Source organism: Pseudomonas asturiensis, from assembly GCF_900143095.1.
Lineage (GTDB): Bacteria > Pseudomonadota > Gammaproteobacteria > Pseudomonadales > Pseudomonadaceae > Aquipseudomonas > Aquipseudomonas asturiensis.
Window position 1 is genome coordinate 286,891 of record NZ_FRDA01000002.1, and the last position, 115,343, is coordinate 402,233.

Annotated in this window: 101 protein-coding genes, 1 tRNA gene, 3 pseudogenes and 3 riboswitches (2 of these 108 only partly in view); of the genes and pseudogenes, 58 read left to right on the forward strand and 47 right to left on the reverse strand. The window is 60.2% G+C overall.

From position 1 onward, the window contains the following. Together BUB69_RS04405 and BUB69_RS04410 are read left to right on the forward strand one after the other, a co-directional pair. Positions 1–152, forward strand: partial view of an SAM-dependent methyltransferase gene (locus tag BUB69_RS04405; RefSeq protein ID WP_073162748.1) — the 3' portion only. The gene continues 472 nt to the left of window position 1, outside the view; only the last 152 of its 624 coding nucleotides appear in the window; its start codon lies beyond the left edge, outside the window; the stop codon is at positions 150–152. Further along, on the forward strand, positions 124–777 hold the full coding sequence (locus BUB69_RS04410) for a glycosyltransferase family 2 protein (protein ID WP_073162750.1): 654 nt from the start codon (positions 124–126) through the stop codon (positions 775–777). Before BUB69_RS04405 ends, BUB69_RS04410 begins: the two co-directional genes overlap by 29 nt. Positions 778–814: 37 nt before the next feature. Here the strand turns inward: BUB69_RS04410 and BUB69_RS04415 are convergent, their stop codons facing one another. The 4 genes from BUB69_RS04415 to pcaD form a co-directional block, all read right to left on the reverse strand. After that, entirely contained in the window at positions 815–1,885 is a 1,071-nt protein-coding gene (locus BUB69_RS04415; RefSeq protein WP_073163229.1) for an alpha/beta hydrolase family protein, read from the reverse strand. Positions 1,886–2,226: 341 nt separating this feature from the next. Continuing rightward, positions 2,227–2,835, reverse strand: a complete 609-nt coding sequence (locus tag BUB69_RS04420; protein WP_073162753.1) for an FMN-dependent NADH-azoreductase — start codon at positions 2,833–2,835, stop codon at positions 2,227–2,229. Positions 2,836–2,908: 73 nt separating this feature from the next. Beyond that, positions 2,909–3,868, reverse strand: coding sequence for a LysR substrate-binding domain-containing protein (locus BUB69_RS04425; RefSeq protein WP_073162755.1), 960 nt, complete (start codon positions 3,866–3,868; stop codon positions 2,909–2,911). Positions 3,869–3,950: 82 nt separating this feature from the next. Continuing rightward, entirely contained in the window at positions 3,951–4,745 is a 795-nt protein-coding gene (gene pcaD / locus BUB69_RS04430; protein WP_073162757.1) for a 3-oxoadipate enol-lactonase, read from the reverse strand. A 127-nt stretch (positions 4,746–4,872) separates the two neighbouring features. On the opposite strand from pcaD, the gene BUB69_RS04435 reads away from it, so the two are divergent. Next, positions 4,873–5,217 (forward strand): MmcQ/YjbR family DNA-binding protein, encoded by a 345-nt coding sequence (locus BUB69_RS04435; RefSeq protein ID WP_073162759.1) that lies wholly within the window; start codon positions 4,873–4,875, stop codon positions 5,215–5,217. On the opposite strand, the gene BUB69_RS04440 is transcribed toward BUB69_RS04435, so the two are convergent. Both BUB69_RS04440 and BUB69_RS04445 read right to left on the reverse strand, forming a co-directional pair. Next, the gene (locus BUB69_RS04440) at positions 5,212–5,646 is read right to left on the reverse strand and encodes a DUF1294 domain-containing protein (RefSeq protein ID WP_073162762.1); all 435 of its coding nucleotides are present in this window, start codon (positions 5,644–5,646) and stop codon (positions 5,212–5,214) included. The genes BUB69_RS04435 and BUB69_RS04440 overlap by 6 nt on opposite strands. Continuing rightward, positions 5,643–6,473, reverse strand: coding sequence for an undecaprenyl-diphosphate phosphatase (locus BUB69_RS04445; RefSeq protein WP_024687965.1), 831 nt, complete (start codon positions 6,471–6,473; stop codon positions 5,643–5,645). The genes BUB69_RS04440 and BUB69_RS04445 overlap by 4 nt, the downstream gene beginning before the upstream one ends. A 238-nt stretch (positions 6,474–6,711) precedes the next feature. On the opposite strand from BUB69_RS04445, the gene pnuC reads away from it, so the two are divergent. Together pnuC and BUB69_RS04455 are read left to right on the forward strand one after the other, a co-directional pair. Further along, positions 6,712–7,275: a nicotinamide riboside transporter PnuC gene (gene pnuC / locus BUB69_RS04450; RefSeq protein ID WP_073162764.1), complete on the forward strand. Its 564-nt coding sequence runs from the start codon at positions 6,712–6,714 to the stop codon at positions 7,273–7,275. Beyond that, positions 7,272–7,802, forward strand: coding sequence for an AAA family ATPase (locus tag BUB69_RS04455; protein ID WP_073162766.1), 531 nt, complete (start codon positions 7,272–7,274; stop codon positions 7,800–7,802). The genes pnuC and BUB69_RS04455 overlap by 4 nt, the downstream gene beginning before the upstream one ends. On the opposite strand, the gene BUB69_RS04460 is transcribed toward BUB69_RS04455, so the two are convergent. Next, positions 7,790–9,115 carry a sigma-54 dependent transcriptional regulator gene (locus BUB69_RS04460; protein ID WP_024687968.1) on the reverse strand — a complete coding sequence of 442 codons (1,326 nt, stop codon included), beginning with the start codon at positions 9,113–9,115 and terminating at the stop codon, positions 7,790–7,792. The genes BUB69_RS04455 and BUB69_RS04460 overlap by 13 nt on opposite strands. A 308-nt stretch (positions 9,116–9,423) precedes the next feature. On the opposite strand from BUB69_RS04460, the gene BUB69_RS04465 reads away from it, so the two are divergent. After that, positions 9,424–9,690 (forward strand): hypothetical protein, encoded by a 267-nt coding sequence (locus BUB69_RS04465; protein WP_004879734.1) that lies wholly within the window; start codon positions 9,424–9,426, stop codon positions 9,688–9,690. A gap of 313 nt (positions 9,691–10,003) precedes the next feature. On the opposite strand, the gene BUB69_RS04470 is transcribed toward BUB69_RS04465, so the two are convergent. Genes BUB69_RS04470 through cobW form a run of 4 tightly spaced genes read right to left on the reverse strand, consistent with a single transcriptional unit; the run spans position 10,004 to position 16,529 of the window. After that, on the reverse strand, positions 10,004–10,618 hold the full coding sequence (locus BUB69_RS04470) for a vWA domain-containing protein (protein ID WP_073162768.1): 615 nt from the start codon (positions 10,616–10,618) through the stop codon (positions 10,004–10,006). A 53-nt stretch (positions 10,619–10,671) separates the two neighbouring features. Then, complete coding sequence (locus BUB69_RS04475; RefSeq protein WP_073162771.1) at positions 10,672–11,700, reverse strand: magnesium chelatase ATPase subunit I; 1,029 nt, start codon at positions 11,698–11,700, stop codon at positions 10,672–10,674. Next, positions 11,700–15,464 (reverse strand): cobaltochelatase subunit CobN, encoded by a 3,765-nt coding sequence (gene cobN, locus BUB69_RS04480; protein WP_073162773.1) that lies wholly within the window; start codon positions 15,462–15,464, stop codon positions 11,700–11,702. Before cobN ends, BUB69_RS04475 begins: the two co-directional genes overlap by 1 nt. 3 nt (positions 15,465–15,467) lie before the next feature. Continuing rightward, positions 15,468–16,529, reverse strand: coding sequence for a cobalamin biosynthesis protein CobW (cobW, locus tag BUB69_RS04485; protein ID WP_073163232.1), 1,062 nt, complete (start codon positions 16,527–16,529; stop codon positions 15,468–15,470). 109 nt (positions 16,530–16,638) lie between these two features. Further along, positions 16,639–16,863: riboswitch (cobalamin riboswitch) on the reverse strand. A gap of 58 nt (positions 16,864–16,921) precedes the next feature. After that, positions 16,922–17,131, forward strand: a riboswitch (cobalamin riboswitch). A gap of 111 nt (positions 17,132–17,242) precedes the next feature. Between cobW and BUB69_RS04490 the strand changes: the two genes are divergently transcribed. From BUB69_RS04490 to cobM, 4 genes are read left to right on the forward strand one after another with little or no spacing between them, the layout of a single operon-like run. Further along, positions 17,243–17,428, forward strand: coding sequence for a CbtB domain-containing protein (locus BUB69_RS04490; protein ID WP_073162775.1), 186 nt, complete (start codon positions 17,243–17,245; stop codon positions 17,426–17,428). Positions 17,429–17,438: 10 nt separating this feature from the next. Next, the gene (locus BUB69_RS04495) at positions 17,439–18,161 is read left to right on the forward strand and encodes a CbtA family protein (RefSeq protein WP_073162777.1); all 723 of its coding nucleotides are present in this window, start codon (positions 17,439–17,441) and stop codon (positions 18,159–18,161) included. After that, positions 18,139–18,588: a cobalamin biosynthesis protein gene (locus BUB69_RS04500; protein ID WP_073162779.1), complete on the forward strand. Its 450-nt coding sequence runs from the start codon at positions 18,139–18,141 to the stop codon at positions 18,586–18,588. The genes BUB69_RS04495 and BUB69_RS04500 overlap by 23 nt, the downstream gene beginning before the upstream one ends. Before the next feature lie 31 nt (positions 18,589–18,619). Next, the gene (cobM, locus tag BUB69_RS04505) at positions 18,620–19,372 is read left to right on the forward strand and encodes a precorrin-4 C(11)-methyltransferase (RefSeq protein WP_073162781.1); all 753 of its coding nucleotides are present in this window, start codon (positions 18,620–18,622) and stop codon (positions 19,370–19,372) included. 46 nt (positions 19,373–19,418) lie between these two features. Here cobM and BUB69_RS04510 read toward each other — a convergent pair whose 3' ends face one another. Continuing rightward, entirely contained in the window at positions 19,419–22,901 is a 3,483-nt protein-coding gene (locus BUB69_RS04510) for an indolepyruvate ferredoxin oxidoreductase family protein (RefSeq protein WP_073162783.1), read from the reverse strand. A 185-nt stretch (positions 22,902–23,086) separates the two neighbouring features. Between BUB69_RS04510 and BUB69_RS04515 the strand changes: the two genes are divergently transcribed. Next, a complete protein-coding gene (locus tag BUB69_RS04515; RefSeq protein WP_024687791.1) occupies positions 23,087–23,554 on the forward strand; it encodes an Lrp/AsnC family transcriptional regulator in 468 nt (155 codons plus the stop codon). 193 nt (positions 23,555–23,747) lie between these two features. Here BUB69_RS04515 and BUB69_RS28805 read toward each other — a convergent pair whose 3' ends face one another. Continuing rightward, positions 23,748–23,918, reverse strand: coding sequence for a hypothetical protein (locus tag BUB69_RS28805; RefSeq protein WP_163031998.1), 171 nt, complete (start codon positions 23,916–23,918; stop codon positions 23,748–23,750). A gap of 145 nt (positions 23,919–24,063) precedes the next feature. On the opposite strand from BUB69_RS28805, the gene BUB69_RS04520 reads away from it, so the two are divergent. Further along, on the forward strand, positions 24,064–24,597 hold the full coding sequence (locus tag BUB69_RS04520) for a sigma factor-like helix-turn-helix DNA-binding protein (RefSeq protein WP_073163234.1): 534 nt from the start codon (positions 24,064–24,066) through the stop codon (positions 24,595–24,597). A 104-nt stretch (positions 24,598–24,701) separates the two neighbouring features. After that, positions 24,702–25,838: a M14 family metallopeptidase gene (locus BUB69_RS04525; protein WP_073162786.1), complete on the forward strand. Its 1,137-nt coding sequence runs from the start codon at positions 24,702–24,704 to the stop codon at positions 25,836–25,838. A gap of 98 nt (positions 25,839–25,936) precedes the next feature. Here BUB69_RS04525 and BUB69_RS04530 read toward each other — a convergent pair whose 3' ends face one another. Continuing rightward, positions 25,937–27,163 carry an MFS transporter gene (locus BUB69_RS04530; RefSeq protein ID WP_073162787.1) on the reverse strand — a complete coding sequence of 409 codons (1,227 nt, stop codon included), beginning with the start codon at positions 27,161–27,163 and terminating at the stop codon, positions 25,937–25,939. A 106-nt stretch (positions 27,164–27,269) separates the two neighbouring features. On the opposite strand from BUB69_RS04530, the gene BUB69_RS04535 reads away from it, so the two are divergent. Continuing rightward, the gene (locus tag BUB69_RS04535) at positions 27,270–27,815 is read left to right on the forward strand and encodes a TetR/AcrR family transcriptional regulator (RefSeq protein WP_073162789.1); all 546 of its coding nucleotides are present in this window, start codon (positions 27,270–27,272) and stop codon (positions 27,813–27,815) included. A 76-nt stretch (positions 27,816–27,891) separates the two neighbouring features. Then, the gene (locus BUB69_RS04540) at positions 27,892–29,199 is read left to right on the forward strand and encodes a leucine-rich repeat-containing protein kinase family protein (RefSeq protein ID WP_073162791.1); all 1,308 of its coding nucleotides are present in this window, start codon (positions 27,892–27,894) and stop codon (positions 29,197–29,199) included. A 28-nt stretch (positions 29,200–29,227) separates the two neighbouring features. Here the strand turns inward: BUB69_RS04540 and BUB69_RS04545 are convergent, their stop codons facing one another. Then, entirely contained in the window at positions 29,228–29,932 is a 705-nt protein-coding gene (locus tag BUB69_RS04545) for a YebC/PmpR family DNA-binding transcriptional regulator (protein ID WP_073162793.1), read from the reverse strand. 341 nt (positions 29,933–30,273) lie between these two features. Between BUB69_RS04545 and BUB69_RS04550 the strand changes: the two genes are divergently transcribed. After that, positions 30,274–32,232, forward strand: a complete 1,959-nt coding sequence (locus BUB69_RS04550; RefSeq protein ID WP_175561649.1) for a type VI secretion system Vgr family protein — start codon at positions 30,274–30,276, stop codon at positions 32,230–32,232. An 18-nt stretch (positions 32,233–32,250) separates the two neighbouring features. On the opposite strand, the gene BUB69_RS04555 is transcribed toward BUB69_RS04550, so the two are convergent. Together BUB69_RS04555 and BUB69_RS04560 are read right to left on the reverse strand one after the other, a co-directional pair. Beyond that, the gene (locus BUB69_RS04555; protein WP_073162797.1) at positions 32,251–33,024 is read right to left on the reverse strand and encodes an enoyl-CoA hydratase; all 774 of its coding nucleotides are present in this window, start codon (positions 33,022–33,024) and stop codon (positions 32,251–32,253) included. Positions 33,025–33,116: 92 nt separating this feature from the next. Continuing rightward, positions 33,117–34,325 (reverse strand): acetyl-CoA C-acyltransferase, encoded by a 1,209-nt coding sequence (locus BUB69_RS04560; protein ID WP_073162799.1) that lies wholly within the window; start codon positions 34,323–34,325, stop codon positions 33,117–33,119. A gap of 166 nt (positions 34,326–34,491) precedes the next feature. On the opposite strand from BUB69_RS04560, the gene BUB69_RS04565 reads away from it, so the two are divergent. Next, positions 34,492–34,971: an LEA/WHy family protein gene (locus BUB69_RS04565; protein ID WP_073162801.1), complete on the forward strand. Its 480-nt coding sequence runs from the start codon at positions 34,492–34,494 to the stop codon at positions 34,969–34,971. On the opposite strand, the gene BUB69_RS04570 is transcribed toward BUB69_RS04565, so the two are convergent. Then, on the reverse strand, positions 34,972–35,898 hold the full coding sequence (locus BUB69_RS04570) for a carbon-nitrogen hydrolase family protein (protein WP_073162804.1): 927 nt from the start codon (positions 35,896–35,898) through the stop codon (positions 34,972–34,974). It abuts the gene before it with no gap. A gap of 133 nt (positions 35,899–36,031) precedes the next feature. Beyond that, complete coding sequence (locus tag BUB69_RS04575) at positions 36,032–36,286, reverse strand: hypothetical protein (protein ID WP_004882073.1); 255 nt, start codon at positions 36,284–36,286, stop codon at positions 36,032–36,034. Positions 36,287–36,438: 152 nt separating this feature from the next. Between BUB69_RS04575 and BUB69_RS04580 the strand changes: the two genes are divergently transcribed. Beyond that, positions 36,439–36,756, forward strand: coding sequence for an ElaB/YgaM/YqjD family protein (locus BUB69_RS04580; protein WP_024687227.1), 318 nt, complete (start codon positions 36,439–36,441; stop codon positions 36,754–36,756). A gap of 82 nt (positions 36,757–36,838) precedes the next feature. On the opposite strand, the gene BUB69_RS04585 is transcribed toward BUB69_RS04580, so the two are convergent. Next, positions 36,839–37,189, reverse strand: a complete 351-nt coding sequence (locus BUB69_RS04585; RefSeq protein WP_073162806.1) for a hypothetical protein — start codon at positions 37,187–37,189, stop codon at positions 36,839–36,841. A 267-nt stretch (positions 37,190–37,456) separates the two neighbouring features. Between BUB69_RS04585 and BUB69_RS04590 the strand changes: the two genes are divergently transcribed. The 8 genes from BUB69_RS04590 (at position 37,457) to BUB69_RS04625 (ending at position 44,416) form a co-directional block, all read left to right on the forward strand. After that, the gene (locus BUB69_RS04590) at positions 37,457–38,524 is read left to right on the forward strand and encodes a M4 family metallopeptidase (RefSeq protein ID WP_073162809.1); all 1,068 of its coding nucleotides are present in this window, start codon (positions 37,457–37,459) and stop codon (positions 38,522–38,524) included. Between the two features lie 21 nt (positions 38,525–38,545). Further along, entirely contained in the window at positions 38,546–38,845 is a 300-nt protein-coding gene (locus BUB69_RS04595) for a protealysin inhibitor emfourin (RefSeq protein WP_073162811.1), read from the forward strand. A 236-nt stretch (positions 38,846–39,081) separates the two neighbouring features. Beyond that, a complete protein-coding gene (locus tag BUB69_RS04600; protein ID WP_073162813.1) occupies positions 39,082–39,711 on the forward strand; it encodes a paraquat-inducible protein A in 630 nt (209 codons plus the stop codon). Beyond that, a complete protein-coding gene (locus BUB69_RS04605) occupies positions 39,708–40,322 on the forward strand; it encodes a paraquat-inducible protein A (RefSeq protein WP_073162814.1) in 615 nt (204 codons plus the stop codon). Before BUB69_RS04600 ends, BUB69_RS04605 begins: the two co-directional genes overlap by 4 nt. Further along, the gene (locus BUB69_RS04610) at positions 40,315–41,991 is read left to right on the forward strand and encodes a PqiB family protein (RefSeq protein ID WP_073162816.1); all 1,677 of its coding nucleotides are present in this window, start codon (positions 40,315–40,317) and stop codon (positions 41,989–41,991) included. The genes BUB69_RS04605 and BUB69_RS04610 overlap by 8 nt, the downstream gene beginning before the upstream one ends. Continuing rightward, positions 41,988–42,611 (forward strand): PqiC family protein, encoded by a 624-nt coding sequence (locus tag BUB69_RS04615; RefSeq protein ID WP_073162819.1) that lies wholly within the window; start codon positions 41,988–41,990, stop codon positions 42,609–42,611. The genes BUB69_RS04610 and BUB69_RS04615 overlap by 4 nt, the downstream gene beginning before the upstream one ends. Before the next feature lie 287 nt (positions 42,612–42,898). Beyond that, a complete protein-coding gene (locus tag BUB69_RS04620) occupies positions 42,899–43,348 on the forward strand; it encodes a helix-turn-helix domain-containing protein (protein WP_073162821.1) in 450 nt (149 codons plus the stop codon). A gap of 225 nt (positions 43,349–43,573) precedes the next feature. Further along, the gene (locus tag BUB69_RS04625) at positions 43,574–44,416 is read left to right on the forward strand and encodes a class I SAM-dependent methyltransferase (RefSeq protein ID WP_073162824.1); all 843 of its coding nucleotides are present in this window, start codon (positions 43,574–43,576) and stop codon (positions 44,414–44,416) included. Between the two features lie 46 nt (positions 44,417–44,462). On the opposite strand, the gene BUB69_RS04630 is transcribed toward BUB69_RS04625, so the two are convergent. Continuing rightward, entirely contained in the window at positions 44,463–45,380 is a 918-nt protein-coding gene (locus BUB69_RS04630; protein ID WP_073162826.1) for a LysR family transcriptional regulator, read from the reverse strand. A gap of 120 nt (positions 45,381–45,500) precedes the next feature. On the opposite strand from BUB69_RS04630, the gene BUB69_RS04635 reads away from it, so the two are divergent. From BUB69_RS04635 to BUB69_RS04645, 3 genes are all read left to right on the forward strand, one after another. Further along, complete coding sequence (locus tag BUB69_RS04635) at positions 45,501–46,358, forward strand: pirin family protein (protein WP_073162828.1); 858 nt, start codon at positions 45,501–45,503, stop codon at positions 46,356–46,358. Between the two features lie 243 nt (positions 46,359–46,601). Then, positions 46,602–48,023, forward strand: coding sequence for a sugar porter family MFS transporter (locus BUB69_RS04640; protein WP_073162831.1), 1,422 nt, complete (start codon positions 46,602–46,604; stop codon positions 48,021–48,023). Positions 48,024–48,252: 229 nt separating this feature from the next. After that, a complete protein-coding gene (locus BUB69_RS04645) occupies positions 48,253–49,236 on the forward strand; it encodes a GlxA family transcriptional regulator (RefSeq protein WP_073163237.1) in 984 nt (327 codons plus the stop codon). A 12-nt stretch (positions 49,237–49,248) separates the two neighbouring features. Here the strand turns inward: BUB69_RS04645 and BUB69_RS04650 are convergent, their stop codons facing one another. Continuing rightward, a complete protein-coding gene (locus BUB69_RS04650) occupies positions 49,249–49,728 on the reverse strand; it encodes a nuclear transport factor 2 family protein (RefSeq protein WP_073162833.1) in 480 nt (159 codons plus the stop codon). 150 nt (positions 49,729–49,878) lie between these two features. On the opposite strand from BUB69_RS04650, the gene BUB69_RS04655 reads away from it, so the two are divergent. The 4 genes from BUB69_RS04655 to mapR all read left to right on the forward strand — a co-directional run bounded on the left by BUB69_RS04655 (position 49,879) and on the right by mapR (position 56,310). Next, entirely contained in the window at positions 49,879–51,195 is a 1,317-nt protein-coding gene (locus BUB69_RS04655) for a sensor histidine kinase (protein ID WP_073163239.1), read from the forward strand. A gap of 371 nt (positions 51,196–51,566) precedes the next feature. After that, positions 51,567–52,613 (forward strand): glycosyltransferase family 4 protein, encoded by a 1,047-nt coding sequence (locus BUB69_RS04660; protein WP_073162836.1) that lies wholly within the window; start codon positions 51,567–51,569, stop codon positions 52,611–52,613. Between the two features lie 11 nt (positions 52,614–52,624). After that, on the forward strand, positions 52,625–54,781 hold the full coding sequence (locus tag BUB69_RS04665; RefSeq protein ID WP_073162838.1) for an amylo-alpha-1,6-glucosidase: 2,157 nt from the start codon (positions 52,625–52,627) through the stop codon (positions 54,779–54,781). A gap of 119 nt (positions 54,782–54,900) precedes the next feature. Then, a complete protein-coding gene (gene mapR / locus BUB69_RS04670) occupies positions 54,901–56,310 on the forward strand; it encodes a GntR family transcriptional regulator MpaR (RefSeq protein ID WP_073162841.1) in 1,410 nt (469 codons plus the stop codon). A gap of 200 nt (positions 56,311–56,510) precedes the next feature. Here mapR and BUB69_RS29290 read toward each other — a convergent pair whose 3' ends face one another. Next, positions 56,511–56,627 (reverse strand): efflux RND transporter permease subunit, encoded by a 117-nt coding sequence (locus BUB69_RS29290; protein WP_175561650.1) that lies wholly within the window; start codon positions 56,625–56,627, stop codon positions 56,511–56,513. A 164-nt stretch (positions 56,628–56,791) separates the two neighbouring features. On the opposite strand from BUB69_RS29290, the gene BUB69_RS04675 reads away from it, so the two are divergent. The 3 genes from BUB69_RS04675 to BUB69_RS04685 all read left to right on the forward strand — a co-directional run bounded on the left by BUB69_RS04675 (position 56,792) and on the right by BUB69_RS04685 (position 62,093). Continuing rightward, positions 56,792–58,471, forward strand: coding sequence for an AMP-binding protein (locus BUB69_RS04675; RefSeq protein WP_073162843.1), 1,680 nt, complete (start codon positions 56,792–56,794; stop codon positions 58,469–58,471). A 641-nt stretch (positions 58,472–59,112) separates the two neighbouring features. Further along, positions 59,113–59,355: a hypothetical protein gene (locus tag BUB69_RS29085; protein WP_084537046.1), complete on the forward strand. Its 243-nt coding sequence runs from the start codon at positions 59,113–59,115 to the stop codon at positions 59,353–59,355. Between the two features lie 44 nt (positions 59,356–59,399). Beyond that, positions 59,400–62,093, forward strand: a complete 2,694-nt coding sequence (locus tag BUB69_RS04685) for a glycoside hydrolase family 3 protein (RefSeq protein ID WP_073162848.1) — start codon at positions 59,400–59,402, stop codon at positions 62,091–62,093. 20 nt (positions 62,094–62,113) lie between these two features. On the opposite strand, the gene BUB69_RS04690 is transcribed toward BUB69_RS04685, so the two are convergent. The 3 genes from BUB69_RS04690 to BUB69_RS04700 form a co-directional block, all read right to left on the reverse strand. Further along, on the reverse strand, positions 62,114–62,761 hold the full coding sequence (locus BUB69_RS04690) for a TetR/AcrR family transcriptional regulator (protein ID WP_073162851.1): 648 nt from the start codon (positions 62,759–62,761) through the stop codon (positions 62,114–62,116). A 32-nt stretch (positions 62,762–62,793) separates the two neighbouring features. Further along, complete coding sequence (locus tag BUB69_RS04695) at positions 62,794–64,155, reverse strand: MATE family efflux transporter (RefSeq protein ID WP_073162853.1); 1,362 nt, start codon at positions 64,153–64,155, stop codon at positions 62,794–62,796. A 186-nt stretch (positions 64,156–64,341) separates the two neighbouring features. Continuing rightward, positions 64,342–64,417: transfer RNA gene (locus BUB69_RS04700), tRNA-Asn, on the reverse strand. A 172-nt stretch (positions 64,418–64,589) separates the two neighbouring features. Here BUB69_RS04700 and BUB69_RS04705 point away from each other — a divergent pair. The 3 genes and pseudogenes from BUB69_RS04705 to BUB69_RS29470 form a co-directional block, all read left to right on the forward strand. Further along, entirely contained in the window at positions 64,590–66,215 is a 1,626-nt protein-coding gene (locus BUB69_RS04705; protein WP_073162856.1) for an NADP-dependent glyceraldehyde-3-phosphate dehydrogenase, read from the forward strand. Positions 66,216–66,697: 482 nt separating this feature from the next. Next, positions 66,698–67,567 (forward strand): annotated as a pseudogene (locus tag BUB69_RS29465) (HAMP domain-containing protein); the annotation flags it as partial. A 315-nt stretch (positions 67,568–67,882) separates the two neighbouring features. Further along, positions 67,883–68,428: pseudogene (locus tag BUB69_RS29470) on the forward strand (methyl-accepting chemotaxis protein); the annotation flags it as partial. A gap of 312 nt (positions 68,429–68,740) precedes the next feature. On the opposite strand, the gene BUB69_RS04715 reads toward BUB69_RS29470, so the two are convergent. From BUB69_RS04715 to BUB69_RS04735, 5 genes are all read right to left on the reverse strand, one after another. Then, the gene (locus BUB69_RS04715; protein ID WP_084537054.1) at positions 68,741–69,613 is read right to left on the reverse strand and encodes an energy transducer TonB; all 873 of its coding nucleotides are present in this window, start codon (positions 69,611–69,613) and stop codon (positions 68,741–68,743) included. 5 nt (positions 69,614–69,618) lie between these two features. Continuing rightward, entirely contained in the window at positions 69,619–70,065 is a 447-nt protein-coding gene (gene tolR / locus BUB69_RS04720; RefSeq protein ID WP_073162860.1) for a protein TolR, read from the reverse strand. A gap of 9 nt (positions 70,066–70,074) precedes the next feature. Further along, on the reverse strand, positions 70,075–70,773 hold the full coding sequence (tolQ, locus tag BUB69_RS04725) for a protein TolQ (protein WP_073162863.1): 699 nt from the start codon (positions 70,771–70,773) through the stop codon (positions 70,075–70,077). An 87-nt stretch (positions 70,774–70,860) separates the two neighbouring features. Next, on the reverse strand, positions 70,861–72,783 hold the full coding sequence (locus tag BUB69_RS04730; protein WP_073162866.1) for a phytase: 1,923 nt from the start codon (positions 72,781–72,783) through the stop codon (positions 70,861–70,863). Positions 72,784–72,846: 63 nt separating this feature from the next. Continuing rightward, complete coding sequence (locus BUB69_RS04735; protein ID WP_073162868.1) at positions 72,847–75,363, reverse strand: TonB-dependent receptor; 2,517 nt, start codon at positions 75,361–75,363, stop codon at positions 72,847–72,849. Between the two features lie 394 nt (positions 75,364–75,757). Between BUB69_RS04735 and BUB69_RS04740 the strand changes: the two genes are divergently transcribed. Together BUB69_RS04740 and BUB69_RS04745 are read left to right on the forward strand one after the other, a co-directional pair. Further along, positions 75,758–76,672, forward strand: coding sequence for a GGDEF domain-containing protein (locus tag BUB69_RS04740; RefSeq protein ID WP_073162871.1), 915 nt, complete (start codon positions 75,758–75,760; stop codon positions 76,670–76,672). A gap of 8 nt (positions 76,673–76,680) precedes the next feature. After that, on the forward strand, positions 76,681–77,718 hold the full coding sequence (locus BUB69_RS04745) for an AraC family transcriptional regulator (protein ID WP_073162873.1): 1,038 nt from the start codon (positions 76,681–76,683) through the stop codon (positions 77,716–77,718). Here the strand turns inward: BUB69_RS04745 and BUB69_RS04750 are convergent. The 3 genes from BUB69_RS04750 to pmrG are packed head-to-tail and all read right to left on the reverse strand — an operon-like array spanning position 77,705 to position 79,990. Next, complete coding sequence (locus BUB69_RS04750; RefSeq protein ID WP_073162875.1) at positions 77,705–78,421, reverse strand: response regulator transcription factor; 717 nt, start codon at positions 78,419–78,421, stop codon at positions 77,705–77,707. The genes BUB69_RS04745 and BUB69_RS04750 overlap by 14 nt on opposite strands. A 16-nt stretch (positions 78,422–78,437) precedes the next feature. Beyond that, the gene (locus tag BUB69_RS04755) at positions 78,438–79,307 is read right to left on the reverse strand and encodes a phosphatase PAP2 family protein (protein WP_084537047.1); all 870 of its coding nucleotides are present in this window, start codon (positions 79,305–79,307) and stop codon (positions 78,438–78,440) included. Then, positions 79,274–79,990: a lipopolysaccharide core heptose(II)-phosphate phosphatase PmrG gene (gene pmrG / locus BUB69_RS04760; RefSeq protein WP_073162880.1), complete on the reverse strand. Its 717-nt coding sequence runs from the start codon at positions 79,988–79,990 to the stop codon at positions 79,274–79,276. Before pmrG ends, BUB69_RS04755 begins: the two co-directional genes overlap by 34 nt. A gap of 536 nt (positions 79,991–80,526) precedes the next feature. On the opposite strand from pmrG, the gene BUB69_RS04765 reads away from it, so the two are divergent. The 7 genes from BUB69_RS04765 to BUB69_RS04795 all read left to right on the forward strand — a co-directional run bounded on the left by BUB69_RS04765 (position 80,527) and on the right by BUB69_RS04795 (position 87,860). After that, positions 80,527–81,681, forward strand: coding sequence for a mandelate racemase family protein (locus BUB69_RS04765; RefSeq protein ID WP_175561651.1), 1,155 nt, complete (start codon positions 80,527–80,529; stop codon positions 81,679–81,681). A gap of 90 nt (positions 81,682–81,771) precedes the next feature. After that, on the forward strand, positions 81,772–83,394 hold the full coding sequence (locus tag BUB69_RS04770; protein ID WP_073162884.1) for an ABC transporter substrate-binding protein: 1,623 nt from the start codon (positions 81,772–81,774) through the stop codon (positions 83,392–83,394). 41 nt (positions 83,395–83,435) lie between these two features. Beyond that, positions 83,436–84,473: an ABC transporter permease gene (locus BUB69_RS04775; RefSeq protein WP_073162886.1), complete on the forward strand. Its 1,038-nt coding sequence runs from the start codon at positions 83,436–83,438 to the stop codon at positions 84,471–84,473. Continuing rightward, a complete protein-coding gene (locus tag BUB69_RS04780; RefSeq protein WP_073162888.1) occupies positions 84,473–85,378 on the forward strand; it encodes an ABC transporter permease in 906 nt (301 codons plus the stop codon). Before BUB69_RS04775 ends, BUB69_RS04780 begins: the two co-directional genes overlap by 1 nt. Positions 85,379–85,398: 20 nt before the next feature. After that, the gene (locus BUB69_RS04785; protein WP_073162890.1) at positions 85,399–86,238 is read left to right on the forward strand and encodes an ABC transporter ATP-binding protein; all 840 of its coding nucleotides are present in this window, start codon (positions 85,399–85,401) and stop codon (positions 86,236–86,238) included. A gap of 10 nt (positions 86,239–86,248) precedes the next feature. Further along, complete coding sequence (locus BUB69_RS04790) at positions 86,249–87,013, forward strand: ABC transporter ATP-binding protein (RefSeq protein WP_073162892.1); 765 nt, start codon at positions 86,249–86,251, stop codon at positions 87,011–87,013. A 124-nt stretch (positions 87,014–87,137) separates the two neighbouring features. Next, positions 87,138–87,860 carry an oligogalacturonate-specific porin KdgM family protein gene (locus BUB69_RS04795; protein WP_073162894.1) on the forward strand — a complete coding sequence of 241 codons (723 nt, stop codon included), beginning with the start codon at positions 87,138–87,140 and terminating at the stop codon, positions 87,858–87,860. A 205-nt stretch (positions 87,861–88,065) separates the two neighbouring features. On the opposite strand, the gene BUB69_RS04800 is transcribed toward BUB69_RS04795, so the two are convergent. Continuing rightward, positions 88,066–88,800, reverse strand: coding sequence for a FadR/GntR family transcriptional regulator (locus tag BUB69_RS04800; protein WP_073162896.1), 735 nt, complete (start codon positions 88,798–88,800; stop codon positions 88,066–88,068). A gap of 109 nt (positions 88,801–88,909) precedes the next feature. Between BUB69_RS04800 and BUB69_RS04805 the strand changes: the two genes are divergently transcribed. The 5 genes from BUB69_RS04805 (at position 88,910) to BUB69_RS04825 (ending at position 94,925) form a co-directional block, all read left to right on the forward strand. After that, positions 88,910–89,626 carry a FadR/GntR family transcriptional regulator gene (locus BUB69_RS04805; RefSeq protein WP_073162899.1) on the forward strand — a complete coding sequence of 239 codons (717 nt, stop codon included), beginning with the start codon at positions 88,910–88,912 and terminating at the stop codon, positions 89,624–89,626. Positions 89,627–89,644: 18 nt separating this feature from the next. Continuing rightward, positions 89,645–89,842, forward strand: a riboswitch (cobalamin riboswitch). A 137-nt stretch (positions 89,843–89,979) separates the two neighbouring features. Then, positions 89,980–90,993 (forward strand): ABC transporter substrate-binding protein, encoded by a 1,014-nt coding sequence (locus BUB69_RS04810; protein WP_073162901.1) that lies wholly within the window; start codon positions 89,980–89,982, stop codon positions 90,991–90,993. After that, positions 90,990–92,012: a FecCD family ABC transporter permease gene (locus tag BUB69_RS04815; RefSeq protein WP_073162903.1), complete on the forward strand. Its 1,023-nt coding sequence runs from the start codon at positions 90,990–90,992 to the stop codon at positions 92,010–92,012. Before BUB69_RS04810 ends, BUB69_RS04815 begins: the two co-directional genes overlap by 4 nt. Next, positions 92,009–92,800 (forward strand): ABC transporter ATP-binding protein, encoded by a 792-nt coding sequence (locus BUB69_RS04820; protein WP_073162905.1) that lies wholly within the window; start codon positions 92,009–92,011, stop codon positions 92,798–92,800. The genes BUB69_RS04815 and BUB69_RS04820 overlap by 4 nt, the downstream gene beginning before the upstream one ends. 118 nt (positions 92,801–92,918) lie before the next feature. Further along, on the forward strand, positions 92,919–94,925 hold the full coding sequence (locus BUB69_RS04825; RefSeq protein ID WP_024686514.1) for a peptidase U32 family protein: 2,007 nt from the start codon (positions 92,919–92,921) through the stop codon (positions 94,923–94,925). Between the two features lie 295 nt (positions 94,926–95,220). Here the strand turns inward: BUB69_RS04825 and BUB69_RS04830 are convergent, their stop codons facing one another. Both BUB69_RS04830 and BUB69_RS04835 read right to left on the reverse strand, forming a co-directional pair. Continuing rightward, a complete protein-coding gene (locus BUB69_RS04830; RefSeq protein ID WP_425439343.1) occupies positions 95,221–97,146 on the reverse strand; it encodes a methyl-accepting chemotaxis protein in 1,926 nt (641 codons plus the stop codon). A gap of 186 nt (positions 97,147–97,332) precedes the next feature. Then, the gene (locus BUB69_RS04835) at positions 97,333–97,833 is read right to left on the reverse strand and encodes a GNAT family N-acetyltransferase (protein ID WP_073162910.1); all 501 of its coding nucleotides are present in this window, start codon (positions 97,831–97,833) and stop codon (positions 97,333–97,335) included. Positions 97,834–98,345: 512 nt separating this feature from the next. On the opposite strand from BUB69_RS04835, the gene nirB reads away from it, so the two are divergent. Continuing rightward, positions 98,346–100,907, forward strand: coding sequence for a nitrite reductase large subunit NirB (nirB, locus tag BUB69_RS04840; RefSeq protein ID WP_073162913.1), 2,562 nt, complete (start codon positions 98,346–98,348; stop codon positions 100,905–100,907). Further along, positions 100,907–101,290 carry a nitrite reductase small subunit NirD gene (nirD, locus tag BUB69_RS04845; RefSeq protein WP_073162915.1) on the forward strand — a complete coding sequence of 128 codons (384 nt, stop codon included), beginning with the start codon at positions 100,907–100,909 and terminating at the stop codon, positions 101,288–101,290. Before nirB ends, nirD begins: the two co-directional genes overlap by 1 nt. A gap of 71 nt (positions 101,291–101,361) precedes the next feature. On the opposite strand, the gene BUB69_RS04850 is transcribed toward nirD, so the two are convergent. Further along, positions 101,362–102,249: a hypothetical protein gene (locus BUB69_RS04850; protein WP_205031412.1), complete on the reverse strand. Its 888-nt coding sequence runs from the start codon at positions 102,247–102,249 to the stop codon at positions 101,362–101,364. Between the two features lie 544 nt (positions 102,250–102,793). Between BUB69_RS04850 and BUB69_RS04855 the strand changes: the two genes are divergently transcribed. Next, a complete protein-coding gene (locus BUB69_RS04855; protein WP_073162920.1) occupies positions 102,794–104,770 on the forward strand; it encodes a DNA topoisomerase III in 1,977 nt (658 codons plus the stop codon). 64 nt (positions 104,771–104,834) lie between these two features. Beyond that, positions 104,835–105,233, forward strand: coding sequence for a RidA family protein (locus BUB69_RS04860; protein ID WP_073162923.1), 399 nt, complete (start codon positions 104,835–104,837; stop codon positions 105,231–105,233). Here BUB69_RS04860 and surE read toward each other — a convergent pair whose 3' ends face one another. The 8 genes and pseudogenes from surE to BUB69_RS04895 form a co-directional block, all read right to left on the reverse strand. Continuing rightward, complete coding sequence (gene surE / locus BUB69_RS04865) at positions 105,234–106,016, reverse strand: 5'/3'-nucleotidase SurE (protein WP_073162925.1); 783 nt, start codon at positions 106,014–106,016, stop codon at positions 105,234–105,236. It abuts the gene before it with no gap. Positions 106,017–106,123: 107 nt separating this feature from the next. Continuing rightward, complete coding sequence (locus BUB69_RS04870) at positions 106,124–106,435, reverse strand: DUF6482 family protein (RefSeq protein ID WP_073162927.1); 312 nt, start codon at positions 106,433–106,435, stop codon at positions 106,124–106,126. A gap of 141 nt (positions 106,436–106,576) precedes the next feature. Next, positions 106,577–108,373, reverse strand: coding sequence for a methyl-accepting chemotaxis protein (locus tag BUB69_RS04875; protein ID WP_073162930.1), 1,797 nt, complete (start codon positions 108,371–108,373; stop codon positions 106,577–106,579). Between the two features lie 179 nt (positions 108,374–108,552). Further along, positions 108,553–109,416 carry a methyl-accepting chemotaxis protein gene (locus BUB69_RS29475; RefSeq protein WP_425439346.1) on the reverse strand — a complete coding sequence of 288 codons (864 nt, stop codon included), beginning with the start codon at positions 109,414–109,416 and terminating at the stop codon, positions 108,553–108,555. Further along, positions 109,411–110,166, reverse strand: a pseudogene (locus tag BUB69_RS29480) (MCP four helix bundle domain-containing protein); the annotation flags it as partial. The pseudogene BUB69_RS29480 and the gene BUB69_RS29475, both read right to left, overlap by 6 nt. A gap of 181 nt (positions 110,167–110,347) precedes the next feature. Next, a complete protein-coding gene (locus BUB69_RS04885) occupies positions 110,348–111,367 on the reverse strand; it encodes a TRAP transporter substrate-binding protein (protein WP_073162934.1) in 1,020 nt (339 codons plus the stop codon). Between the two features lie 66 nt (positions 111,368–111,433). Next, a complete protein-coding gene (locus tag BUB69_RS04890; RefSeq protein ID WP_073162935.1) occupies positions 111,434–112,714 on the reverse strand; it encodes a TRAP transporter large permease subunit in 1,281 nt (426 codons plus the stop codon). After that, on the reverse strand, positions 112,711–113,274 hold the full coding sequence (locus BUB69_RS04895; protein WP_073162938.1) for a TRAP transporter small permease: 564 nt from the start codon (positions 113,272–113,274) through the stop codon (positions 112,711–112,713). The genes BUB69_RS04890 and BUB69_RS04895 overlap by 4 nt, the downstream gene beginning before the upstream one ends. 632 nt (positions 113,275–113,906) lie before the next feature. Between BUB69_RS04895 and BUB69_RS04900 the strand changes: the two genes are divergently transcribed. Continuing rightward, entirely contained in the window at positions 113,907–114,857 is a 951-nt protein-coding gene (locus BUB69_RS04900; protein WP_073162940.1) for a DNA/RNA non-specific endonuclease, read from the forward strand. Between the two features lie 27 nt (positions 114,858–114,884). Here BUB69_RS04900 and BUB69_RS04905 read toward each other — a convergent pair whose 3' ends face one another. Next, positions 114,885–115,343: the 3' end of a substrate-binding domain-containing protein gene (locus BUB69_RS04905; RefSeq protein WP_073162943.1), read on the reverse strand. 462 nt of this gene lie beyond the right edge of the window; only the last 459 of its 921 coding nucleotides appear in the window; the start codon falls outside the window, past its right edge; its stop codon occupies positions 114,885–114,887.

Consider the following 115,343-nt stretch of genomic DNA (forward strand, 5'->3'; position numbering starts at 1 on the left):
AGGTCCACGATGCGCTTGCCGAGCGACTGGGTATGCATCGGCTTTTCACTCATCACGAACAGGACTTCCTGCTGGACCTGTGGGCGCGTGATGGAACATCGGTAGCTGAACAGGAGTTCTGGGATGATCGGCGTTCTGATTCCGGTACATAACGAGGAGGGTTTACTGGACCTGTGTCTGGAAACTATCCTGCTGGCAGCCGCACACCCGGCCCTTGGCGGTGAACAGGTAGAGGTTCTGGTGGTGCTTGACAGCTGCACCGATCGCTCGGCAGCGATCGCGCACTTTTTCGGCGTCAACACCCTTGAAGTCGGGGTGCGCAACGTCGGACATGCCCGCGCCCAGGGCGCTGCGGTGTTGCTCGACAGAGGCGCACGGTGGCTCGCATGCACGGACGGTGACAGCAGCGTGGCCAGTGACTGGCTGGCCGAGCAACTGGCGCTGGATGTGGATGCGGTGTGCGGGACCGTCACACCGGGCGCTTGGGGTCAGGAGATTTCCATCGCCGCGCAAACCGCCTACGACCGGCATTATCAGCATCGTGACGGCCACCGCCACATCCACGGCGCCAATCTGGGTGTGAGTTCGATCGCCTACCTGCGGGCGGGTGGTTTCCCCGCACTGGAATGTCACGAAGACGTGCACCTGGTTCGGCAACTGGAGCTGAGCGGTGCGCGTATTGCCTGGAGCTGCCGCCCCCGCGTGACCACCAGTACCCGGCTGGACTCCAAGGCTCGCGGCGGATTCGGCGACTATCTACGCTCGTTGAATACCTGAGACCTGGCGCCGCACCGCCTGTGCGGCGAGCCGTGCATCACTGATGATTGGCCGTCTGCATCCCGGAGTTGTCCGACCCGAACGCACCCAGCGTGCTGGTGAAAAACCTGGCAGCTTCGGCACTCAGGTTGCGGTGGATGTTTTCCCGATCAACCCCTTCGCGGTCGTTGCACATCATGGGCATGGTTGCACGCTGCTCGTCGCTGCAAGGGGCCATGAAGACGAAATGCCCTGCCCCTGCCAGCAATTTGTAATCCGGCGCCTGTGGCAGCTTGCGAGCCAGCGCTTGTGCGTTTTTGTCCACCGCCAGCAACTGATCGTCATCACCGGCATACATCAGCACGGGTACATGAACGTCGCCCAGCGTCTGCCGACCGAACATCAGGCTCAAAGGGGCCATCAACATCAACGCGCCGACTCGCGAATCGGCTTGTGCATGCAGATCCTCTCGATCAGCGACCAACTCACCCTGGGTCTTGCAGGCATCCTTGTCCATAGGACGCTCGATGCAGTACTGACGCAAGCGCTTGAGTTCGGGCTGTGCACCCGCGAGGATCAGCGCCGTCTCACCCCCGGCCGAATAGCCGATCACACCGACCTGGCGGGCGCTGAGGTAAGGCGCAAGCATCGGGTCCGTCAGCGCAGCACTGATGGCTTCGGAAATCTGCAGGGGTCGACCGTAAAGATTGCTCAGGCTGCCCAGACGGCTGTGATCACGGTAGTTGTCACCTGGATGAACAACGGCCACCACCACAAAGCCCTGACGCGCCAGCGAGGTCGCCAGGTCATGTAACGCCAGCGGAGTACCCGTGTTGCCGTGAGACAACATCAACAGTGGAAAACGTCCCAGCGCGATGGCAGCGTCTTCACCGGCCTCGACCCGATAGCCCTCAACGACACTGACTTGCTCGGGATCGGTAGACGGATAAAAGGCAATCGCCTGCATCGGCTGGGAGTCCAGCGGATCGACAAAACTCAGCTCGTGAAAGCCTGCGCTCCACTCGCTGTCGGCGAGAACGCTACCCGTGAGCGCATCATCAGCCTGAACATGCACCGAAATCAGGCCATCGAGCAGACAAACCAGCATCACCGCACAAAGACGTACCATGGCAAGGCCCAACCTTTGTAAGTTCCGGCATCCGCCGGACAGTCCATTCACGCGCTTGTGCCGAGCTTCGTGCTCCAGCGCCCCATCTTTCTCAACAACTGAGAGTGTCTTCAAGGCAAATAGTGCATAAGCCGGGCCAGCTATTGGTCGGATCATGTTGCAACTGCCAACCACTGCGCAAAAAACGGACCGGCGCGGATTTATGCGTGTGCAGTTTACCGCCACATGCCCCGCGCTACCTGTAAGGAAGCTGTCAATTATTCAATGAAACGCAAGCGCAAAAAAACTCCAGAGCCATGCGCGCTGCGCAGGCTGTGGAGTCTGATGGGAACGGCGTGCTATCAGGCAGCGAACAGCTTCTGCTCGATATGCTGCTGCGCAGCGGTCAGCGCATTGGCGCGCGGCGCTTCACCGTAGGCCAGGCCTTCGGCACGAACGAAGTGCAGATCAGTCACGCCGATGAAACCGAATAGCAACTTGAGGTACTCATCGTGACCTACGCTGCTTGGCTGGCCAGCGTGAAGACCACCCGCCGTGGAAACGATGATGACCTTTTTGTCACCGCACAGACCTTCAGGACCGGCCTCGGTGTAGCGGAACGTTCTACCCGCGACGGCGATGCGGTCGATCCAGGCTTTCAACTGAGTCGGGATGGTGAAGTTGTACATCGGCGCACCGATCACCAACACATCCGACTCCAGAAACTGCTGCAAAGTGGCCTCATTGATGGCGACTTCCTGCTGCTGAGCCGCATCACGGCCTTCAACCGGAGTGCCCGCAGCCGCGAGGGTGGCGGGAGAAAAATGGCTCAGGGCTTCGCTGGCCAGATCGCGGTAGGTCACGCGGCTGTCGGCGTGGTTCGCCTGATAGGCCTCGACCACACTGCGGCTGAGCTGACGCGACGCGGAGTGGTCACCAAGAATGCTGGAATCGATGTGCAGAATGTTCATAACGGGCTTCCCAGGTTATATCGTCATTGGGCGATCAAGTGGGGAGCATCCTATCGTTGTTGGTAATGTGTGATTAGTCGCCCTGAACATGATGGTTCGTTCTATTGATGGAACAGTAAATGGACTCCGGGTTGTGGGTCAGTTCCTTGAACGACGTTTCGAACGCGTCCAGCATGGCCCTGATGGCCGGCAGCAGCCCGCGCCGGGAGGCGAACGCAGCATGGATCACGCCACATTTGGGCCGGTGAGCATCGAACAGCTCAACGAGACGTCCCTGCTGCAAGGCGCTTCGCACCAGAATCTCGGGTAATTGCGCTACGCCTACACCCTGCAGGGCACCTTGCAGGATCGCATCCAGGTCCGAACAGACCAGCCTTGGCGTGTGTCGCACCTCCACATAATGCCCCGGCCCGTTTTCCAGCAACCAGCGATGACTTTGGGTCGCGGAAGTCAGGTCCAGGCTAGGCAGGCTCGCCAGGTCCTCGAATGAAGCATCAGCGCCAAGCTGCGCAGCCAGATCAGGGTGAGCCACCAGTCGCTGGGCGCTGTAGCCCAATGTCTTGACCACCAGCCCTTCGTCTTCCAGAGGCGGAAACCGCACACGCAGTGCAATGTCGATGTTTTCTGACAGCGGATCGACGCGCCGATTAGTGCTCTCGATATAAACCTGGACCTTGGGATAAGCGGCCATGAATCGGGCAACCGTCTCGTTGATGCCCATGGCCCCCATCGTGGGCGGACAACTGAGCGAGATACGCCCTTGGGGTTCGGATCTGGAACGCTGAATGGCTTCCTCCGCCGCTTCGGCCTCGACCAGCATCGCCACGCAATGCCCATAGTAATCACGCCCGCTTTCAGTGACGGCAAACTTGCGCGTGGAACGCTGGATCAGCCTGACCCCCAGACGCTCTTCAAGGCCTGCAATGCGGCGGCTGAGTTTGGACTTTGGGATGCCCAGTTTGCGACCGGCAGGCGCAAACCCTCGGCACTCGACCACCTGGACGAAATAAAACAGATCATTGAGATCGAACACCCGCCACCTCGCACACTCAGAGGGCGCGAGTATGGCAGTGCGAAAGCGGCGATCTCAAGACCTGTGGAACGTGATAAAGCGGCTACTGAGCCGTCGTCAGAAACGCCAGCACCGGCTGGGTGAAGGCTTCGCCCGCCTCGACGCTGGAGAGGTGAGCGGCATGGAGTTCAATCATGCGAGCGCCAGGGATGCGTTCAATCATGAAGCGCCCGTCCGCTGGCGTGGTCACGGCATCCTCGGTGCCGCACACCACCAACACCGGCAGCCTGATCGAGCCGATCTGCTCACGGAAATCTGCATCGCGCACTGCTGCGCAGTTGGCGGCATAGCCTTGAGGCGCTGTCCGGGCGAGCATCCCGACGATGGTATCGACCGTAGCAGGCTCAGCCTGCGCGAAGGATGGCGTGAACCAGCGTGCAATCGAGGCATCACGCAAGGCGATCATGGCCGCCTCTGCGTCACGCAACACCGTTTCAATGCGCGGATTCCAGACGTCGGGGCTGCCGATTCTGGCAGCCGTATTGCAGAGCACGACGCGCAACAACCGCTCAGGCGCATTGATCGCCAGCCACTGACCGATCAGGCCGCCCATGGACAGACCGCAGAAGGACACCTGGTCCAGCTTCAGGGCGTCCAGCAGCGCCAACACATCGCGGCCGTTCTGCTCGATGCTGTAAACACCCTCGCTGACCAGCGACTGACCGTGCCCACGCGTGTCGTAACGCAACACCCTGAAATGCCGGGTCAACGCCGGGATCTGGTTATCCCACATGTGCAGATCAGTGCCTAACGAATTGGACAACACCAGCACCGGCGCGTCCTGCGGACCTTCGAGCAGGTAATTCAGTTGACCCTCGGCGAGTTGCACGGCAGACATTCGACGCTCCAGTGAAAACAAAACCTGAACACTAAAGCGTGTCGGGACGTCATACAATCCAGCGCTCGAATATCCGTGCGGCTATCGAACACCTTACCCCGCGCTTGTGCGCAGCAAGGAGCACAGCATGCAAACCGAAGACATCGCCACTTTTTGCCTGGATCTGCCTGGGGCGCGGGAAGACTACAAGTGGGGCGGGATACGCGTGTTTTCCATCGCGGGAAACAAGATGTTTGCGGTCATGGATCTGGCAGGTCAGGGCTTGTCCTTCAAGGTGGCCCCGGACCTGTTCTTGGGCTACGTCGACCGCCCCGGCATCCGCCCTGCCCCCTATCTGGCACGCGCACACTGGATCAGCATCCCGGAGCCTCACGCGCTCAGCGACGATGAGATCCGCGATCTGCTGATCCGCTCGCACCAACTGGTGGTGGGCAAGCTGCCCAAGCGCCAGCAGGTCGCACTCACGCTATAACGGCAACAATCGCCACAGCCTGCGGCCGAGAAACAGCCAGTCGATCCAGAACGCCTGATGCACCAGCACGATCAGCCAGAACACGACCTGAAAGGACACTTTACGAGTTTTGTGCCGAAACACCTGCTGCGCCAGCAATGCGCCTGGCCATCCGCCCAGCAACTCGGTGGCATGCAGGACGTTTTCCGGCGTGCGCTGGCCGCCTTTACCGGCCTGCAGCTTGTCATGCCGGTACAACAGAAAGGCCAGAAGGCTCATCACCCCTATCACGACTGCCGGGATCAGCAGCCCCTGCCTGATCCACAGTTGCGCCGATCCATACACGGGCAGCGCGACCAACAGCAGCAGGATGAGCAGCTTCAAACGCAGCCCTTGAACCGGAGCCTTGTGCTGACGAGCAGGCGGCCGCGGTTCACGTATCGCCGTCATGCCTTGGCCGACGCCCAGTCGATCCAGCCGAACTGCCACGTCGCCAGAATCAGCAGGCCGAACGCGATGCGATACCAGGCAAACACCGCATAGCTGTGGGTCGCGATAAACTTGAGCAGCCCGCGAACGGCGATCATGGCGAAGATAAACGAGGTTACGAACCCTACCGCAAAGACTGCGAAGTCATCCGGGCGAAACATGTCCCGGTACTTGTAGCCCGAGTAGACCGCAGCACCGACCATGGTCGGCATGGCCAGAAAGAACGAAAATTCGGTGGCTGCCTTGCGCGACAGGCCAAACAGCAGGCCGCCAATGATCGTCGAGCCAGACCGCGAGGTTCCTGGAATCATCGCCAGACATTGCACCAGCCCGACTTTCAGGGCGTCGCTCCACTTCATGTCATCGACCGTTTCGGCGCGTACCACATGCTCGCGGCGCTCGGCCCAGAGCATGATCACACCGCCGATGACCAAGGCAGTGGCCACGGTGATGGGATTGAACAGGTAGTGGTGGATCATGTCGGCAAAAATCACCCCGAGGACCACGGCCGGCATGAAGGCGATCAACAGATTGATCGTGAAGCGCTGCGCCTGCGCTTCTTTGGGCAGCCCCACCACCACGTCCAGAATCTTGCGTCGAAATTCCCAGACAACGGCCAGAATCGCACCCAGCTGGATGATGATATTGAACGCCATGGCCCGCTCGCCACCGAAGTCGATCAGGTCTGCGACAATGATCTGGTGGCCGGTGCTCGAAATCGGCAAAAACTCCGTCAACCCCTCTACAACACCCAATATCAACGCCTGAGCAGCGGTCCAAAGATCCATCATTCCCCCATGCAGCGATGCCCGAGGCTCGCCTGTTAGTGTTGTTGTGTAAAAAATGGTTGCTACTATGCCGCCGCAATCCTGAACGAACCTTGAAGAAGCGCTGCAAAAACGCCGAATGCTAGCAGACCTTTCAGCGCAAAGCCTCCCGCCTGCACAACCTTGCCATCACCACCTCCCCGTTGCGCCCATAAGCGCTTACAATCGCCGCCCCCGTCCTCATCACCAAGGAGCCGCGATGTCCGCGCTTGAACTTTTCGCCGCCGCCATCGGCGTGCTTGCGGTCTGGCTGACAGTCAAGCAGAACCCTTGGTGCTGGCCGATCGGTCTGGTCATGGTGGTGATCTACATCTGGATCTTCTTCGACGTGAAGCTCTACTCGGACATGCTCCTGCAGGTCATCTATGCCGGCTTGCAGGTGTATGGCTGGCTGCAATGGACCCGTCACGGCAGCGGGCTTCCGGTTCGCGCCGTCACGGTACTGCAGGGCAACTCGGTGTTAAGCGGACTGGCCATCGGCGCGGGTATCAGCCTTGCACTGGGCGCGGGCATGGCGCATTTCACCGATGCCGCACAGCCCTGGCTGGACGCAGCACTGACCGGGTTCAGTCTGGTGGCGCAAGTCTGGATGGCGCAGAAGCGCGTCCAGTGCTGGCCGTTGTGGATTGTGCTCGACGTGATTTTTGTCGGACTGTTCATCTATAAGGATCTGTACCTGACAGCCGCACTGTATGGCCTGTTCACGCTGCTGGCGGTTCAGGGGTGGCGTGAGTGGCGCAACGATCTGGCGCTGGCGCGATGAAGGTGCTGGTCCTGACCGGCCCTGAATCCAGCGGCAAGAGCTGGCTGTCGGGAGAAATCCAGCGCCGTTTCGGCGGTGTGCTGGTAGACGAATACGTGCGTCATTTCATCGAAGAGCAAGGCCGCGATACCGTCTACGACGATATCGCGACCATCGCCAGGGGTCAGCTCGACCGCGAAGACGCTGCGCGCGTAACCCGCCCCGAACTGCTGATCCTCGATACGCATTTGTTGAGCAACATCCTGTGGAGCAAGACACTGTTCGAAGACTGCCCGGCGTGGATCGAGCAAGAATTGCTGAGCAGGCACTATGACCTGCATCTGCTGCTGTCTCCAGAAGGCGTCGAGTGGATCAGCGACGGTCAACGCTGCCAGCCACGACTGGCCGAACGTCAGGCGTTCTTTGCGGCCAGCCGGCAATGGCTGGAGCACCACACGCAGCATTACCAGGTGATCGAAGGCGACTGGCAGCAACGCCGCGAGCAGGCACTGACGGCGGTCACGCAACTGCTCGCTCAGCGGATCTGATGCTTGTGCAGCAACCGATAGAACGTGGGTCGAGAAATCCCCAGAACCTTGGCCGCCACACTGAGGTTGTCGCTGTGGCGTGTCAGCACGTCGCACAGCGCCTGACGCTCGGCACGCGACTTGTATTCCTCTAGCGTTCCCATGCTGCTGGCAACGGCCTCCTCACCCAACAATCCCAGATCCGCCGCCTCGATCTGCCGACCTTCCGCCAGAACCAGCCCGCGCCGAACCCGGTTAGCCAGCTCTCGCACATTCCCCGGCCAGTCGTGTTTGCCCATGGAAATCAACGCGTCCTGACTGAAATTACGCGCGCGCCTTCCGGTTTCCTGACTGTAGAAATGGGCAAAGTGATTGGCCAGCATGGCCAGGTCGCCATGCCGCTCACGCAGCGGCGCGGTGCCGACCTGCAACACATTCAGCCGGTAGTACAAATCTTCCCGAAAACGCTTCTTGCGAATGGCCGCCTCCAAGTCCACATGGGTGGCGGCCAGCACCCGGACATCCACCGGTATCGGCTCACTGCCACCGATGCGTTCGATCTGTCGCTCCTGTAAAAAACGCAGCAGATGCGCCTGACTTTCCAACGGGAGATCACCGATCTCGTCCAGAAACAGCGTGCCGCCGTCCGCCGCTTCGATTCGGCCGATTTTGCGCTCCTGGGAACCGTTGAACGCACCTCTCTCGTAACCGAACAGATCGGCGTGGATCAAATGCTCGGCAATGGCACCGCAATTGACCGCTACGAACGGTTTGTTACGGCGCTGAGACTGGGAGTGCAACGTCCGTGCGACGAGCTCCTTGCCAGTGCCGCGCTCACCGCGAATCAGCACCGGCGATTCGGTGGGCGCGAGCTTGCTCAACAGCCGACGCAACTCCCGAATGGGTCGGCTTTCGCCCAGCATCTCGTGTTCACTGCTGGACGTCTGTGCCGCGCCCTGTGCTCGCAAACGCGCCATGCCATAGGCACGGCCCAGCGTGACCTGCATGCGAGCGACGTCGAACGGCAAGGTATGGAAATCAAAAAACCACTCGCACACGAAGTCGCCAATCTTCTCGCGACGCAGATCATCGGGTGCCAGCACAGCGATCCATTGGGTGTTGGTGCGGGTAATGAGCTCCTTGACCATGTCCGGACGCTCGAAGTGGTCAGGCATCAGGCGGATCAAACCCACATCACAGCTGAGATTGAGCGCCGACTCGAGCGTACTGCTGTCCACCGCCCATCCGGCAGCATGCAGGACAGGGATCAATTGATGACAATCGTCACAGGGGTCAACAATTAACAGACGTCGCGTTGGGGCCGATTCATGCATAGAGGTTCCTTGGCGCCCGGCGTCGAATTAAGGTTATGAAAAACGTTTTATAAACAGTATGTTGGCGAGCCCGATCCTTACATTAGCAAATATTTGACACAGCCTTGTACCGTTTGCGTCTAACGGCAATAACCAAATGTCATGGTTGCCGTAACGTTGCGTTAACGGGATGGGCCGTAAAAAATTCTGAAAAACTTCAAAAAAGTGTGTGACTCATGTGGCCCTCGCGTTCATCAACACAAGTAACCAGCCGGACGGTAAGCCCGCCGACGTGACTGAATTGATAAGGGCACTTTGAGGAATTGACCATGAACGCCCCACTGCGCTTCAACGATGCACTTCTGATCGCTGGACACGCTTTTGAACCCTTCCAGTGTGTTGCCTGGGCACCACAGGACGGGAACGGCGAACTGAGCCTGACCGTAATAGACCGCACCAGCACCCGCATCGGCCGCAAGCAGATTCCGAGCAGCACCTATTCGGACAAGCAGCAACTGGCCAGCGCCCTGGAGCAGGCCCGCGCTGAAATCAGTAACGAAGGGTATGACCTCAAGCCCTGGACCATGCCGGCCTGAAGTGAGGCGAGGGCCAGGATCATTGACTGATCAGGCCCTCGCTTGCAGTTTGTTGAGTAGGCAAACGTGATTGAAAACCGGCCTCAGTCAGTGGGAGCGGACTTGTCCGCGAAGGGGGCGGTACATTCAGCCGAAGTATTACGCCTGAAAGTCAGTCTTCGTGGACAAACGGAACGCCGCCCGGTCCACGTCTACGGATTGAAAACCGGTTTCAGTCAGTGGGGGTAAGGTCCTGTAACGGGCGCTTCTGGCCCCCTGCTTTCGTGAGCAAGCTGACGCCCACGCAGAGATGGGCATGATCGCTGGATGAAGCTCAGCCCAACGTCCCCAGCTCATCAATATGCCGATAATCCGCCCCCAGCCCGCGCGCCAGCTCTCGTGCTCTTCCCAGCCGGATCGGACCTTTTTCCACATCAACCAATAGACTCGGGCAGTCGAATGCCAAGAGCGCTGGCATATGTTTGAGCCTGCCGTCGGTCAGCACCAGCACCCGCTGTTGTTCTGACGGAAAGCGCTTGCTGCGTTTTGCCAGCCACAGCCGGGCCTGCTCCAGAGCCTCCGTAAGAGGCGTTCCGCCGCCCGCCCCCAATGCATCCAGCCATGAACTCAGCGCAGCTGATGCTTTCAGACCTTGATGCTGCCAGCGCGGCGCGTTGCCACTGGCCGTGAGCAAGGCCAGTCGGGCGCGGCGTCGATAGGCGTCGTCAAATACCTGGGACAGCAGGCCCTTTGCCTGGCTCAGTGCCTGATGACGTTTCGTCGAAGCAGACGCATCGACAATCACCAGCAACAGCTCATGGGGGCGACTGCTGCGCGGCTGACGAACCAGATCGCTGGCCTTTTTCGGACGTCCCTTCATCAACGTCGGCAGCCATTGCACCGGCCCATCCGAGCCTGCGCGTAATGCGCCGGTTTTGCCCGAAGCCAGTCGACCCGGCCGGGGAACGGCATCCGCCCCCTTCGAGCGTTGGGGGCGGATGCCTAAGGCTTTTTTGGCCAGCTCGGCACTTCGCGGCGCGATCCGGTAGGCACTGTTTGAGCCGGCAGCTCACCCCAACTGCCCTGCCCGCTCTGGTTATCCGGTTTTTCGGAAGAACCTGAAGGCGGTGTCTCTGGCGATTGCGGTGATGGCGGCGACGGTTCGCGACGGCGATGGCGCAGGGCAAACTCCGCCACGGCGTCAATGTCCTGCTCCTCGATCACCTCGACACCCCGCCAGGCCGCGTGTGCCCGTGCGGCGCGCAGCCAGACCAGATCGGCGCGCATCCCGTCAACGCCAGCCGCAAAGCAGCGTTCGGTGATCAGCGCCAACGACGTGTCATCCAGCGCAATGCCCGCCAGCAGCGAACGCGCGTGTTCGCAACGCTGTTTCAGAGCATCCTGCTCAGGCGCCCACTGGGCACAGAATGACTGTGGATCTGCGTCGAAGTCCAGACGCCTGCGGATGATCTGGCCCCGCTCGGCCGGCAACATCTGCCCGCTCAACGCCACGTTCAAGCCGAAGCGATCCAGCAACTGCGGGCGCAGTTCGCCCTCTTCCGGATTCATGGTGCCAATCAGCACGAATCGAGCGGCGTGACGATGGGAAATACCATCACGCTCCACCAGATTGACGCCACTGGCCGCGACATCCAGCAGCAGGTCCACCAGGTGATCGGCCAGCAGGTTGACCTCGTCGACGTACAGTACGCCGCCGTCGGCCTTGGCCAGCACGCCGGGCGAGAAACGCGCCCGGCTTTCGGAGAGCGCGACATCCAGATCCAGCGTGCCCACCAGCCGCTCTTCGGTCGCGCCCAACGGCAGCGTCACGAACTGCCCGCTGGCGAGCAGATCAGCCAGACCGCGCGCCAGGGTCGATTTGGCCATGCCTCGAGGCCCCTCGATCAGCACACCGCCGATGCGCGGATCAATGGCCGTCAGGCACAACGCGAGTTTCAGGTCATCGGCGCCCACGACGGCGGCCAGTGGAAAATGCGGCGTGTTGGCAAGGCTTGAGTCAGGCACGGTCATCAGTTCTCTTCTATATCCAGCAGCAGGTTTTCCAGGGCTTGCTGATAATCGCCCGGATCCTGCCAGAGCCCGCGCTGCTGAGCTTCAAGCATGCGCTCGGTCATGTCGCGCAGGGCATCGGGGTTGTGCTGCTCAATGAATTCGCGGGTCGACGCATCAAGCAGGTAGGCATCAGCCAACAGTGCATATTGATGATCATCAATCAGTTCGGTGGTGGCGTCGAATGCGAACAGAAAGTCCACCGTGGCCGCCATTTCGAACGCACCTTTGTAGCCGTGACGTTTCACGCCGTCGATCCACTTGGGGTTCGCTGCCCGCGAACGTATCACGCGGTTCAGCTCTTCCTTTAAGGTACGGATTTTCGGCAGGTCCGGCTGGCTGTGATCGCCATGATAGCTCGCTGTCTTCTCGCCGCTGAGGGTTTCGGCGGCGGCCAGCATGCCACCTTGAAACTGGTAATAGTCATTGGAGTCCAGCAAATCGTGTTCGCGGTTGTCCTGATTCTGCACCACCGCCTGCACCTGAGACAGGCGCTGAGCGAAGCGCTGCCGGGCAGGCGTACCTTCATCGGAAGCGCCATAGGCGTAGCCACCCCAGTTCAGGTAGACCTCGGCCAGATCCTCACGACTCTGCCACAAGCGACCATCAATAGCGCCCTGAACGCCAGCGCCATAGGCGCCCGGCTTGGCACCAAAGATTCGCCAGCCTGCCTGACGTGCCGCTTCGTCCTCGCTCATTCCCTCGGCGATGAAACTCTGTCGCTCTTCACGCACCCGGGCGGCAATCGGGTTCAGGTCATCCGGCTCGTCGAGCGCCGCAACGGCCTGCACGGCCGCGTCGAACAGACGAATCAGGTTGGCAAAGGCATCGCGAAAGAAACCGGACACCCGCAATGTCACGTCCACACGCGGACGATCCAACAGGCTGACCGGCAGAATCTCGAAGTCGTCGACACGCTGGCTGCCCGTCGCCCAGACCGGACGCACGCCCATCAGCGCCATGGCCTGCGCGATGTCGTCACCGCCGGTGCGCATGGTCGCTGTGCCCCAGACCGACAGACCCAGTTGCCGCAAATGGTCGCCGTGATCCTGTAAATGACGTTCCAGCAGCAGGTTGGCCGACTGAAAGCCGATCCGCCAGGCGGTGGTGGTCGGCAGGTTGCGCACGTCCACGCTGAAGAAATTACGCCCGGTCGGCAACACGTCCAGCCGCCCGCGACTCGGCGCACCACTGGGTCCCGCCGGTACGAAGCGACCACTCAAGGCCGCGAGCATGCCCTGCATTTCGCCGGGGCCACAGGCGTCGAGACGTGGCGCGACCACTTCGCGCAGGCTGTCGAGAATCAGCGACAGGTCGGCGTGCGCCGGTAGATTCGTTACGTCCTGACCCTGGGTGATACGTTCAATCAAGGCCGCAGCGTACAGCTCAAGGCGCTCACGTGCGTCGCCAGCCGTGCGCCACGGGTCGGCGCTCAAGGCCAGTAGTTCAGCTGGGCGCGGACCTTGCCAGGGTTCGGCAAGCTCACAATCCAGCGGGTCGAAGCCCAGGCCAAACGCCTTGCTCAAGGCACGTAGCAGACTCGACTGCGCACCGCGCCCGTCGCCACGCGGAATACGCAACAGCGCCAGCAGCGTGTCGATACGCAAACGGCCTTCAGGTGACTGGCCAAATATATGCAGCCCGTCGCGAATCTGCGACTCCTTCAAGTCACAAAGGTAGGTATCCAGACGCGGCAGCCAGATGGCCGCGTCGGCATCGCTGTCAGTCGTCCCTTCCAACGCCAGCTCGCGGTCGATCCGGGTTTCGCGCACCAGATTCAGAATGTCGCGCTGCAGTTCGCGGGCGCGCCGCGGGTCGAGCAGTTGCGCTTCGTAGTATTCGTCCGCCAGCAACTCAAGATCGCGCAACGGTCCATAGGTTTCGGCGCGAGTCAGCGGCGGCATCAGGTGGTCGATAATGACGGCCTGCGTGCGTCGCTTGGCCTGCGCGCCCTCACCCGGATCATTGACGATGAACGGATAGATATTCGGCATTGCGCCCAGCACCGCATCCGGCCAGCAGTTCTCGGACAGGCCGACGCCCTTGCCGGGCAGCCACTCCAGGTTGCCGTGCTTGCCGACATGCACCACGGCGTGCGCGCCGTAGGCCTTGCGTAGCCAGAAGTAGAAGGCAAGGTAGCCGTGCGGCGGCACCAGATCCGGGTCGTGATACACCGCACTGGGATCGACCTGATAACCACGCGCCGGCTGAATGCCGATGAACGTCAGGCCAAAACGTAGACCTGCGATCATCATCCGGCCGCCGCGAAACATCGGATCGGCATCCGGCGCGCCCCAACGGGCATGTACCGCATCGCGATTGGCCTGTGGCAGCGCGTTGAACGCTTCAAGGTATTCATCCAGCGCCATGCTTTGCTGACACGGACGCTGATCAATGCTGTCCAGATCATTGGTCACGCCGCCGAGCAATTGCTGAATCAGCTCGGTGCCGCTGTCAGGCAGCTCGGCCAGCGGATAGCCCTCAGCCTGCATGGCGCGCAGGATGTTCAACGCGGCAGCGGGTGTGTCGAGCCCGACGCCATTGCCGATCCGGCCATCGCGGGTCGGGTAATTGGCGAGAATCAGTGCCACGCGCTTGTCGGCGTTGGGCAGGCGTGCCAGCAGAATCCAGCGTCTGGCCAGTTGTGCGACAAAATCCATGCGCTCAGGGTGCGCGCGGTAACAGACCACATCGGACTGACTGCGCTCGCTACGCCATGCCAGGTCCTTGAAGCTGATCGGCCGACTGATGATGCGCCCGTCCAGTTCCGGCAAGGCAATGTGCATCGCCAGGTCGCGGGCCCCCAAGCCCTGCTCGCTGGCCTGCCACGCGGGCTGGTTGTCCTGCGCACAGATGGCCTGTATGACGGGCACATCGCGCCGAAAAGGCCGTAAATGCGGGGCTTCAGGACTCGACTGGGCAAAGCCGGTGGTGTTGAGAATCAGCTCGACACCGGCCTCATCCAGCCAGTCTTCGACCTGTTTGAAGCAGCCCGGCTCTTTAAGGCTGGCGACTGCAATCGGCAACGGGTTAAGGCCATGCGCCTGCAACCGCTCGCAGAATTCGTCGATGAACCCCGTGTTGGCCGCCTGCAGGTGCGAACGATAGAACAGCAGTGCAGCCACCGGCTGGTCACTGTGCCAATCGGCCTGCCAGTCGGCCAGTACGGCAGTTGCCCGCTTCGGATGATAAACAGCGGTACGTGGTAGCGGCTGAGGCTCGGCCCAGGCGTAATCTTGACCGAGCCAGGTGCTGGCGATGCAGCTATAAAGGTCCAGTGCATTCTGTAGACCGCCCTGACGCAGGAATTGCCACAGGCGGTTGCAGTCGTTCGCTGCAACGGTGCTCAGGTCGATCAGTTCCGGATCGTGCCGGTCACAGCCCGGTACCATAATCACCGTGACGCCTTGCGCAGCCAGCGCCATCAGCCGCTCGACGCCGTAGCGCCAATAACCAATGCCGCCGTGCAGGGAAAGCAAAATCACTTTGGCGTGACGCAGTACTTCATCGACATACAGATCGACCGACGCGTGATTCTGCACCTGCATCGGGTTGGCCAGGCGCAGGCTGGGGTAATCCTCGGGCAACTGCCGGGCCGCTTCGGCCAGCAGCGCCAGACTTGAATCGCCGCTGCAGAGAATCACCAGCTCGGCCGGGGTTTGTCCCAGGTCAGCGATGCTGTCATCGGGTACGAAACCGCCGGGCTGGGTTCTCAGCAGGTGCATGGGTCAGCCCGCGATGGCAGCGTTGAGTTGCGCTTCCAGTGCAGCGGCGTCCAGTTCCTGGCCGATCAGCACCAGATTGGTCAGTCGCTCTTCGTCGGCGCGCCAGGCACGATCAAAGTGCTTGTCAAAACGCGTACCCACACCCTGGATCAGCAGACGCATCGGCTTGCCAGGAATAGCCGCGAAGCCTTTGACGCGAAGAATGCCGTGCTGCACGACCAGTTGAGTCAGCGCATTGAGCAATACGGCCTCATCAGCCTGCGGCAATTTGATGGAAATCGAATCGAAGGCGTCGTGATCGTGGTCATCATCTTCACCATCGTGATGGTCATGGTGAGTCTTGCGACCGTCTATGTGCACTTCGGATTCGGCACCGACACCCAACAACACGTTGATCGGCAAACGGCCGCTGCTGGCCTCGATCACTTTCACGGCAGGCGGCAACTCTTCTGCAACTTCGGCGCGCACCGCAGCAAGACCGTCGGCGTCCATCATGTCGGCCTTGTTGAGGATGACCAGATCGGCGCTGGCCAGCTGATCGGCAAACAGCTCATGCAGGGGCGACTCGTGATCCAGATTCGGGTCCAGTTTGCGCTGGGCATCGACCTGATCCGGGAAGGCGGCGAAAGTGCCTGCCAATACCGCCGGGCTATCGACCACGGTGATGACCGCATCGACCGTGCAGGCGTTACGAATTTCCGGCCACTGAAACGCTTGAACCAGAGGTTTTGGCAGCGCCAGGCCGCTGGTTTCGATCAGGATGTGGTCCAGGTCGCCACGACGGGCCACCAGTTCACGCATCACTGGAAAGAACTCTTCCTGAACCGTACAGCACAGGCAGCCGTTGGCCAGTTCATAAACGCGGCCGTTGGCTTCTTCTTCGGTGCAACCGATGGTGCACTGCTTGAGGATTTCGCCGTCGATACCCAGTTCGCCGAACTCGTTGACGATCACCGCGATGCGCCGCCCTTCGGCGTTATCGAGCATGTGCCGCAACAGGGTGGTTTTGCCCGAGCCCAGAAAGCCGGTGACGATGGTGACGGGAAGCTTGGCCAGTGTTTTCATCAGGTGCCCTTTGGCAATGCGGCGGGCATACAGGACGAGGGCCGCATGCGATGCACACGGATCAAATCGCCACCGGATCACCCCGCCCGGTTGTAATGAGAATTCGCAGGCCTTGGCCCGGTTCGAGGCAGGTCTCCTGGCTTACGGTGGCGTCTGGCGGGCTGTCGGAGCCGTGCCAATACGCATTCATCGCGCCTTCCCGCCTGGGCAGTGGCTGTGCAATGAACATGACCGTTTACAGTTGCGGGGGCAGCTGCGGCATCGACCGCATTCCCGTCTTAGCTGCGCTTGAGCACTGAGCTGCAAACGAAGAACCTCGAACCGGCAAGGCTACGCAGTGACCGCTGGCAGGTCAATCGTTGAGATTGACGATCCCACGCCGCGCATGCTCTCCTGTGCGCCTTGTTACGGGTGCCCCTCACGGGGTGAAACGGGAAACCGGTGCGCTCAGGTCGCTGAGCAAGTCCGGTGCTGCCCCCGCAACGGTAAGCGAGAGGAAGTCAGATCCACTGTGCTCAGGCATGGGAAGGTGACTTCAACGGATTGACATCATTGTCAGGCCCCTCGCGAGCCCGGAGACCGGCCCGCTACGCTTTCAAATGACACACCCGCGGTGGGCGGGCGCCGTTGAAAACCTCTGACGTCCGTCAGTGGGTATCTGTGCGCATGGCCTGCTTTCACACTCAAGACGCGACAACTCTAGAGGGAACGCCATGACGACCATCAGCAGCAGCCCATCGGCCGCAGCCAGCTCCACCCGAACCCAACGCCTTACCGCGGCGATCAGCGCGGCGCTGCTGGGCGCGTGCCTGGTGTACTTCGCCGGGTTTTCGCACATTGCCGCCGTGCACAATGCCGCGCATGACACCCGTCACAGCGCCGCCTTCCCTTGTCATTGAGGACAACACAATGCTCAAGCGAATCGTGCACACCGCAGGCTTCACCGGCTTGCTGGCAGCCTTGCTGCTGACATTGGTACAAAGCTTCTGGGTATCTCCGTTGATCCAGCAGGCTGAAACCTATGAAAACGCCCCTGCAGCGCAGGCCCATGAACATGCCGCCGGTGTTGCGGCCGAGCACAGTCATGAACACGACGAGGCCGCGTGGGAGCCGGAAAACGGCTGGCAGCGCGCACTCTCCACCACCGGCGGCAATCTGGTGGTCGCAGTAGGCTTCGCGCTCATGCTCGCCGGGCTCTATACCTTGCGCGCTCCAGGCAGCACCGTTCAGGGCGTCTGGTGGGGTCTGGCGGGTTTCGCGGTGTTCGTACTGGCACCGACCCTGGGCCTGCCGCCGGAACTGCCGGGCACTGCCGCCGCCGAACTCAGCCAGCGCCAGCTCTGGTGGATTGGCACCGCAGCCTCCACGGCTGCTGGCATCGCGCTGCTGGTCTTCGGTCAGAACCTGCTGCTCAAGGTACTGGGCGTTGCCATTGTGCTCGTGCCTCACGTGATCGGCGCACCGCAGCCACTGGTTCATGAAAGCCTCGCGCCTGAAGCGCTGGCATCGCAGTTCATTATCGCGTCGCTGCTGACCAATGCCGTGTTCTGGGTGGCGATGGGTCTGATCAGCGCCTGGTTGTTCCGCCGTAACAACGTCGACCTGCAGCATGCCGAACCGTATCCGGCCTGAGCAGACCCACGCCCTGCCCGCGCCCGTCATGGTCGTGGGCCTGGGCTGCCGGCGCGGCTGCCCGGCCGGGGTGTTGCGTGAGCTGATTGAACACCATCTGCAAGCCCCTGGGCTGAACATCCGTGATGTCACAGCCCTGGCGTCCATCGACCTGAAGCGGGACGAGCCTGGTTTGCTGGAACTGGCTCGGCAACTGGACGTGCCGCTGGTGTTCTTCCACGCCGCACAACTGGTGTCATGGGAGCTGCACATGACCCATCGCTCAGCGCACACGCTCAACACCACGGGCTGTCACGGCGTTGCGGAAGGAACGGCGCTGGCCCTGGCAGCCAGCCTTGGGGACGGCACTGCAGCGCTGGCGATCAGCCGCCAGAAAAACGCCCAAGCCACATTTGCCTTGGCATCGAGCCCCACCAAGAGCGGATAATGGCGCGCTCAACCCGACTCTGGAGATTTCATTGACCGTTTTTTTCATCGGCGCAGGCCCTGGCGACCCGGAGCTGATCACCGTCAAGGGTCAACGCCTGATCCGCAGTTGCCCGGTCATTATCTACGCAGGCTCGCTGGTGCCGATTGCGGTACTGGAAGGCAATCAAGCCGTTCAGGTCGTCAACAGCGCCGCATTGCACCTGAAACAGATCATTGACGTGATTCAGGAGGCCCATGCGCAAGGCCATGACGTGGCGCGGGTGCATTCGGGAGATCCGAGCCTGTATGGCGCGATTGGCGAGCAGATCCGCCATTTGCGCGAACTGGGCATTCCTTTCGAAATCATTCCCGGCGTCACGGCCACAGCAGCCTGTGCCGCGCTGCTGGGCACCGAACTGACCCTGCCGGACATCTCGCAAAGCGTGATACTGACCCGCTATGCCGACAAGACTGCGATGCCGCCCGGCGAAGAATTGGCCAGCCTGGCTCAACATCGGGCGACCATGGCGATTCATCTGGGGGTCAATCATCTGCACCGGATCATCGAAGAACTCGTCCCGCACTATGGCGCGGACTGCCCGATTGCCGTGGTGCACCGCGCCAGCTGGCCAGACCAGGACTGGGTGCAGGGCACGCTCGCCGATATAGAAGAAAAAGTGCAGACCAAAGGGTTTCGACGCACCGCATTGATACTGGTAGGTCGCGTGCTGGCGAATGACACGTTCAGCGAGTCATCGCTGTATCGCGCAGGTCACGCGCACGTGTTCAGGCCTTCAGAGTGAAGCGAATCGTTTGTCCAACCGGTCAAACGACCCGCCTCACAAGGTCTTAAGCAGCCACTTCGTAAAGCTTCGGCGCTGCCACCTCGCCACTCTCCAGGCTGCGACGCAATACACTGGCCTGCAAGGCTGCGGCGTTCATCGCGCTTTCCTTGACGTGCCCGTAGCCCCGAATCCGTTCAGGCAAGCGCGCCAGACTCAACGCAGTGTGGCGATTGCCCGCCTGTAAGTGCTGCAGGATCAGCTCGATATCGCTGACATAGCGCGTAATAAGCTCGCGCTCCTGTTGGCGCTCCAGGCTGCGGCCAAACGGGTCGAAAGCCGTGCCGCGCAGAAACTTGAATTTGGCCAGCACATCGAACGCCCGCAACATCCAGGGACCGAAACTGCGTTTGCGCGGTTGCCCGGTGTGCGGGTCGCGCTTGGCAAGCCATGACGGTGCCAGGTGAAACTCCAGACGGTAATCACCTTCGAACTGTGCCTGCAGTTGCCGGGTGAAATCGCCGTTGCTGTACAGCCGCGCCACCTCGTACTCATCCTTGTAGGCCAACAGCTTGAAGTAGTTGAACGCCACCGCTTCGGTCAGGGACAAAGGCTGCCCCGGAAACAGCCGCGACTCAGCATCGCGAACCTGCTGCACCAGCTTCAGGTAGCGCTCGGCATAGGCCGGGTTCTGGTACTCGGCCAGCGTATCCACGTTGCTCTGAACGCGTTGTTCCAGCGTCAGTTGCGACGGCTCGGCCGGCTCTTGTTTCGGATTGACGAATGCCTCGACCGCAGCGGCATCGTGGGCGGTACGGCGTCCCCACAGAAAAGCTTGCTGATTGAGTTTGACTGACACGCCGTTCAGCTCGATGGCCTTCTCGATGGCCTGCGACGTCAATGGGATCAGGCCCAATTGATAGGCATAACCGAGCATGAACAGGTTGCTGGCAATGCTGTCGCCCATCAAACGGGTCGCCAGCGAAGTCGCTTCCACAAAGTGGGTTTTCTCAGCGCCCACCGCATCGATGATGGTCTGCTTCATCGCCTCGAGCGGGAACACCGCGTCCGGATTACGCGTGAACTCTGCCGTCGGGGTCTGCTGGCTGTTGACCACGGCATGGGAAATGGCGCTGTCCAGTTTGGCGATCGCATCCGGCCCGGCAGCCACCAGAAGGTCACACCCCAACAGCAAATGCGCTTCGCCTGCGGCAATACGCACCGCGAACAGATCCTGCTGGCGAGCGGCGATGCGGATATGGCTGACCACCGGCCCGAATTTCTGCGCGAGTCCCGCCTGATCCAGCACGCTGCAACCCTTGCCTTCCAGGTTGGCGGCATAACCCAGCATTGCGCCGACCGTGGTCACACCCGTGCCCCCCACGCCAGGCAGCAGAATATTGAATGGTCGCTCCAGCGACGGCAGCGTCGGCTCCGGCAGTGAGGCGAAGGCCTGGACCTGTTGCGGCAGAACCGGTTTGCGAAGTTTGCCGCCATGCACGGTCACGAAGCTTGGGCAAAAGCCTTCAACGCAACTGAAATCCTTGTTGCAGGCGTTCTGGTCAATTTCACGCTTGCGGCCCTGAGCAGTTTCCTTGGGCAGCACCGACAGGCAGCCGGATTTCACTCCACAGTCGCCGCAGCCTTCACACACCGCTGGGTTGATCAAGGCGCGCTTTTCCAGATCCGGCATCGTGCCGCGCTTGCGGCGACGACGCTTCTCGGTGGCGCAGGTCTGGTCGTAGATGATCACCGAAACGCCTTTGAACTCGCGTAACTCACGCTGCACGCTGTCCAGGTCACGGCGATGGTGGAACGTGGTGATCGGCGCGAACCCTTCGCGGTTCGGATACTTGTCGGGCTCGTCCGACACCAGTGCAATACGCTGCACGCCTTCGTTGAATACCTGACGACTCAACTGATCGACACGCAGCACGCCATCGATAGGCTGCCCGCCCGTCATGGCCACGGCATCGTTGTAGAGAATCTTGTAGGTGATGTTGACCTTGGACGCGACAGCGGCGCGCAAGGCCAGATGCCCTGAGTGAAAGTAGGTGCCGTCCCCGAGGTTCTGGAACACATGCGGGGTTTCGGTAAACGGCGCCTGGCCGATCCAGGTCACGCCCTCGCCGCCCATCTGGGTGAAGGTGTCGGTCGCCCGGTCCATCCAGATCGTCATGTAGTGACAGCCGATACCGGCCAAGGCCCTGCTGCCTTCCGGCACGCGGGTGGAGGTGTTATGCGGACAACCGGAGCAGAAGTGTGGCGTGCGCTGGGTGTTGAACAACGGTGCCTGCAGGGCCTTTTCCTTCTCACTGAGAAACTGCAGGCGCGCTTCGATCTGCGGGCTGCTGTAGAACGGCGCGAGCCGTTTTGCGATAACGCGGGCGATCATTGCAGGTGTCAGTTCACTCAGATTCGGCAACAGTGAACGGCCCTGCTCGTCGAACTCGCCTACCACTACCGGCCGACGGTCCACGGGCCAGTTATAGAGCTGGCCAGTCATCTGGTCCTCGATGACGCTGCGCTTCTCTTCGACGACCAGAATCTCGTCCAGGCCTTGGGCGAAGTCATGCACCGACACCGGTTCCAGCGGCCAGCTCATGCCGACCTTCAACACCCGGATGCCGACCTGATCACACAGTTGCTCATCAATGCCCAGCTCTTCAAGGGCCTGACGCACATCCAGATAGGATTTGCCTGTGGTGACGATGCCCAGCCGTGGTTGCGCAGAGTCAATGACCACTTTGTTCAGCTCATTGGCGCGGGCGAACGCTCTGGCGGCGTAGATCTTGTAAGTGTTGAGCCGTGCTTCCTGAGCCAGCGGTGGGTCCGGCCAGCGAATGTGCAAACCGCCTTCGGGCAACACGAAGTCTTCGGGAATACGAGTCTGCATGCGCAGTGGATCGACCTCCACGACTGCAGATGAATCTACGTTTTCAGCGATGGTCTTCATCGCTACCCAGCAACCGCTGTAGCGTGACAGCTCCCAGCCGATGATGCCGTAGTCGAGAATTTCCTGGACGTTGCTGGGGTTGAGCACCGGGATCATCGACGCGATGAAGGCGTGTTCGCTCTGATGCGCAATGGTGGAGGACTTGCAACCATGATCGTCGCCCGCAAGGATCAAAACCCCGCCATTGGCAGCAACACCGGCCGAGTTGCCGTGCTTGAACACGTCGCCGCAGCGATCCACGCCGGGCCCTTTGCCGTACCAGAGCGCGAATACGCCGTCGTATTTACCTTGCGGAAACAGGTTCACTTGCTGGCTGCCCCACACCGCTGTGGCGGCCAGTTCTTCATTGATGCCGGGCTGAAAGTGGATGGCGTTTTGCTGAAGGTATTCCTTGGCGTCCCACAGGCTCTTGTCCAGATTACCCAATGGCGACCCGCGATAGCCGGAAATGAACCCCGCGGTGTTCAGCCCGCGCGCTTCGTCGCGCTGCTTTTGCAGCATCGGCAGCCGGGTCAGGGCCTGCGTACCGGTGAGGTACAGGTTGCCGGTGGCGAGCCGGTATTTATCATCCAGACGAATATCAGCCAGGGACATGCAGATACCTCTCTTGTTTTTATTCAGGCTTCTTATGAATAAGGTCCATTTCGCCGGGACGGTCCAGCCCGGCGGCCTTGTCATTAGACTGCCTGTAGAAAAGAGGCTTTTTCTTTCTAAATTGACAAATATCTGCTGATATTGAGCATGCCTTTTTCGAAAAAAACAAAAAACAAGGTCAATTCATGCAGCTTAAATTGAGCCCTATCGATCGCAAGATTCTTCGCCTGTTGCAGCATGACGCCGACCTGTCGGCCGCAGAGATCGCCGAGCGGGTGGAACTGTCCCAGTCGCCCTGCTGGCGTCGCATTCACCGGCTTCAGGAAGACGGCGTGATCGAACGTACCGTTGCCTTGCTCAGCGCGCAAAAGCTGGGGCTGAGCATGACTGTGTTTGTCGAGGTCAAGTTATCGGGGCATGGCAGGCGTTACCTGGCCGAGTTCGAAGAGGCCATCATCGGTCACCCGGAGGTGCTGGAGTGCTACACCATGGCGGGCGGGATGGACTTCATGCTCAAGGTCGTGGCGCAGGACATTGCCAGCTACGAGCGCTTTTTGCGTGATCATCTGCTGCAACTGCCTCATGTGCACGAGGCGCATTCCAACATCGCCATGAGCACGGTCAAGCGCACGACGGAGTTGCCGCTGGATTGAGCGAAGAGCGACGATTTGCGGGCAAGGGAATAATCCATCAGCGGTCACTGATGGATTATTTGTTTCAATGAGGGCAAGAAAAACATTTGACTTGCAAATGATAATGATTATTATTGCATCAGCTGGTCGCGAGGCCGGCTGGATAACCCGGAAGTCTTAGGTCGACTTCCAGATTATCTCCTCATCAGGCTAATCACGGTTTTTGACCCGGCTTTTTGCCGGGTCTTTTTTTGGTTTTTTTTCGCTGCTTCAGGCTAATGAAGTCTGGGTGTCGCACGTCGCCGCATAAGCGGCTGCGCTGGTTGAGCGCGATGGCGCGGATAATATCAAAACACCGCCAGCCGGGCTTCTGTTTTTCTGCCACGAATGGCCTGAGGCCGCATTAAAACGGTAATTGCAGTACCTTTTCACTTGAGAATGATTCTCGAATTCATTAGTCTGGCTGCGTCATGGATGGAACCTATCGGTTCAAGGAAGAATTTCTATGGAAGATCAGCGAGCGATACATCATGAGTAATCAGCTCTCGTCTCTATCGCCCCTGCCCGCCAGGCTGCCCGCGCCATTGCCGACGCTTCAGACCCTTCAACTGGGCCGCTGTGTGAACAGGCTCTCGCGCCGCACCCGCCAGATCTTTCTGCTCAGTCGCCTTGACGGACTGTCCTACACGGACATTGCCCGCTTTGTCGAGGTTGACCCCGCCAAGGTGGAGCGCGCCATGTTCAGGGTGCTCAGACAGATCCATCGCCAGAGCACAGGCCACAGCGAGGCCATTCAGGAGCAGGCCAGCCGCTGGTATGTACACCTGCAAAGCCCCGCCGCTACCGCGAGCGAGCGAATCGAATTCCGTCACTGGCTGGATGCGGACGCTGCGCACCTCGCGGCGTTCCAGAACAGTGAACGCATTTGGCGCGAGCTGCAGGCGCCTGCTGCGCTGATCGGCGCCAGCGGCTGGCATCGACGCAAGCGCCGGGCTTATCTGGGCTGGTGCATGTTCACGGCGTTCATCTGCAGCCTGATGGTCACCGCCGAGGCCTTTTCCTGACGCTGGATGACCGTTCCAGATAAGTCAGGGTCGTAGCGACCGGTGTACAGTGAGTGCCTTGAAAGGCACTTGTCTACACAGGCCTAAGCACACAGGAACGCACCGTGACCCTCACCATTACCTCAGACTTTGACAGCGGCAACATCCAGGTACTGGATGCCAGCGATCCGGCCTGTGTCAGGCTGGCAATCAGACCTGACACCCAAAGTGGCCATTTTCAGTGGTTCCACTTCAAGGTCGAGGGCATGGAAGTCGGCGCCTCCCACAGTTTCAGCCTGACCAATGCCAGTGAGTCTACTTTCAACACTGCATGGACCGGTTACAACGCGGTCGCATCCTATGATCACCAGACCTGGTTCAGGGTCCCGTCCAGCTTCGATGGCAAGGCGCTCAATGTCAGCCTGTCCCCGAGCCAGCCGCAGATCTGGTTCGCCTACTTCGAACCTTACAGCCGTGCGCGTCATGACGAATTGATCGAGCAAGCGCTGCAGCAGGCCGGAATGCACCTGCTGGAAACCGGCAAGAGTGTCGAGGGGCGCGATATCCAGTTGCTGCGCAAGGGCGACGGCGCTGAGGGCAAGCGCACTATCTGGATCATTGCCCAGCAACACCCCGGCGAACACATGGCCGAATGGTTCATGGAGGGCGTCATCGAGCGCCTTCAGCAAAAGGGCGACTCGGTCATGGATGAGCTTCTGGCCAATGCCGACCTGTATCTGGTGCCGAACATGAACCCCGACGGTGCCTTTCATGGCCACCTGCGCACCAACATCAACGGCAAGGACCTGAACCGCGCCTGGCAGGACAGCACCGAAGCGCTGAGCCCAGAGGTGTTCTTCGTCAAACAGCAAATGGAGCAGTACGGGGTCGACCTGTTTCTGGACGTCCACGGCGACGAAGAGATTCCCTATGTGTTCACGGCGGCCTGCGAAGGCAATCCGGGCTATACCGCAAAGCAGCAGCAACTTGAAGAGCAGTTCCGTCGCCGCCTGGGTGAGATCACTGTCGATTTCCAGAGCGTTTACGGTTATCCCCGCAGCGCTCCGGGCCAGGCCAACATGAACCTGGCCTGCAACAGCGTTGGTGAGCGTTACAAATGCCTGGCATTGACGCTGGAGATGCCGTTTAAAGACAACGACAATGCCCCTGACCCGACCACCGGCTGGTCTGGCAAACGCTCGGCGCAGTTGGGTAACGATGTCTTGAGCGTGCTGGCCGAGATGGTTCGGGATTTGCGCTGAAGGCTCAAAGCCGATACCAGCATGTGGGAGACGCCTTGTCGGCCTCCCACCTTGAAACAGCGTTTTTCGGCAGGTCTACCGTTGATCTGCACCAGCAGTCAGGCGACACGCTCATCTTGAGAGACGGCTTCTACCCTCGTGTCACGCCGCACCATCAACCCTGCAAGGGCCATCAGCGCCAGCACGATCACGATCGTCCCATACACATTACTGGTCATCACCAGACCAAACGAACGGGCTGCAAAACCGGCTGCCAGTGCCGGCATGCAGAACGCCAGGTAACTGAGCACCAGAAATGCCGACATCAGCCCGGCCCGCTCATGCACGTGCGCCAACGGCATGAGCATGCGCAACGCGCCGAGAAAACTCGAACCGAAACCGATGCCGGCAATCACTGCGCCTGCGAAGAACAGCCATAAGATGCCTGTATTGATGGCCAGCAAAATCACCGAGACACCGACCGTCATGAAGCTCGCGCCGAACCACAGCCCCAGCTCGGGCGCGCGCTGGCGCAAGATCAGGATGGCCATCGCGCCGCTCAGGGTCAGCGCCGCCACTGCGAATCCGCCATCCAGCGGCGAGGTCGAACCGGTGGCAGCCGCCAGCAGCGAAGGACTCAAGGACAGAAAGAAGCCACCCAGCGCCCAGGCCGCAATATCGACAGGCAACACCAGCCACAGCATGCGTCGGGCTTGCACAGGGACATGCAACGACGGCTTGAGCGATTGCCATGCACCTGGTTGCGGGCTGGCTGTTTCCGGAACACGCTGTAGATAAAGCGCCTGACCGACGAATGCGGCCAGCAGCAAACAGTAGGCGAGCAACAAGGGGTGCGGCGCGAATTGCGCCAGCGCTGCCGTGCCCAGCGCACCCACCGCCATCCCCAGCATCGGAGAAATGCTGTTGATCAACGGCCCTTTGGTCTGATCGCTGTCCAGCAGCGCAGCCCCCAACGCACTGGCGGCAAGCCCTGTGGCAAAACCTTGAATCAGTCGCGCCATCACCAGCCAGGTCACGTCAGTGGCGAATATGAATAACAGCATGGAGGCGGCCTGGATCAGCAACGCCCCTGTAATGACCGGCCGCCGCCCCAGATAATCGGACAGCGAACCGCCCATCAACAACGCCGCCAGAAGGCTGAATGCATAGACGGCAAAAATCAGCGTGAGCATCGCAGAAGAAAAGCCCCATGCTTCCTGATACAGGTGATACAGAGGCGTGGGCGTACTGGACGCGGCAAAGAAACACAGGGTCGTGAACGCCAGAAACATCAGGTGGCGAGGGCCCCGATCATCAGGTTGCGTGTTCTGCAAAGGAAGGGACATGGGTACACTCTCCGCTGATGCACATTACTAAAGCCATGAATTAGCTTTTGCGGAGTGTGCGACTGCGCACCGCTTAAAGCAAATACTTTGTGTTAAGGTCCGCTGTATGGCTATCAAAGAAGCAGTACGCACCGGCGGGCGCAGCGCCCGTGTACAGGAATCCATCCACCGCGCTGTTCGCGACCTGCTCAAGGAGCAGGAGCGTTCGGCACTCAGTGTCCCCATGATCGCGGCACGGGCAGGTGTCACACCGTCGACCATTTATCGACGCTGGGGCGATCTCACCAGCCTGCTGGCTGACGTCGCTGTCGAGCGCTTGCGCCCCGACGAACCCATCGACCACGGCAGCCTGCGCCAGGACCTGCTGGTCTGGAGTGAGATGTACCTGGACGAAATGTCCTCCGCCCCAGGCCGCGAGATGATGCGCGACGTGGCGGCCAGCACCTCGAACTGCGCGGGTAAATGCGCGTCGAAGGTGCGCGACCAGTTACAGACCATCATTGATCGTGCCCATCACCGCAATGAGCAGTCGCCGACGGCCGACGAACTGATAGACGCCATCGTCGCCCCCATGATCTATCGGATTCTGTACGCCGAATCACCACCAAGCCTGGCGGCTGTGCATCGCTCCGTGGACCGCTGCCTGTCCTGAGGGGTGATTTGTGCGGCTGCCCGCCAAAACACCCGCTATGATGCGCGCCATGTCCGACTACTGATCGAAGCGACTCATGCATACCCTCGCAGACCTGCGCGCCGGCAAACTGGCGGGCATTCGACGCCTTGACCTCTCCTGTGATCTGACTGAATTCCCACGGGAGATATTCGACCTGGCGGACACGCTGGAGGTCCTCAATCTCAGCGGCAACTCACTGAGCAGCCTGCCCGACGACCTGCATCGTCTCACGCACTTGCGTGTGCTGTTCGGCTCGGATAACGCGTTCACCCATCTGCCGGAATGCATAGGTAAGTGCAAGCAATTGCGCATCGTCGGCTTCAAGGCCAATCAGATTGAAAGGGTCAGCGCTGCTGCATTGCCGCCGCGCCTGCGCTGGCTGATTCTGACCGATAACCGGATCGAGTCGTTACCTGATGAACTGGGTCGCCGTCCCGATCTGCAAAAACTGATGCTGGCAGGCAACAGGCTGCAGGCACTGCCCTCGACACTGGCCGATTGTCACCGCCTTGAGCTGATTCGTATCGCCGCAAACCGCATGAGCGAATTGCCGGACTGGCTGCTGAAGCTGCCAGCCCTGGCCTGGCTTGCCTACGCCGACAATCCGCTTTGCCCGCAGCGCGAGCCGCTTCCGGTCCGGCGCATTCCATGGCAGCACTTGCAGCTGGAACAGCGTCTGGGCGAAGGCGCATCCGGCATTATTCAGCAGGCGATCTGGCAAGAAGCAAGTGGCCCGCAACCGGCCGCAGTAAAACTGTACAAGGGCAGCGTGACCAGCGACGGCTCACCGCTCAATGAAATGGACGCCTGCATCGCGGCAGGTCGCCATGCGCACCTGATCGAGGTGCTGGGCAAGGTCAGCGAGCACCCGTCAGGGCAACAGGGCCTGGTGATGGAGCTGATAGCGCCCGACTTCAGCAATCTGGCAGGCCCGCCCAGCCTGGATTCCTGCAGCCGCGACGTCTACGACCCCAGCATCCGGTTTTCACTGCCCGAACTGATGCGCCTGGCAATCGGCATCGCCTCGGTGACGGCGCACCTGCACGCCTGCGGCCTTACCCACGGCGACCTGTACGGTCACAACATACTCAGGCAGGACAACGGCAACTGTCTGCTGGGCGATTTCGGCGCCGCATCCTTTCATCCCTCAGTGTCGAAGGGGTACGCGCTGGAACGCATCGAAACGCGGGCGTTCGGTATCTTGCTGGGGGAATTGCTGGAACGCTGCGATGCACCGCACGAAGGCTCAGCGATCATTGACCGGCTGCAGACACTTCAAGCGAGCTGCACTCAGGTCGATTGCAGCCTGAGGCCATCACTCGCAGACGTGCATCTTCAGTTGCAGGAGGCGTGGAGCGCCTGAGGCGCCCCGCGTCAAAAGGCCTGGCTGATCAGCCTGCCAGACCCACGTAGACATTTTGCACGTCATCGTGGTTGTCGATGGCTTCAAGGAATGCTTCGACTTCCGCCATCTGCTCATCCGTCAGGCCATCCACGGTGCTCTTCGGACGATAGCCCAATTGCGCGGACTGCACCGTGAAGCCGAACTCGGGCAGTTTCTTGCACACGGCGTCCATGTCGGTCGGCTCGGTCAGGAACAGGGTTGCACCCTCTTCGCCCGCCTCACAGTCCTGGGCACCGGCTTCGATGGCGGCTTCGTCGGGATCGGCATCCGGCGACACAGGCACCGCTTCGATCATGCCCTGATAATGGAAGTCCCACGAGACCGAACCGGCTGCGCCCAGTTGTCCCTTGCGAAACAGCACGCGGATTTCTGAAACCGTGCGGTTGATGTTGTCAGTCAGGCATTCAACGATCACCGGCACCCGATGCGGCGCGAAACCTTCGTAGGTCAGGCGCTCGAAGTTGACGCTTTCGCCCAGCAGGCCTGCACCCTTCTTGATCGCTCGCTCCAGGGTCTCACGAGGCATGGACGCTTTCTTTGCCTGCTCGACCACCAGACGCAAGCGAGAGTTCATGTCAGGATCGGCGCCTGCGCGGGCAGCGATCATGATTTCCTTGGACAGCTTGCCGAACGTACGCCCCTTGGCGTTGGCTGCCGCTTCTTTATGCTTGACCTTCCACTGTGCGCCCATGTCTGCTCTCTCGATCCGGTATACGCCTTGCCGGTCGCATCTGCTGCAAAGCAGGCCGCGACTGTGGCAAGGCGTTAAAAATAAGGTGCCGGCATTCCTGCACCCGGCGCGGCGCATTTTATACGTGATCGCGTCGGATGAAACCCCTGTCGCCGCATTGGTGACCAAACGAACGAGGCAATGTGTCCGCCGAACCGGCATCCCCGCACTGCGCTGTACGCCTTGTTGTGTAGTCCTTTTCTGAAAAACCTTGCAACGATGCCTTTGAGTCCGAGCATTTCGTACCCTTCCCACCCTGAACTGGATGGTGGGAGAGCCCGAAGATGTGCAAAGACCCGCAAATGCCAATGACCTTGGCGATTGCCGACTGCCAGATGGATCTGCATGTCATCAGCTTTACCGGCCTGGATGCCTTGAACGAAGTCTATTGCTTCGATATCGATCTGATCAGCACCGATGCCCCTCTCGATCCTGCCAGCCTGCTGGGTCGACGTGCGTTTTTTTGCTTCGGCCGTTCCGGTCAGGGTCTGCGCGGCCAGATCCATGTGGCTGAGCAGCTTTATACCGGCACCGGCCTGACGCATTATCGGGTCGCCGTGATGCCCGAACTGCAGGCGCTGGCGCGGTGCAGAAAAAGCCGCGCCTACCACGACATGAGCACTCCAGACCTGATCAGGCAACTGCTGGAGAACCATGGCATCGCAAGCGACAGCTACCGTTTCGAACACTTGACAGGCCGTTACCTGCAGCGCCCGCTGTGCGTTCAATACGCTGAAACCGATCTGCATTTTCTGCAGCGTCTGTGCGAGGAAGACGGGATTCACTTCCGCTTCGAGCACGCTGCCCTCAATCCTGTGCTGGTGTTTTCGGATGATCCGGTCAGCTTTCCCGAGCGGACCTTGCCTCTGCACTTCAATCGGGAAGGTGTGCCAGAAGCCGATACACCGCAGTTGTTTCATCTGGCCGAGCATCGGTCGATGCGAGCCAACCGGACGGGGCCTGCCAGGCAGATACGTTTGGCTGTACAGCCGATGGCGCTGCCGGAGAACCGTGCGCCAGACGCTCACGCCATCAATGACCCGTTCGAGCAAACGACGGCGCATGGCTGGCTGGATCATGAAACAGCATGCCTGCAGCAGCGCAGCGCCCGAATGCTGGAGCGCATTCGTTGCGAACACCGTGACATCCAGGGCTGCAGCAACCAGGCAGACCTGCGCAGCGGAGAAATCATGCACGTGCTGGATCATCCAGAGCCACTGCTCAACGATCACTGGCTACTGACCGAGGTGCATCACACAGGCAGGCAGTTGCACCTGCTCGAAGGTCACAATGCTCACGACACAGCGGCGGTCATCAGCGCGCTGCCGGAAGCAGGCCAGTGCTGGCCGCATGCCGCCGGTGCAATGACGGACGGCTACATCAATGAATTCAAGGTGATCCCTTGGGCCATGCCGTTTCGCGCAGCCATGCGCCGCCCCAGACCTTGTATCAACGAAGTGCATGTCGCGACGCTGATGCCTGGCCTTCATGACGATGCAGACATCGACCCCTCGACACACCGCAGCATCCGCTTCGACTGGCAAAAAGACGAGAATCCCGACGGCCCCCTCGGCCGCTGGCCTCTGGCTCAGGTCATGTGCAGCGATGCTTACCGAATCGGGCACCTGCGCGTCGGCGCTCGCGTACTGGTCGACCACCTGGACAACGACCCTGATCGCCCTGTCATTCGGTCCATCGTGAAAAAAAACGGGGCTGAACAGGACGTGCGGGTGTGCCTTGAAGGCATCGACTTCAGGTCACCGGCTTACATTCAGCTGCTTTGCAACCAGCACTTGCGTATCGAATCGGACAAGGGCCTGACCCTGCGCAGCACGGTGGCGCAACTGCACCTGACGCCGGACGGGATTGTTGTGTCGGGCGCTGCGACCCTCTTCGCGCAGCAGCCCACAGAAAGGTCACCCGCAACACTGCCCCTGAGCGACCTGCGTCTGACCGCACAACCAGGCTTGCAGGGTGCCCCGCTCGCAGGACGGATCTGGTACATCGTGCGCATGCCCGAGCCTGGCCTGCATCATCTGGCCAGGCTGGCCCGGGAGCATTTCCTGTTCGAAGGCACGACCGACGAACAGGGCTATCTGGGGCTGAGCGAAGCGCAGCGCCATCGACTGGCGAAGGAGTATCACCTGACGCCGCACGACCTGCACCTGTTCTACCCCGGTCAGTGCGTGGGCCTGCATGCCTACTTCCAGCAGAACTGGACCCATCAGCAGCTTGAGACGCTCAGGCTGTGCGGCGCGTGAGGGTTTTCAGTCCCTGGCTCAGCAGTCCTTGAAATCAGCGGCGCGCTTTTCGATAAATGCCTGCATGCCTTCCTTCTGATCCTGGCTGGCGAAAGAGGCATGGAACACGCGCCGCTCGAAGCGTATACCCTCGGCCAGGCTGACCTCAAAGGCCCGATTGACGCTTTCCTTGACCATCATTGCAACAGGAAGGGATTTTTCAGCGATCACGGCGGCGGCCTTCAAGGCCTCGTCAAGCAACTGATCGAGAGGCACCACACGCGACACCAGGCCCGCGCGCTCGGCTTCCTGGGCGTCGATCAGACGCCCTGTCAGACACATTTCCATGGCCTTCGCCTTGCCGACAGCACGGGTCAGGCGTTGAGTGCCGCCCATGCCCGGCAATACACCCAGATTGATTTCCGGCTGACCAAAGCGGGCGTTGTCGGCGGCCAGAATGAAATCGCACATCAGCGCCAGTTCGCATCCTCCCCCCAACGCAAAGCCGGCGACAGCGGCAATCATCGGTTTGCGCCTGGCAGCCACCCGGTCGCTTTCCCGAAACAGGTCATCCAGGTAAATCTGCGGATAGGTCAGATCGACCATTTCCTTGATATCTGCCCCGGCAGCGAATGCTTTGTCGGAACCGGTCAGCACGATGCAGCCGACTGACCTGTCAGCCTCGACAGCATCGAGCGCGTGATTCAACTCGTCGATCAAGCGGGCATTCAGTGCATTCAACGCCTTGGGACGGTTCAGCGTGATGAGCGCAACCTTACCTCTAATCTCTATTAACAATGTTTCATAAGGCATTGATAAATATCCTTTTTATTAAAATCACTGAAAAGTCGTCAAATTCAGATAAATGACTTCATAAAAAACCTTTAACTTACTGTTCTTAATGACTAATCCATAATCTCCACAGCCAGCGCAGTGGCTTCTCCGCCGCCGATGCAGATAGCCGCCATGCCCCGCTTGAGTTCCCGACGCTTCAACGCCGCCAGCAGGGTCACGAGGATGCGCGCACCCGATGCTCCGATGGGGTGTCCCAGCGCGCAGGCGCCCCCATTGACGTTCACTTTCTCGTGGGGGATTTCCAGACTGCTCATTGCGACCAGAGGCACCACAGCAAAGGCCTCATTGATCTCGAACAGGTCAACGTCATCCACCGTCCAGCCGGTCTTGGCCAACAGCCGCTTGATCGCTCCGACAGGAGCGGTGGGAAACAGACCCGGCTCATCGGCAAAAGCCGCGTGCCCCCGGATCACCGCCAGCGGCTTCAGCCCCCGGCGCAGCGCCTCGGACTGACGCATCATCACCAGCGCCGCAGCGCCATCGGAGATGGAGCTTGAGTTCGCTGCCGTCACCGTTCCTCCCTCACGAAAGGCTGGCTTGAGCGTGGGAATCTTGTCCAGACGCGCTTTGGGAGGCTGCTCGTCGTGGGTGATGAGCCGTTGCTCCTTACCGACCGTCACCTGAAGCGGGACAATTTCGGCATCAAAATGGCCACCCACAATGGCTTCCTGGGCGCGGGTCAGCGAAGCGAGGGCGAAGGCGTCCTGTGCTTCGCGAGTGAACCCGTTCATCTGCGCGCAATCCTCGGCGTAGGTGCCCATCAATCGACCGGGCTCATACGCGTCTTCCAGACCGTCGAGAAACATGTGGTCCAGCATCTTTGCGTGCCCCATGCGGTAACCACCCCGGGCACGATCCAGCAGATAAGGCGCGTTGGACATGCTTTCCATTCCGCCTGCGACGACCACGCTGGCGCTGCCCGCCATGAGCATGTCGTGGGCCAGAATGGCGGCCTGCATGCCTGAACCACACATCTTGTTGAGCGTGGTGCAGCGGGTTCCCGTTCCAAGCCCGGCCCCCAGCGCTGCCTGTCTGGCAGGAGCCTGACCCAGCCCGGCGGGCAGTACGCAACCGAACAGGACCTCTTCAACGTCCTGAGGGTCGACAGCGGCACGTTCAACAGCAGCACGAATGGCGGCAGCGCCCAGCTTTGTGGCACTCAGGCCGAGCAAATCACCCTGAAAGCCGCCCATGGGAGTACGGGCAGCGCTGACAATGACTACAGGGTCTTGATGGGGGGTCGTCCTTTCGATGGACATGGCAATCTCCAGTCTTGTTGTTATTGGATCGCTGAAATCATCAACCTCAACGCCTGAGGACGCAACGGTTGAAAACAAGCAGATTAGCGGGCCTGTCGACACAGAGCGAATCTACGTACCTGAGTGCGGTCTCAGCATTAACGCCCACACACCGAGGATCTGGCGAATGTCGCTACGACCGCTGCGCAGCCTGTTCGCAAGCCTTCTGATTCTGGCTGTGAGCGCCTGCGCGCTTCTGCCTGATCGAGATCCGCTGAACATCAGCGTCGTGGGCATCGAGCCACTGCCAGGCCAAGGCCTGGAGCTGCGTATGGCGGTGACGCTCAGGCTGCAGAATCCGAACGATACGGCTATCGATTACAGTGGCGTGGCGCTGGATCTTGACGTGAATGACCGGCTGCTGGCCTCCGGCGTGAGCAATCAGAAGGGTTCCATCGGCTCGTTTTCCGAAGCGGTGCTGGTGGTGCCTGTCAGCGTCTCCGCCTTTGCCGCGCTGCGCCAGGCACTGGGCCTCAGCCAGAGTCAGCGCCTGGACAATCTACCTTACGAGTTGCGCGGCAAGCTGGCCGGCGGGCTGTTCGGCACGATGCGCTTCAAAGACCGCGGCACGCTCGACTTGCGACAGGCCGAAGGTGATCTCTGGTGATCAATCGCGTATGAAACGCACGCCAGGCCTGGGGCGCTCATCCACCACCAGTTCGAACACGTCCGGACGCGCATAATGGCCGACCACATCGTAGTCGTATCGCGCCTTGATGAGGTCGTCGGTGTCGATTTCAGCGGTCAGCAGACCAGCGATACCGGTGAGCGGACCCGCCAGCACGTCGCCCATCGGGCCGACGATGACGCTGCCGCCGTTGATGAGCGCACGGTCAGCCGGCCAGTTGGGCACATCGACACCCAGCGACTCGGGCGAGGCTTGAATCTGGCAGGCGCTGACCACAAACATGCGCCCTTCATGAGCGATATGGCGCATCGAACACTGCCATATCTCCCGCTCATCCACCGTCGGAGCGCACCAGACTTCAACCCCCTTGGCGTACATGGCGTTGCGCAGTAACGGCATGTGATTCTCCCAACACACCGCCGACCCCAGACGCCCTGCCCGCGCATCGACTGTCGCCAGCGTAGAACCGTCGCCCTTGCCCCAGATAAGGCGCTCGGTCCCGGTGGGCATCAACTTGCGGTGTTTGGCGACCAGCCCGCCTTGTGGCTCGAAGAACAGCACCGTGCAGTAAAGCGTACTGCCCGACCGTTCGATGACACCGACCACCAGGCTGGCGTCAGTGCGAGTGGAAAGTTCGGCAAGCGCCCGGGTTTCTTCACCAGGCACGTCGATCGCATTGTTGAAATACCGGGCAAATGCCTCGCGCCCCGCAGGCAGACGATACCCCAACTGGGTGCCGAAGGTTTCGCCCTTGGGATACCCTCCCAGGAGTGCCTCAGGCATTACGACCAGACTCGCACCTGCCTCTCGGATAGCCTGTTCATAGGCCACTATCTGCTCAAGTGTTTTTGCCTTGCCCTCCGGCGAGGCACCCAACTGTAATGCGGCGACGATTGATACAGGCATGAAAAGCGCTCTCTGGCTGGTTTCGGTTGCCAAGTGTCAGCAATGCGCTGAACAATGCCGCCGGAGCCTGGCCACGCTTGACCCTCGTGGCGCTGATGTCGAGGGGCGCTGTTCCGAATGCGGCCGGGGAAGTTTACTTGGCAGCGGCCATCAGACGATTGACTTCACTGCGCACCATGTTGGCGTATTCAGGCGGGCTCATGGTGTCAAGTTCGGAACGAACCCATTCGGACCATTTGCCCTTGCGCTTGGCACGCTCGCCCATCAATCGTGCGGCTTCGCCCTTGGCCTTGCCGAGGTTGCTCTGCCACAGATCGAACAGACGGGATTTTTCATCTTCGATAGCAGCACGTTCAGGAAGGGGCCGGTTGGCCAGATTGAAACTCATAGCGATCACCTACGACTAAAAACGGCTGCATCTTACACCCGTAACGGCCTTTTTTTGCAGAGCCCGGCGTCAGGTCGTTCACATGGTTGCAACTTTTCAGGGTGGCCATGACTCCATTGATCACTATTGCCATCACTTGAAAGGAAAATGCCATGGCTCGTAAGACCTCTGCCCAAAATGCTGCCGATCAGATCAAGGATCAGGCGTTCAGCGAACTGCAGGCACTGATTGAGGAATCCGACAAACTGCTCAAGGACAGTGCGGCGCTGGTCGGCGAAGACGCTGAAACACTGCGTGCGCAACTGAGCCTCAAGCTCAAGCAGGCACTGGACTCCATGTCGAGCGTGCGTGAGCGCACCAAGCCTGTGGTAGACGCGACCGAAACCTACATCGGTGGTCACCCGTGGCAGACCGTAGCGATCTCTGCAGGCTTCGGGCTGGTGGTAGGTTTGCTGCTGGGCCGTCGTTGATAGCAGACTGATCGAAACACGCCGTTGAAAAAGGCGCGACCCGTTTAACGGATTCGCGCCTTTTTCATGCCTGCGACAACCCTCAGCGGCTGTATTGAACGACGGACGGCTCGGCAAAACGATGGGATTTGCTGACTTTGGCCTGCAGCGCGACACGCTGCTCCTCGGCCTCGGCCTGGCTCGGATAAGGCCCGACCAGCAGCTGCTGCTTGCCGTCGATCGAGACGATGATCGGCGCGTAGCTACGCTCCAGCAGCCAGGCACTGGTATCGCTGACCGCTTCCCTGGAGTTCATCTGGATGAACCATTGCGGAGCAGTGGTCGCGGCGGTCGTGGCCGCGTCCTGCGCCTTGTCTCGCGCAGGCGCTCGAGAGTTGCCTGCATCGCATCCGGCCAACGCCAGCATCGCCAAAATCATTACCGTCTTGCGCACGTAAGTCTGCTCCTCGTCTGAAGTGGCGCGAGTCTAGCACCCTGCCCGCCAGTATTGAGCCAGTGTGTCGCGGTGACGCAGGTGCCTGAAGCCCGTTACCAGCGTCCAATGCCGCCGCCTGTCAGGCTGCGTAAGGCGTGCCCCGTTCTGAACGATCCTGTAATCAGATATTTCCTGCATAAAAAGCGCTGCATCCGGTGTCAAACCCTTCGCGACCATGTTGATTGATGGCTTGCCGCCGTCTGCGTGTCACTACAGGAGTTCCACATGTGCGATCGAGATCCTCTGCAATGCTTCATTCCGCCTTATATGCTTGAGCATATGGCGCAATCCCCCAAGGCACTGATCAGTGCGCGAGCCATTGCCAACCTCACCAGCAGTTCGGCGTTTCTGGCCTCACGCCTGAGCGCCCGGACAATGCCGTCCATGCACGCGGTCAGGTCACCTGACGGCAAGAAGCAGCGCATGATTCACGATGCAGGAGGCACCGACCAGCTTCCCGGCAAGCTGATCCGCGCCGAAGGCCAGGGGCCGACGGGCGACGAAGCAGCGGATGAAGCCTACGCCGGTTCAGGTGACGTCTACGATTTCTACGATCAGCTGTTTGAGCGTAACTCTCTGGACGACAACGGTATGGCACTGGTGTCGACCGTGCATGTCGCCGAAGTGGATTTTCAGGGCGATTACGTCCCTCTGAGCAACGCCTACTGGAATGGCAGCCAGATGGCGTACGGCGATGGCGACGACTTGGTGTTCAAACGATTCACCGGCAGCCTTGAGGTCATCGGCCACGAACTGACCCATGGCGTACAGAGCTTTACGTCCAACCTTGAATATCGGGGCCAGTCCGGCGCACTGAACGAGCACTTTGCCGATGTCTTCGGCATGCTGGTGCGTCAATGGAAGGAAGGCACCAGCGCTGCCGAATCGGACTGGCTGGTCGGCAAGGAACTCTTGGTCCCCGCCCCCACCCGGCGCGGCATTCGGGACATGGAGCATCCGGGAACCGCTTACGCGAACGATCCTGACCTGGGCGACGACCCGCAGCCTGCGAGCATGTCGGACCTTTATACGGGTGCCAAGGACCGGGGCGGCGTGCACATCAATTCAGGCATCCCCAACCGGGCGTTCGTACTGGTGGCCAAGGCGCTGGGCGGAAATGCCTGGGAAGTGGCCGGCAGAATCTGGTATGAAACGATGCTGGCATTGACGTCGGACAGCCAGTTCGTCGATTGCGCCAGAACCAGCATCAAGGTAGCCGCAGACCCACGCTTTGGCGCAGACGCGAAGAAAGCCGTCCAGGCGGCCTGGAAGAAGGTCGGGATAAAAGTTTAATCACTGAGAAGGGGCGTAACGATGAAAGTCTGTCTGGTGCAATCGGGTGGCTTTGCTGGGGCGATCAAGCGCTGTGAAGTGGACACCACGACTCTGGAACGCCCTGAGGCCGAGCACCTGGAGCGCCTGGTCAGTGACAGCGGACTGAATCAGTCGGGCGAGGCGTTCAATGACGATGGCCGCGACCTGAATCAGTACGAGATCACTATTGAAGACGAGGCCAGAGCCATTTGCATGACGTTCGACGAGCAGAACGTACCGCAAGCCGCACGAGAACTGCTGGGCTACCTGAAACAGCGCTCACGCCCCGCAAGACCTTGAAACCTGCCGCCAGTTGTTGCGTTATGCTCGTTGAGACACTGGCGGCTTTCCGATCAATGCAGTCCCTGCGCCAATAATGGCTCAGTGACATATGAACCACCCCCATCCCTGAAGGTCAATGCTTCATACCGCCTGTTTTGTGGCGCGACGCTCAGAAAAAAAGACCACGCATCTCATAAAGAGGTATCTTTCCGTGCCTCGAATTTTCAACCCAGTTAGTTGCATCTACGGCGTCGATGAGCACTGTGCATTCCACTGATAAACAACCGGCTCTAATCATTTGCGAACACTGCGATTCGCTCTATGAAGCTCAGCCCCTGAAACCCGGCGAAGCCGCTTATTGCCTTCGCTGTCGAGCCGTGCTCGGGCGCGGGCGCCACACGTCGATCGAGCAGTTGCTGGCACTGACGATCGCTGCGGCCATGCTATTCATCTTTGCCAACATCTTTCCGGTCATCAGCATCAACATGAAGGGACTGACCAACGAAGTCACCCTGTGGGAATCGGTGGAGGCCCTGGCCCAGGGGCGGATTACCATCATCGCTCTGGTGGCGGGCCTGTCGATCATTTTCGCCCCCCTGCTGCAGATCACGCTGTTGTTCTGGGTGTTGCTGCACGCCAACAGCGGCGTCGTTGCTCCCGGATTCAAGACCTGCATGCGTGCACTTGAGCACCTGCGCCCCTGGAGCATGCTTGAAGTGTGCATGCTGGGCATTCTGGTTGCGATCATCAAGCTGTCAGGCATGCTTGATGTCCATCCGGGCGTAGGTCTCTGGGCCATGGCCATGCTGATGGTGCTGATTCTATTGATTGCCAACAAGGGCATCCGCAGTCTGTGGGATGAACTGGGGGTCAAGCCTGCATGAATGGCATTCCGTTTGCCCGCGAGCACAAGCTTTCGCTATGCCATATCTGCGGTTACGCCTGCCCGGAAGAAGCAACGTGCTGCCCCCGATGCGACTCTGCCGTGCATCGACGCAAACCCAACAGCATCGCCCGCACCTGGGCGTATCTGATCGCAGCGTTGATTTTCTACATACCGGCCAATGTGTTGCCGGTCATGTATACCTCGCTGCTGGGCAACAGCAGCCAGAACACCATCATGAGCGGCGTGATCGAATTTTTCGAAAGTGGCTCATGGGACATCGCGATATTGATTTTCGTGGCCAGCGTGGTGGTGCCCTGTGTCAAGTTTCTGGTGCTGGGCCTGCTGCTGATTACCTGCCAGCGCCGCAGCCAATGGGCCATGCGCGAACGTGCCCGCCTTTACCGCTTCATCGAGCTGATCGGCTACTGGTCGATGCTCGACGTGTTGGTGGTCGCTCTGGTCGCCTCCCTTGTGCAGTTCCGCGAGCTGAGCACCATCGAGCCGCGTGTCGGCATTCTGTTTTTTGGTCTGGTAGTGGTGATGACGATGTTCGCCGCCATGAGTTTCGATCCCCGGCTTATCTGGGATGCAGAGGTTGAAGATGTCTGACAATACGCTCCCCCCGTCTGATTCAGTGCCACGCCCTGAGGTCAAACGCCGTCGCGTTCGTGTTTCGCTGATCTGGCTGGTGCCTATCGTCGCCGCGCTGATCGGCCTGTCCATGGCGTTCCACGACTGGATGAATATCGGGCCCAGAATCACGGTGACGTTCCTGACGGCCGAAGGCCTGGAGGCCAACAAGACTCAGGTCAAGTACAAGAACGTGGTGATCGGCATGGTGACCGAGATTGCGCTGAGCGATGATCGTACCCACGTGCTGGCGACCATCGAGCTCAATAACAGTGCGCATCCTTTCACACGTATCGACAGCCAGTTCTGGGTCGTGCGGCCGCGCATCGGCGCACATGGCGTCTCGGGGGTCGATACCCTGCTTTCAGGTGCGTTCATCGGCGCAGATGCGGGCAGCGCCCAAGACACCAAAACTGATTTCACGGGCCTGGAAACACCGCCTCCCGTGACCTTCGGCGAGAAGGGCAAACGCTTCATCCTGCACACCGACGACCTCGGCTCGCTGGACATCGGTTCGCCGATCTATTTCCGTCGTATCCAGGTCGGGCAGGTTGTCGGTTATGACCTGTCCAAGGACGGTCGTGGCGTTGATATCCAGATATTCATCAACTCCCCGAACGATCAGTACATCACCACCGATACCCGCTTCTGGAACGCCAGTGGCGTGGACGTGACAGTCGGCGCGACCGGACTGAAGATCAATACCCAGTCGCTGACGTCCATCATTTCCGGCGGCGTTGCCTTCCGGGAGCCAAACTGGAGCCCGGACTCAAAGCTCGCCGACGAGAACGCAGAATTCAAGATATTCGACGACCAGGCCACCGCCCTGGCACCACCGGATGGCGAGCCTCGCTACATCCGCATGCGGTTCAACCAGTCGCTACGAGGCCTGACGGTCAATTCGCCGGTGGACTTTCTGGGTGTGAACATCGGCAAGGTGGTCTCGGTGGACCTGGATTACGATCCGGCTACCAAGACGTTCCCAGGCGTTGTGGGCGCGGTGATCTATCCCAAACGCCTGGGGGCAGCCGAAGCCAAGCTCAAGGAACTGGGCGGCAAGGGTGATGAAGAGGAACAGTCCGCCAGAGTGCTGGGCGCATTTGTCACCAACGGTTTGCGGGCACAGGTTCGCACTGGCAACCTGCTGACCGGCCAGCTGTACATTGCAATGGAATTCGACCCCAAGGCCCCCAAGGTCGCTTTCAATCCCAAGGCTCGCCCTCTGGAGATCCCGACCGTACCCGGCAGCTTCGACAAGCTGCAGGAGCAACTGCAGGCGTTTGTCGAAAAACTCAGCAAACTGCCTATCGACGAACTGGCCGGCAACCTCAATGGCAGCTTGAGCGAGCTGCAAAAGACCCTCAAGCAGGTCAACAGCAGTGTGCTGCCACAAATGCGCGGTACCTTGCAGCAAGCAGAAAAAACCCTGGGGACCGCCAACGACTCCTTTGCCGAGGATTCGCCAGCGCGTCAGCAACTGGGCCAGGCAATGGATGAAGTGCAGCGCACGGCGCGCTCGGTCCGGGTATTGACTGACTTCCTGAGCCGCCACCCTGAATCGCTGATCCGTGGGCGTACCGGCGATGCCGCACCCCGCTCATTCAACGCCCCTTCTTCATCCCGAGCCATTGCGGAGCCAAATCCATGACCCTGCGCCTGAAACTGGCTGTATTGACTGCTGCGCTGGGTATCAGCGCATGCACGTCGACCCAGACCCACTACTACACCCTGATTGCCCCGATGGCCTCGACCGGCAAGACGGCCCCTCAGCCCGCACCATTCCAGTTCGAGATGCTGCCGGTGGTCATGCCTGTTCAAGTCGATCAACCGCCGCTGGTGGTGCGTCAAGGCGACGGCAGTCTGGCAATTCTGGACACCGAGCGCTGGGGCTCGCCACTGGGCGACGAGTTTCATGACGCGCTGACCCCACAGCTTGAACAGCGTTTCGGCAGCCGCGACATGGCAGGCCTGCCCAAGAACACTGAGCAGCCGGTGCTTTCCATCCGCACGGACGTTCGGCGTTTCGAGTCGGTTCCTGGTGATTATGCATTGATCGACGTGGTCTGGACCCTGTCGCTGCGCAATGCCGGCGCCATCGCGGGCAGCAAACGGACTAATCTCACCTGCAGCAGCGTAATCCGCGAACAAGCAGGCCCCGGCATGGAAAGCCTCATCATTGCCCATCAGAAAGCCGTTGCACGGCTGGCGGGCAAGATGGCCGACACGGCCCTGAACTGGGCGCAGCAACCCGCCTCGCGCTGTCTCTGAATCCTGCTTTGACGAGGCCTTCCCGGGCCTCGGCAATCTCCCGTACCGATCCGGTCATTCGGATCGTATGCCCAACGCAAATAGTTTAAGTTCGTACAAATCTTTACCATTTCGTTTAAATCATCAATTACAATGTGCCAGCATTCAGGCAGACAGTTGATCGTCTGCGCTCATGCTTTGCGGGCGTGTTGGACCGGAAGCCTTTCGGTCGCTGTCACATATAGCCGTAAGCTCCCTTACGTGTGAAACGCTACTGCCCCCACTGGCGGTACCATGAGGACAGATTTATGACAGGAATTGGTCAACGACTTAAGCAGGAGCGACTGCGCCTCAAGCTTTCACAAAACGCACTGGGCGCCATTGGAGGCGTTGAAACGAACGCTCAGGGCAATTACGAAAACGGTATCAGATCCCCTAAAGCAGACTACCTTTCACGCGTTTCAGACGCTGGCATCGACGTCAGCTACGTCGTCACCGGATTCAGCCTCGAACGCTCCACACCGCGCATCGAAGGCGTGAGTAACGGCCAACCCGAACGGCTCAGTCGCGTCATAGCCCGCCTGCACGGCAACCTCCATGCCGTTACGCAGAACCTCTATCACGTCACCCGCCTTATCGAGGCCCGCCCCGGCAAGGTACAGCACGACGCCGGCCATCTTGAAGCCATCAAGCAAGACGCCGAAGCCATCACCCTTGCCACTGTGCGCCTTATTTACATGACCTCAAAGCTGGGATAGCTCCGTAGAATCCGGTTACAACATCACAGCCCCCAGTGTGACCGTTCACGCAGTTGCACGGGGTGCCTGGCGCATCCATGGCTATTCTTGACACTCGTCAGCGAGCGCCTTCAAGTACCGGGTCCTGTTTAGTTTTCCGGTTGAAACATCGGACAACATTGTCATTAGCCGATCTTCGCAGCCGGGGCACTCGCCTCTCCAACCTGCCAGGAAAGGACATCTATCATGCCCACCCAACCCGATCTGCCAGCCCTCAAAGGCAGACAGAAGGACGCCTGGGGCAGCGGCGATTACGCTGTCATCGGTACAACATTGACAATGACCGGCGAGCTTCTGGCCGAAGCCTGTGAACTGAATTACGACCAGACTGTTCTGGATGTCGCGGCCGGAAATGGCAATGCGACACTCGCCGCCGCCCGGCGAGGCTGCAGCGTGACGTCAACCGACTACGTGGGTGCGCTGCTCGAACGCGGACGGGAGCGCGCCAGAGCGGAGCGTTTCGACGTGACCTTTCTTGAGGCCGATGCAGAAAACCTGCCTTTTGAAGACGCAAGCTTTGACGCCGTGCTGTCGACATTTGGCGTGATGTTCACGCCGGATCAGCACCAGGCGGCTTCAGAGCTGGCGCGGGTCTGCAAACCGGGCGGGCGTATCGGCCTGACCTGCTGGACGCCTGAGGGCTTTGTCGGTCAGATGTTTGCGGTGCTGGGACATTACCTGCCTGCCCCCACAGGCGCTGCCAAACCCTCCGACTGGGGGGTGAAGGGGCACCTGCATGCTTTGTTCTCGAATTCTGCCAGCGAGATCCGTGCAGCCCCCAGACAGTTCAACTTCCGCTATCGCTCAACCGAACACTTCATCGATACCTTCAGCCGCTGGTACGGCCCGATTCACAAAGCGTTCAAGGCGCTTTCTGATCAGCAGGCCGAGGCACTTCGCCACGACATGGTCCAACTGCTCGAACGTATGAATCGCTGCACGACAGGCTCACTGGTTGTGCCGGCGGAGTATCTGGAAGTCGTGATGGTGCGCAGCCACAGCGCCTCGACTGTCAGTCACCAGCGCTGAGCCCGCCGGGTGCCAGGAAGAGGTGTCAGGTCGCCAGGTGCGATCTTCAGCGATCGGAGTGCGCGGGAAACTCATGGCTGTGCAGCTTCTCCATGACCAGTTCAATGAACGCTGAAACCGCCAGTGGCAAATGCTGGCGGCTTGGGTACAGCAGATGCAGGCCGTAGCTGGTTCGCTGATACTGCGGCAATACTGGCACCAGCCGACCGGCCTCAAGGTCGGAACGGATCAGGGACGCAGGCAGCAGCGCGATGCCCAGGCCTGCCAGTGTGGCCCGGCGCAGTGCCTGGGCCGTATTGGCGTTGAACCGGCTGGCGAGTTGCACCTCATGCTCTGCACCATCCGGCCCAACCAGCCGCCAGGTCGTCAGGCCGCTGGGATGACCGGCGCTGACACAGAAATGGTCAGCCATGTCCTCCAATTCATTCGCAATGCCGTGTGCTTTGAGGTAGGACGGACTGGCAACCATGCCTACCCTGCCCGCCTCGATCAACTGACGCCCGACGTACCCTGAGTCCATCAAGGGCCCGCCTCTGAACGCAATGTCCAGACGATCGGCGATCAGGTCGCAACGCGCGTCATCGAGTACGAATTCCAGATGCACCTTGGGGTATCGGGCAAGAAAACCGGCAACCCACGTCATTGGAAAGAAGTCGAAGAAGTCCGCCATCGCCGCGATACGCACCTTGCCGCTCGGCACATCACCACCAGAAACAAGTTGCTCGCCTGCCTGCATGAGGCCATCGACCGAGGCCATGCAGCGCTCGAAAAAATCCTGTCCCTGCTGAGTCAGCACCAGCTTGCGGGTGGAGCGTTGCAGTAATCGCGTGCTGAGCTGCTCCTCCAGTTGCTGAACGCGCCGACTGACTGTGTTGGAGGGCATGCCGAGCTGTCGCGACGCCTGCGCGAAACTTCCGCTGCGTACGACCTGAACGAACAGCGCGATGTCATTGAGGTCGAGCATACGGCGTCTTATTCCTCTTAAATATGGATGATTTCAATCCAACTGTACCAACTAATCAACCAATCGCCAGCCGCATATGCTGTGACTCAAGGCGATACAGCCACCCTTGAGGACATCTCCATGCCAGCACGTCACGCCGCAGCCTTCTCAGTCAACAAGCAACCGCGCGCCATGATTCACCGTACACGAGGTACCCGGCAGGGACCGATCACCCGACTGATGAGCCCTGGCGATCTGGGGCAGCACCTCAAGCCTTTCGTCTTTCTCGACCACTTTGGTTTCAAGCCTGAACCGGGACAGAAAGGCTTTGGCATGCATCCGCACTCAGGCATTGCCACCTTCACCTATATGATTGAGGGCGAAGTGGCTTATGAAGACACCACCGGAAAGTCAGGCGTCCTGCCCGAAGGCGGCGTGGAATGGATGAATGCAGGCAACGGCGTTTGGCACAACGCAAAGCCCGTGAACAGCCTGGCGATAAAGGGCTTTCAGCTCTGGGTTGCGCTCCCTGCCGCTCAAGAGAACGGCCCGGCCGTCAGCGTCTACCTGGACTCGTCAAAAATCCCTGAGCAAGGCCCGGCACGGGTGCTGCTGGGAGAATACGGCACTGCAAAGAGCCGTATTCCAGCCCCCGACGGCATGAACTACCTCGCGGTCAACCTGAAAGACGGCGAGCATTGGCGCTACACGCCACCTGCGGGTCACACCGCAGGCTGGCTGGCGTTCAATACCGGACACCTCGATGCAAACGGCCCGATCCAGGCCGGCGAACTGGCGATATTCGAAGAATCGGACCGGGCAATCGATCTGGTAGCGCAAGGCGATACCTCTTTCGTGCTGGGCTCGGCGATCAAGCATCCGCACGACCTTGTGATGGGCTACTACTCGGTGCACACCAGCAAGGCGGCGCTCGATCAAGGTGAAAAAGAGATCCAACGCATCGGCGCGCTGCTGCGTGAGCAAGGCCGCCTGGGCTGAGGCTCTCAGCCATTCAACGTCAGACCGTCTTTCGCAAGGAAGTCGGTGAGAGTACTCAACCAACTGCTGCCGGAGCCAGTCAAGCAGCGCGTCAAACCAGCGCATTGAGCGAGGTGCCACCCCCTGAAATCTTAACAAGCTGAATCGATTTTTCTCTCTGATGGAACTCATGCAGCACACATCGCCCTAAGCCTCACATCGGTACTGGCATGACGCTGGTCCCACGTGAAGGACGTAATACCCATGTCTTCAAGCATCACCTCGACAGCGGCAGGCCAGCCGGGTCGAAAGCAGGCTTCTCCCGGTCGGCTGATCTTCATTTCCGTACTGGTCGCAACCATGGGCGCACTCGCGTTCGGTTATGACACCGGCATCATTGCCGGGGCGCTACCGTTCATGACCCTGCCCATGGACCAGGGCGGGCTGGGCCTCAATGCGTTTACTGAAGGTCTGGTCACCGCCTCACTGATCGTCGGCGCAGCTTTCGGGTCGCTGGCCAGTGGATACATCTCGGACCGTTTCGGAAGACGTCTCACACTGCGTTTGCTGTCGGTGTTGTTCATCGTCGGCGCGCTGGGCACGGCAACGGCGCCGTCCATTCCGTTCATGATTGCAGCACGCTTCCTGCTGGGCATCGCCGTGGGTGGCGGCTCGGCAACGGTTCCGGTGTTCATCGCCGAAATCGCCGGACCGTCGCGTCGTGCGCGACTGGTCAGTCGTAACGAACTGATGATCGTCAGCGGCCAGTTGCTGGCCTATGTGCTGAGTGCCGTGCTGGCGGCCTTGCTGCACACGCCGGGCATCTGGCGCTACATGCTGGCCATCGCGATGATTCCGGGTGTGTTGCTGCTGGTCGGCACCTTCTTCGTACCGCCCTCCCCACGCTGGCTCGCGGCCAAAGGCCGTTTTGACGAAGCCCAGGACGTGCTGGAACAACTGCGTGATACCCAGGAAGATGCGCAGCGCGAAGTCGATGAGATGAAGGCGCAGGACAAACAGGCGCGCAATCGACCGGCCATCAAAGACCTGCTGCGTCAAAGCTGGGTCATCAAACTGCTGCTGATCGGTATCGGGCTGGGCTTCACGGCGCAGTTCACCGGCGTCAACGCGTTCATGTACTACACGCCAATTATCCTCAAAAACACGGGGATGGGCACCAATGCCGCGCTGACCGCAACCATCGGTAACGGTGTGGTATCGGTTATCGCCACACTGCTGGGCATCTGGGCGATTGGTCGGTACGGCCGTCGGCATTTGCTGATGACCGGCCTGGTCATGGTGATCCTGATGCAGGCCGCCTTGGGCTGCGTACTGCAATTCATGCCCCAGAACCTCACTCAGAGTTATGCTGCCCTTGCCTGCATCCTCGTGTTCCTGCTGTTCATGCAGATGTGCATCTCGCCGGTCTACTGGCTGCTCATGTCGGAACTGTTCCCGATGCAGGTCAGGGGTTTGCTGACCGGCGTGGCCGTGTCCATGCAGTGGCTGTTCAATGCGTCAGTGGCGTTTGCGTTCCCCATCGCGGTGGATGTCATCGGCAATCCGACGTTTTTTGTCTTTGCAGCCATCAACATCGGCTCGTTGATCTTTGTGTTTCTGTGCCTGCCGGAGACAAAGGGCAAGTCGCTTGAGCAGATCGAAAAGCATCTGAAAAAAGAGCTGTGATGACACGCAGAGGATGTCGGGCATTTCCGATGACGTCAGTGGCTCTCCAGGCCCGACTGAACTGCCGCCGAAGATATTGACAAGACTTGGCGTGCGTTCAGTCATAAGCTGGCAGGCACTGCGAGCGGTTCGAGAAGGCTGACAGCACGCCACCGCAATGCATAACCGATGATTTCAGCAGCCCAAGGTGAGCCGAGCGGTGATTGCACGACGACAATTCAGCAGCGCCATGCGCGGCAAGAACCTGCGTTACCTGGGTGAGGCGAACGCTGAAGAAAAGCGGCTTACCCGGGTGGCCTTCCTGCTGCTCGAACACTTTTCGCTGCCTGCCTTCACCCAGGCACTGGATACGATCGTCACTGCCAACCTGCTGCGCCCGATACTCTTTTCCTCGATCACACTCGGGGTGCAGGCGGGCGAAGTTATCAGCGATCTGGGGCTGGTGATTCGTCCGGACCAATGCCTGGATGTCGCCATCGTCCAAAACATCGACCTGCTGGTGGTGTGTGGCGGCTACCGCACGGCGCTAAAGGCAGAGCCCGGCCTGATACAGCTTCTGCAAATGGCGTCGGATCAAGGCGTGACGCTGGCCGGTCTCTGGAATGGAGCCTGGTTTCTGGGCGCGGCAGGCCTGCTTGAGGGGTATCGCTGCGCAATCCACCCGGAGCACCGTGCGGCGCTGGCCGAGATAGCCAAGGTCACGCACGTGACCAGTGAAGCCTGGGTAATCGACCGGGACCGACTCACTGCCTCAAGCCCGACCGGCGCCTTTCATCTGGTGCTGGAATGGATCAAGCAACTGCACGACAAGGCGCTGGTGGAAGGCATCGAAGATATTCTGTGCTTTGAAGAGTCCCGCTATCGGAGAGTCAAACCCAGCGTGAATCTCTCGGTGAGTGCGCCGCTGCGGGAAGTCGTCAAGCTGATGGACGCCAACCTCGAAGAACCGCTGGAGCTTGAGCAACTGGCGGTGTATTCGGGCAGGTCGCGCCGCCAGGTCGAGCGGCTGTTCCGGGAACAGTTGGGCACGACCCCACAACGCTACTACCTTGAACTGCGGATCACCGAAGCCCGCAGACTGCTGCAACACACCGAGATGTCACAACTGGAGGTGCTGGTCGCCTGCGGTTTCGTGTCCCCGAGCCATTTCAGCAAGTGCTACAGCGCTTTCTTCGGTTACCGGCCGTCCAAGGAAAAACGACGGGTCAAATAGTGCTGATCGCGCTTAAAGCCCAAGCTCCGACAACCCCGGATGATCGTCCGGACGACGCCCGAGCGGCCAATGGAATTTTCGCTCCGACTCGGATATCGGGAGGTCATTGATGCAGGCAAAACGGTTGGCCATCAGCCCGTCGTCGTTGAACTCCCAGTTTTCATTGCCGTAAGAGCGAAACCAGTTACCAGAATCGTCGTGCCACTCGTAGGCATAACGAACAGCGATGCGGTTACCGTCGAACGCCCAGAGCTCCTTGATCAGGCGATAGTCCAGCTCCTTCTTCCATTTGCGCTCCAGAAACTGCTGTGCCTGTTCTCGATTGACGATGAACTCGGCCCGGTTGCGCCAATGCGTGTCCGGCGTATAGGCCAGCGCTACTTTCTCGGGATTTCGGCTGTTCCAGCCATCTTCGGCCAGACGGACCTTTTCGATGGCCGATTCACGGGTGAATGGTGGCAGTGGCGGACGGTTTGCGGCATTGGATGACATGTTGAAGCCTCCAGGCGGGTTGGCCACGGAGATAACCAGACCTTACCGCACGCTGCAAGCCCCGAGGCCCGCCGTTCGGAAGTCTCTTGCTGTCGTCTCGGATCTACAGGCATCATACCGAGACACTTTGCCCTCGCCGCGATGCCTCTCATGACTCACCGCCCTGCTGCTTTTCCCGCCAACGAGGCTGATCGTATTCGGTCTCTGGAGCATCTCGGCATACTGGACAGCGCGCCTGAAGCGGGCTTCGACGATGTCGTGCTGCTGGCGACAACCTTGTGCGACACCCCCATTGCGCTGGTCTCTCTGGTTGATCGCGAGCGCCAATGGTTCAAGGCCTGCATCGGCCTGGACGTGCGCGAAACTCACCGTGATCTGGCGTTCTGCGCACACGCGATTCTCGCGCCCAGCGATGTGCTGGTGGTAGAGGATGCCACACTGGACCCACGCTTCGAGCACAGCGCACTGGTGCTCGGGCCGCCCTACATTCGGTTCTACGCGGGTGCCCCGATCATCAGCGACGCCGGGCTGCCGATGGGCACCGTCTGCGTGATCGACACGCGACCGCGCAGCCTCAGCGAACCGCAGCGCCTGGCCCTCCAGGCGCTGGCACGACAGACCGCCAGCCTGATGCAACTGCGCATGCTCAATGAACAGCACGAGCAGCGCGCTGCCGCGCTGACGCAGGAACTTGAGCACGCTCAGGGTCATAACCGGGCAACCGAACGCAACCTGCGCCATTCGCAGCGTGTTTCGTCGCTGGGCATGCTGACGGCAAGCATTTCCCATGACTTCAATAATCTTCTTCAGGCACTGAGCGCCAGCCTGCAACTGATTCGAATGCGTGCGCGGCGACCGGCAGATGTCGAAAACCTCAGTGACACCGGTCTACAGGCGGTCGAGCATGGGCGACAACTGGTCAGCCGCCTGCTGTCAAGCGTACGCCAGGACGGACCGGAACTGATCTGCATCGACGTAAGCGAACGCCTTGAGGCTGCCCGGGATCTGCTGCTGCGCTCGGTCGGCAACGAAATGGAGCTGTCGTTCGACCTCGCGGCCAGGGGCTGGGGCGTGCTGTGCGTTGAAGCGCAGTTGCACGCGGCTATTCTGAACCTGCTCGCCAACGCCCGGGACGCAATGTCCGGGCCTGGCAAAGCCTGTATCACGACACAGATGGAATCCATCGAGGACGACCTGCGATTACCGGAAGGCGATTACCTGGTGATCAGCGTGACCGATAATGGCCCCGGCATGCCTGACGAACTGGCAAAGCGCATTTTCGAACCTTTTTTCACCACCAAGAAAACGGGTCTGGGAACAGGACTGGGACTGGCACAGGTGCAGGAGTTTGCCGTGAATGCCGGCGGCGGCGTACGGGTCGAGACCTCACCGGGCGACGGAACCTGCATGAAGCTCTACCTGAGAATACTGGGGCGCATCGACACTGGCCTGCCCCGCTCCGAGTAACAACGCTGGCTTGATCACTCGGCACTCAACTCATCGCAGCTCACCTCGCGAAGCGGCCTGACACCGCCTGTCAGCATGTTTCTCGTTAAAACAGGACCTGCGTGGCTGAGTCATGTCCGGCCAGGTGCGTTTCAGCGTCGGCCCGCATGGCGATCGGCACAGCTCTCGTCAGTGCCCTGGAAAAACCTGGAGGCACTCCACGATAAGGGCCGCTCGTCGCACCACGGGGAATAGCCGCCGAAACGCACGTCCAGCCAGGCGTTCGGTCACTATGCTTTTTTCAAGGGACGCAGGACCTCCCTGGGGCTACGAGAAACCGACAGTACTCTCGATCACCTCGTCGCTCACCCGTCCCTAAATTAGAACAGCCTATGAAAGTTGCGCAGATCGCTCCCTTATACGAGTCCGTACCGCCCTCTTTGTACGGTGGAACAGAACGAGTCGTGGCCCACTTGACGCAGGCACTTGTCGAGCAGGGCCACGAAGTCACGCTGTTTGCCGCCGGTGGATCAAGCACCTCAGCAACCCTGGTCGAATGCCGCCATCAGGCGCTGAGACTGGATGAATCGGCATTGAAGTCAGACCTGGCGAGCCACATGAGCATGCTTCATGAGCTGCGCAACCGGGCCAGCGAATTCGACATTCTGCACTTTCACACCGACCTGCTGCACTTCCCGTTTTTCGAGGCAATCGCCCACAGGACGCTGACCACCGTGCATGGCAGGCTGGACATCGGCGACCTGCCAGAAACCTATGCGCGCTGGCCCGACTACCCCCTGGTCTCTATCTCACAACACCAGCGCGGCCCACTTTCACAAGCACACTGGATCGCCAACATTCCCCATGGTTTGCCGGATGTGGAGACGGACTTCAAGTCCGGGCACGGTGACTACCTGGTATTTCTGGGGCGTATCTCGCCGGAAAAACGTCCGGACCGAGCAATAGCCATCGCCCGCGCGGCCGGGCTGCCATTAAAGATCGCAGCCAAAGTGGATTGGGCTGATCGTAACTATTTCGACGCTGTCGTCCGGCCGCAACTAGGCGTCCCCGGGGTCGAGTTTCTGGGCGAGATCGACGACCGCGCCAAGTCCGAGCTGATGGGCCACGCCAGAGCCCTGTTGTTCCCCATTGACTGGCCCGAGCCATTCGGTCTGGTGATGATCGAGGCCATGGCCTGCGGTACGCCGGTCATTGGCTGGCGCTGCGGATCGGTGCCTGAAGTGCTTGACCACGGCGTCACAGGCCTGATGGTCAGCAGCGAGGAAGAGGCCGTCAAGGCCGTCCGCCAGGTGCTTGAGCTTGATCGGCAAACCATTCGTGACGTATTCAAGAAAAAATTCTCGGCAACCGTCATGGCGCAACGTTACGTCGGTCTGTACCGACACCTTTTGAGAGGCCATGACATCACTGGATCGTAGGTGTAAACGCGATGAAGAAGTTACCGTCCAGCCATGAATCTGCCCCACCACTAACGCTCCAAGACCCGCCTTGCAGCCAGACGCTGTTCGTTCTGGTCAACCACAACATGTTTCTGGTGGCTAATGCATTCGCCGACATAGAAGGCAGCGATGTCGGCTTGTTTCACCACGACACGCGACTGCTGTCCGTCTATCGACTGACGCTCGCGGGTCAGCGCCCGACGCTTCTGTCCGCCGCCGTCAGCCAGAACAACGTCTATTTCATTTCCCACCTGACCCACCCTCCCTTGCCGGCGCTGGGCGCCGAAAACACAACCCAGGGCGTGTTGCACATCGAGCGCAAACGCTTTCTATGGGACGAGCGGATGTTCGAGAGAATCGTGCTGACCAACTACGGCGATCAGCACTGCCTGCTGCCGATTGATCTGCAGTTCTACGCCGACTTCTTCGACATGTTCGAGGTGCGCGGCCAGTGCCGCCCGCTGCGCGGTACGATCAACCGTCCCGAGGTTTCTGAGTGCGATGTCGTGCTGCGCTACCGTGGGCTGGATGATCAACTGCGTACCACGGCCATCAGCTTTTCCGAAACACCTGCGCATATCGACGGGCACAGCGCCCTTTTCCAGGTCGACATACCTGCCCGCCAGTCCAGAACGTTGTACATCGAAGTCGGCAGCAGCGTCGCCAGCCCCAGCCGCGAACGCTATCGTCTGGCAGCCGCACAGGCCTGCCGGGCGATGCGCAAAAAACAATGCCGTGGCGCCCGCCTGAAGGTTTCGGGCCGACTGTTCCAGGCCTGGCTGGACAAGTCCCGCGCTGACCTCGCGTTGTTGACCGCCGACCTGCCGACCGGACCCTACCCCTACGCAGGTGTGCCCTGGTACTCAACACCGTTCGGCCGCGACGCCATCATCACCGCCTACCAGTCACTGTGGCTGGACCCGGCACTGGCGCGCGGCGTGCTCGCTTATCTGGCCGAACATCAGGCCATGGAGGCCTCGACATTCAGCGATGCGGAACCGGGCAAGATCATGCACGAAACCCGTCAGGGTGAAATGTCCAGGCTCAAGGAGTTGCCGTTCGCCCGCTACTACGGCGGCGTCGACACCACGCCGCTGTTCGTGATGCTCGCGGGTGCTTACATGAAAAGAACCGAAGACCGGGCGTTCATCGACACGCTCTGGGCATCGCTGGAACGGGCAACGCACTGGCTGGAACGCAACGCGTCCGGCAACGCAGAAGGCTTCATCAGCTATCACCGCGGCGAATCCACGGGGCTGGCCAATCAGGGCTGGAAAGACAGCCACGACTCGATCTTCCACAGCGACGGCCGCTCACCCGAAGGTCCCATCGCGTTGGTCGAAGTCCAGGGCTATGCCTGGCGCGCCTACCTGGCCATGAGCGAACTGGCCAGAATTCGCGGCGACGAGAAAGCCGCTGCACACTGGCAGACCTGCGCCGAGCAGTTGCGCGATGCAGTCGAGCGGTGCTTCTGGATGGAGGACCTACAGTTCTACGCCCTGGCACTGGACGGCCAGGGCGAACGCTGCAATGTGAAGGCCTCCAACGCCGGCCATCTGCTGTTCACTGGCCTGCCCGCCCCCGAACGCGGTCGAGCCGTCGCGCGCCAGTTGCTGGCTGGCCATTTCGACAGTGGCTGGGGCCTGCGCACCCTGGAAAGCGGCGCCATTCGCTTCAATCCCATGTCGTATCACAACGGTTCCGTGTGGCCGCACGACGTTGCCCTGTGCGTGGCCGGCATTGCCCGTTACGGCGAACAGGCAGGTGCCATTCACATTCTGAGCAGCGTGTTCGAGGCTGCCACCTGCTTTGGCATGCGTCTGCCGGAACTTTACTGCGGCTTCAAGCGCGGCGCAGGCGAACCTCCCATCGCCTACCCCGTCGCGTGCCTGCCTCAGGCATGGGCAGCAGGCTCGGTGTTCATGCTGCTGCAAGCCTGCCTGGGCATCACCATTGATGCCGCCGAAAAACGCGTCGTCGTCACCCACCCTCGCCTGCCGATCGGCATAGACCGGCTCGAAGTGCGACGCCTGAGGTTTGGTGAGTTCCAGATTGGTTTGACGGTGCAACGGATTGGCGACCGGGTGGCGGCATTCATCGAACGCCAGCAAGGCCCAGGCGTGGTGAGAATGGACGTGAGGCTTTAGGCCCTGCTCGCCAAAAGGCGTGCTGCAGAACCGTTCGGCCGCTCCGTCGGCCACCTTGGGGCATTGTCGCAATAGGCGGCTTCGCGCATCATGCCGTTGCCTCCCTCTCGACGCACTCTATGAAACGCTACGAAAAATTTGCCGCCGACATTGCCGAAATGATCCGTAGCGGGATTCTGCCACCCGGCGAAAAAGTCCCCTCGGTCAGGGTCGCGAGCCGCCGCTATTCCGTGAGCCCGACCACGGTTTTCAAAGCCTACTACCTGCTTGAAGACAAAGGCCTGATTCAGGCCCGTGCCCGTTCAGGTTATTACGTTCGCGAATACGGTCCGCAGACCATGACCGAACCCGAACTGGTCAGGCACGTCAGCGAAGGCACCGAGGTCGGCGTCAGCGAGTTGATCTTCTCGGTGCTGGCGTCACTCAAGGACCCTGACACCGTTCCCTTCGGTTCCGCCTTTCCCAGCCCGCACCTCTACCCGCTGCCACGCCTGGCAAAATCGATGGGCGCGGCAGTCCGGGCAATGACGCCCGCGGCGATCATCAATGACATGACCACCGGCAATGCCGACCTGCGTCGGCAGATTGCCTTGCGCTACATGATCGGTGGCACGGGACTGTCTGCCGACGAACTGGTGATCACCAACGGTGCCATGGAAGCCTTGAATCTCAGCCTGCAATGCGTCACCGAACCGGGTGATCTGGTTGCCATTGAGGCCCCGGCGTTCTATGCGTGCCTGCAGGTTCTGGAGCGGCTGAAGCTCAAGGCCGTGGAAATACCGGTGCACCCGCGTGACGGCGTGGATCTGGACTCCCTGGAAGACAGCATGAGCCGTTTGCCGATCAAGGCCTGCTGGTTCATGAGCAGTTTTCAGAACCCGTTGGGCGCCAGCCTTCCTGCGGAAAAACAGGCCCGTCTGTACGAGCTGCTGGACACGTATGACATCGCGCTGATCGAAGACGATGTTTATGCAGAGCTGTATTACGGAACCACAGCCCCTCACCCGATCAAGAGCCTGGACCGCAGTGGACGGGTCATGCATTGCGGATCGTTCTCCAAAACCCTCGCGCCCGGCTATCGGGTCGGCTGGGTTGCGGGCGGGCGTTACACCGAACAGATCAATCGCCTCAAACTCATGACCACCCTGTCGCCTTCAGTCCCCGCGCAGGCTGCGATTGCCGACTACCTCGATCATGGTGGCTATGACCGGCACTTGAGAAAGCTACGCGACACGCTGGAAATTCAGCAGGGCGCCATGCTTGCGGCGGCCGCCCGCTACTTTCCGGCAGGCACTCGCGTGACGAAACCGGTCGGCGGCTATTTTTTGTGGTTCGAATTTCCTGAACAGGTCGATTCGCTCCAGTTGTTTCAGAAAGCACTGGCGCAAGGCATCAGCCTGGCACCAGGGCCGATCTTTTCACCTTCACAGCGTTTTCGTAACTGCGCGCGCCTGAATCACGGCAGTCCATGGGATGACCGTTGCGAGCAGGCGATGGCGACACTGGGCCGGATTCTCGCTACGTTCTGAAGCCGCCATCGACAAACTGATCTCTTTTTTTATTCGCTTTCTGAATCTGTACCATTTTCTACCAGCCACCGATAATTGCCCTGCGATCCACACCGATCAACGAAGAGGTTCTCATGGGCAAGATGGCATTGGGTTTACTGGCATTTCTGGCATTCACTATTGCAGTCGGGCTATTGGGGACGATACCGCCGTCCTGACACTCAGTGCTTTTCCTCACCGGGCTTGAGCTTGTCGAACAACAGCCAGTAAAGGGTGGGAATCAGCCCCAGGGTCACCAGCGTACCCAGCGCCAGCCCACCCATGATGGTGATTGCCATACCCTCCCACAGCGTTTGCTGCTTCACGCGGCGGCGACGCTCAATTCATACCGCGTCTGTTCCAGTCACTGCACTGGACATCATCACAGCCATGACGTTAACGTAAGCGGCAATCAAGATACGCAGTCATCACATCTCAACAATAAAAAGACCGAGGATGCGACATGCTGAGCTATTGCGCTGGAGTGCAACACCCACCCCTGCTTGAACACACCATCGGTACCGCGCTGTCGGAGGCTGTCACGCGCTGGTCAGAGCAAGACGCGCTGATCGTGCCCTTCCAACAGGTGCGCTACAGCTGGCGCGACCTCGGGCGCGAGGTCGATACGGCGGCTCGCGCCCTCCTCACGCTTGGGGTCGAAAGAGGTCAGCGGGTCGGCATCTGGGCACCCAATTGCGCGCAATGGTGCATCACGCAACTGGCCAGCGCGAAGATCGGCGCAGTACTGGTCAATATCAATCCGGCCTATCGTACCTCTGAGTTGACCTACGCGTTGCAACGTTCCGGCTGCTCGTGGCTAGTGACCGCAGACTGCTTCAAGGACTCGGATTACCACGCCATGCTCGTGGCAGTCGTCCCACAGCTGTTGAACCGCCAGCCTGGACGCTGGACAAGCGAAGATCTCCCGGACTTGCGCGGTGTCATCAGCCTGGCCGACAACCCGCCGTCCGGCATGCTGGCCTGGCACACGCTACCTTCGCTTGCAGACTCGACGAGCCCTGACGCCCTCCAAAGGCGCGCCGCCAGCCTCAGCGCGCAGGACCCGATCAATATCCAGTACACCTCGGGCACCACCGGCTTTCCAAAAGGCGCCACGCTGAGCCATCGCAATATTCTCAATAATGGCTACATGGTCGGGTACAACCTTGGCCTTGGCTCGACAGACCGGCTGGTCATCCCGGTGCCGCTTTACCACTGTTTTGGCATGGTGATGGGCAACCTCGCCTGCCTCACTCATGGCGCGACGATGATTTACCCGGCCCCTGCGTTCGAGCCTGTCGCGACACTGGAAGCGGTAGCCAGGGAGCGGGCGACATTCCTGTACGGCGTGCCGACCATGTTCATTAAGGAACTGGATCTGCCCGAACGCCAGTCGTTGGACCTTTCCAGCCTCAAGGGCGGGATCATGGCAGGCAGCATCTGCCCCATCGAAACCATGCGCCAAGTGATCGACCAGATGCACATGAGCGGGGTGCAGATCGCTTACGGCATGACTGAAACCAGCCCCGTGTCCCTGCAGACAGCCAACGACGACCCGCTGGAGTTGCGGGTGAGCAGCGTCGGGCGCACTCAGCCACATCTGGAACACAAGGTCATTGATGCCGCCGGCAATACGCTGGAACGCGGTCAGGTGGGCGAGCTGTGCACGCGTGGTTACAGCGTCATGCTGGGTTACTGGCAGGACGACGAGGCCACGGCCCGAGACCTTGATGCCGAGGGCTGGATGCACACGGGCGACCTGGTGCAGATGGACGCTGACGGTTACGTGATGATTGTGGGGCGTAGCAAGGACATGATCATTCGGGGCGGCGAGAACATTTACCCGCGTGAAATCGAAGAACTGCTGCTGCAACATGCCGATGTGGCTGAAGCCTACGTCGTCGGCATCCCGTGCGAGCGCTACGGCGAAGAACTGGTGGCCTGGATCAGGCTGCATCCGGGACGCCCAACGGACGAGCAGGCACTGCGTGAGTTCTTTCGCCCACGGGTTGCCCATTTCAAAGTGCCCAGGCATGTGCTGTTCGTCGACAGCTTTCCCATGACCGTCACCGGCAAGGTGCAGAAATTCAGAATGCGGGAACTCAGTGTGCTTCATCTCGCTGAAGGCCACGAGAAGAATTGAAAACAGGCCGAACGGGCGTTGTATCGTTCGGCACATGATTTTTCAAACGCAAAAACTCGTCAGTTACAAAAACACCACCTTTCCAAAAGGCAACTTTCCAAAAGGCAACTTTCCCACGCGTGAGCTGCAGATAAAAACATGACATATCCGACGTAAATTTTTATTTAAAAACATACTTCAGCGTTATTGACGCACGTATTGAAACTGTTGAGTGATCATTACGCATTAACATCAAGAGTCTTTTACCTGGCAACAACTTTTCAGGGTTTTCATTCAGGCTGCATAGGTTATCAGGCCTCTAAACCTAATCACAGTTAGGTTTAGCATAAAGGCGAATCATAGCTATTTATTTAAGATATGCACAATTTTATTAATTTTTTCTGATATAAAACGACAAAAAATACTAAAATACACGTCAATTACGCTTTCCCTTCGCCCCCTGACGGTTGAAAAAACCCACGCAGATCACCCTATAGCCAAATGGCATCATTTAATAAATTGCGCTTCCGGAATATTTTATAAAAAGCTGAACTTCTGCCGTTCTTTCGTGACTGACTGTCCTGTCGGCAGCGAGAGCGCTGCGACCACTCAAAAATATTTCCCTGCCACCCTCCATCGAGATGCCATTGATGATTCGATCCATGCTGCCCGTTTTAGGCGCTGCGCTTCTGTGCGCGCAAAGTTTGTCTGCGCTCGCGGCCGATTCAATACCAACCGCCAACACTGCAACCTCAGACGCCCATATACGACTGCAAGTAGAGGCGACACGCGACCAGCTTTCAGGCGCGAACACAATCACCCCTTCAACAAAATCCGGGGCTGCCGCTTTGCTTGATGCCCCCGTCGACACTGATGACGCTCCGGCGCAGGAGCAACGTCCTTGAACCCGTCCGGCCTCTCCACATCTTGCCTCAGGAAAACACCTGCCTTGTCAGCCCTCAAACAGACTTTGCGCCTTAGCCTGCTGACCTTCAGCGTCATGCAGGCCAATCTGGTGCTGGCTGCTGTCACGCCCGCCACCGGCAATGAAGTCGAGGCGCGTGTCAGTTCGATCCTCGACAACATGAACACGTCGGAAAAGATCAACTTCACCCGTGTGAACGACGGGCACATGATCCCTTCCCTGCTCAAGTGGGGCATCAAGGGGACGGTTGCCTACGACTCGTCCATGGGCGTGCACGTCAACAACGCCACCTTCGGCGCGCAGTACCCGTCGCAGTCTGCACTGGCGGCCACCTGGAGCATCAACCGCGCCAAGGAATTCGGCCTGGCGATTGCCTACGAAACCCGTATATCCGGTGGACAGCAGATGCTTTCGCCAGGCGTGAATCTTTATCGCACGCCCTACAACGGCCGGTCAGCCGAGTACGTGAGCGGTGAGGATCCGTTCCTCGGTGCAGTACTGGCACCCGCCATCGTCAACGGCATTCAGGTGCAAGGCATTCAGGCCAGCGGCAAGCATTACCTGGCCAACGAACAGGAAGCCAACCGTCAGGCTGTCAACGTGATCGCTGACGAACGCACCTTGCGCGAGCTTTACCTGCCGGGTTTCGAGTCGATGGTCAAGAACGCCAATGTCGCGTCAATCATGTGCGGCTTCAACAAGGTTAATGGCGACTACGCCTGTGAAAACCACCACTTGATCACCGACGTGCTCAAGGGAGAGTGGGGTTATCAAGGTACGGTCATCAGCGACTTCAACGCCATTCATGACGCGTTCAAAGGTGCATGGGCCGGCACCGATATCGACATGCCTTCCGGCCTGCAATTTACCGAAGCCAACCTGCTGCCTTACCTGTGGAGCGGTCAACTGACCCAGAACGTCATCGATGATAAGGTCAAGCGCAACCTGCGCGCGATTGTCAGCTACGACTTCCAGGAAAACCTCAACACCGCCAAGACGCTCGATCATCCCGAGTACGGCATGCGTGCCGCGTTGAACACCGCGCGTGAATCCATCGTGCTGCTGCGTAACGAAAACACCACTGCCGGCAAACCGCTGCTGCCACTGGCGCGTACGGCAAAAATTGCGGTCATCGGCAACTGGGCACACGACGCACCCGCCTCGCCTTTCGGTACCGCCAACTCGCCGCCCAACAGCTACGTGACTGAACTGAGCGGTCTGCAGCAACTGGCATCCAGTAGCGCCAACGTGACCTATCTGCCCGAACTGAGCCTGAATCCGGCCAGCTCGGCCTGGTATCAGCCGGCAACCGGCAGCAACGGGATCAGCAATTCAGGGGTCAAGGCCGAGTACTTTTCCAACACCGGTTTCTCGGGCGACCCTGCACTGACTCGCGTCGAGCCTGGCGTGAACCTGAACTGGACCACCGGCACCAACATCACCGATGCGGGCACCACGGCTGTGTCAGGTTTCAGCCCCGCTGCCGGCGCGTTTTCGGCGCGCTTCACATCGGTGATCAAACCCACCGTCTCTGGCCCGCAGGTCTTCAAAGTACGTGCAGACGGCCCGTACAAGCTTTGGGTCAACGACGAACTGGTGGTGCAAAGCGATGGCGTGCCTTATTCGTCGGATGTGGTAAACGCACTCACGACCTCGGGCAAGACCGCCGCCCTGACAGCAGGCAAGTCGTACACGGTCAAGCTTGAGTACAAACGCGTGCAGGGTAACTTCATCCCGGCACTCGGTGGCGTCACCGGCGTACAGATGAGCTGGGCTTCGCTGCGTCCGCCCAAGGATCTGTCGACCTACGATGCGGTGGTCGTCGCCACGGGCAGCACCTATGAAAACGAAGGCGAAGGTTCTGACCACGGTTTCGACCTGCCAGACCAACAGGCCGAACTGGTGAGCTACGTGGCCAAGGCCAACCCCAATACCATCGTCGTGATGCACGGCGGCGGCGTGGCGAACATGCAGCCTTGGGCCAGCAAGGTCGGCGCCACACTGCAAGCTTGGTTCCCCGGCCAGCAAGGCGGTCAGGCACTGGCCGAGATTCTGTTCGGCAAGGTCAACCCGTCAGGCAAGCTGCCTATCACCATCGACAAGAAAATCGAGGACAACCCGAGCTACGCGTCGTACCCCGATCCGGCCGCTTACCGTGGCGACAAGGCACTGACTGAAATGACCTACAGCGAAGGCCTGTACCTGGGCTATCGCGGTTACGACAAGAAGCACGCCAGGCCGCTCTACCCGTTCGGTTACGGCCTGTCCTACACCACGTTCGGCTACAGCGACCTCAAGCTGTCGACCAACGTGCTGACGCCGGGCTCCACCATCGACGTGAAGTTCACCCTGACCAACACGGGTGACAAGGCCGGTTTCGAAGTGGCGCAACTGTACGTGCAGCCGGTTAAACCCGCCGTCGATCGCCCGGAAAAAGAACTCAAGGGCTTCACCAAGGTGTACCTGCAACCGGGTCAGAGCAAGACGGTCAGCATCCCGATCGACTCGCGCTCGCTGGCCTATTACGTGGACAAGACCGCAAGCTGGGACGTAGACGCCGGAAAGTACAAGATTCTGGTCGGTGCGGACTCGGAGCATCTGACGCTCAATCAGACCCTGACCACTCTGTTCCCGGAAACACTCACCACGCGCGACAGCAACCCGCTGCCGTTGCCGCTGCGCAAGGCAGTACAGGTGTCGGCTTCACAGAAATACTGAGGGTGTAGGTCGTTAGTGGCTCACGGACGAGCCTTTATATCCCTTCCAAGGCGTTGCACGTAAACGTCGAAAACCGCCATCACGTCCACGTCTTCAGGGCACCTGAGCCACTGAATCTGCAAGCCGTCCATGACCGAGAAGATCTCCTGGGCCAGAGCTTGCACGTCGATATCCGCTCGAATCTCGCCCGCCGCTTTCAACGCATTCAAATGACCACGTGCATGCTGGTGGGTCAGGTGAAATCGCTCGTTGTGCCAGGACCAGGCCGGGTGCGAGGGTGAAAGGCTTTCGGTGTTCATCAGCAACGCCGCCTGACACTCGGCCGCATCCTCGATGCTGAAACTCATGCTCAATTTGATGAACTTCAGAAAACCTTCAAGCGTCGGCTCGGTGGTCAGGTCCTGAAATCTGGACACCACCCGTTGATCGCGACGCTCCAGCAGCGCATAGAGCAGCGCTTGTTTGTTGGGAAAGTGATGCAGCAAACCCACGGTGGTGATCCCTGCCAGCGTCGCCACATCACGCATCGAGGCGCTCGAATAGCCGTTGCGAGCGAAGATGATCGTGGCCGCGTCCAGCAAGGCCGTTCTGCGCATGTCACCCTTGGGGGCACGGCGGCGCTTGGGTTGCACTGCCGCTTCGGATTCATTCCCTGATTCTTCTGACATAAAACCTGATAACACCTTGAGCCGATGTGTCTTCAATGTTTCCCAGCGCCTGCAGCCTGGGCCCTGCGGGTGAAAAACCGCTTTGCGGTCACTGATGCGGTGAATATCGAAATCAGGGCGATCACGGCGTTACCCGCAAACATGCCTGGCACCGCGCCGCTGCCGCCGAACCAGTGAGCCCCGACGTACACGAACGGCACCGTACCGACTGTTGCACGCAGCCAGGCGAAGACTGCCACCAGCCATGAACGGTCCATGGTCATGAACACCGCGATCGCCACAAAGTCCAGGCCGATGATCACCCAGAGCGCGCCACCCAACCTGCAGTAATTCAAAAAAAACCTGCGCACCTCGCCTTCCAGCTGGTAGAGATCGGCGATGACGCCGCTGCACAATAGCAGCACCAGCCAGACTGCCACCCCGTAACCGACCACCAGCCTGCGGGTAAAGAGGATGGTCAAGCAGACGCGGTCATCCCGTTGCGCACCGATATTCTGCCCCAGTATCGGCGCCAGCGCGCCCGGCAATGCGAAAAAGGCACAGTAGGAGAATTGCAGCACGCGATCCATCACGCTCATCGCGGCCAGCGCCGAGGTGCCGAATGCGGACAACGAAGCGACCAGATAAGCCAGCCCCACCGGCGTCGCCAGATTGGCGGCCATGGCGGGCAGCGCCAGGCTGAAGGTTCGGCCTGCGTGATTGCGCAACAGCTTCAGACTACGAGAAAAGATCATGCCGATCCGCTTGCGCACCCAATAGACGCCCACGCAGGCAGACACACAACCGGACAGCGCGAACGCCAGCCCCGCCCCCTTCAGCCCCAGACCGAGCCCGAAGATGAACAGCGGATCAGCCACCGCCAGCGTCGCGGCACCTGAGAGCACCACACCCAGCGCACGGCGGTTATCGCCAACGGCCCTGAGCATCTGCGCCGACATCTGCATCACCGCTTGCAACACCGTTGCGGGCAGCGCCAGCCAGAGGAACCCGCGCGCCGCCTCATAAACCGCCGCGTCAGCGCCAAGCCAATGGGTCATCGGCATCATCAAGGCCAACTGCAGCGTCGCAGCCAGTCCAGACAGCACGAGCATCATCAGCATCAAGCTGGCGCAGAGCCGCGCCACCGACTTGGTCACCCGATGACCGATACGCGCCGACAACACCGCAGTGGCCGCAATGATGAAACCGCTCGCCAGAGACATATTGACGAACATCATCACCTTGGCAATGCCAACGGCCGCCAGCAACACGGGGTCGTGCAGCATGGAAACGTAGACCAGCGTCAGAATGTCGACCAGAAACACCGCGAACAGACTCAAGGCACTGGTGCTGGCCGTCACCATGATATGAAGCGGGATGGGGCCTTGGGTAAATGTCGCGCCAGCTTGGGCCATTACGCGCCTCTGAACAGACTGAGGTAAAAAGACCGGAGCGTGCCGTATAAAGACTCTTTGCGGTAGACGTCCTCTTCAGGACCGCGCTCATCCCACTGACGCCAAAACCAGGCACACACAAAAAACCCGCCATCTGGGCGGGTTTCTTGAGTGATTCCAAAGACTTGCTTTCTCTGGAATCTTGTCTGGCTCCACGACCTGGACTCGAACCAGGGACCCAGTGATTAACAGTCACTTGCTCTACCAACTGAGCTATCGCGGAATGAGCGCTATGTTACTGATTCACAAAACGAAGTCAAGCGAGCGCATGAATTTTTTTGCTAAAAGTCCGATGAAAGAACGCGCGCTCGTCGAGTCACGGGTTCATTCCTGCGCCCTAGGTGGCGTAGTGTGTTTGGCCTTCATCTGACACAACTCCATTCGAGGTAAAAGAGATGCCGCTCAATAGCCATCTTGAAACGCTCTTTCCTGCGATTGATGACATTCCTGAGCTCTATCGCCCGGGCACGCCCATCGAGCAGCGTGATTATCTGGTCGACGGAGAACTGAGGACCTGGAACGGTCCGCTGGCACCGGTGCGCAGCCCGGTGTGCATAAGAAGTAGCACAGGCCTTGAGCCGGTGATTCTGGGCAGCACGCCCCTGCTGGACGCAGCCACTGCGATGACGGCGCTGGACGCAGCGGTCAGCGCCTGGGACAGAGGCCAGGGCCGCTGGCCGACGATGCGCGTTGTCGAGCGCATTCAGCATGTCGAGGCGTTCCTGAAGCGCATGCGTGAGCAGCGTACAGCAGTGGTCAATCTGCTGATGTGGGAAATCGGCAAGAACCTCAAGGACTCGGAAAAGGAATTCGATCGCACCTGCGATTACATCGTCGACACCATTGAGGCGCTGAAAGAACTCGACCGCAGTTCCAGTCGCTTCGAACTGGAACAGGACACCCTCGGGCAGATCCGGCGCGTGCCGTTGGGCGTCACGCTGTGCATGGGGCCTTATAACTATCCACTGAACGAGACGTTCACCACGCTCATTCCCGCGCTGATCATGGGCAATACCGTGGTGTTCAAGCCCGCCAAGTTCGGCGTTTTGTTGATCCGCCCGCTGCTTGAGGCATTCCGGGACAGCTTCCCGGCCGGAGTCATCAACGTGATCTACGGCAGCGGTCGCGACACGGTGAGCGCGCTGATGGCCAGCGGCATGATCGATGTGTTCGCATTCATCGGCACCAACAAGGCCGCCAGCGACCTGAAAAAACTCCATCCGCGCCCTCACCGCCTGCGAGCGGCGCTGGGGCTGGACGCCAAAAACCCCGGCATCGTCCTGCCCGACGTGGACCTGGACAACGCGGTCAGCGAAGCGGTCACAGGCTCCCTGTCCTTCAACGGACAGCGCTGCACGGCCCTGAAGATCTTCTTCGTGCATGAAGATGTGGTTGAACAGTTTCTGGAAAAATTCCAGCAAAAGCTGGCCCAGCTCAAACCCGGCATGCCTTGGGAGCCAGGTGTTTCGCTGACGCCGTTGCCCGAGCCCGGCAAGACCGATTACCTGCAAGGTCTGGTGGCCGATGCGCTGGGCAAAGGCGCGAAGATCATCAACAACAGTGGCGCACGGGTCAGCGAGACCTTTTTCTACCCTGCGCTGCTGTACCCGGTCACACCCCAGATGCGTGTCTATCACGAAGAGCAATTCGGTCCGGTAGTCCCTGTGGTCGCCTACCGTGACCTGGAGACCGTGATTGATTACGTACTGGATTCAGACTTCGGCCAGCAGCTGAGTATCTTCGGCAACGACCCGGCGCAGGTCGGACGGCTGGTGGATGCATTCGCCAACCAGGTTGGCCGAATCAACCTCAATGCCCAGTGCCAGCGCGGTCCGGACAAATACCCGTTCAACGGTCGCAAGAACTCGGCCGAAGGCACGCTGTCGGTTCACGATGCCTTGCGCGTGTTCTCGATCCGCACCCTGGTGGCGACGAAATTCCAGGAAAGCAACAAACAGTTGGTCAGCGACATCATTCGCAACCGGGAATCCAGCTTCCTTAGCACCGACTACATCTTCTGAGGCCTTGATACCTGCATGCGCCGTCTTCGCGGCGCATGCTAAAAAAACGGGACGCCCTGGCGGCCAGTCCTGACACGATGCACAGCGCCCTGCGCGCAAACCTGTCACGCCAGTCGTCGCAAGACCGGGATATGGCATTTTCACCCTATCAAGAACTACCTCGCGAAGCCGACACCCCGGCATTACAGCCCTTCTCACGCGCAGGTATAACAATAATGGCCACGCTCAAGACCGTTCAGGCACGCTACACCGCTACATTCGTGGGATTCATGGCGCTGGTCATCATCCTGACCGTGTATGGCATCAATCAGTTCGTGACGCCCAGGCTCACGGCCAACGATGAAAACATGCTGACCGTCAAGGCAGCTGACATCAGCAATGAGATCAAGACCGAACTGGCCCGCGTCCAGGCACAGGCACGGGTGATCACCGAAATCGTCCCACAGCTGTCGAGCGACGACATCGACCGGTTACTGCCCTTCATGGTCAACCAATACGGTGAGGCCAAGGTGTTTGGCGGTGGTATCTGGCCATTGCCCAACGCCCGCACACCCGGTCGCGCCAAGCACAGCACGTTCTATCACCGCGATGCGTCCGGCAAACTGATCGTCAACACGCACTGGAACTCGCCCGAGTCGCTCAACTATTTCGAGCAGGGCTGGCACAAGGGCGGCCTGAGCTCGCCTGCTGGCCAATGCGCGTGGGCCCCGGCCTATCAGGACGCGGCCAGCCCCGAGCCACGCACCAACTGCGCCATGGCAATCACCAAGGATGGCAAACCCTGGGGCGTGTCGACCATCGACGTGACCCTGGGCTTTTTCAACCAGTTGGTCGAAGCCAAGGAGCGTGAAGTCAACGGCCGGATCATGATCATCGAAGCCGATGGCAAAATCCTCTCCAACGTGCCGGGCAGCAACGACAAGATCGTGCTGCGCAACATTTCGGAACTGGCGGGGCAGTCGCCGTTCATCAACGGTATCAAGTCGGCGCTGGCACTCAAAAGCGGCGGCACCACGCGTCTGACCTACGAGAACAGCGATGGCGAGGAATCGACCCTGTTCCTGATGCCGGTTGCTGGCACGCCCTGGTTGCTGGCCGTGTCGCAAAACACTGCACTGCTCAAGACCCAGAGCGAGACGGTCCTCAAGACCCTGGCCTGGTTGCAGATTCCGATGGTACTGGTGCTGCTGGTGCTGATGATCGTTGCGCTGGGCGCGCTGATGAAACGCCTGTCCGTGCTCAAGGCCAATATCGACACCCTGTCGGCCGGTGACGCTGACCTCACGCGTCGTATTGCCGTCAAAGGCCATGACGAAGTCGATCAGGTGGGCGAATCGGTCAACCGCTTTATCGCCTATCTGCAGCGCATGATGCTCGACGTCAGCACCTCGACCAGCGATATCGCCATCGGCATCGAGCAATTGCGCAGCCAGGCAGGCACCACCAACGCAATTCTGGTGCGCCATGCCAACGAAACCGATCAGGCGGTCACGGCGATTACCGAGATGTCCTCCACGGCCGACGAAGTGGCGCGCAGTGCTGCACAGACCGCCAGCTTCACGCAGTCCGCCAACGAGAACGCGCAAATCTCCAAAACCGTGGTGTCCGATGCGTCGGACAGCGTGAACGCACTGATCAGCGAGGTCGATTCGGCGACCAGCAAAGTGCAGTCGATGGAACAGGACGCCAAGCGCATCAACGCCGTGCTGGCGGTGATCGGTGAAATCGCCGGACAGACCAACCTGCTGGCGCTCAACGCCGCTATCGAGGCTGCACGCGCGGGCGAGCAGGGCCGCGGGTTTGCAGTGGTGGCCGACGAAGTCCGCGCCCTCGCCGCCCGCACCCAGGCCAGCACCTCGGAAATCAACGAGATGCTGAGCAGCCTGCAACAAGGCGTCAGCGCTGCCGTCGCTGCGATGGAAAAAACCCGTCAGAGCTGTCAGGCAACCGCAGGCAAAACCACGGCTGTGACCGCCGGGCTGGACGACATGACCAGTTCGGTCCTGCGCATCAACGACCTCAGCACCCAGATCGCCACCGCGGCCGAAGAGCAGAGCGCGGTGTCAGAAGAAATCAGCCGCAACATCATCGCGGTCAAGCACATCGTCGAAGAACTGGTCGAAGGCGGTTCAAGCAATGAACGCAGTACAGCGGCGCTGGCCGAGTCCAATACACGCTTGATTGCGCTGGTCAGGCGCTTCAAGGTGAGTTGATCCAGAGCAAGCCCGGAGTGTTTCGTGAACAGGCGAAACATTTTGGGCTCGTGCTGATATCAGATCTGTAGCCTGCGCTGTCTCGCTGCGAACACCGGACGGCGGCAGTCGGCTTGTCGGCGACGCGATTGTCCTGACACACCGCGTCGCCTCATCGCGGGCAAGCCCCCTCCCACAAAAAATCGCGTTTATTCAGTAGCCTGGAATTTTTCCATAGCGCTGTCTGGCAGCGGACGAATATCTGTGGGAGGCGGCTTGTCGGCGATGCAGTCGACGCGGTGTCAACGGTATTGCCACATTTACGCCGCTCTCTTACTTGATCCGATAATGAAACGTGTTCTTCACCCCGGACACCGTTACCGGCTTGCCGTCGACGATGCGTGGCTGATAGCGAAACGTCTCGGCAGCCGCCACTGACGGGCGTATGAACAGTGGATGGCAAGCGCCTTGCACCTGCGGGTTGACGACGCGGCCCTGGGGCGAAACGTCGTAGATCACCGTGCAGTCGCCTTCGATGCCTTTGTCCAGCGCACGCTCAGGGTAATCCGGAGCCTCCTTGCTCAGCGGCTGATACTGACTGCTGTCGGCAGCCGCCGCCTGTTGTGACTGTCGAGCGCGTTCGGCAGATTGCCTGGCCTGCTCCGCCTGCTGGTGCTGTTGCTGTTGCTGTTGCTCGGCGAGGCGCTGCTGGTCCTGCTGTGTTTGCTGTTCGACCTGTTTCTGCTGCTCGATCGCCCTCTTCTGCTGCTCATTGCGGCGCTGCTCGCTATCGCGTTTTTGCTCCTCGACCCGCTTGCGTGCCAGTGCAGCCTGTTCGATCTGCCGCGTCTGACGCTGCGTGTCCGGCTGCGGCGCGGGCGCTTCGACCGGCTTGACGACTGGCTTGGCAATCGGTGCAGGCTCGGCAACAGGCGCCGCTGCCTGAACAGGCTCAACCCTTGCAACAACCGGCTCAGGCAATGGCGCGACAGGCGCCGGAGCAGGCGGCAAAATCAGCAACTGCGTGGTCAGGGTTTTCACGGGCTCCGGCAGTTTCTGCCCGACAACCCAGCCCTGCATCAATGCCGCCAGCACGACGCCGTGCAGGGCCAATGCAACCGCCACCGCCAGCCCATGGCTGCGCCACCTCGGCCCGTTCAAGGTCTCGGGCCGGGACTCAGTCCAGTGAAAAGGCATTGAGGTCATGGCCGTCATTGCGGAGCCTCGGTCACCAGCCCCAACTGCGTGACGCCGCTGCGTTGCAAGGCCGACATGGCAGCGACGACACGCCCGTAATCGGCTTTGTCATCGGCTCGAATGAACACCTGGGTATCCGGACGCTCGGCCACCAGTTGCGCAATACGTCCCTGCATGTCTTCAAGGCTGGCGGCGTTGTCGGTCTGGGAGCGGGTATCGACGGTGTCGCCAAGGTTCCAGTAGTAGCCGCCTTGCGCCTTGACCGACAACGTCACGATGCGTTGCTGGGCATCACTGGCAAGTGCTTCACTGGCGACCTTGGGCAACTCGATCTTCACGCCCTGGGTCAGCATCGGCGCGGTGACCATGAAGATCACCAGCAGCACCAGCATCACGTCGATGTAAGGCACCACGTTCATTTCGGCTTTCGGGCCGTGTTTGCGTTGCGGTTTGACCAGCATGGCAAATCCTCAGGCCGCAGCGGCCATGGTCCGTGGCGCGGCCTGCAGAACGCGGTTCAGGCGCACCTGCAATTCGTTGCCGAAGCTGTAGTAACGGGCCGCCAGCGTATGGCCACGCGCGGCAAAACGGTTGTAGGCAATGACCGCAGGGATCGCCGCGAACAGACCGATGGCCGTGGCGATCAACGCCTCGGCGATGCCCGGCGCGACCGTAGACAGTGTGGCCTGCTGTACTTGGGAAAGGCCGATGAAGGCGTTCATGATGCCCCAGACCGTGCCGAACAGGCCGATGTAAGGGCTGACCGAGCCGACGGTGGCGAGGAATTGCAGGCCCTTTTCCAGTTGCAGTTCCTGCTCGCTGATTGCCACCTGCAACGAACGCTCGACCCCTGACAACACGGCTTCCGGCTCGGCATCGGCACGTTGTTTAAGCTGTACGTACTCGGCATAACCGGCGCGAAACACTTGCCCGACGCCATCGTCCTGTTCCTGTGCCGCATACAACGGCGCCAGGTCGGTTTCACTGCGAAAGCGCTGCTGAAAACGGTCCAGCGTGCGCTCGTAATGACGCAGCGCCAGGCTGCGCTGGATGATCAGGTACCAACTGAGCAACGAAGCCAGCAGCAAGGTCAGCATCACGGCCTTGACCAGCAGACTGGCATCGCTGATCAGGCTCCACAGGGTCATGTGTTCCAGGGTGGCGTGCATCGGGTTTTCCTCGTCTTGCAGTGCCGGCCTGTTGCGGTCGGCACGCGGGATGAATCGACTGTCTATCACCGTTCGATGACAAACGACTTACGGCAGCGACAGGGTTTTCACCACATCGGCCCAAGGTACGAATTTGAAGTTCTGCGCCTGCTCAGGCATGCGTTTGCGGCCGTCCTGCACCACCAGCATGCCGCGGCTCCAGGCACCGCCCAGAGGGGTCGAAGTCACTTCAATGCCATCGGTTTCAGAAGTCCCGTCGATACCGGCCCGGGCATTGAGTCCGACCCGAAATGCGCCGCGCAGGGCATACGGCGGCTCGGCATCGACCACCACGTAGCTGTCATTGCCCTGGCTGGAAATCACCAGATAGTCGTGCTGCTCGCTTTGATAAAACGCCAGCCCCTCGACGTCTGCGTGCAGCACATCGCCGACCTTGATGACGCTGGACAGCGTTGCAGGCTGGTCGGCACGGGCGTCCACCTCCCAGACGCCTACGTCTTCCTCGCCCAGAAACAGGCGTTGACGCTGATCGTCCGCCACACAGCCTTCCGGCTGGGTTTCAACCTTGAAGCGACGCACCAGCTCGCCCTGCGCCTTGCCGTCCGGCGCGCTCAGGCGGTATTGCAGAAAGCTGCCGTCCTTGCCATTGGCGAAGGCATACAGCTCGCCACTGGCTGGCTTGAACAGGCAGACGCCATAGATTTCCGCCAGCGGTGTCGGGATCTCGCCCGCCTCGCGCAACTCGCCCGTCGAACGGTCGATGCTGAACAGGCTCAGGCTGTTGCGATCACGGTTGCTGGCCACCGCCAGATCGACCTTGCGCTTGCCCATCATGAAGCCGGGCCGTACATCAACGTTGTTCAAGCGCCCCACCGGCAGCGACTGCAACTGTTTACCCTTGAGGTCATACGCCAGCAGGCCCTGTTTCTTATTGGTGCCCAGCACGCGGCTCAATGCCGGTTTCTGCGGATGCACCCAGATCGCCGGATCATCGGCAGCGTCGCCCTGGCGTGCGACCGGCTGGGTCTGCGCGGTTGGCAGTACAACGGGCAGCGCTGCCGGTGTGGCAACCGGCGTTGGCGTCCACCCCAGCGCGCCCTGATAGAGCCGCTCGCCGTCGTTGTCATTGACCAGCAGTTGCAACCCTGACTTGCCCTGATTCACCGACAGCCCTTCGGGCTTCTTGAGGTTCATCAGTGACAGTTCGCCCACCGGTGTCCAGCCCTGTGCCTGCTGCTGATAGAGGTGCAGGGCTTTGCCTTTGGGGTCCAGTGCCAGCAAGCCGCCGGGGACGATGGCCATGGCTCCGGCAGCCTGTTTGATCTCGCCGAACGGCTCACGCAACGCGACCGGCTGGCGCACCACATCCGCCTCGGGGTGCGCCGGGTAGGTCCACCAGCCGAGGTTCTGTTCGTTGACGTACAACTGATGCGCCGCATCGTCGACCTGACAGAACTCGGCGTTGGGCGGCAGTGGCAGATTGCGCACCAGACGGGGTGCGTCACTGAGCTGATCGCCTGCGCCCACCAGCCACTGCTCGCCCTTGCCCTCCTCGCCGATCAGAAAGACAAAGAGGTTGCGGGCTTCGTCGCGGTACAGGCACAGACCGGCTACGGAATAGTCGCGGACGGGCAAATAAACGGGCTTCGACCAACCACGCCTGTCGGCATCCAGTCGGGTCAGCATCGCCTGCTGACGAGCATTGTCCAGCGTCGCGACCAGCACCTGCGAGCCTGAGGCGCGGCTGTCCAGTCCTTGAAAGGAGCCGGGCAGTTGCGCCCGTTGCAGGCCTTGCTCATCAAGCAGCAACAGGCCGTTCTTGATACTCGCAGCCAGGCGTTGCGTGCCTTCGCTGCCCGGCAAGAAGGCCAGCGACTGCGCCTTGAACGGCTCGTTTTCGGCCCAGCGCGTCAGGGTCAGGTCCAGCGGTGGCGAGGCCTGTGCGGCCACGGCCATCAGGCCCGAGAGCAATGTCAGGCAAAGGGTTTTGGGTAACACCGAAATCATCATCAACGGTCGAATCCTTGAATGAGCCCGCATGGCCGCGCAGCTACAACGGCGCGGCCGAATCGATCAGAAATGGGTAAAGGTCAGGCCAACCTTGTAAGTCGGACCGTACTCTTCGTACTGGCCGTTGTAGGCGCGATGGCCGCTGTACACGAAGTACGGCTGATCCGTGAGGTTCTGCGCCTCGAAGCTGACCTTGAGGTTTTTGGTCAGCGAGTAGCGGGCGCTGAAGTCGATGAACGTCTGCGCATCGACGTACTGGTCGTGGTCCTTGTCGCCAATCGCAGCCAACTCATACAGGTAGGACGATTTGTAGTTGGCCGACAGACGCAGACTGAGCTTGTCGTTCTCCCAGCCGAGCATGACGTTACCAACGGTTTTCGACTGGCTCGGCAAGTCGATATCGCGCTTGCGGTTGGTGCCGGTGCGCTGGTCGAAACCGTTGATGCTGGCATCGGAGCGGCTCAGGGTAGCGTTTGCGCCCAGCAGCAAACCGTTCCAGGGTGCAGGCAACCAGTCGAGCTTCTGTGAATACGCCAGCTCAAGTCCGTAGAGCTTGGCCTTGTCGCCATTGGCGAAGGTGTTGGCTTCGGAGAAATTCGCCCACTGGCCCGTACCGGCCAGGTCAGTGTTGTAGACGAAGTTCTGAATGTCCTTGTAGAACACGAACGCCGACACCGTACCGGCACGGCCCATGAAGTGCTCGATACCCAGGTCCAGATTGCTGGATTCCAGCGGTTTGAGCTGTGGGTTGCCGAAGGAAGCTTCGTCGTCATCGATCACGAAACCGGGCGCCAGTTGCCCGAAGGTCGGACGCACCACAGTCTTGGTCCACGCGGCGCGCACCTGGGTATTCTTGTCCACTTGATAGCGCGCATGCAGGCCCGGCAACCAGTGGTGATAACGGCGGTTAGTGTCACTGGTTTCGAACTGCCCGTCGCGCACACCCGTGCCTTTGGCGTTCATCTCGGTGCCTTCATAGCGCAGCCCGGCGATGAAGCGCCACTTGTCGACATCCAGCGTGTTCATGAAGTAACCGGCGTTGATGTCTTCGCTGATGTCGAAGTCGTTGGCACGGGATTCAGACTGATCATAGGCGTCTGCCGCATTCAGGCCGCCAATCAGGCCCTTGACCGCGCCGGGACTGATGCCGCTGCCGAAGTTGCCCAGCCGGTAGTCGATCGTGCCTTTCTGAAACTGCGTCAGGCTCAGTTGATCGTCGCTGAGACCCTGATCGCCGAAATCCTGATACTTCCAGACCTCCAGGTCGTTGGTCTTGTCGCGACGGCTCACCTTGCCACCGAACTTGAATTGCGAGGCGTAGCCCTTCACATCGTAATCGCGGGCCAGGTCCAGACGCAGGTTCTTCTCCGTGTCCTTGGTGTTCTGCTTCTCCCAATCGACCTTGTCCAGGGTGAAGTTCGAATCATCGTAGAACGCAGGGCTGACAATCGGCCTTGGTTTGTCGCGGTCGTAAAAGCCGCTGTTCGAGAAGTCGTCGTTACCGGTAAAGGTCGCCCCGGCGATGTGGCCCGGACTGTCTTCACTGGACTCGCTGTAACCGGCCTGACCACTGAGGGTCCACAGTCCGAGCATGCGCTCGCCACCGAACACGTAGGACTGAATGTCCTGGGTTTCCGTACGCGCCTTGAGCTTGCGCGTGCCTTCGGCGTCGCCGGTCTGGCCTGCGGCCTGTGCGTCGGCGAACTCGAAACCGTTGGTGGTACGGACTTCATCGTCCTTGAAACGGCTGTACAGGGTGCGTAGGTAATAGTTGCTGACGTCGTCGGGCTTGTAATCGAAGTTCAGGCCGCCACCGGCGCGCTCGCGGCTGATATCGTAGTCGCGTTGCTCGAACTCCTGCAGACGCGCCCCATCCCAGGCGCCACCCGTCTCCACATTGTCGGAACCAAAATCGCGCTTCTGCCAGCTCAGCGCGGCCGCCACACCGAAGTTGTCGATGCCGTCGCCGAGGCTGAACCGATTACTCGCCGCACCGGAAAACTTCGGGCTGGTCTGGCGGGTGTTCTTGTCATAACTCGCTTCGCTGCTGCCTGTATAGAACAGGCCCTTGTGATCGAACGCCGACAGGCTCTCGACATCCACCGTGCCGCCCAGCGAGTTGGCGTCCATGTCCGGGGTGAGGGTTTTGATGACCGACAGCGACTGCACCAGTTCGGCCGGCAGTACATCCAGCGCCACGGCACGTCGACCGCTTTCCGGCGCGGGCACCAGCGTGCCATTGATGGTCACGCTGTTGAGGTCCGGCGCCAGGCCGCGCACGGTCACGAAACGCCCTTCGCCCTGATCCCGCTCGACGCTGATGCCCGGCAGGCGCTGCACGGCTTCGGCAACGTTCTGGTCAGGCAACTGCGCTACGCCGTCGGCATGCACCACGCTCTTGATGCTGTCGGCGCTGCGCTGTTCCTTGAGCGCGTTGTCGATACTGGCCGCCTGCCCCACCACTTGAACGTGCTCGGTGGCGTCCACTTCGGCGGCTTGCACACGTTCACCGGCGACGGCCAATGCCAGCCCGCTGAAGGTAAAGCCAACCAGTTGAGCCCTGCTGCGGCGCATGTACATGTAAATACTCCCCCAGAAATCCCGACGAGCCAGGCAAATTGGCCCGGCAACTGGAGGCGCAAGCTAGAGTCGCGCAATGACGTTTCTGTGACACGTGGGCGCAGCCCCCTGGAAAAGAAGGGTTTCAAGGGGGCAGCTCAGAGGCAAATGAGCTGATCTGACCTCGAAAAACAACGCACCCTATGCATGGCGGGACTCACTGGCGGACCGTAACCCTGCCCGCAGGGCTTGAAAACAAGGGCTTTACGACTTTCAGCCTGCTGTCTCGGCACAAAATACTGCGCAACGGGCATGAGCTGATTCGACCTTTTTGCGCAGGTGTCACCCGTCACGCAAGTGTCATGCGCATCTGTTTTGCTGGCCGACAGTCAGCACTTCAGGAGCACCGCCAGCCATGTTCAGGATCATCCAACCGCACCGCTGGAAACTCGCTGTCCTGCTGATCGCTTCCAATCTCGGCCTGCTGGCGTTCCTGGCCTTCGGCGACATCAAGTATTTCAGCGAATGGAAGTGGCTGGACATCATCGGTGAAGGCGGCTCGGCGCTGTTGTCCCTTGCCTGGCTGTTTCTGGTGTTCAAGAGCCGGCCCGCAGGTCGAGTCACGAACTACCTGTCGATTGGCCTGAGCTGTGTATTTTTCTCGTGGTGGATCGACGCACTGGACGAGTTCATTCGCCTGCCCAGCGAGATCGAGTGGGATCACTGGCTGGAGTCAGGCCCGATGCCGGTTGGCCTGATCCTGCTGACCATTGGCATCTATCACTGGCATCGCGAACAACTGGCGATCAACGCCCAGATGGAAAAGCGCGAACGCGGCTTTCGCGAGCATCGTTTGTACGACAAACTCACTCCCCTGGGCAGTGCGGATTACCTGAAGCGTCAGCTGGTACTGAGCCTGGAAGACAGCCTCACCGAACAACAGCCCCTGTCACTGCTCGCCGTAGACATCGATAACTTCAGCGCCATCAACAACGCCTACGGCCACGCCGAGGGTGATGAAGTGCTGTCGGCGCTCAGCCACCTGTTGGTCTTGAACCTGCGACGTCAGGATTTGCTCTGCCGCCTGGCGGGTGATCGGTTCGTGGTGTTGTTACCCAATACGGGCGAGAGTCAGGCCAGGCTGCTTGCGCTGGAACTGCAACAGGCGGTTGCCAGCCTCGCGCACAAGACCCGACTGCAAGGTGAGCGGCTGCATCTGTCGGCCAGTGTCGCCGTGGTGATGGCCATCAACGAAACGCCGGACAACCTGCTCAGGCGTCTCAACCTGGCGCTGGCCCGTGCCCGACACCCCATGACGCGTACCGCCTGAGGCCCACCGTGACCATCAAGAGCGACTGGTACGAAGCCGACAGCCGTTTCATCCCAGGCCATTATCAGCCTGCCACGCTGATCGACCTGGCCCTGTCGCGCGGACTCGATAGCCATCGGCTGCTCAAAGGCACCGGTCTGTTCTACGAAGACATCGTGGCGGGCAAGACACGTCTCAGCCCTCAACAGTATTTCGTGCTGATCGGCAACGCACAGCGGCAGATGGAGGCCGACGACACCAGTTTCCTGTTCGGTCAGCGGTTGTTCCCGGGGCACTACGGCGCAGCCAGTCATGCACTGCGCCATGCGCAGAACCTGCATCAGGCGCTGGAGATTCTGATTCGCCAACGCGCCCTGCTCAGCCCCGTGCTGACGCCACGTCTGGAGCTGGACGAGCATTTCGCCTACCTGTACTGGCTGGACAGCTGCGGCGCAGGCGAGCAGCAGGTGTTTGTGCTGGAGGCGGCGATGACCTCTCTCGTTGCCATGAGTCAGCAGTTAAGTGGCGAGCGCTTGCCGTGGGAGTGCAGCTTCAGCCATCAGGAGCCGCGCTATGTCGAGCAGTACTGGGTGCATCTGGGAGAAAATACGGCCTTCGGCCGGCCGCTGGACATGATGCGCCTGCCCAGGCATTACTTGACACGCCCATGGCCCGGCGCATCCCCCATCGCAGCGCAGGTCGCCCAGCAGGAGGCATCGGCGCAGCTCGACGCACTGGGGATGTGCGCCAGCCTGCTGGATCGATTGCACCAGCACCTGACGGACACCGTGCGCGAAACGACCAGCCTTGAGTATGTTGCGCAGGCCTTCGCCATGAGCCCGGCGACGCTCAAGCGCAAATTGCACAAGCACGGCACCTGCTTTCAGGCACGGCACGACCTGGCCCGCAAACACGTTGCGCTGTACCTCTACCAGATCAAGGGCATGAGCAACGAAGCCGTTGCCGAGTACCTCAATTTCAACGATCCGGCGAACTTTCGTCGCGCCTTCAAGCGCTGGACCGGCAGCACCCCGACACTGATCCAGCGGCTGTTCAGTTTCGATTGAGCGGCGGCGTGCCCTCTGCGTCATCCACACTGCGCTGCTCGCACAACTTGTAACCCAGACCGTGGGCGGTGTGCAGCAGCGGCGTGCTGAAATCCTTGTCCAGCACGCGTCTGAGGGTGTGAATGTTGCTGCGCAGGCTGTCGCTCTTCTGCCCGTCCCGCCCCCACAAAACCTGCTCCAGCTCGGCGCGTTTGACGATATGCGGGCTCTTGCGCATCAACAGCTCCAGCAGCTTCATGTTCGTGGGGTTGAGCTTCAACGGCAGACCGGCGCGAGAGACTTCCAGGGTGTCCAGGTCGAACACCAGATCGGCCACCACCATCAGCCGATTGTCCTTGCGCTGACGACGACCGACCACAGCCTCGATCCTGGCCAGCACCTCGGACATGGCAAAAGGTTTGGTGATGTAGTCGTCCGCCCCGACCTTGAACCCGAGCAGGCGGTCTTCCAGTTCGTCCCGAGCGCTGAGCATCACGATGGCGACCTCCGATTGCGAGTATTCACGCAGGCTGCGGCAGATCTGATTGCCGTCGATGCCGGGCAACATAATGTCGAGAATGATCGCGTCGAAACGCTTCGACGCCGCCAGATGCAGCCCGCTCAACCCATCCAGCGCTCCCTCGACTGCGTGCCCTCTCAGCTCGAAAAACTCCAGCAGGTTGTCATGGATGTCAGGATGATCCTCAATGACCAGAATATTCATGGCAGCGTTCCCGTCCCTACCTGACCAGGCCAGAGCCTGCCATGGAAGGCTGGCGATCAGGCGCGTACGACAACGGTTGCTGCAATCGGGATCTGCCATAGAAACACAGCGCCACCAGCAGCATGCTCAGCCACACCACGATGGCAGCCCAGAAGGTATGCGACATGAAGTGCCAGCCCTGCAGTACCCGCGTCGTGCCGTAGATCATGCCCAGCACCATAATTGCGCCCAGCAGGAGCCTGGCGTGGTGCCAGCGATAACGACGGGCCACAAAGTACAAGGCAAACAGGCTGAAGGCACTCGACGCATGACCACCCGGCCAGCAACGCCCCGCGCCAGCTTCGTGCCACAGATTGAAGTTGCGGAACCATTCCACATGAGCCTGGGCTCCGCCATACAGCGTGGTCTCGACCGGGCAATACACGCTGGTATGACTTTTGAGGAAATGGATCATGCCGGTGCTCACCGCAAAGGCGACGATCACGAACAGAAAATCCAGCCGGTGCCGGCTGAAGAACTTCAACGGTTTTGCCACTCGGCTACGGCCGACCCAGCGCGTGAGGCGGGCTTGCGGACGCAGTTGCAGCGCAGGCCACACCAGCGACAACAAAGCCCCGATGATCGCCAGCTCACCCGTCCAGTTGGGAATGATCCGTGCCCAGTTGTGGGTGATCTTTTCGAACAGATGGCTCTGCCCGACCGGGAAGTTGCCTGCCACCGGGTCGTAAAGCAGGTTGCTCAGCGCGATATCAAGGTGCGTCAGGTCAAAGATCAGGAACACGAGCAGACCCGCCAGCAGCGGAATCCCGAGATTGTTGCGATAGAAGGTGTAACGGGATCTGGCGGATGTCTTCAATTCAGTTGCTCGCTGTCGATGTCTGCCCATTGCCTGGCATTGAGGGATCCAAGGATTTTCGGGGTGTGCGTGCCGTCCACCTGAACGAATACCGCTTCAGCGTAGGCGCTGGCGCGCTCATTGAACGGTACACCCAGCTTGCGCTCAAACTGGTCAATGCACCCACTGTGCGTGACCAGGATCAGGTTTTCACCTACGGTCTTGTGCGCCTGCACAGCATTCTTGAAACCGCCATTACAGTCGTTGGGCCATGCTTCGTCGCGTACGACATGGCCCGAGATCAGATCGGCTGTCTGCTGGGTGCGAAGCTTGGGGCTGGTGATCATCCTTGCGTCGACAAACCCGAGTCTTTTCAGGCCGGTGCCCACCGCCACTGCGGCATCACGCCCCTTGAGCGTGATGCCCTGTGCATCGGCCATGCAAGGATTGGTCGAGCGATCGCAGCGCTCGGCATGCCGGATCATGACCACCACCTCGCCCTGCTTCCAGTGCGCATACAGGCCTGACTGTTTCAGGGCACCTGCGGCTCCCAGATCGACCACATGCGTTGCCTTGAAGGCAGTGAAAAACCATACGCCAATGGCCGCAAGGGCTACGACCGCGAGAGCCAGGGCAATGTGCCGATTGGTCAGCGAAGGTCTTGCGATGGCAAACCTGGACAGCCAGGGTCTGTTGATGACGGCATATTTATTATCGGTTGAACTGCGCGCCACGGGGCCGCTCCTGTACTGGTCATCAGCGTGATTTCAGCTGGGGCCAAGATAGGGACGACCTCGTTCGGACGCGGTGAAGAAGATGTGAAAAAGACGTTGCAACCCATTGGCTCACGGTCGCGCCCCAAAACGCCCCCGCCCGATGAAAGCCCCGTGCCATCATGCCTCCAGGCCATGTACCGCGCTTGACTGCGCCGCGCCACGCATCTTGTGAAAAATATTTCAGGTTGCGTTTCATCAGGCGCAGTGCAGAAAAGGGCCGCCGGGCGCCCCGTCTCTGCCGTCGTGAGCCGTGGGCACCCCTGCAAACGTCGCATCATCACAAAAGGTATGACGACTTTATAGGTGTCATATCACCCCGAACGCCTGTAAACCCGCCATTACCTCCAGACAACCCCCTAAAACCACAGCCAAATATCACAACAAGTCATCATACGACCCTTGACATCGTCCTACAAAAGCGCAAATACTCGCTCAACGTTGTATGACGACATACTATAAATCTGCAAATAACTACAATAACGCTGAAGGCCCTCATGAATATCACCTCGGTCAGTGTCGACGTCTTTACCTTCCCCTCTCGACGCGCTGTAGACAGCGCAGGGCACGCCCACCCCGGCGAAGAAAAACCGGTCAGGATGGCCATGCTGCGTATCGCGTGCGACGACGGCAGCGAAGGCTTCTCCTTTGGCCCACCCGAATTGATCCGACCTCACATCATCGAATCCTTTGTGAAAAAGGTAGTGGTCGGTCAGAACCCGATGAATCGGGAAAAGATCTGGCAGGAACTGGCCCACTGGCAACGCGGCAGCGCCAGTCAGTTCACCGACCGTGCGCTGGCACTGGTGGAGCAGGCACTGTGGGATCTGGCAGGACGCGCCCTGAAACAACCCGTCCACCAACTGCTCGGCGGTTATCGCGACAAGGTCCTGGCCTATGGCTCGACCATGTGTGGCGATGACCTGCCAGGCGGTCTTTCCACGCCGGACGAGTACGGCCAGTTCGCCGAGAAGCTGGTGCAGCGCGGCTATAAAGGCATCAAGCTGCATACCTGGATGCCACCGATCTCGTTCGCACCCGATCCACGTATGGATGTGCAGGCCTGCGCAGCAGTGCGTGAAGCGGTCGGCCCGGACATCGCCCTGATGCTCGACGGTTATCACTGGTACAGCCGCACCGATGCGCTATACATCGGGCGCGAACTGCAGAAGCTCGATTTTGCCTGGTTTGAAGAGCCGATGATGGAAGACTCGGCCGAATCCTATACCTGGCTGGCGGCCAATCTGGACATCCCGGTGCTCGGACCGGAAAGCATCGCAGGCAAATACCACAGCCGCGCCAACTGGGTGGCCAACAAATCCTGTGACATCCTGCGCGCTGGCGTGGCCGGAGTCGGGGGTATCGGACCGTGCCTGAAAGTCGCGCACCTGGCCGAATCGTTTGGCATGGATTGCGAGGTGCACGGCAACGGTGCGGCCAATCTGGCGGTGGTGGGCGCAATCAGCAACTGTCGCTGGTACGAACGAGGCCTGCTGCATCCGTTCCTCGAATACGATGACGTGCCGGCCTATCTCAATACGCTGGTCGACCCAATGGACAAAGACGGCTTCGTACACCTCAGCGAAAAACCCGGACTGGGCGAAGACATCAACTTCAGCTACATCGAGACCCATACCGTGCAACGCTACTGACAGGCGGTACCACGAAGGGTACTCGCCGCGCCCTTCGCGAAAGTGTTCGACAAGCAAGCGTCTTAATAACTATAAAAAAGGACCGCACCCATGAAGCTCTGGCCCCAGCGCCTGCCCTGGCTGCTTTGCCTCGCCTTGACGGCGACATTCATGCACACCCCGCCCGCTCTGGCGCGCGGCGAAACACCGGTCGACCAACTGGTGGTCGGCATGAGCATGATCAACCTGTTGTCTCTCGATCCTGCCGGTGCGACCGGACTGGAAGTCGCCGAGGTCAATGCCAATGTGTACGACATGCTGCTGGAGCAGGACGCGGCCAAACCCGACCAGTTAATTCCTGCTCTGGCCGAGCGCTGGGAGATCAGCCCTGATCGCATGCGTCTGACCTTTCATCTGCGTCCAGGCGTCATCTTTCACTCCGGCAACCCGCTGACCGCCCAGGATGTCGTCTGGTCGCTGCAACGTGTCGTGACGCTTAACAAGGCCCTGGCCTCGACCTGGAAGGCGTACGGCTACACCGCAAAAAATGTCGGCGAACTGATGCGCACCGAAGGCCCGTCCACCTTCGTCCTCGACCTGCCCAAACCTACCGATCCGATGCTGGTGCTCAACACCCTCGCGACCTCGCCAAGCGCCTTTGTCATTGATCGCCTCACGGCACTCAAGCACGCCAAAGGCGATGATCTCGGTGCTGGCTGGCTGACCACCAACACGGCAGGGTCCGGCGCATTCAAGCTCGACATCTGGCGCGCCAACGATGTGATCCTCATGAGCCGTTTCGATCAGTACTGGCGCGGTCCGGCCAAGATGCGCCGCGTGATCATGCGCAACATGACCGAGTCCCAGGCCTTGCGCCTGATGGTCGAACGCGGCGATCTGGACGTGGCACGCGGTATGGCCGCCACCGACATCAAGGCCCTGACCCGCTCGGATCAAGTCACGGTGCAGACCATCCCGCGCGGTACCCTTTATTACATTGCCATGAGCATGGAGCAGCCGCTGTTTCAGGACATCCGTGTGCGTCAGGCGATCCGCTCACTGATCGACTATCAGGGCATCAACAACGTGGTCATGCCGCACTACGGAGTGGCCAACCAGCGCCCGCTGCAACTGGGCCTGCCTGCCCGTCTCGACGATCCAGGCTATGCGCTCGATGTCGCGCAAGCCAGGCGCCTGCTGGCCGAGGCCGGGTACCCGGAGGGCTTCAAGATCACTATCCGCTCGCTGACCGATTCGCCCTTCATCAACATCGCAACCAGCCTGCAATCGACGCTGGCGCAGGCAGGCATCCACGCCAACATCATCACCGGCACCGGTAACCAGATCTACGGCGCGATGCGTGACCGGCGCTTCGACATTCTGGTCGGTCGTGGTGGCGGCGGCGCCGAACGTCACCCTCACTCCAGCCTGCGCGCACTGATCTACAACCCCGACAACCGCGAAGAAGCCCGGCTGAGCAACTTTCAGGGCTGGCGCACCTCGTTCTACAACGCCGAGATCAATCAATTGATCGAGCAGGCCGAGCGTGAACGCGATCCAGGGCAACAACTGACGGACTACCAGCGCATTCAGACGCTCTACGACCAGAAAGCCGGGCCGATCATGCCGGTGTCGCAGATGACCGACGAAGTGGTGATTCACGCCGACGTACGTGAATACCTGGGGCACAGCGCCGCCACCACGCGACTGCGTGACGTCTACAAGCAACGCTGAACACACGCGTTCAATCGCTCAAGCCAAGGCAGGAATACACCATGTCGAGTGCATCGATTTCATTTTGGAGCAGTCGGGTCGCCCACGGCACCCGTCGCAGCGGATCAGTGGCGGCGACCCTGTTCGGACTGCTGTTGCTCACTTTCTTCATCGGCCGGGTCATGCCGCTGGACCCGGTACTGGCCATCGTCGGACCGGACGCAGACGCAGCCGCGTACGCCCAGGCCTATCAGGAATTGGGTCTGGACAAGCCGCTGACCACCCAGTTTGTCATGTACCTCAAGGACCTGCTGCACGGCGATCTGGGCAAGGCGCTGCTGACCGGGCATCCGGTGATCGACGACATCGCGCGTGTGTTCCCGGCCACTCTGGAACTGGCAACCCTGGCGATCCTGTTCGGCGTGCTGATCGGCCTGCCACTGGGCGTCTATGCCGCAACCCATCAAGGTCGCGCCGCAGACCACGTCGCTCGGGTCATCACCTTGTTCGGTTACTCAACACCGATCTTCTGGCTGGGCATGATGGCTTTTCTGGTGTTCTACGCCTGGCTGGGCTGGGCAGGCGGCGTCGGGCGCATCGGTCTGGCCTACGACGGCCTGATCGAAACCCGCACCGGCCTGCTGCTGATTGACACCGCGCTGTCCGGCGACTGGGAGGCGTTTCGCAGCGCGCTGCGCCATATTCTGCTGCCTGCCGTGATCCTGAGTTTCAACTCCGTCGCCTACATCAGCCGCATGACCCGCAGCTTCATGCTCGAACAGTTGTCGCAGGAGTACATCATCACCGCGCGGGTGAAAGGCCTGTCGCAACGGCGCATCGTCTGGGGCCATGCGTTCCGCAACATTCGCGTGCAGTTGCTGACCATCGTCGCCCTTGCCTACGGCGGCCTGCTGGAAGGCGCGGTGCTGATCGAGACCGTGTTTGCCTGGCCCGGCTTCGGCCAGTACCTGACCAGTAGCCTGCTACTGGGCGATATGAATGCGGTGATGGCCTGCGTGCTGCTGATTGGTTTGATCTTCGTGGTCCTGAACCAGATCAGTGACGCCCTCTACAAAGTCTTCGACCCGAGAACCCGCTGATGACCACTTCCATGACAAGCAGCGCCAAACCCGCCTTTCAGGCGCCCACGTCGAGCCTGGCAGCCTTCGCCACCAGCAGTGCGCGGCTGATGCGTTTTCTGCTGCGCAACCCGATGACCCTGGCAGGACTGATCGTGATCAGCACGCTGATGATCGTCGCCCTGTTCGCGCCCTGGATCGCGACCCATGATCCGCTCGCTCAGGACCTGTCCGCTGCGTTGCGCAGCCCTGGCGCGCAGAACTGGTTCGGCACCGATGAGTACGGCCGCGATGTATTCAGCCGCCTGGTGTATGGCTCGCGCATCACGCTGTACATCGTGATGCTGGTGACGGTGATCGTCGGCCCCATCGGCCTGATGATCGGCACAGTGTCAGGCTACTTCGGTGGCTGGGTGGACAGCCTGTTCATGCGCATCACCGACATTTTCATCTCATTCCCGAGCCTGGTGCTGGCGCTGGCCTTCATCGCGGCGCTGGGCCCTGGCCTCGAGCATGCCGTGATCGCCATCGCTCTCACCGCCTGGCCGCCGATTGCCCGGCTGGCAAGGGCCGAAACCCTGTCGCTGCGCAACGCCGATTTCGTGGTGGCGGTGAAACTGCAGGGCGCATCGTCGTTGCGGATCATCGCTCGCCACATCATTCCGATGTGCCTGTCCTCGGTGATCATCCGCCTGACCATGAACATGGCCAGCATCATACTCACCGCCGCGGCATTGGGTTTTCTGGGCCTTGGCGCTCAGGCACCGCTGCCGGAATGGGGCGCAATGATCTCCAGCGGTCGCCGCTACATGCTGGAAAGCTGGTGGCTGGTGGCCGCACCCGGCGCGACCATCATGCTGGTCAGCCTGGCGTTCAACCTGCTGGGTGACGGCCTGCGCGACGTACTCGATCCACGCAGCGAATGACATTAATAAGGACGACAACCATGTCTGAGATAAAGCTTGCGGTAGAAGATTTGCGGGTCGAGTTCCACAACGCCGGCAAGACCACGGCGGCGGTACGCGACGTGTCGTTCACGCTGGGCCGCGAAAAGCTGGCGATTGTCGGCGAATCCGGTTCGGGCAAGTCCACGGTGGGCCGCAGCCTGCTGCGCCTGCACCCGGCCAGCGCGCGCATCACCGCCACGACCCTGCGCTTCGGCAACGTCAACCTGCTCGAATGCAGCGAAAAACAGATCCAGGGCATTCGTGGACGGCGCATGTCGATGATCATGCAGGACCCCAAATACTCGCTCAATCCAGTGATCAAGGTCGGCGAGCAGATCGCCGAAGCGTACCTGGCGCACCACAAGGTGTCGCGAAAGGAAGCCCGCGAACGCACCCTGGAGATGCTCGCCAAGGTCCACATCCGTGAACCTGCCCGCGTCTACGAACTTTATCCGCACGAAGTGTCGGGCGGCATGGGCCAGCGGATCATGATCGCAATGATGGTGATCACCGATCCGCAAGTGATCATCGCCGACGAGCCGACCTCGGCACTGGATGTCTCGGTGCGTCGCCAGGTGCTCAATGTGCTGGAAGAGCTGGTCAGCGAGCGGGATCTCGGGCCGATTTTCATCAGTCACGACCTGAACATGGTGCGCCACTTCTGCGACCGTGTGCTGGTGATGTACGCGGGACGCGTTGTGGAATCGCTCAAGGCCGACGAACTGGATCAGGCTCGCCACCCTTACACCCAAGGCTTGCTCGCGGCACTGCCCAGCCTGGATCGTCCGCGCGCCATCCTGCCGGTACTGCAGCGCGATCCCCTCTGGCTCACTCACTGAGAACGCTCCCATGGCAATGATTGAAGTCAATTCACTGAACCTGAGCTTCGGCACCGGTGCTGCGTTGAATCAGGTACTGAGCGACGTCAACCTGCACGTCGAGCAAGGCCAGTCGTTCGGGCTGGTCGGCGAGTCAGGGTCGGGCAAGACCACGGTACTGCGCTGCCTGGCCGGTCAATATCACCACTGGACCGGCGCATTGAGCGTCGCAGGCCAAAAGGTTGGGCGCACGCTCGACGCGAGTCATTACCGCACCGTGCAAATGGTGTTTCAGGACCCCTACGCCTCGTTACATCCGCGTCACACCATTGACGCGGCACTCAAGGAACCGCTGAGCATCCACAAGATCGATCAGCGTGACCGTCGCGTCTGCGACGTGCTGAACCGTGTCGGCCTCAATGAAAGCTTTCGCTTTCGCTATCCGCATCAACTGTCCGGCGGACAGCGGCAGCGGGTTGCAATTGCCAGGGCCTTGATTCTGGAGCCGCGCGTGTTGCTGCTGGATGAGCCGACCTCGGCGCTCGACGTCTCGGTGCAGGCTGAAATCCTTAACCTGCTGGCGGACCTGCGCCAGCAGCAAGGCCTGACCTACCTCATGGTGACGCACGACCTGGGCGTGGTCGCGCATCTGTGCGACCGGGTGGCGGTCATGCAGCAAGGCCGGATCGTGGAAACCCTCGACAGCCATCAGTTGAGCAACGATCAGGCGCAGCACGACTACTCGCGACTGCTGATCCAGGCCAGTCGCGACATGGATGTGCGCCCGAGCGGCTGACCGCTACAGGTCGCCTCCCAGAAAACCCTGCTGCCAGTGTGATCCCTGGCCGAATCGGCTATCGGATCCGGCTGCCTGCGATTTACCTGAAAACCCTTTTTCTCACTCAAACAAGAATAAAAAAATGAAAAAATCAATCGCACTGCTCTCCCTGACCGCCCTGTTCCCGAGCGCATGGACCCATGCCGACAGCGCGTACATAAACTATCGCCACCAATACGCGGAAAGCACCCGTATGCACGCCGACCGGGTCAAGTTCGGCACACGCCTGGACAGCGGCTGGGGCTTCGAAGGGGAACTGAAATACAAGACCGCAGGTGATCGTCAGGACGTGGCGTTCGACAACACTGTCGGCAACGGCCATGAACTCACGGTCAGTTACCAGCACAGGCTGAACGACAAATGGCTGCTGACGCCCTCCTTGGCACTGGAGAGCATCGAGAAGTCCACGGCTTACAAAATGGGCCTCAAGGTCGGTTACAAGGTTACTGAGCAACTGACGGTGTCCGGACGCTACCGTTATGACTCGATCAAGCTCGACCGAGACAGGGTCAACCGGGACATGCCTGACAACCAGATGAACGATCAGTCGGTCAATCGCTACGACGTCTGGCTCAACTACGCCACCAAAGGTCCGTGGGCGTACGAGTATCAGTTCACCTACTTCGACGCCGACTACATCCGCTATGACAACGACAAGACCGACTACGAACAGAACGCAGCCTTCAAGTACAAATGGGACAAGCACTGGGTGCCGTTCTTCGAAATAGGCGACATCAAGGTCAACGCCGAGGATGACAAGCGCCAGTTGAGATTGCGGGTGGGGGTGCAGTACAACTTTCTTTGAAGGTTGAAGCGCAAAAAGGGCCGCAACGATGACATCTCTTTGAACGCATGACCCGTGGGAGGTGGCTTGCCAGCGATGATGTCAGTTCAGTCATTGAAAGGTCGCATCAGAAAAGGCTTCGCCGGCAAGCCGCCTCCCACCGTTCGTTGATTGCGACAAGATTTGCACATAACAGCAGAACAGGACGCTCTGCGTCCCACCGATGTCAGTCGCTATATAAAGCCTGGGTCCGGCGCAGGCGCATGCGGCTGCCGTTGAGGTGCAGGTACATGGCCGAGCGGGCGGCATCGACGTTGCCCTCGGCAATGGCGTTAAAGATCTGCCGGTGTTCGGCATTGATGCCTTCAAGGTAGGCACTTCGGTCGCTCTGACCGGTATAGGCCGAGTTCATCCGTGTACGAGGAATCAGCTTGGTGCCGAGATGCTTCATGATGTCGATCAGGTAGGCATTGCCTGACGCCTTGGCGATCTTGAGGTGAAATTGAAAGTCGGCGTTGATGGTGGTCCCGGACTTCTGAGGGCCTTCCAGCAACGCGTCGAAGGCCCGCTTGAGTTCCAGCAGCGCCTCGGGACTGCGTCGTTGCGCGGCAAGGCCTGCGGCTTCGACTTCGAGACTCAGACGAAACTCCAGCAGGTTCAGCACGTCCGCCACCGTGGCGATGGTTGCAGGCCCCACGGAAAAGCCTTCCGGTGGCGGCATGTCGAGCACAAAGGTCCCGACGCCGTGACGCGTTTCCACCAACCCTGCCGCCTGCATCCGCGACAAGGCATCACGCACCACTGTGCGACTGACGCCTTCGGCTTCCATGATATGAAGCTCCGAGGGCAGCTTTTCGCCGCGCTTAAGCACGCCCTCGCGCATCCGCTGGGCAAAGCGGTCGACCAGGGTTTCAGCCAGGCGCCGATGGTTCTTTGGCGAGGAAAGTGCGTTGTCCGACATTGCAGCCTCATTTTTATCGAATGCGCGAGTATAGGCCGCGATCCCCGCACAAAACACGTCTTGAGTGCGGTTATACTCAGCGGCCCGACACGGAGCTGATCACCCCGCCATGGAACACACTGCTTCCCCGAAAGGCCGCCGTTCCAGCCTGACCCAACAACTGGTCGCCGAGTTCTCGCGCAGGATTCGCGAGGGCGAGATCCAGAGCGGTGAAAAACTGCCCACCGAGCAGGTGATCATCCGCGAAACCGGAGTCAGCCGCACCGTAGTGCGCGAGGCCATGTCGCGTCTTCAGGCCGAAGGGCTGGTTGAAACCCGGCACGGCATCGGCACATTCGTCGTCGATGCTTCAGAGGTCAGGACCACTCAATCGGATGAGCCTTCTATCGGCGCACCCGGCGACGCCGTGGCAATCATCGAACTGCGCTTGAGCCTGGAGCCTGAAGCTGCCGCGCTGGCTGCGCAACGCCGCACGCCAGAACAACTGAGCGCCATTCGTCAGGCACTCGACGAACTGCATCGCTGCGTCAAGACCGGTCAGAACACCCTGCAGGCCGACCACGAATTCCATCGCCGTATTTCCCTGTGTACGGCCAACAGCTTCTTCACCGATGTGATGAACCAGTTGGGCAGCAGCATCCTGCCACGCACGCGCAGTGGTTTTGGCAATATCGCGTCACTGAAGGTCGAGGACGACCCGCACATTCAGCAGCGCGAACAGGAGCAGGTCTTCGACGCCATAGCTCACCAGGATCGCGACGCCGCCCGGGCCGCGATGCGCCTGCATCTGATCAACAGCCTGCAACGCCTTCGCGCAAAGCCATAGCGAGCCCCGTCCTTATCGTTTACCATGCCGCCCGTCGGTTTCCGAGAGGAACTAACAGGGAATTCGCACGCCTCGCTGCATGAGGCCAAAACGAAACTGCCCCCGCAACTGTAGGCATCGAGCCTGCTCCACAACTGCCACTGGGTGATCCCCGGGAAGGCCGGAGCCAGGCGATGACGTGCCAGTCAGGAGACCTGCCGACCTGCATACAATCACTAACCGGCGGGGTGTCCGGGAAGGACATCCGCGCGCAAGGTCATAGTGCGCCGTGCCCTGCTGTTTCTCTGCGGGCCGGGATGTGTTTCCTGTCGTGCATTGCGCCCTGACACATGTTCGAATCGAGGTCGCACTCCATGTCACTGTCCCGCCTTGCCGTCCTGGCTACCAGCCTCACCCTTTCCAGCCTGGGGTTTGCCGCGCCGACCCACTATCCGCTAACCCTCGAAAACTGCGGCTACTCGCTGACCTTCGACCGCGCACCGAACAAAGCGGTGACCATTGGTCAGTCGGGCACTGAAATGCTCTATGAGCTGGGCCTGGGCGACAAGCTGGTCGGCACGTCCCTGTGGTTCAACGACGTGCTGCCGCGCTTCAAGGCACAGAACGACAAGGTCGAGCGCCTGGCCGACAACGACCCCAGCTTCGAAGCCGTGATTGGCAAGCGTCCTGAACTGGTTGCCGTGCAGCTGGAATGGATGGTCGGTAAACAAGGCGCAGTCGGCACCCGCGAGCAGTTCCACGAACTGAAAATCCCGACCTACCTGATGCCGTCGGACTGTGAAGGCAAAGACAACCTGGTCGGCGCCGATGGCACGCGTCTGGAGCCGTTCCGCATCGAAACCATCTACAAGAGCATCGAGCAACTGGCGCAGATTTTCGACGTACAGGATCGTGGCGAGACGCTGGTCGCCAGCCTCAAGGCGCGCCTCAGCGCGGCGGTGGCCAACGTCAAGCAGAACCACGACAAAGATGTATCGGCGGTGTTCTGGTTCTCCAGCTCCGACCTGGCCGCAGACCCTTACGTGGCCGGCCGCAAGGGCATCCCGGACTTCATGCTCAACAATCTGGGAATGCGCAACATTGTGCAGTCCGATGAAGAGTGGCCAACGGTGGGCTGGGAAACCATCGCCAAGGCCAATCCAAGCATTCTGGTGATTGCACGTATGGATCGCCGTCGCTTCCCGGCCGACGACTACCGCAAGAAAATCGAATTCCTCAAGGCAGACCCGGTGACCCGCAACATGGACGCCGTGAAGCACGATCGCATCGTAATCATCGACGCTGAAGGCATGCAGGCAAGCCTGCGTCTGTTCACCGGCATCGAAGAGCTGTCCGCAGCCGCCAACCGCTTCAACGGCGCTCCATGAGATTGCCTGTCGCGTTGGGGCATGTGCTCTGGGTGTCCGCAGTGCTGGTGCTGGCAATCATCGTAGGCGCTGCAATCGGTGAAACCTCGATCAGCGTACAGGTGGTGTTTCAGGTGCTGGCCAACAAGCTGTGGGCGGCGGGCTATGCGCTGGACCCGATCGACGAAGGCATCGTCTGGAATTACCGACTGACCCGCGCCATCGTTGCCGCTGCCTGCGGCTCAGGGCTGGCAATTTGCGGCGTGGTGCTGCAATCACTGTTGCGCAACCCGCTGGCCGACCCTTATCTGCTGGGCATTTCGGCGGGTGCCTCGACCGGGGCGGTCATGGTCGCGATTCTGGGGTTCGGCGCTGGCGTGGTTTCCATGTCGGCGGGTGCCTTCGTCGGCGCCCTGGTGGCGTTCTCTCTGGTCGCCCTGCTCGCCCACTCCTCGCGAGGCAGCACCGCCGCCGGGCAGATCATTCTGGCGGGGATCGCCGGCTCGCAACTGTTCAACGCCCTCACCTCGTTCCTGATCACCAAGTCCGCCAGCTCCGAACAGGCTCGCGGCATCATGTTCTGGTTGCTGGGCAACCTGAGCGGCGTACGCTGGCCCTCGGTGTGGCTGGCCGTCCCCGCCGCGCTGGTCGGTCTGGTGGTGTGTCTCTGGCACAGGCGAGCGCTGGATGCGTTCACGTTTGGTAGCGACTCGGCTGCGTCGCTTGGCATTGCCGTGCGGCGGGTGCAGATCGTCTTGATCGCCACAGCGGCACTGGTGACGGCGGTGATGGTCTCGATTGTGGGGTCCATCGGCTTTGTCGGCCTGGTGATTCCGCATGCAGTGCGCATGCTGAGCGGCGTGCGCCACGCCCGGCTGGTGCCGCTGAGCGCGCTGAGCGGCGCGCTGTTTCTGATTGCTGCGGACATTCTTTCGCGCACCTTGATCAAAGGCCAGGCGCTGCCTATCGGGGTGATCACCGCCCTGATCGGCGCGCCGGTGTTTGCGTTAATCCTCATTCAGGGGAACAGAACTCGATGAATGCTTTTATTCCCGGCGTTTCAGAATCGGTGCTCAGTTGCACCGGCCTGAGCTATTCGGTCAGGGGCGCGACGCTGTTGCGGGACGTGGATATCCGCATCACTCAGGGTGAGACACTGGGCATCGTAGGCCCGAACGGCTCGGGCAAATCGACCCTGCTCAAGCTGTTGTCCGGCATCCACAAGCCGTGCAGCGGTCAGGTCATGCTCGGCGAACGCCCGCTGGCGGGCCTGAATCGGCGCGACATCGCTCGCGCACTGGCGGTGGTCGAACAACAAGCCGAGACCAGCGACGCGATCACGGTGCTGGATGCCGTGGAACTGGGCCGCACGCCCTGGCTGTCGGCCCTGGCTCCATGGAGTGACAACGACGACCGGATTGTCCGTCAGGCACTGCTGGACGTGGACATGCTGCCCTTCATCAAGCGCGCCTGGCATACGTTGTCGGGCGGTGAGCGGCAGCGGGTGCACATCGCCCGGGCGCTGGCACAGCGGCCAGGCATTCTGCTGCTGGACGAACCGACCAACCACCTGGATATCCAGCACCAACTGACCATCCTCGGCCTGGTCAAGGCGTTGCCGGTGACCACGGTCATCGCGCTGCATGACCTGAATCAGGCGCTGGACTGCGACCGGGTCGCCGTCATGGAAAAAGGCCGTATGGTCGCGCTGGGCGCACCGGTCGATGTGTTGACGCCCGAGCGTCTGCTGGAGACCTTTGGCGTGGTCGCCCGCTGGCTGACCGACCCTTTCGATGGCTCGCGGATTCTGCGTCTGCGTTCGCGCTGAAAGCAGCCGCCCGGACACACCGACAGTCAGTAAATGACGCTGCAGCGATCAGCGCAGGTGCGCCGCGCGGCCCATGGCACTACAATGCGCGCTTTGCCCGCCGTCGGATGCCGTAGCCATGTCCCTACCCAAACACCACCTGGAATTGCTCAGCCCCGCACGGGACACGAGCATCGCCCGTGAAGCCATCCTGCATGGCGCCGACGCGGTGTACATTGGCGGGCCGAGCTTCGGCGCACGACACAACGCCTGCAACGAGGTCAGCGATATCGCCGAACTGGTGAAATTTGCCCATCGCTACCATGCGCGCATCTTCACCACGATCAACACTATCCTGCACGACGACGAACTGGAACCGGCCCGCACGCTGATCCACCAGCTCTACGACGCAGGCGTGGATGCGCTGATCGTGCAAGACCTTGGCGTCCTGGATATGGACATTCCACCCATTGAGCTGCATGCCAGCACCCAGACCGACATCCGCACCCTTGGCCGGGCGAAGTTTCTCGATCAGGCAGGTTTCTCGCAACTTGTATTGGCGCGTGAGCTGAACCTGCAGGAAATCCGCGAGATCGCCGACGAAACCGACGCGGCCATCGAGTTCTTCATCCATGGCGCGTTGTGCGTGGCATTCTCCGGGCAGTGCAATATCTCCCACGCGCAGAACGGCCGCAGCGCCAACCGGGGCGACTGCTCCCAGGCGTGCCGCCTGCCTTACACCCTCAAGGACGATCAGGGCCGTGTCGTGGCCTTCGAAAAGCACCTGCTGTCGATGAAAGACAACAACCAGAGCGCCAACCTGCGTGCCCTGGTCGAAGCCGGCGTGCGCTCGTTCAAGATCGAGGGGCGCTACAAGGACGCGGGCTACGTCAAAAACATCACCGCTTATTACCGTCAGCGACTGGACGACATCCTCGAAGACCGCCCGGACCTGGCGCGGGCCTCCAGCGGCCGTACCGCGCACTTCTTCGTCCCGGACCCGGAAAAGACCTTCAACCGTGGCAGCACCGACTACTTCGTCAGTGACCGCAAGATCGACATCGGCGCCTTTGACACGCCGACCTTCACCGGCCTGTCGGTGGGCAGCGTGGAAAAACTGGGCAAGCGCGATCTGATCGCAGTCACCCACGAGCCACTGTCCAACGGCGACGGTCTGAACGTGCTGATCAAGCGTGAGGTGGTGGGTTTCCGCGCCAACGTGGCCGAGCTCAAAGGTGAATTCGAGGAAGACGGCGAGAAACGCTGGCGCTATCGCGTCGAGCCCAATGAGATGCCGGCCGCCCTCTCACGACTGCGCCCGAATCACCCGCTGAACCGTAACCTGGATCACAACTGGCAGCAGGCGCTGCTCAAGCCGTCGGCCGAACGCCGGATCGGTATCCAGTGGCAGGTCGAACTGCGTGAAGAGCGTCTGAACCTGATCGCGACCAGCGAGGAAGGTGTGAGTGTCACGACTCATCTGGACGGGCCGTTCGGTGCAGCGAACAAACCGGAACAGGCGCTCGACCAGTTGCGTGACCTGCTCTCGCAACTGGGCACCACGATCTATCACGCTCAGGACATCAAGCTGGACGCCCCACAGGCGTTCTTCGTGCCCAACTCTCAGCTCAAGACGCTGCGCCGCGACACCATCGACGCGTTGACCGAAGCGCGCCTGAAGGCTCATCCGCAAGGCGGTCGCAAGGCAGAAACCACGCCGCCACCGGTCTATCCCGAGTCGCACCTGTCGTTTCTGGCCAACGTCTACAACCAGAAGGCGCGTGATTTCTACCACCGCCACGGCGTGCAACTGATCGATGCGGCTTACGAAGCGCACGAGGAAACGGGCGAAGTCCCGGTGATGATCACCAAGCACTGCCTGCGTTTCTCGTTCAACCTGTGCCCGAAACAGGCCAAGGGCGTGACCGGCGTACGTACCAAAGTGGCGCCGATGCAGCTGATTCAAGGCGACGAAGTGCTGACCCTGAAGTTCGACTGCAAGCCCTGTGAAATGCACGTGGTGGGCAAGATGAAAGGCCATATTCTGGACCTGCCGCTGCCAGGCAGCGCCGCGGCCAAGGCGGTCGTTGGGCACATCACACCAGAAGACCTGATGAAAACCGCCCGCCAGCGCGCCCCGCGCTGACGAAACTCATCAAGCACCCGCGTCCCACAGAAGAGGAGGCTTCATCACCTTTTGTGGGAGCGGACTTGTCCGCGAATACAGCAGCCTGGCCACTGCATCTTCGTCGGATGTACCGGCCTTTTCGCGGACAAACGGAACGCCGCCCGGTCCGTATCCACAAAATCCAGCCTCTTCAGCGGGTTATTAATGTCTGATCTGGGCGGCGTTCCGACGATCAACGACGATGCAATTTTCTGGCAAACCCTGCCGGTCTCATGACCAGCAAGCCACCTCCATCTCCTCTTGTGTCTCCTGGTCACGCCACCTTGAAACGGCTGACCAATTGCTGCTGATGCTCGGCCAGCCGTGCCAGTTCCAGACTGGTCATCGCCGTCTGCTCGGCACCCGCACTGACCTGAATCACCAGATCATTGATGTTGGTGACATTGCGGTTGATGTCTTCTGCGACCGAGGTCTGCTCTTCCGCGGCGGTCGCAATCTGAAGGTTGCGATCGTTGATGTTCGCCACGCCTTCAGCGATCTCAGAAAGCAACGTACCGGCACGCACAATATTGCGCGCTCCAGCCTGCGCCTTGTCGAGGGTATGCTGCATGGACACGCTGGCGCGATCCGAACCTGACTGCAGGTTGGTGATCATCTGCTGAATATTGCCGGTCGACTCCTGCGTCTTCTGCGCCAGCGTGCGCACTTCGGACGCCACCACGGCAAATCCGCGCCCATGATCACCAGCCCTGGCCGCCTCGATGGCCGCGTTCAGCGCCAGCAGGTTGGTCTGCTCGGCGATTCCGCGAATCACTTCCAGCACCGAGGAAATCGCGTCGCTTTCATGCTTGAGTTCGGCAATGATCCCCGACGTCTGCTCCGCCTGGCCTGAGAGCTGCTGAATCAGCTCGATGGTGTTGTCGATCTCGGTCCGCCCGTCACTGGTGCTCTGGTTAACCTGCTGCGAGGCCAGCGAAGCATCTGTGGTACTGCGGGCCACGTCCTTGACGGTCGCGCTCATCTGGTTAATCGCGGTTGCCACCTGCTCGGTGCCCTGACGCTGTTGCTCGACGCTCTTGCTGGTTTGCAGGGTCACCGCCGAACACTGCTCGGCAGCTGTCGCAACCTGCGCCGTGGCGTTGCCTATCTCCTGCACGATTTCCTTGATTTCATTGCTCATGGCATTGAGGTTCAAGACGATCTGGCCAAATTCGTCGCGGCCTTCGTAGTCAGCGCGCGCTGTCAGATCACGACGCGACAAGGACAGCAGGGTCTGATTGATCTCACCGACCGCAAAGTTGATGTTACGGATGATCAGCCAGACCAGTACAAAGACGGCCAGCAATGCCGCCAGGGTCGATCCCAGGGTCAGCCACAGATTACTGCTCGCAGCATCCCGCGCTTGAGCCGCCAGGGATCCGACGTCGTCGCTGAGCTGACCTTCAACTTCCCCCATCAGGTCGATGCGACGGGTGGCCACTTCAAACCAGGCTTCAGGCTTGACCCCCAGCGCCTCGCCCAATGGACGCTCTACGGCCAGTTGCTGCAACCTGAGCACTTCCAGGGCAGACGCCTCTTGCATCTTGCCGTCCAGCAATTGAACGAAACGCTCTGGAGCCTTGCGACGAAAGCCGTCCGAATACGCCGAGAATTCACCCAGGTTGCGACTGAATCTCGACAGCAGCGCCGAATCGAATCGGTCCTGAGTGAAGACGATTCCCAAAATGAAGCGCTCGCGACCGGCCCGCTCCTTCATCTCGATGAACTGATTAAGCGCAGCCAGTGCGTGGACCAGCGAGGCTTCAGTAACGCTGGCTTCCAGTGACTGGGTGTAGCCGACCATCGCCTGAATCATGCCGGTGTAGCGCGCACCGGACTCGGTGCTGCTGATCGTCAATTGATCGACCTGCTCGCGGGTGCCTTTCAAGCGCTCCAGTGCGCTCAACACGCTCTCGACCTGCGGGTTACCCGTGGTCGGGATGGCGCGTACAGCCGTGACGGAGCGGTCACTGTCCTGGCGAATGACGGCCAGCCGATCACGCATCGACTTGCCCTGGCTGCCCAGAAAAACGCCACTGGCACCGCGCTCGCGCTGCAGATTGGTGATGAGCTGACTAAGGACCTGCGCATCGGTACTGGCGGTCACGGCCTGATCCATCTGCGTCAGTGTCTTGTAGCTGTCGTACACGTACACCGAGGCAAGCGTCAGAAAGCCCATCAGCGGGAACAGCAGGATCATGAGTAGTTTTAGTCGGAGCGGAGCGTTTCTGAGCATAATCCTTCAAGCCTCATTCATGGCCGTCACGCATTTGCGCAAACGTATCGCCTGCGTATGGCCGCTGTTCAAATCCTTGAAGATTCCATTTGGCCATCACTCGCCCGATTCACCATGCACGTTCCCTGCCCGCTCCTTACAAGCAAATCTTTATTTCCGACGTACGCGCTCCATGTGCGTGGTCTTCCAGACCGGATCGGTTTCCACATCCGTTACGGCAAAGCCCTGCTTCTCCCAGAAGCGGATAGCCCCCGGCAGGAAGGGATGGGTGTGCAGATAAAGCACGTCTATTGCACTGGCATCGGCATGCGCCCAGAGCGCTTCACACAGTCGGCTGGCCAGACCACCGCCCCTGAACGCGGGCATGACGTACAGACGGACGATTTCGACCGTGTCGCGTCCGATGTAATCCAGCTGCGCAAAGCGATGGTCGAATGGCAGGTAACCGACAGCAGCGACGATCTCCCGGTCATGACGGGCAATGAGAAATTTGCCTCTGTCGCCGTTCAGATACACCTGTTCGAACGCAGCCAGGTCGGCAGGAACCACAGTGGCGTCAAGCATGGGAAATATCTCGGCGCGCGCCCGCATGACGAAGGCAATGGTCTCGGGAATCTCGGCGCGGGTGACTTCACGGATAGAGAGGGTCATGGCAATGGATCAAAGAAGTGTGGGCGCAGGGTAATACAAATGCTGCGCCAGTTTCAGGACAGGATGGAGCCGGCTCCTGATCGCACCCAAGGCACCTCGAAACCACCTGCCCCGACACTTAATGCACATCTTTACAGCGCAACCCGCCCATCACGCACCATTGCAATGCAAACCGCAGCGTCGTCAGAGCGTCTTCTCTATAACCCTGACGCCAGGCCAAACGCCGGAAAACGTTCGTTGCACAGCCACTCATGGATGATCCACACCAAGCTGGCACAACTCCTGCATAACCCTGAACAACCCCACCTTTAATACGGTCGGGCCGCCCCGGTTGATCGATGAAGATCGCCAGTCTCACACAGACCACAGGGCTACCAGGTGCATCCGGCAACGAGGCTTGATCCGCACCCCTGAACACCCATAAGAGAACAGGCAAAGGCGCCTGGAACCGAAAGGTTCCGGGCGCTTTTTTTTGCTTCAAAAAACCTGATTGGCCTCGGCCGGGACTCGCTATGAACACCACAGTCTTCCCCCACAACGATGTAAAAACCCTGATCGTCGTCGGCAATGGCATGGTCGGTCACCATTGCGTCGAGCAGTTGATCGCTGGCGGCGCGCTGGAGCGCTATCGCATTCATGTGTTCGGTGAAGAGGCCCAGCGTGCCTACGACCGTGTACATCTGTCCGAATACTTCACTGGCCGCGATGCCGAGTCGCTCGCCATGAGCGAAATGGCCCTGTATGAACAGGCAGGCCTCACCCTGCACCTGGGCGTACCGGTGCTGGAAATCGACCGCGACCGCCACGAGATCATCACGTCTGAAGGCTGCTTCGGCTACGACAAACTGATCCTGGCTACAGGCTCCTACCCGTTTGTGCCACCTATCGAAGGCGCGCAGGGCAATTCGAAGCTGGTCTACCGCACGCTCGAAGACCTCGATAGCATCCGTTACGCGGCCTCCAAAGCGCGCCGTGGCGTCGTGGTCGGCGGCGGGCTGCTGGGGCTGGAAGCGGCCAACGCTCTTAAGTCGCTTGGCCTTGAAGCCCATGTGGTGGAATTTGCGCCGCGCCTGATGCCGGTCCAGCTGGACGAGCTGGGCGGCGCCGCCTTGAAGGCGCGCATCGAGGCCTTGGGCGTCGGCGTGCACCTTTCACGCGCCACTCAGTCGATCAGCGACGGCAAGCAATACCGCTATCGCATGAATTTCGCCAACGACGAGTTCCTCGAAACCGACCTGATCGTGTTCTCCGCCGGTATTCGCCCGCAGGACGCCCTCGCCCGCCAATGTGCGCTGGAGCTGGGTCCGCGCGGCGGCATCGCGATTGACGAACACTGCCGCACCAGCGACGAAGATATCTATGCCATCGGTGAATGTGCCGCCTGGAACGGCAGCGTGTTTGGTCTGGTCGCGCCGGGCTATCAGATGGCCCGTGGGGTGGCGGCGCAGTTGTGCGACAAGGACACCGAGCCGTTCTTCGGTGCCGACATGTCCACCAAACTCAAATTGTTGGGCGTCGACGTGGGTTCCATCGGCGATGCGCACGGCGCACTGGCAGGCGCGGTCAGCTACCGCTTCATTGACGAAGCCACTGCCAGCTATCGCCGTCTGGTGGTGTCGGCTGACGGCAAGCAGGTGCTCGGTGCCGTGCTGGTCGGCGACAACAGTTATTACGACACCCTGCTGCAATACGCCCAGAACGGCATCACCCTGCCTGCTGATCCGTCGAGCCTGATCCTGCCGCACAGCGAAGGCGCGCCGACACTGGGTGCCGACGCCCTGCCCGCCACAGCCACCATCTGCTCGTGCCATAACGTCAGCAAGGGCTCGATCTGCTCGGCCATCGACAATGGCTGCACCGACCTTGCCGGCATCAAGGCCTGCACCAAGGCTGCGACCGGTTGCGGCGGCTGTACCGCGCTGCTCAAGCAAGTCTTCGAGCATGAACTGATTGCCCGTGGCGTTGCGGTTGACAAGAGCCTGTGCGAACACTTCGCCTACACCCGCCAGGAGCTGTATTCGATGGTCCGTGTCGAAGGCATCGAAACCTTCGAAGCGCTGTTGGCCCGCCATGGCAAGGGGGCTCACGGTTGCGACATTTGCAAGCCAGCCGTCGGCTCGATTCTCGCGTCGTGCTGGAACCGGCCGATCACCGAACCCTCGCTGGTGCCGTTGCAGGACACCAACGACACCTTTATGGCCAACATGCAGAAGAACGGCACCTACTCGGTGGTGCCGCGCATTCCAGGTGGCGAAATCACCCCGGACGGCCTGATCGCTATTGGCGCGGTGGCCAAGAAGTATGACCTGTACACCAAGATCACAGGCGGTCAGCGTATCGACCTGTTCGGCGCGCAATTGCACGAGTTGCCGGACATCTGGAGCGAGCTGATCGAAGCCGGCTTCGAGACCGGGCACGCCTACGGCAAATCGACCCGGACAGTGAAGTCCTGCGTCGGCAGCACCTGGTGCCGCTACGGCGTACAAGACAGCGTCGCCATGGCGCTGCGCATCGAAGATCGCTACAAGGGTCTGCGTTCGCCGCACAAACTCAAGTTCGCGGTCTCGGGCTGCACCCGTGAATGCGCAGAGGCACAGAGCAAGGACGTCGGGGTGATCGCCACCGAGAACGGCTGGAACCTTTACCTGTGCGGCAATGGCGGTATGCGTCCACGTCACGCAGAACTGTTCGCCACCGATCTGGATGACGAAACCCTGATCCGCTACATCGACCGGTTCCTGATGCTTTACATACGTACCGCCGACAAGCTGCAGCGCACGTCCGTCTGGCGTGAATCACTGGAGGGCGGCCTGGATTACCTGAAGGCCGTGATTCTCGACGACAGCCTGGGGCTGGCTACCGAGCTGGAATCGCAGATGCAACTGGTGGTCGATCGCTACGAGTGCGAATGGGCCAACGCCCTCAAGGACCCGGAAAAGCTCAAACGCTTCCGCACCTTCGTCAACGACGGCCGTGGCGACCCTGATGTGCATTTCGTCAAGGAACGCGCTCAGCGTCGCCCTGCAAAACCTGAAGAACTCGCGCTTATCCCATTGTTCAAGGAGGTGGTCTGATGAACTCGTCTGACACGGCTTTTGCAGAAAACACCCCGTCCGCGCTGCACCTGCACTGGCACGCGCTGTGCGGCCGCCAGGATCTGGTCGCCAATTCCGGCGTAGTGGCCTGGCTCGACGGCACGCAGGTCGCGCTGTTCTATGTGCCTGACACGGCTGACGGCGAAAAGCTTTACGCCATCGACAACCGCGACCCCAAATCCGGGGCCAACGTGATCGGGCGCGGGCTGATCGGCCAGATTGCAGGTGATCTGGTCATTGCCTCGCCACTGTACAAACAGCACTTCCGTCTGCACGACGGCAGTTGCCTGGAGTATCCAGAGCAGCGGCTGGACGTCTGGCCCGTGCGGTTGAACGGTGATCAGGTAGAGATTGCGGTGTAACGCCGAACAACGGCCCCGATAAAAAAGCCTCTTTCGACTGATCGGAAGAGGCTTTGGCCTGAGCCAGAGGCCTACACCAGCCCTGCAATCGTCTTCACGACGTCTGGCGCGGCCCGAGACTCGGACAATGCGCCCGCAGTGGCCTGAACAGCCACCGACACAGGGCTGATGCGCCCACGCTTGATCGCATCCGTCGCACCTTCAGCGGCCGCCACGGTTGTCTCAAGAGCAGCACCGGCACCCGCCTTCAGCGCGCCTGCCAGACCGCCCTTGGACTCACCCACCGCGACCAGCACGTTGCTCAGCCCCACCACAGGCCAGATATTCTTGCCGACCTCGCCGAGGAATGCCTGAACGTTATCCTTGTTGGAACCATCAGCGCGAACGTGTGAATCATTGGTTTTGTCGAGACGATGATCGTCTTTGAGCGCCGTATAGCCCTGCTCGACGAAGTCCTTCCAGTTTCCGGCCTCGGTACCATGGCGGGCATCGCCATCATGGGTGATGCCCTGAAGATCACTGTCGTCCACACACTGCCTTGCTGCGCCGTCGGCCTGATCGGAGCTGTTGATCCAGTTCAGCACTTTTGCCGCGTTGTAAGCAGCATCTGCCCGGCTTTCCGGATCTTTATTGTTCTCGCTCCAGTCACCTATCCGGGCATAGGCTTCAGTGCGCTTGATGTCTTTCTGGTAGCCCAGATTTTTCAGGATCGGGTTGTCGTCGATTATCTGTTCGGCGGTGCGCGTATCCCCCTCTGGCCGACCGGTCGCTTCAGTGGGTTTTGCGGATACATCCCTTTCGGTTTTGATGACGCTGCCGTCAGGGTTCAGTACACCGGGATACATGACATCCGGAGGCGGCGTCATGTCCGGTCGACTGGCGTCCATCAGAGGCGTGGTCCCATCGCTGGTGCCCATCAATACCGCGCGTATTCTGGACAGCATTTCGTTGATCGCCATCAGCGCAACAGACTTCTGGTATGTCTCCGCACGGCTCAGGCCTGGAGCCTTTGTACCGGTCGTCTCGTGGGCTGCCCCGAAAAACACATCGCTTTGTCCGGACTTATTCAAGCTTTGCCCGCTGCCCACCGACGTCTGCGGGGCTTCATAGCCCGTGTTTCCGGACCTGGCCAATGATGAGCCAGGATTGCGGGTCGGCAAGTTTTGACTGTTGTTGTTTTGACGGTTCAGATCCTCAATCGGGATATCAGGTGCTCGTGTCGCGCCACTTGAAAACATTGAAGCTTTCATAAGCTACTCCGTTGCTTGATTTTTGATCAATTCATGGGGCAACCGACGATCGTCGGTCCTTCCCGTTTTTCAGCATGAATGCGCCCGTGAGTGGTCCGGAACGCCGCAGCGGTTCCTTTTATCGTAGCGTTAGCACGAGGGTTTGCCAGCCAGGGCATGCCTTTATCTGTATATCCATACAGATAAAACTTGCCCATCGCGCGCTCAAAGTTCATCCTTGCAGCCTCACCACCGGTAATCGAAGACGGTAGTCATGCGGCTGTTCCTTTGCGAAAAACCCTCTCAGGCCAAAGACATCGCGGCTGCGCTTGGCGCAACGCGGCGTGGTGACGGCTGCTGGGTGGGTGCCAATGCCACGGTCACCTGGTGCATCGGCCATCTGCTGGAAACCGCGCCACCGGACGCTTACGACGCCCGCTACAAGCGCTGGGTGCTGGAAGACCTGCCCATCGTGCCGCAACAATGGAAAATGCTGGTCAAACCCAGAACCGCCAGCCAGTTCAAGGCAGTCAAGCGTCTGCTGGGCGAGGCGAAAGAGCTGGTCATCGCCACCGATGCCGACCGTGAGGGCGAGATGATTGCCCGGGAGCTGGTCGAGCACTGCCGCTATCGCGGGCCGATCCAGCGCCTGTGGCTGTCGGCGCTGGACGATGCCTCGATTCGCAAGGCGCTGGCCGCGCTCAAGCCGGGTGCCGAAACCTTCAGCCTGTACCACTCGGCGCTTGGCCGCTCCCGCGCTGACTGGCTGATCGGCATGAACATGAGCCGTCTGTTTACCTTGCTGGGCAGACAGTCCGGCTACCAGGGCGTGCTGCCGGTCGGGCGCGTGCAGACCCCCACCTTGCGCCTGGTGGTGGATCGCGACCGCAGCATCGCCGATTTCGTGCCGGTGCCTTACTGGGGCATCGACGTCAGACTGCTGCATGACCATCAGGCGTTCATCGCCCAATGGCGCGCGCCATCGGACGTTTGCGACGATCAGGATCGCTGCCTGAACGCGTCACTCGCACAACAGGCCGCCCAAGCCATCCGCCATGCGGGCAGCGCCCGGCTGGTCAAGCTGCGCACCGAACGTATCCGCGAAGCGGCACCGCTGCCGTTCGACCTTGGCACGCTGCAGGAGATCTGCTCGAAGAAGCTGGGGCTCGGTGCTCAGGAAACCCTCGACATCGCCCAGGCGCTGTACGAAACCCACAAGGTCATCACCTACCCGCGCAGCGATTGCGGCTACCTGCCCAACAGCCAGCACAGCGAGGCTGCGAGCATTATCGCGGCGCTGGGCAAGGCCGATCCTGCCCTGGGGGAGCTGCTCCCGCACCTCGATGCGCAGCGCCGCTCACGGGCCTGGAACGACGCCAGGGTGAGCGCGCACCACGGCATCATCCCCACTGCTGCGGCCAAAGGCATCGAGCGCCTGACCGGCAAGCCCAGAGCGGTCTACACCCTGATCAGGGCCCGCTATCTGGCGCAGTTTCTGCCCAATCACGAATATGATCGCACCCAGGCCGATTTCGATTGCGCAGGTCATGCGTTGCGGGCCGTTGGCAAACAGATCGTCGAACCCGGCTGGAAGCGTGCCATGCCCGAAGCACTGGTCCCGTCAAAGGGCCGCGAAGCCCCTGCGCCGCAGCCACTGCCCGCGCTGTTTCAGGGCTGCGAGTGCACTGTTGCCGACGTGCTCCTCAAGGACCTGTGGACCCAACCGCCCAAGCCATTCACGGAAGGCGATCTGATCAAGGCGATGAAGAATGTCGCCAAACTGGTGGAAGACCCGCTGCTCAAGCAAAAGCTCAAGGACACCACCGGCATCGGCACTGAAGCGACCCGCGCTGGCATCATTCAGGGTTTGCTGGATCGAGGCTACCTGACCAAACAGGGCAAGGCGCTGTGCGCCAGTCCGGCTGCTTTCAGCCTGATCGACGCCGTGCCACGTGCCATCGCCGATCCTGGCACCACGGCGATCTGGGAACAGGCGCTGGACATGGTGCAGAATGGCGAGATGAGCCTTGAAGAGTTCGTGACCCGACAGGCCGCATGGATGAGCAAGCACGTCAGCCGCTGCGTCGGCATGCGTATGTCGATCAGCGGTCCGGCGAGTCCGGCAGGCGTGAAGCCGCCATGGAAGAAAAAGCGCAAGGCCAGTCCGCGCAAGACAGCCAGCAGCGACAAGGCAACCGGCACCGCAGCGAAAAAACCGCGCCGTGCCACCAAACCTGCCAGCAAGGCGTAAGCGCGCCAGGCGGGCATCCGCCATAAAGCCTCACATCAGCAATTGCACAACCAGGTGTACCCACATGTCAGACCGCGAAATCATCGTCCCTCCCACCATGGAACTCATCATGGACCGCGCTGGTTACGCGCCAGCAGTCAGGGTGGGTCATACGCTCTACTGCTCCGGACAGGTCGGCCGTACGCGTGACATGGAAGTGATCCTGAATCCCGAGGCGCAGTTCATCGCCTGCTGGGAGAACCTGCGCACATTGCTGGCCGAGGCTGGCTGCACCTTCGATGACATCGTCGACATGACCACCTATCACGTCTCGATGAGCGAGCACATGCCGGTCTTTCGTGAGGTGAAAAACCGGCTCTTTCCGCGCGGACAATGCGCCTGGACCTGCATCGGCGTCGCTGAACTGGCACATCCCGGACTGCTGCTGGAAATCAAATGCGTGGCCGTTGTACGCCAGCCCTGATCAGGCGGATCGATCTTCGCAACGCGCCTTCAACTGCTCCAGCATCGGGGTGTCAGTACGCTCGAAACGCAACGGTGTGACGGAAACACCGCCATTCATGACCACATGGGTTTCGCTGCCGGGCACGTCCGCCAAATCATGACGGTGGATGCTCAGCCAGAAATAATCGCGCTCGCGCATGTCAGTGCGTGACGTGACGTCCAGCGTATCGATCCGACCGGCACCCTGAGTCGTGAACTGCATCGGACCGGCTTCTGCTGCCGGAACATCCGGAAAATTGATGTTCAGGCAAGCGCCCTGCTCCCAGCCCAGCCCCCATACCTTGCGAATCACATCAGGCGCCAGTTGTCGCGCCGTTTCCCAACGCACGGAGTCGCGCCGCGTCAGGGCCTGGCTCAGGGCAATCGACGGCACGCCGAACAGCAGCCCGGCCATTGCCGCACCGACCGTGCCTGAAAACACCGTTTCCACCCCCAGATTGGCGCCCTTGTTGATGCCGGAAAGGATCAACTGCGGGGGTTCGCTCATTAGCTGACGCAGCGCCATGGCCACACAATCGGCGGGTGTGCCGGACACTGAAAACGTGCGTTCCCCGCGCGCTGTCACGCGCAAAGGGTGGTGGATGCTCAGTGCGTGGGAGATGCCGCTCTGGTCTTGATCGGGGGCGACAATCCAGACCTCATCGGCCAATTCTCGCGCCACTTCTTCCAGCGCCAGCAGTCCCGGGGCATCGATGCCATCATCGTTGGTGATCAGTATCCGGGACAGTTTCTGGAAAGACATAAGGGCTCCTGAGTTGTGAGCCGCGACCCGCATACCAGGCCGCAGCGACGACTGACCGCCCTGCTGCGCAGAGCGGTGTTCCATTCAGACGGGTGAAAGACGGGAAGTCAAAGACTGGAGCGCAGCGGAATCTCATGCCGCGATGACTCGGCCTGCGTGTCGTCCAGCCCCACCATTTCATCATGGGCGACACCCTGACTCAGAAACAGATGCACATCCGGCACTGACGACAGCACCTTGCGCGCTTCTTCAACCGATGCGATATGAAGGGGCTTGCCGTGAGAGTCATGTACCGGCACCGACCGCTCACCGACCAGTGCATGAAGTACGTAGGAACCGCCTTCCATCGACACCAGATTGAGTTCACTAATCTTGCCAGCCTTGATATCGCTGGACAGCTCTTGAATGTTCAAAATCACACCTCCGTAAGCGTTCCGGGAATCAGAGCGTCACAAGAGTTGAGCCTGGACCGGCGTTAACGTTCCATTGCCATCGCGTCAGGCGTGAACAATAACCCCTGAGCGGTCTGCAGACCGGGCGACGGTCGTCACCGCGCTCATTCAATGACCCAGCAACTGCGCTGCGTCGAAGCCCATCCGCAGGTTGCCCCAATGACGGCCTTCAAAGAAAAACGGCACGTCAATCTCGGTCATGATTTCGCCGGTGTCACGCAGATAGGTCTGCAACAGGAAACGCTGTTTGTTACCTGCCGCGCGCAAGCCCACAGGGTCGGAGAACATCCGTTTGTTGCGGCACACTGGCAGGTCGACGGCGCGGTTGCCGGTCGGTTTCTGCGATACCCAGCTGTTGTTGACCGGGCAATAGCCTTTGGCATCGACAATGAATGAAACCTTGCCGCCTCGAGTGCCTTTGGTCAGCGAGTCGCACTCTTCCTGACAGATCAGTGCAAAGCGTTCGGTGTAGCTGGTCAGGTATTGCTTGGGGTCGGTGCCGGGGATCAGTTTGTAGCTCTGATCGAACAGGTTGACCCCTTCCTTGTGCAGGACCGCCAGGCGAGCCTGCAAAACGTCGCGGCAATGACTGGCACGCGTGATCGCGGCATCCAGTTCGCCATGCCCGAGTACGAAGCGGCCCAGCAATGCCTGTACCCGCTCGGCGACGCCTGAGAGGTCGCGCGTGGCGGTTGCCGAATGCTGCATGCGTTGATCGATGGCCTGGCTGTCGGCGTAGATACGCGTTACCCGCTCATTGATGCCGGTGTTGGTGTCAGCGAACTGCTGGATGTGCGTCGCGATGTCGGCAAGCTTGTCGTTGGTCGATTCGAAGTCGCCAATCATGCTCTCGAAATGACCGGAGGCCCGCTCCACAACCTGTTGGGTTTCACGCGCGCTCTGGCTGATCTGAGTGGTCTGCTCGTAGGTGGAGCTGACTTCCAGCAGCATGGCGTCAATGTTCTGGGAGATGTCGTCAGTGGCCTTGCTCACGTTCTGTGCCAGCGTACGCACTTCATCCGCCACCACGGCAAAGCCGCGTCCGCTCTCCCCGGCACGCGCCGCTTCAATGGCCGCGTTGAGCGCCAACAGGTTGGTCTGCGAAGAAATCTGCTGGATCAGCCCGACGATGGATTTGATGCTCGACGAGCGCTGATTCAGCGCCGAGACGAGCACCCCGAACTCATTGAGGCTGCTGGAAATCTGGCTGATATTACCGGTCACTTCCAGCAGCTCGGAGTAAGAGCCGCGTGCCATGCTCAGGTTCTGCGCCGTGGTACTGGAAATGCCCTGGGTTTGCCGGGACACATCTTCAATGCTGCCCACAGCCATGTTGCTCTGATCCATGACTTCTTTCGAAAAGCGAGCCTGATCGGTGGCGCTGTCGCTCGAATCACTGATGTTCTTGAGCGAACGCGCCGACTCGACCGCAATCTGCACGGTCAACGCCTGAATACTGCTGATCACTTCACGCTGCTTGGCCAGAAACCGGTTGCAGGTACTGGCCAGCACTCGAATTTCATCGTGGGTCAGCAACGGCAGATCCTTGGACAGGTCACCCTCGCCATTGGCGATTTCTTCGAGCGCGCCAGTCATGAACATCACCGGTCGTACGATCAGGTGACGCAAGTACCAGACCATAAAGCCGACCATGCCCAGCGTGAACAGCGTACTGAGCAGAATGGCGTTGCTCAGTGCATCCAGCCGGCCTTCAATGCGCGACAGTACACCGGCCTCCAGTTGCGCACTGCGCAATAGCGTCACGATGTCCGCCCGGACCGACAGGGCCACCCAGTACAGCAATGCGCTGATCACAACCAACAGAAAAAGGCTTGAGAGCTTTTTGGTCAGCGTGTTGAAAAACTGCCTTTCGACCGACTCGTACAAAGCCTTTAACGTTTGCATGCAGCTGCTCCTGGGCGCGAGGGTGTTCAGTTTCGATGGTTAACGTCTGTTAGTGCAAAAGCTTTAAATCAGCAGGAATGACCAGAACGGGCGAAACGTCCTGATCAGGCTTCACCTGCCAGAGTCGAGGCATGCGGTGAGCGGGTCGCGAGCGTACGCCAGATAATGGCTTATAGATATCAAAGCCGGAATCTGTCCACCGATTGCGAGAGCTTGCCCGCCAGCGCGGACAACTCATCGGTGGTGGTGGCCGTCTGGCCGATGACCCGACTGTTGTCCTCGGACATGCTGGCGATCATTTCCACCTGATGGGCGATTTCATTGCTGGCCAGGCTCTGCTCGCCGATGGTTCGGGTGATGTCATTGACCAGCTGTGTGGTACTCAGGGTGGCTTCGAGAATATCCCGAATGGCGCGCTCGACCTCGGCGGTCACCGCCATGCCTTTATCGACCTGTGCTACGCCCGCTTCCATGCTGGTTACCGCCTCGCGGGTGCTTTGCTGGATGCGGGCAACCATGCCGGTAATCTCCTGCGTCGACGCACTGGTGCGTCCCGCCAGGCTGCGTACCTCGTCAGCCACCACCGCAAAGCCCCGGCCCTGCTCACCGGCGCGTGCCGCTTCAATGGCCGCATTGAGCGCCAGCAGGTTGGTCTGGTCGGCAATGCTCTTGATCACCTGAATGATGTTGAAAATGGCTTCCGACTCTTTATCCAGCGTGCGAATCACCTGCGCCGATTGCTGCGCCGAACGCGCAATGCCGTCCATGTCGCTGACCACCTGATGGATCACCCGGCCGCCGTTCTTGGCCAGTGACTCGGCCTGACTGGCCATTTCCCGGGCTTGTTCGGCGTGACGGGTGATTTCCTCGATGCTGGCGGTCATTTCGCTGGCCGCCGCCGACATGGTTGCCGCAGCCGAGCTTTGCTGCTGACTGCTGCCCGCGACTTCGTGACAACCGCTGCTCAGTTGCCCGCTCATGCCGCTGACGCCATGGGCATTGCTGCGCACCACCTCAATCATCCCGCGCAGATCACGCTGCATGATGGCCAGGCTGCGAATCAGCATGCTGGCTTCGTCACGGTTGCGCGGTTCGGTAATCGGCTCGCTGAGGTTGCCGTGGGCAATGCTGTCGGCGATGCGGCTGGCAGACTGCAAGGGGATCATGATGCTGCGGGTCACCCAGTGGCCTTGGGCCAACAGCATCAACAGACCGACAACCAGAACCACACCGAGCGTGACGTTAGCGCTGCGAATGGCATCGCGGGTGACATCGCCGCTGGCTTTGGAGTTGTTCTCGATCAGGTCACTCAGCGTGGACATCTGGCCTTCCAGCTGGGTGAAGGCGGCAGTGAACGTGCCCAGATCCTGCTGTGCCCGGTCAGGGCTGTCCAGCGCCAGACCGACAATTCGCTCGCCTGCACTGATGTAGGCATCCAGACTCGGCTTGACCCTGTTCAGTTCAGCCTTGAGGGTGTCGTTGATCGGCAGCGCGAGGTTATCGCCCAGCACCTTGCGAAACTGCGTCGCATGTTCGTTGAGAGAAGCCAGTACCTCTGCTCGCGTAGTGTTGCTCTTGCCCAGCCCGACCAGCATGGCCGAAAGCACGTCGGCACGCAGGGCATCGTGCATCATGTCGGCCTGCATATGATTGCTTAGCGCAGCCATGCTGACCTCGTTGTCGATCATCGCCGCAGCCATCCGGTTGTTGCCCAGATAACTGACCACACTGATGATCAGCACGGCGAGCAATCCCGTGCAGATCAGCAAAAACAGACGGAGTTTTATCGACATCCTGAAGCCCCTTGCGGTCAATGGAATAACGCGAGCTGCGGCTGCTCTTATTCAAAGCTTATCGACACCGGTTCCAGGATATTTAAGACTAATTTCAAGGGGTTTGATTTTCCCGAACGCAGATAGCGCCAAGGTTGCGGCATCGGGGTTCTGTCAACACGCCCCCGATGCCACGTTGCAATCACTGGGCGCCGCGCACCTTGGCGATTTCGTCGTACATCATCTTCACCAGACCGGCGTCCAGTTGCTGTGAAAACTCGTCAATCACCGGCTTTACGCGCTCACGGAAACGCTCCTTCTCGGCGGGGGAAATGTCGTTGACCGCAATCTGTCTTTCCAGATTGGCGCGAGCCTTGTCCATGCTGTCGGCCGTCACTTGGCGCTGGAAGACCTGAGCCTTGGCGGCAGCGTCACGAATCAGGGCCTTTTCATCGTCGTTCAGGCGATTCCAGGTCTTCTGGCTCATGATCAGCGACTGTGGGTTGAAGATGTGCCCGGTCGCGGACAGGTACTTCTGCACTTCGAAAAACTTGCTGCCCTCGATCACCGTGTACGGATTTTCCTGACCGTCGATGGTGTGCTGTTCAAGGCCGGTATAGACCTCAGGAAAGGCCATGGGCACCGGATTGGCGCCCAGCGCCGAGAACGTTTTCAGATAGATCGGCGATTGGATGACCCTGATCTTCAGGCCCTGCATGTCTTCAAGACGAGTGATCGGGTGTTTGCTGTTGGTGACGTTGCGAAACCCCAGATCCCAGTAACCGAGGGCGACCAGCCCTTTGCTGTCGAGTTGCGCCGAGAGTTTCTGGCCGACCGGACCGTCGATGACTGCATGCGCTTCCTTCACGTCGTTGAACAGGAACGGGAAGTCGAGCATGGCAAAATCGGGCGCCTGAGCGGCCAGAATCCCGGAGTTCAGTACGGTGATGTCCAGCGTGCCGCCCTGTAAGGCAGACACCGTCTGCACATCGCCGCCCAGCGTGCCGCCGGGGAATAAGCGCACCTTGATCTTGCCGCCACTGCTTTCACTCAACAGATCGGCAAATTTCTGTGCGCCCTGCCCCTGCGGGTGCTCCTTGACGTTCTGAAAGGCAAAACGCAGCGTGCGCTCGCGAATCTCTGCTGCGTGGCTGGCCATGCTCCCCAGCAACAGGCTGGTGGCACAGGCCCCGGCCAGCAGGGTTTTCATCAGTTTCTGCATGTCATCATTCTCCGGTCTTGTTATTGGAAATGGAGGGGTGAAGGTCAAACGGCTTCTGGCCCATCGTCAGCGGGTCAGAAAAGCCAGTGGCGCCAGAACCAGTTGTGGAAACAGCACCAGCAAGAACAGCACGACGAACTGCGCCAGCATGAAAGGCCAGACGCCCCGAATGATCTCGTCCATGCTGATCTTCGAGACCCCGCACACCACGTTGAGCACCGTGCCCACGGGTGGGGTGATCAGGCCAATGGCCGTATTGATCAAAAACAGCACCCCGAAATACACAGGATCGATGCCAGCCATGGTCACGGCGGGCATCAGGACTGGCGTCAGGATCAGAATGGTCGGGGTCATGTCCATCACTGTGCCGACCAGAATCACCAGCAGCATGATCACCATCAGCAGCAGCGTCGGGTTGTCCATGAAGGGTTCAAGCAACGCCGCCAACTGGTCCGGCAGCTCGGCGATGGTCACCAACCATGACGACACCATGGCCGCAGCGACGAGCAGCATCACCACCGATGTGGTCTTGGCAGACGAAAGCACCAGTTCGTACAGCTGATTGATCTTCAGCTCCCGGTAGATCACCAGCGACACGAACAGGGCATACACCGCAGCGACCACAGCCGCTTCAGTCGGCGTGAAAATGCCGAACTTCAGGCCGAACACAATGATCAGCGGCAAGCCCAACGCCCACGAGCCGTCCACCAGCGTACGCAGGATTTCCCTGGCACTGCGCTTGGGCGGAGGTTCGACGTTTTCGCGACGGGAGATGAACCACCATGCCACGGCCAGCGCGGCCCCGAGCATCAGTCCGGGGACGATACCGGCCAGAAACAGCTTGGAAATCGAGACGCCGGACGCAACACCGAACACGATAAAGCCAATGCTCGGCGGGATGATCGGCGCAATGATGCCTCCCGCTGCAATCAGGCCGGCCGAATGCGAACGATTGTGTCCGGCGTGGACCATCATCGGCACCAGCAGCGCAGCCAGTGCCGCGGCGTCGGCCACTGCCGAACCTGACAACGACGCCAGCAGGCAGGAAGCGATGATCGCCACATAGCCCAGGCCACCGCGCTTGTGTCCGACCAATGCCATCGCGATGTTGACGATGCGTTTGGACAAGCCGCCGGCGTTCATCACCTCACCCGCCAGCATGAAAAACGGTACGGCCATCAGCGGAAAGCTGTCGGCGCCGTTGAGCAGGTTCTGGGCGATGATCTGCGCATCGAACAGGTCAAGGTGCAGCATCAACGCGACGCTCACCAGCAGCAGCGCGAACGCAATCGGAATACCCAGTGCCATGCTGCCCAGCAGCGATCCGAGAAATATCAGCAAGGTCATGGTCGATGCCTCCGGGTGGCGGAAGCAGACGACGCGTCCGGCGGGGTCACGCTATCGGCTTCGTTTTCCTTGACCATCAGCAGCGCCTCGTCGTCCAGCCTGCCGCTCAACGCCAGGTACACCTGGTACAGCAGGATTGCGGCGGCGCTGACGCCGAAGACCAGTCCGGCGGCGTAGAACACCGCCATTGAAAAACCCGATGCGGGCGCGACGACTCGCAGGTTGATGACGGCCTGCTTCCAACTGCCACTTGAAATCAACCAGCAGATGTAGAGCATCAGCAACTGGCCTGTGATCAGACAGATACGTTTCCCCATAGGCGGCAGACGCTTGACCAGACTGTCCAGACCCAGGTGGCCCCGATCTTTCATGGCCACCAGCGCGCCAAGAAAGATCATCCACACGAAAAACCAGCGCGAGAGCTCTTCGGACACGCTGATGCCCGAATTGAACGCATAGCGCAGCACCACGTTGCCGAACACCAGCACGACCATGGCGACCATGCACAGCACAATCAGCAGCTTGAGTAGTTTGAAATACAGATCGACGATTTTCGTCATTGGCCAGACCTCGCAGGTGCACAAGAGCCAGCGCAGCGGCCAGACACCCTGAACGCCCTTTCCATGGGACGGGCATTCTGTGACGGAACTGCGCTGAAGCGGATGGGCGAATCAGGAAACTACTGCGAGCGGGTCCAGCCAATGCTTGCGTATCGGCATCGCACGTTAATGACTGGCGAAGGTAAAGCGCAAAGGATCAATCCCTGGAGCATGACGGTGTGCCTCGATTGTTCTTATTGTGTTCCTGCCTGGAACGGCACAGGCGGATGTGCGTTAAAAATGTACCAGCCGGTTAATAACGTCAACGTGTCCTGAGAGCGGGATAAGTGATCGGATTCTTTAATAGGCGGAAAAAATGGCTTAACTACGCCAATATGCGGCGATAGGTACCGAATAAATATTTTTTCGAAGAAGAAAAATCAGTCACATTGCTCAGAAAAACGGGCGATTATCGGACATTTTTCACGCCAACAGGCTCATGAGGCCTCCCTGAACAAACGCACGTCAAATTGCTGCTCGCGTCAAGACAGCGCTCAGGCCATTCAGGGATCCTGATGCGTAAACCTGACGTAACGCTGTCATGCGCCTATGGTGAACTGGATGCACCCACGCCCACCGCAGGAGCAAGCGCAGTGCCTGACAAGACATTGAAAGCAGACCTTACCTATCGCCCTCGCCTCGCCGACCTCGAACCACTCAGTTCCAAGTCAGGATTGCTTGCGCCGCAGGCGGAACCGCTGGTGTCGCCACGCACCACGCCTGCCAGTGACCTGAAAACGCGAAAAGGCTACGTCGAGGATTTTCTGGGCGACTTCGTCGTACCCTGGCCCGCGCCGGACACAGAACTGGCTGCCGATGTCTACCCCCTGAAGAACACCGGGGATCGTCTGGACTACCTGCATTTTTCCATCACCATGTCGCGCAGTCGGCGTCTGGCGCTCTACGTGGGTGTGAACATTGATGGTGACAGCAGCGTGGAGGTCAAGCGCAGCAACGATGCGTGGTCGTTCGACGGCAGGCTGCCTGCCGACGCGCAGATTGGCGAAAGCCTGTATGCCGGCAACCTGCTGGACCGTGGGCATCTGGTCAGACGCCAGGACCCCAACTGGGGCCAGGACGCGCAAACCGCCAACGCGGACACCTTCCATTTCACCAACTGCTCGCCGCAAATGAGCGCGTTCAATCAGAAAACCTGGCTGGAACTGGAAGACTACATTCTGGATAACACGCGTCGCTGGAAATCCAGGGTCACGGTATTCAGCGGTCCGGTACTGCGCGACGACGACCGCAGCTACCGTAACGTGAAGATCCCTTCAGCCTTCTGGAAAGTCGTGGCGTTTCTGGGTGATGACGGCAAGCCCTCGGCCAGCGCCTACATGATTGATCAGAGCCGGGAACTGGGTGAGCTGAGCATCGTGTTCGGCCAGTTGAAGACCTGGCAGCGCAGCGTCATGCAGATCGAACAGCTCACCGGTATCCGTTTTGGCAAGCTGGCGGACTATGACGGTTTCTCCAATGAGGAACGCTTGACCGGCACCCGTATCGAAGCGCAGATTCGCGGGCCGCAGGACGTACGGCTGTAAACGACAGCCCCACGCCCTGTCCATGCATCACTCGAACTGCTGGCGGTTTTCCGGGGTGATCAGCTTGAACGGCACCCAGATCACCGGCGACGCCAGCGTTTCACCCCGGGCCATGCTCAGCGCGGCATCCACGGCACCCTTGGCCTGTCCCACCGCATCCTGAAACACACTCACGGCCATCTTGCCCTCGGCCATCAGCTTGAGCCCGTCGGGTGTACCGTCGATGCCGCCGACCAGATAGTTCTGGGCGCTCTTGCCCGCCTTCTCCAGCCCCATGATTGCGCCAATGGCCATTTCATCGTTGTTGGCTGCGATGATCGAGAAGTCCACGCCCTGCTTGACCCAGTCGATGACGATGGTCGCGGCCTGGCTGCGCTCCCAGTTACCGATTTTCTTCTGCACGATCTTCATGTTCGGGTATTTGGCGACGACCTTTTCCACGTCTTCGGTGCGCATCACCGAAGACTTGTTGCTCGGGTCACCCAC

Coding starts and splice junctions, on each gene's coding strand:
- BUB69_RS04410 (WP_073162750.1), top strand. CDS start 124: ATGATCGGCGTTCTGATTCCGGTACATAACGAGGAGGGTTTACTGGAC.
- BUB69_RS04415 (WP_073163229.1), bottom strand. CDS start 1,885: ATGGTACGTCTTTGTGCGGTGATGCTGGTTTGTCTGCTCGATGGCCTG.
- BUB69_RS04420 (WP_073162753.1), bottom strand. CDS start 2,835: ATGAACATTCTGCACATCGATTCCAGCATTCTTGGTGACCACTCCGCG.
- pcaD (WP_073162757.1), bottom strand. CDS start 4,745: ATGTCTGCCGTGCAACTCGCCGAGGGTCAACTGAATTACCTGCTCGAA.
- BUB69_RS04435 (WP_073162759.1), top strand. CDS start 4,873: ATGCAAACCGAAGACATCGCCACTTTTTGCCTGGATCTGCCTGGGGCG.
- BUB69_RS04440 (WP_073162762.1), bottom strand. CDS start 5,646: ATGACGGCGATACGTGAACCGCGGCCGCCTGCTCGTCAGCACAAGGCT.
- BUB69_RS04445 (WP_024687965.1), bottom strand. CDS start 6,473: ATGGATCTTTGGACCGCTGCTCAGGCGTTGATATTGGGTGTTGTAGAG.
- pnuC (WP_073162764.1), top strand. CDS start 6,712: ATGTCCGCGCTTGAACTTTTCGCCGCCGCCATCGGCGTGCTTGCGGTC.
- BUB69_RS04455 (WP_073162766.1), top strand. CDS start 7,272: ATGAAGGTGCTGGTCCTGACCGGCCCTGAATCCAGCGGCAAGAGCTGG.
- BUB69_RS04460 (WP_024687968.1), bottom strand. CDS start 9,115: ATGCATGAATCGGCCCCAACGCGACGTCTGTTAATTGTTGACCCCTGT.
- BUB69_RS04465 (WP_004879734.1), top strand. CDS start 9,424: ATGAACGCCCCACTGCGCTTCAACGATGCACTTCTGATCGCTGGACAC.
- BUB69_RS04475 (WP_073162771.1), bottom strand. CDS start 11,700: ATGACCGTGCCTGACTCAAGCCTTGCCAACACGCCGCATTTTCCACTG.
- cobN (WP_073162773.1), bottom strand. CDS start 15,464: ATGCACCTGCTGAGAACCCAGCCCGGCGGTTTCGTACCCGATGACAGC.
- cobW (WP_073163232.1), bottom strand. CDS start 16,529: ATGAAAACACTGGCCAAGCTTCCCGTCACCATCGTCACCGGCTTTCTG.
- BUB69_RS04490 (WP_073162775.1), top strand. CDS start 17,243: ATGACGACCATCAGCAGCAGCCCATCGGCCGCAGCCAGCTCCACCCGA.
- BUB69_RS04495 (WP_073162777.1), top strand. CDS start 17,439: ATGCTCAAGCGAATCGTGCACACCGCAGGCTTCACCGGCTTGCTGGCA.
- BUB69_RS04500 (WP_073162779.1), top strand. CDS start 18,139: ATGCCGAACCGTATCCGGCCTGAGCAGACCCACGCCCTGCCCGCGCCC.
- BUB69_RS04510 (WP_073162783.1), bottom strand. CDS start 22,901: ATGTCCCTGGCTGATATTCGTCTGGATGATAAATACCGGCTCGCCACC.
- BUB69_RS04515 (WP_024687791.1), top strand. CDS start 23,087: ATGCAGCTTAAATTGAGCCCTATCGATCGCAAGATTCTTCGCCTGTTG.
- BUB69_RS04520 (WP_073163234.1), top strand. CDS start 24,064: ATGAGTAATCAGCTCTCGTCTCTATCGCCCCTGCCCGCCAGGCTGCCC.
- BUB69_RS04530 (WP_073162787.1), bottom strand. CDS start 27,163: ATGTCCCTTCCTTTGCAGAACACGCAACCTGATGATCGGGGCCCTCGC.
- BUB69_RS04535 (WP_073162789.1), top strand. CDS start 27,270: ATGGCTATCAAAGAAGCAGTACGCACCGGCGGGCGCAGCGCCCGTGTA.
- BUB69_RS04540 (WP_073162791.1), top strand. CDS start 27,892: ATGCATACCCTCGCAGACCTGCGCGCCGGCAAACTGGCGGGCATTCGA.
- BUB69_RS04545 (WP_073162793.1), bottom strand. CDS start 29,932: ATGGGCGCACAGTGGAAGGTCAAGCATAAAGAAGCGGCAGCCAACGCC.
- BUB69_RS04550 (WP_175561649.1), top strand. CDS start 30,274: ATGCCAATGACCTTGGCGATTGCCGACTGCCAGATGGATCTGCATGTC.
- BUB69_RS04555 (WP_073162797.1), bottom strand. CDS start 33,024: ATGCCTTATGAAACATTGTTAATAGAGATTAGAGGTAAGGTTGCGCTC.
- BUB69_RS04560 (WP_073162799.1), bottom strand. CDS start 34,325: ATGTCCATCGAAAGGACGACCCCCCATCAAGACCCTGTAGTCATTGTC.
- BUB69_RS04565 (WP_073162801.1), top strand. CDS start 34,492: ATGTCGCTACGACCGCTGCGCAGCCTGTTCGCAAGCCTTCTGATTCTG.
- BUB69_RS04570 (WP_073162804.1), bottom strand. CDS start 35,898: ATGCCTGTATCAATCGTCGCCGCATTACAGTTGGGTGCCTCGCCGGAG.
- BUB69_RS04575 (WP_004882073.1), bottom strand. CDS start 36,286: ATGAGTTTCAATCTGGCCAACCGGCCCCTTCCTGAACGTGCTGCTATC.
- BUB69_RS04580 (WP_024687227.1), top strand. CDS start 36,439: ATGGCTCGTAAGACCTCTGCCCAAAATGCTGCCGATCAGATCAAGGAT.
- BUB69_RS04590 (WP_073162809.1), top strand. CDS start 37,457: ATGTGCGATCGAGATCCTCTGCAATGCTTCATTCCGCCTTATATGCTT.
- BUB69_RS04595 (WP_073162811.1), top strand. CDS start 38,546: ATGAAAGTCTGTCTGGTGCAATCGGGTGGCTTTGCTGGGGCGATCAAG.
- BUB69_RS04600 (WP_073162813.1), top strand. CDS start 39,082: ATGAGCACTGTGCATTCCACTGATAAACAACCGGCTCTAATCATTTGC.
- BUB69_RS04605 (WP_073162814.1), top strand. CDS start 39,708: ATGAATGGCATTCCGTTTGCCCGCGAGCACAAGCTTTCGCTATGCCAT.
- BUB69_RS04610 (WP_073162816.1), top strand. CDS start 40,315: ATGTCTGACAATACGCTCCCCCCGTCTGATTCAGTGCCACGCCCTGAG.
- BUB69_RS04615 (WP_073162819.1), top strand. CDS start 41,988: ATGACCCTGCGCCTGAAACTGGCTGTATTGACTGCTGCGCTGGGTATC.
- BUB69_RS04620 (WP_073162821.1), top strand. CDS start 42,899: ATGACAGGAATTGGTCAACGACTTAAGCAGGAGCGACTGCGCCTCAAG.
- BUB69_RS04625 (WP_073162824.1), top strand. CDS start 43,574: ATGCCCACCCAACCCGATCTGCCAGCCCTCAAAGGCAGACAGAAGGAC.
- BUB69_RS04630 (WP_073162826.1), bottom strand. CDS start 45,380: ATGCTCGACCTCAATGACATCGCGCTGTTCGTTCAGGTCGTACGCAGC.
- BUB69_RS04635 (WP_073162828.1), top strand. CDS start 45,501: ATGCCAGCACGTCACGCCGCAGCCTTCTCAGTCAACAAGCAACCGCGC.
- BUB69_RS04640 (WP_073162831.1), top strand. CDS start 46,602: ATGTCTTCAAGCATCACCTCGACAGCGGCAGGCCAGCCGGGTCGAAAG.
- BUB69_RS04645 (WP_073163237.1), top strand. CDS start 48,253: ATGCGCGGCAAGAACCTGCGTTACCTGGGTGAGGCGAACGCTGAAGAA.
- BUB69_RS04650 (WP_073162833.1), bottom strand. CDS start 49,728: ATGTCATCCAATGCCGCAAACCGTCCGCCACTGCCACCATTCACCCGT.
- BUB69_RS04655 (WP_073163239.1), top strand. CDS start 49,879: ATGACTCACCGCCCTGCTGCTTTTCCCGCCAACGAGGCTGATCGTATT.
- BUB69_RS04660 (WP_073162836.1), top strand. CDS start 51,567: ATGAAAGTTGCGCAGATCGCTCCCTTATACGAGTCCGTACCGCCCTCT.
- BUB69_RS04665 (WP_073162838.1), top strand. CDS start 52,625: ATGAAGAAGTTACCGTCCAGCCATGAATCTGCCCCACCACTAACGCTC.
- mapR (WP_073162841.1), top strand. CDS start 54,901: ATGAAACGCTACGAAAAATTTGCCGCCGACATTGCCGAAATGATCCGT.
- BUB69_RS29290 (WP_175561650.1), bottom strand. CDS start 56,627: ATGGCAATCACCATCATGGGTGGGCTGGCGCTGGGTACGCTGGTGACC.
- BUB69_RS04675 (WP_073162843.1), top strand. CDS start 56,792: ATGCTGAGCTATTGCGCTGGAGTGCAACACCCACCCCTGCTTGAACAC.
- BUB69_RS29085 (WP_084537046.1), top strand. CDS start 59,113: ATGCTGCCCGTTTTAGGCGCTGCGCTTCTGTGCGCGCAAAGTTTGTCT.
- BUB69_RS04690 (WP_073162851.1), bottom strand. CDS start 62,761: ATGTCAGAAGAATCAGGGAATGAATCCGAAGCGGCAGTGCAACCCAAG.
- BUB69_RS04695 (WP_073162853.1), bottom strand. CDS start 64,155: ATGGCCCAAGCTGGCGCGACATTTACCCAAGGCCCCATCCCGCTTCAT.
- BUB69_RS04705 (WP_073162856.1), top strand. CDS start 64,590: ATGCCGCTCAATAGCCATCTTGAAACGCTCTTTCCTGCGATTGATGAC.
- BUB69_RS04715 (WP_084537054.1), bottom strand. CDS start 69,613: ATGACCTCAATGCCTTTTCACTGGACTGAGTCCCGGCCCGAGACCTTG.
- tolR (WP_073162860.1), bottom strand. CDS start 70,065: ATGCTGGTCAAACCGCAACGCAAACACGGCCCGAAAGCCGAAATGAAC.
- tolQ (WP_073162863.1), bottom strand. CDS start 70,773: ATGCACGCCACCCTGGAACACATGACCCTGTGGAGCCTGATCAGCGAT.
- BUB69_RS04730 (WP_073162866.1), bottom strand. CDS start 72,783: ATGATGATTTCGGTGTTACCCAAAACCCTTTGCCTGACATTGCTCTCG.
- BUB69_RS04735 (WP_073162868.1), bottom strand. CDS start 75,363: ATGTACATGCGCCGCAGCAGGGCTCAACTGGTTGGCTTTACCTTCAGC.
- BUB69_RS04740 (WP_073162871.1), top strand. CDS start 75,758: ATGTTCAGGATCATCCAACCGCACCGCTGGAAACTCGCTGTCCTGCTG.
- BUB69_RS04750 (WP_073162875.1), bottom strand. CDS start 78,421: ATGAATATTCTGGTCATTGAGGATCATCCTGACATCCATGACAACCTG.
- BUB69_RS04755 (WP_084537047.1), bottom strand. CDS start 79,307: ATGGGCAGACATCGACAGCGAGCAACTGAATTGAAGACATCCGCCAGA.
- BUB69_RS04765 (WP_175561651.1), top strand. CDS start 80,527: ATGAATATCACCTCGGTCAGTGTCGACGTCTTTACCTTCCCCTCTCGA.
- BUB69_RS04770 (WP_073162884.1), top strand. CDS start 81,772: ATGAAGCTCTGGCCCCAGCGCCTGCCCTGGCTGCTTTGCCTCGCCTTG.
- BUB69_RS04775 (WP_073162886.1), top strand. CDS start 83,436: ATGTCGAGTGCATCGATTTCATTTTGGAGCAGTCGGGTCGCCCACGGC.
- BUB69_RS04780 (WP_073162888.1), top strand. CDS start 84,473: ATGACCACTTCCATGACAAGCAGCGCCAAACCCGCCTTTCAGGCGCCC.
- BUB69_RS04785 (WP_073162890.1), top strand. CDS start 85,399: ATGTCTGAGATAAAGCTTGCGGTAGAAGATTTGCGGGTCGAGTTCCAC.
- BUB69_RS04790 (WP_073162892.1), top strand. CDS start 86,249: ATGGCAATGATTGAAGTCAATTCACTGAACCTGAGCTTCGGCACCGGT.
- BUB69_RS04795 (WP_073162894.1), top strand. CDS start 87,138: ATGAAAAAATCAATCGCACTGCTCTCCCTGACCGCCCTGTTCCCGAGC.
- BUB69_RS04800 (WP_073162896.1), bottom strand. CDS start 88,800: ATGTCGGACAACGCACTTTCCTCGCCAAAGAACCATCGGCGCCTGGCT.
- BUB69_RS04805 (WP_073162899.1), top strand. CDS start 88,910: ATGGAACACACTGCTTCCCCGAAAGGCCGCCGTTCCAGCCTGACCCAA.
- BUB69_RS04810 (WP_073162901.1), top strand. CDS start 89,980: ATGTCACTGTCCCGCCTTGCCGTCCTGGCTACCAGCCTCACCCTTTCC.
- BUB69_RS04815 (WP_073162903.1), top strand. CDS start 90,990: ATGAGATTGCCTGTCGCGTTGGGGCATGTGCTCTGGGTGTCCGCAGTG.
- BUB69_RS04820 (WP_073162905.1), top strand. CDS start 92,009: ATGAATGCTTTTATTCCCGGCGTTTCAGAATCGGTGCTCAGTTGCACC.
- BUB69_RS04825 (WP_024686514.1), top strand. CDS start 92,919: ATGTCCCTACCCAAACACCACCTGGAATTGCTCAGCCCCGCACGGGAC.
- BUB69_RS04830 (WP_425439343.1), bottom strand. CDS start 97,146: ATGATCCTGCTGTTCCCGCTGATGGGCTTTCTGACGCTTGCCTCGGTG.
- BUB69_RS04835 (WP_073162910.1), bottom strand. CDS start 97,833: ATGACCCTCTCTATCCGTGAAGTCACCCGCGCCGAGATTCCCGAGACC.
- nirB (WP_073162913.1), top strand. CDS start 98,346: ATGAACACCACAGTCTTCCCCCACAACGATGTAAAAACCCTGATCGTC.
- nirD (WP_073162915.1), top strand. CDS start 100,907: ATGAACTCGTCTGACACGGCTTTTGCAGAAAACACCCCGTCCGCGCTG.
- BUB69_RS04850 (WP_205031412.1), bottom strand. CDS start 102,249: ATGGCGATCAACGAAATGCTGTCCAGAATACGCGCGGTATTGATGGGC.
- BUB69_RS04855 (WP_073162920.1), top strand. CDS start 102,794: ATGCGGCTGTTCCTTTGCGAAAAACCCTCTCAGGCCAAAGACATCGCG.
- BUB69_RS04860 (WP_073162923.1), top strand. CDS start 104,835: ATGTCAGACCGCGAAATCATCGTCCCTCCCACCATGGAACTCATCATG.
- surE (WP_073162925.1), bottom strand. CDS start 106,016: ATGTCTTTCCAGAAACTGTCCCGGATACTGATCACCAACGATGATGGC.
- BUB69_RS04875 (WP_073162930.1), bottom strand. CDS start 108,373: ATGCAAACGTTAAAGGCTTTGTACGAGTCGGTCGAAAGGCAGTTTTTC.
- BUB69_RS29475 (WP_425439346.1), bottom strand. CDS start 109,416: ATGCAGCGTGATCTGCGCGGGATGATTGAGGTGGTGCGCAGCAATGCC.
- BUB69_RS04885 (WP_073162934.1), bottom strand. CDS start 111,367: ATGCAGAAACTGATGAAAACCCTGCTGGCCGGGGCCTGTGCCACCAGC.
- BUB69_RS04890 (WP_073162935.1), bottom strand. CDS start 112,714: ATGACCTTGCTGATATTTCTCGGATCGCTGCTGGGCAGCATGGCACTG.
- BUB69_RS04895 (WP_073162938.1), bottom strand. CDS start 113,274: ATGACGAAAATCGTCGATCTGTATTTCAAACTACTCAAGCTGCTGATT.